Raw genomic sequence first — 112767 nt, forward strand, 5'->3', positions numbered from 1 at the left:
CCGGGCTGTCCTTCGACCCGGCCACGCGCGCCGGCCTGCTCGACGGCCGCGAGCTGCTGGTCCTGGCCAGCCGCGGCGGCGGTTACGGCGAGGGCACCCCCCGCGCCGGCTGGGACCACGCCACGGCCTGGCTGCCCCACGCCCTCACGATGACCGGCCTCGAACCGCGCTTCATCGCGGCCGAGCTGACCCTCGCCGAGTCCAACCCGGAAATGGCCGACCTGCGTGGCCTCGCCGCCGAGAGCCTCGCCGCCGCCGAGCGCGAGATCGACGCACTTTGGGTTCCGGCCAACGCCTGACCCCACGTCGGCGCAGTCAGGGGCATCGCGGCCCGGGGAGGTGCCGCGGTGCCCTGGCGGCTCCACAGTGGACGGATCGGGCCGCCGCATCCACTGCCAGTGGATGCCACGCCGCCGCGTCCGGGCCTCGTACACTGGGTAACCGGAGTCGGGTCCGTTCAGGCGGTGAGGTGGTTGTGGCCGAAGAGGGAAAACCGTTGCGGGCGGATGCGCGGCTCAACCAAGACCGGTTGCTCGAGGCGGCCGCGAGGGCGTTCGCGAAGGAGGGGGTCGGCGCGTCGCTGAAGGCGGTGGCCAAGGATGCGGGAGTGGGGATCGGCACGTTGTACCGGCGATTCCCGACTCGGGAGACGCTGGTCGAGGCCACCTACCGCAACGAGGTCGCGCGGCTCTGCGACTCCGTCCCGGACCTGCTGGAGACCACGAACCCCGCCGACGCCCTGCGGACCTGGATGGACCGCTTCGTCGCGTTCATGGCAGCGAAGCACGGGATGGCCGACACGCTCAAAGCCGTCCTGACCGCCGACGGGGAACTCCGCATGCGCACCCGCGACCTGCTCACCGACGCGCTCGAAACGCTCCTGTCCGCTGGCATCGCCAAAGGCGCCCTGCGCCGTGACGTCGACACGAACGACGTCCTCATGGGACTCGGCGGCGTCACCCTCATCGCCGGCGAGCCCGGTCAGGAGGCGTTGGCGGGCCGTCTGCTGAACCTGCTCGTCGACGGGCTGCGTTACCAGGCCTCGTGAGCGTCCGCCTGCAACCAGCCCTATCGCTGCTCGGCGATGTCGCTGTGCCGGATCCGGTAGACCTGCAGGCTGAGGTCGTAGTACTTGGTCGTCTCGCCGACCCACTCCATGCCCAGCCGCTTCGCCGTGGCGACCGCGCGGGTGTTGTTCGGCCGCGCGACCGCGAACAGCTCGTCGGTGTCCTGGGTGAACGCCCAGTCGATCAGCGCGCGCGACGCCTCCGTCGCGTAGCCCTGGCCCCAGGCGTCCGGGTGCAGCTGCCAGCTCAGCTCCAGGTCCTCGCGGAACGGCGGCAGCAGCCGGATCCCGAGCCCGCCGACCACGGCACCGTCCGACTTCCGCTCGACGGCCCACCGCCCCCGCGGCGGGATCATGTTCGGCTGCGCCTCGAGCCACGCCTGGAGCACCGAGCGCATCGCCGCGACGTCGGTGACCCGGTCCATCGCCGGCGTCAGCCAATGGGTGACCTGCGACGAGCCGTAAACCTGGTACGCGGCTTCGGCGTCTTCGGCCGACCAGTCACGGATCACGAGACGGTCGGTGGCCAAGGGCATTTCCATGCTTGAACGGTACGCCGGACCGGTACCCCAGCGGCAGGTGACGAGCGGCACCTTCGCCGCCCGGTGAACGGCAACCCAGCCAAGCCGGCCACCACCGGGTGCAGCCGTTCTCGAAGTAGCCTGTGTGCGTGGAGATCTGGGTCAACCCGCGTTGTTCGAAGTGCCGCTCCGCCGTCTCGCTGCTCGACGAGGCCGGCGTCGGGTACACCGTGCGCCGTTACCTCGACGAGCCGCCGACGCCCGCCGAACTCGACGCCGTCCTGCAGCGCCTCGGCCTGGACCCGTGGGACATCACCCGCACCGGAGAGAAGGTGGCGGCCGAGCTGGGCCTGAAGTCGTGGCCCCGGACTCCGGACGCGCGGACCCGCTGGATCGACGCCCTCGCCGCCGATCCCGTCCTGATCCAGCGCCCGATCATCACCGCCGACGACGGCACCACCCTCGTTGCGCGCGATGAGGAAACGGTCCGCTCGCTGCTGCCTTGAGACGCTGCCCTACTCGTTCCTCCTCTGGTTACCAGCCGGCCCGCAGCGCGTGAGCCGGTGCCGGAAATGAGTGGACAGCGGCGAGGGGAGCCGGTGTGATCGGGAGGCGTTCGAGGTGGGGGAGGCTGAGTGTCCACTGGGGACATGTCGTCCGACGAGGTGATCATCACCGTGGCGGTGGTGCGGCGGCTCGTGGGCCGGCAGTTCCCGGAGTGGGCCGGGCTGCCGGTGGTGCCGGTGCCCTCGCCCGGGGTGGACAACGCCACGTGCCGGCTCGGCGAAACGATGTCGGTGCGGCTGCCGCGGTTCTCGCGGTGGGAGGGGCAGGTGACGCGGGAGCAGTGTTGGCTGCCACGCCTCGCGCCGCAGCTGCCGTTGCCCGTCCCGGTTCCGCTCGCGGTGGGCGCGCCGACGGCCGAGTACCCGTTCCCGTGGTCGGTCTACCGTTGGCTCGACGGCGAACGGGCCGACCCGGAGCGGCTCACGGACCTTCGGCAAACGGCTCTCGATCTGGCCGAGTTCTTCCTTGCACTGCAAGGGATCGACGCGACCGACGGGCCGCCGCCGGAGTGGAGCAACGGCTTCCGCGGCGTCCCGATGGGGGATCCGCGCGACTCGGCGGTGGTGGAGTCGCGGGTGCGCACCTGGATCGCCGCGCTCGTCGGGCGCATCAACATTGACGCGGTGACGGAGGTATTCGAGACGGCGCTGGCGGCACCCGCGTGGGACCGTCCACCGGTCTGGGTGCACGGCGACCCGGCGCCAGGCAATCTCTTGTCCCGCAACGGTCGTTTGTCGGCGGTGATCGACTTCGGCACCCTCGCCGTGGGCGACCCGGCCTGCGATCTCATCGTCGCCTGGGCCCTCTTGGACGACGACGCCCGCGGGGTCCTCCGCGAAGCCCTCGCGATCGACGACGCCACCTGGGCACGCGGCCGGGCCTGGGGCCTGACCGCGGTGCTGCCGGACCCGTCCCGCCCAGCCACCGACGGCGAGGCCGACCGTTTCGACGCCCTTGTCGCCGACCTCCCGCTTTGACGCGCCGAACTGATTCGCCGACCTCCGGCTTTGACGCGCCGAACTGGTGCGCGGCGGTCAGAAGCCCGGCAGCTGGCGCTTCAGCCGGTCGAGCCAGCGGCCGACGGTTTCGTCGTACCGGCCCGGGTCGTTGAGCGGCGCGGCCGTTGCGACGGCGGTCTGCACGTGCTCCCGGACGGTGCCTGCCCACTCCGGGAGCGCCCACACTGTTTGGAAGTAGTTGTCGCGCATCTGGACAGCTGCTACCTCTTGGTAGCCGGCGGTGGCCTCGGCGACGTTCAGGCCGTAGCTGGACGAGCCCGGCGTGGGGCTGCTCGCGGTCAGCACGATGACCGTCGGGCGGGCGTGGAGGACGACCTGCGTCGGGTCTGCGCCCCTGGAGATCTGGGGGTCGTTGAGGCCGATGAAGTCGGTGGAGTGCCAGCCGCTGTAGTACGGCATGGCGCCGGCGTCGCTGACGGCGAGCGTGCGGGCCTGCTCCGGTACCTCTGCCGTCGCGAGGCCCTTGCCGATCGCGACGTGTGCGCGTTGCAGGTCCGGGCCGTAGTTCGCGATTGTTCCCAGGTCCGGCGCGGTGGCGCCGAGGACGGCCGACCAGACGACCGCGACCAGCCCGGTCAGCGTCGTCACCCAGCGGCCGCCGAGCGTGGCGGCGGCCAGGCCCGCGCCAAGGCACAGCACCGGCACAGCGTGGTCGGCGAACCGGTCGAGGTAGTCCATCGACGGGCCGGAGACGGCATACGTCACGTAGGTCAGCAGCACCGTGACGACCAGCAGAGACCCGATCCGCCGCGTCGCCCGGCGGATCACGAGCGAGAGGGTGAGCAGCAGGAGAGGGAGCAGCAGCCAGGTGGTGTGTTCTGTCCACATGCGACCGGAGGTCAGGTTGCCGAACTTGACGTAGAAGGTGTTCGGCAGCAGCTGGCCGTAGTACTTCCAGCGCCACACGAAGTAGCCGCCGCCGACCAGGGCCGCCCCCGCCGTCCAGCTCCAGGCCGCACGGCTGCGCCGTTCCCGCCAGAGCCAGACCGCGACCGTCGGCAGGGCCGCGAGCACGCCTTCGGGCCGGAGCATGCCGAGCACCAGGAGCAGGACGGGAGGCTCGTAAGCGCGCACCCGTTCACCGTCGAGCACTCGCAGGCCGAGCAGCACGATTCGCAGGAGCACGGCGGCGAATGCGGCCGTCTCCAGTCCGCTGGTGATGTGGAAGTACGTCGGCAGGAACACCACGTACGCGCCGCCGGCCACGAGCATGCCGCCGATGCCGCCGCGCCGGTGGCCCGTGCCGGCCAGCATCAGGAGGGTGAGCAGACCGAACACCAGCGACGTGAGCTTCATGAACAGCGGCAGCGCGACCCCCAGCCACGCGCCGAGGCCGGCCCACACCACCCAGCCGAAGTCGGTGAAGCCCTCCACCCGCGGTCCGGTCACGTTCCAGACCGGCCCGTGCCCGGCAGCGAGGTTCGCGGCATATCGGAAGCTGATGAAAGCGTCGTCGATCGTGAAGAACCAGGCGGCCCACACGCCGGCGAGGAACACTGCGAGCAGCACGACGCCGATGACAACGGCAGGCGCGCGGCGTCGTGGCCGGGTCACCGGGCTGTCCTCTTGAACGGTCTCCGCATTGGTGACGGTCATGCACGTTCCCCTGCTCCAGCTGCGGTCCCCGACCGGTCGGCAAGACTTTAGCCGTCGGGTCGCGACGGGCCTTGGCCGACCGGCGCCGGGGCCTGCGGGCAGGGGCTCGACGCCGGCGGTGCCGCTGGTGCACGGGGCGTTCGCGCAGATCCGACTGAACCGGGTCATCGAGTGGCGGGTTTCCAGTGGTCGCCGAAGCGGAGAACGATCCGCAGGGCAAGCACTTTCCCGATCGGCCCGGTGGTCCGGCTGGGCGCTGGTGACCGCCTGACCGGCGCCGGGACGGTGAGATGCGATCCGCTATAACCGCAGGTAGATTCGCGGTCGTGACCTTGACGGAGTCAGCTCATGCGTGAGGACGAGGTCCGCGCGCAGCTCACCACGCCGCTGGCCGCGCCGGCGTTTCCGCGGGGGCCGTACCGGTTCACCGACCGGGAGTACCTGAACATCACTTACCGGACGGATCCGGACGCGTTGCGGGCGCTGGTGCCCGAGCCGCTGCGGGTCGTCGAGCCGTTGGTGCGGTTCGAGGTGATGCGGATGCCGGATGTGACCGGGCTGGGGGACTACACCGAGTCCGGGCAGGTCGCGATGGTCAGTTACGACGGGGAGCCCGGCGAGTTCACCCTCGGCATGTACGTGGACAGCCTGCCCGCCATCGCGAGCGGGCGCGAGGTGGCCGCGTACCCGAAGAAGCTCGGGGCGCCGAAGCTCTTTGTCGACTCCGACACGCTCGTGGGGACGCTCGACTACGGCTCCATCCGCGTCGCGCTCGCCACCATGGGCTACAAACACCGCAAGCTGGACGAAGACGTGGCCCGCCAGGAGCTGACGGCGCCGACGTACATGCTCAAGATCGTGCCCGGCTACGACGGGAAACCGCGGATCTGCGAGCTGGCGCGCAGCCAGATCAGCGACCTCACGGTCAAGGGCGCCTGGACCGGCCCCGCCCGGCTGCACCTGGTCGCGCACGCCCTCGCGCCGCTGGCCGACCTGCCGGTGCTGGAGGTCGTCTCCGCGAGCCACCTGCTCACCGACCTGACACTGGGCCGTGCGGCCGCGGTGCACGACTACCTCGCCTGAGGAGCAACCACATGAAGGCCACCATCGTCGGAGCCGGGGTCATCGGCGTCTCGTGGGCCGGGCTGATGCTCTCTCGCGGGCTCGAGGTGACGGTCAGCGATCCGGCGCCGGACATCGAGGCTCAGGTGCGCGCGGGCCTCGCCGAGCTGGTCCCGGCGCTGCGTGAGCTGGGCCTGCCTGCCGACGGCATCGAGGCGCGGCTGAGCTTCGAGGCCGACCTCGCCACCGCCGTCACGGGCGCCGACGTCGTGCAGGAGAACGGGCCCGAGCGGCTCGACCTCAAGCACAAGATCTGGTCGACGATCGAGGCTGCCGCACCGGCTCACGCGCTGTTGCTGACCTCGACCTCGGGCATCCCCGCCACCGAGATCGCCACGGCGCTCCAGCGGCCGGAGCGGCTGATCGTCGGGCACCCCTTCAACCCGCCGCACCTGATCCCGCTGGTCGAGGTGGTGCCGGGGGAGCGCACGTCGGCGGAGACCGTCGAACGGGCCGTCGAGTTCTACCGGAGCCTGGGCAAGAAGCCGATCGTGCTGTCCAAAGAGGTGCCGGGTTTCGTCGCGAACCGGCTGCAGGCCGCTATCTTCCGCGAGTGCGTGCACCTGGTCGCCGACGGGGTGGTGACCGAGCAGCAGCTGGACGACGTCGTCACGTCCTCGCTCGGCCAGCGCTGGGCGGTGAGCGGGCCGTTCCTGAGCTTCCACCTCGGCGGCGGCGCGGGCGGGCTGCCGCACTTCCTCGAGCACCTCGGGCCCGGCCTGCGCAAACGCTGGGGCCAGCTGGGCACCCCGGACCTCGACGAGCCCACCGTCGCGCTGCTGAGCGAGCAGGCGGCCGGGTTCGGCGGGACGGTCGACGAGCTGGCGAAAGCCCGTGACACCGCGCAGATCGCCGTGATGAAGGCGCTGGGCACCACCCCCGGACAGGAGTCCTGATGTCGGTCACCGAAAAGATCGAGGCCGCGCTGGCGAACCCGATCCGCTCCGAGGCCGAGGACCAGTTCGACATCCACGGCGCGCTCGGGGAGGTGCTCGCGGCCGCTGGGATGTCCGAAAAGGACAGTGGTGGGAAGGTGGAGTTCGTCGGTGCCGACCCGGTGGTGCCGAGCGCGGTACGGCTCGGTGCGGCGCCCGCGATCGGGCTCGTCGCGAAGTCGGTCGCGCTGGCCGCGCTGTGGCGCCACCGCGGCGGCCCCGGTCAGGACATCAGCATGGACCTGCGCCAGGCCCCGCACCGGCTGTGCCCGTTCTACGACAAGAAATGGGAGCTGCTGAACGGCCTGCCGCCGACCAACACCGGCGACCCGGGCAGCCCGCTTTCGCTCAGCTTCTACCGCGCCGGCGACGGCCGCTGGGTGATGCCGCTCAACATCTACCCGAAGCTGAAGTCCAAGACCCTCAAGCTGTTGCGCACGTACGACGACAGCACGGCCATCGCGAACGCCGTCGCCCGCTGGAGCGCCGCCGAGCTGGAAGAGGCGGGCTCGGACGCGGGCCTGGTGATGCCGATGGTCCGCAGCACCGAGGAGTTCCTGGCCACCCGGCAGTACCGGGACGTGCTCGCCGACCTGCCGTTGATCGAGATCGAGAAGATCGGCGACTCGGCCCCCGAGCCGCTGCCCGAGGGCGCGAAACAGCCGCTCGACGGCATCCGCGCGCTCGGCATGGGCCACGTGATCGCGGGCGCGGGCATCGGCCGCGCGCTGGCGCAGCACGGGGCCGACGCGCTGAACCTGTGGCGCCCCACCGAGTGGGAGAACGACGTGGTCTACCTGACCGCGAACGTCGGCGTCCGGTCGTCCACTGTGGACTTCGCGCGGGATCCCGCGGCCATGGCGCGGGTGCACGAGCTGCTGCGCGGCGCCGACGTCTTCTACGCCAACCGCCGCCCCGGGCTGGTGTCCGGGCTCGGGCTCTCGGCCGAGCGCGCCGCGGAGATCCGGCCGGGCATCATCCACACCACCGTCTCGCTGCACGGCGAGCGCGGGCCGTGGGCCGGCCGCGTCGGCTTCGACCAGACCGCCGGCTGCGTCACCGGCATGATGACCCTCGAGGGCACACCGGACCAGCCGAAGCTGCCGCACATCACCGTGGTCAACGACTATCTGGTGCCCTGGCTCGCCACCACCGGCATCTGCGCCGCGCTGATGCGCCGCGCCACCGAGGGCGGCAGCTACCGCGTGCACATCTCGCTGACGCGCATCGCGCTGTGGATCATCAGCCTCGGCGTGTTCGACAAGAACTACGCGCACGCGATCGCGGGCACCGGCGAGCAGCACGCCTACCTCGACCCGGAGACGTTCACCGCCGAGACGCCGCTGGGGCACTACCAGGGCGTCACCGACCAGGTCCGGATGTCGGAGACACCGGGCGAGTTCTCGACGATCTTGGTGCCCCGCGGTTCGGGTCGCGCCGAGTGGCTACCACGTTAGGGTCATGATCATGAGCGAGATCCCCGAAGTCGTCTCCCGTTTGCGTGCTTCGTTCCAGACCGGGCGGACCAAGCCGCTGGAGTGGCGCAAGGCGCAGCTGACCGCGTTGAAGGCCATGCTCCTGGAGCAGGCGGACGATTTCCTCGCCGCCCTGCACGCCGACCTCGGGAAAAACGCGGCCGAGGCCCGCAGCGCGGAGATCACGTTCGTGGCCAACGAGGTCGACCACACGCTGGAGCACCTCGACGCGTGGGTCGCGCCGGAGGCCGCGCCGCTGCCGGAGCGGCTGCTGCCCGGGCGCGGCACGGTCGTGCGCGAGCCGCTGGGGGTCGCGCTGATCATCGGGCCGTGGAACTACCCGCTGCACCTCGTGCTCGCGCCGCTGGTCGGCGTGCTGGCCGCGGGCAACGCGGCGGTGGTGAAGCCCAGTGAGCTCTCGCCGACGGTGTCCGCCGCGATCGCCCGGCACGTGCCGGCGTACCTCGACCCCGAGGGCGTCGCCGTGGTCGAGGGCGCGATCCCGGAGACCACCGAGCTGCTGGAGCAGCACTTCGACCACATCTTCTACACCGGCAACGGCGCCGTCGGCCGGATCGTGATGACCGCCGCGGCCAAGCACCTCACGCCGGTGGCGCTGGAGCTGGGCGGCAAGAGCCCGGTGATCGTCGACACCGACGTCGACCTGCGGCAGGCCGCCGAGCGGATCGTCTACGGCAAGTTCATGAACGCGGGCCAGACCTGCGTGGCGCCGGACTACGTGCTCGCGATCGGCGACACCGCGGAGAAGCTGGAGCCGCTGCTGGCCGACGTGCTGCGCGCCAAATTCGGCGACGACCCGGCCGCCAGCCCCGACTACGGGCGGATCGTGAACACCCGCCACTTCGACCGGCTGTCGAAACTGCTCGGCAGCGGCCGCGTGGTCACCGGCGGCCAGACCGACCGGGACAGCAAGTTCATCGCGCCGACCGTGCTCGCCGACGTCGCCCCGGACTCGCCGGTGATGGGCGAGGAGATCTTCGGGCCGATCCTGCCCGTGCTCACGGTGGCGTCGCTGGACGAAGCGATCACCTTCATCACCGGGCGGGACAAGCCGCTGGCGCTGTACGCGTTCGTCGGCGCGCCGGAGACGAAACAGCGCATCCTCGACGAAACCTCCTCGGGCGCCGTGGGATTCGGCCTGCCGGTGGCGCATCTCACCGCCTCCGACCTGCCGTTCGGCGGGGTCGGGGAAAGCGGAATGGGGCGCTACCACGGGAAATACTCCATCGACACGTTCAGCAACCTCAAGGCCGTGCTGGACAAGCCGCTGGGGTAGCGAGATCCCCGTGCGGAAGCCCTGGGGGCGGCTAGGCTCTCCGGTCATGAGCCACCCAGGGGGTCCGCCGGGACAGCAGCCGTGGCCGGGAGCGCAGGTACCGCCGCAGCCCGGGCAACCGCAGCAGTGGCCGCAGCAACAGCCTGCGCCACAACAACCTGCGCCACCGCAGCAATCCGGGCCGCCGCAGCAACCTGCGCCGCCGCAGCAAGCTGGGCCGCCACAACAACCTGGGCAGCCGTGGCCTGGGCAACCGCAGCCTGGACAGCAGTGGGCGCAGCCGGGAAACCCGTATCCGCAACAACAGTGGGCCCCGCAACAGCAGCCGCAGGGGGCCTGGAATCAGGGGTATCCGCAGCGACCCGGACCGCTGACGGTGGTGGGGCTCGGCGTGATCCCGGCCGGGCTCGGGATCGTGCTGGAGCTGGTGGCGTTGTTCGCTGTGCCGTGGGTGACGTTCACCTCCGGCGCGGTGTCGGTCTCGTTCACCTTCCTGGATCTGCTGAAGCAGTCGGATCAGGTGAAGTTCTCGTCCGACCTGGCCACCTCGTACGTGCAGTGGTTCGGTTTCCTCCTCACCGCGCTGACGATGGCGGCCGTGCTGCCGTGGACGCTCGGCGCGCTGCGCACCAAGCGTTCGGCGTTCCTGCTCAGCAGCATCCGGCGCAAGGAGCTGACGCACACCAACTTCTGGTGGTACCGCACGGTTTTCGCGGGCCGGGCGACGTTGATGCTCCTGCTGCACGCCGGCGGGGTCGTGTTGATCTTCGCGCGGAACTTCTCGCTGCTGGGACTGGGGCCGTATCTGCTGGTCGGCGGCGCGCTCCTGGTAGTTGTGGGCGCCGCGATCGGCCCGCGCAAGGGAACCGAGATGCCCCGCTGAGCGCACAGCCAGAGGACAGCCGGACTTCAGGCCCGGCGAAGTACGCGGAGCCGTTCGGCTCCCGGCACCGACTGTTGGCCTCCTGGGGCCTGGACCGTCCGGCCGGGGCCCGGCACCGTGGGAACCAGTCACAGAACCAGGTCCGCCCGAACCGTCAGGAGGCAGAAGTTGGCCAGCCCATACGACCCGCCCACCGGCGCGCTGCGAGGGTTCTGCAGCTGCGTGGAGTACGGGGGCGAGCGCCGCACCCCGCACGTGTTCGGACTGGCCGGCTGCCGCAACGAGCTGGCCGCGGAGGCCGAGATCGCCGAGACCGATGACTTCCTGCCCACCGGCTACGCGCCGGGCGCCTTCGCCGGGCGGGACTGACCGGGAATCAGACCTGCCAGCCGTGTTCAAGCAGGTCGAAGGCGGCTTCGACGGCCGCGCGCGAGTCGGCGCGGTTGTGGGTGAGCGCGGTGGACTCCAGGGCGAAGTGGGCGAGCGCGGCGGCCGAGAGGTCGTCCGCCGGCAGCCCGGCGTCCTCCGCGATCGCTTGCGCCACCGCGGTTTCGTGCCGCATCCACATCCGGTGTGAGTAGTCGCGCAGGGCGGGCGTCTCGGCGATGAGCCGGCGGAACGCCGTGAAACCCGGATTGTCCGACGTCTTGAAGTACGAGTTCAGCACGTGCTCACGCAGCGCCGCGAGCACGCTCTGGCCCTTCGGCCGATCCCGCACCACCGCGACCAGCATCGCCTCGTGTTCGGCTTCCTCGTCGAAGACCAGCGCTTCCTTGCCGGGAAAGTGCTTGAAGACGGTGGTGGTGGACACGTCGGCGGCCTCGGCCACGTCCTTGATGCTGACCTGGTCGTAGCCGTGCTGCAGGAACAGCGCCAGCGCCGCGTCGGCCAGGGATTGCCGGGTCGCGGCCTTCTTCCGTTCTCGCCGGCCGAGGGGTTGCGTCGTCTCACTCACCGGCCCAGCGTACCTCTTCGGTTGTCGGACTAGCAAAGTTCACTGACTACACTTTGGTTCCGTGGCCGTCAGGATGCGGAGTCGAAGAACAGCGCCACGGTCAGCGCGCCCGGATCCACCACGCCGCGGGCGTTTTCCCCGACGTAGCTGGCCCGGCCGCGCTTCGCCAGCAGGCTTTCGGTCGACGCGGCGCCGGCGTGGGCCGCGGACGCCGCCGAGCGCACGGCGTCGGCCAGCGGTTCGTCCCGCCCGGCGGCCGCGGTGAGGGCCTCGGCGGCCGGGACCATGGCGTCGACCATCGTCTTGTGGCCGACCTCCGCCTTGCCGAGGCGCTGGACCACGGCCACACCGCCGGCGGCCGCCTCGGCCAGTGCCGCCGTGGTCAGCTCCGGCGAGCGCGAGAACTCGCGGAACCACATGCCGAACAGGGGGCCGCTGGTGCCGCCGGTGTTCAGGAATCCGTCGGAGACGGCGGTGAACACGGCGTCCGGCGCGTCGGAGGCGACGCCGGCCAGATTGGCTTCCACGCGGCGCAGGGCCGAGCGCAGGTTCGTGCCGTAGTCGCCGTCGCCGGCGCGGCGGTCCAGCTCGGTCAGCTCACCGGCCTGGTCGACGACGGTCTTGATGAACCGCTCGACCCAGCCGCGGGCGTTAATGGTGTCCATGGCGTTTCTCCTCACCACGTCAGGGCCGGGGTGCGGACGGGGGCGTCCCACAGCTCCAGCAGTTCGGCGTCGGCGCGCAGCAGGGTGATCGAGCAGCCGCGCATGTCGAGCGCGGTCACGTACGAGCCGACCAGCGACCGCGCCACCTCGATGCCGAGGCCGGACAGATGGGCGCGCAAGTCTTGGTACGCGGCGGAAAGCTCCAGCCCGTGGGTGGCGCCGAGGCCGTTGACGATGGCGATCACCTGCTCACCGGACGTGAGCCCGAGCGCCGTGACGATCGGGTCGGCCAGGTCCGCGACCAGCTTGCGCACCGGCGCGAACGGGCGGCGCTCGATGCCGTGCTCGCCGTGGATGCCGACGCCGAACTCGATCTCGTCGTCGGCCAGCTCGAACGACGGCCGCGACTCGCCGGGGTGCGTGCACGAGGAGAGGGCGAGCGCCAGCGTCCGGGCAGACGCGGTGACGCGCTCGGCCAGCGCCGCCAGCTCGTCCAGCGAGGCGCCGCGCTCGGCCGCCGCGCCGCAGATCTTCTCGACGGCGACGACCGCGGCCGTCCCGCGACGGCCGGGGCCCTCGGTGCTTTCGGTGGCCAGATCGTCGTCCACCAGCACGGTGCGGACCTCAACGCCGTCCTCGGCCGCCAGCTCCGCGGCGATGGTGAAGTTCAGGACGTCGCCGGTGTAGTTCTTGATGATCAGCAACACCCCGCGCCCGTGGTCGGCGGCCACGACGGCGGCGCGAACCTGGAACGCGGTCGGGCTCGCGAACACCGCGCCGGGCACGGCGGCGTCGAGCATGCCTGGGCCGACGAAGCCGGTGTGCAGGGGTTCGTGGCCGGAGCCGCCGCCGGAGACCAGCGCGACCTTCGGCCAGGCGGCCTCCGCGCGGACCACGTACGCCGGGTCCGGGTGACAGCGGACGAGGTCCGGGTGCGCCTGCTCCAGGCCGCGCAACGCCTCGGCCACCAGGTCGTCGGGATCGTTCACCAGCTGTCGCACGGCCATTGTGCTCACCCCAAAGCTTCGTCATCGTCGACTTTGATTCGACATTGTCGAATATTCGACGAACCATACGAGCCCGGCCCGCTGTTGTAAAGTGCTCCGCGTCCCCGCAGAAGAGGTGCCGCGATGATCCAGGCCGTCGACCGGGCCGTTCGTGTCCTCGGGGTCCTGCAGGGGGCGCGCAGCGTGCCGCTGTCCGACATCGCCGCGCGGCTCGGGTTGGCACCGTCCACAGTGCACGGGATCGTCAAAACGTTGCAGGCCAACGGAATGGTCGTGCAGGAGGCGGGGTCCACGCGGTACCGGCTGGGCCCGGTGGTGCTGCGGCTCGGCAACGCCTACCTGGGCAGCCTGGAGCTGCGCTCGCGCGCGTTCGCCTGGTCCGCGGAGCTGGCCAAGCGCACGGGTTACGCGGTGCGCGCCGGCGTCCCGCTGCCCGGCGAGGTGATGATCGTGCACCACGAGCCGCGCCCGGACGGGTCACGGCAGATGTCGGAGGTCGGCCTGGTCGTGCCCGCGCACGCGACGGCGCTCGGTAAGGCCGTGCTCGCCTTCACGCCCGGCGCCGACCCGGGTGAGCTGCGCAGCATGACCGGCGAAACGGTGACCGACCTGGCCGTGCTGCGGGCCGAACTCGACGACGTCCGGCGCGAGGCCGTCGCCGTGGAGCAGGAGGAGGCCGTGCTGGGGGAGTGCGGCCTGGCGTCGCCGGTGTTCGACGCCGCCGACGCCGTCGCGGGCGCGATCGGCGTGGTGGTCCCCCTCGCGGACTGGCCGGTGGCCGGCGCCGTGCGGGTGGCCGTCGCGGAGACGGCCCGGACGATCTCGCGTGAGCTGGGTGCCTCGCGCTGGCCCGGGCCGTCCGCCTAGAGCGTGTCTGCTAATTGCGGGCGCGGTGGTGGATGAGCGTGCATGCGAGCAGGAGGCCGCCGAGGTAGGTGGTGGCGTACTTGTCGTAGCGGGTAGCGATAGCGCGCCACTGTTTGAGTCGGCCGAAGCCGCGTTCGACGGTGTTGCGGTCCTTGTAGGTCTCGGCGTCGAACGCGGGTGGTCGTCCACCGGCTGATCCCTTGGCCTTGCGGCGTTTCTCCTGGTCGGTTCGCTCCGGGATCGTGTGGGCGATCTTCTTTGCCCGCAGGTAAGTGCGGGTGCTGGGATGGGAGTACGCCTTGTCCGCCAGCAACCGGAACGCCTCGGTGTCACCTCGCCGATGCGCCGCCAGCAGCGGCTTGAGATACGGGTTGTCACCGGCCTGGCCGGGCGAGAGCAATACCGTCAACGGACAGCAGAACCGGTCGGTCAGTGCGTGAATCTTGGTGCTCATCCCACCGCGGGAACGGCCCAGCGCGTGGTCGGCTGGTTCGCGGGCCAGATTCGTGTCATTCGATCGAGCCCCCTGCGTGGGCATCGTGCAGCGCGCCAGCCGAATGCTGATGCGCACGAGCGATGGTGGAATCGATCGACAGCAGATTGCGTAACTGTTCATCACGCTCGGGAGCAGCCGCCCGCACCGCGGCGAACATCCGCACATACGTTCCATCGTCAGACCAGCGGCGATGCCGCTCCCAGACCGACTGCCACGCCCCGAAATGATCGGGGACGTCCCGCCACGGAGATCCCGTGCGATAGCGCCAGACGATCCCTTCCAGCGTCAACCGATGGTCATTCCACGGGCGTCCCTGATGCCCGCCCGCCGGCAACACCGGCGCGATCAACGCCCACAACCCGTCAGAAATCTCGTCCGCGCGCAACACCTACAGAGCATCCCGCACCAACCTACCGATCTTTAGCAGACACGCTCTAGCCGCAGGTCTGGTTCTTCGCCGGGTCGTGGTCGTAGCGCAGGGAGGTCCGGCCGACGGCGTGCACCAGGTTGTCCCAGAACCGCTCGAAGGTCAGCGGGGCCCGGACGGAGTCGAGCATCTCCCGGTTGTGCGGGCAGGCCAGCGTGCGCCGGATGTCGTCCAGCCGGACGGCGGTGAAGTCGCCCCGGGCGGCGAGCTCGGCCGTGGTGCCGCGGCCGCCGTCGGCGAGGTCCCAGTCGATGCCCGCGTACTTGTTGTGGCCGGTCCGGCGGTCGGGGTACGGCGTGGTGTGCGCGGCGATCGGGTTCGACAGCCCGATCGGGTCGTGCACCCAGACGTCCAGCGGCAGCAGCAGGCCGGGGCCGCCGATGTTGAAGAACGTGACGGTGTCGTGGCCCGAGGTGGTCGGGTAGGCGTGCCACTGGCCCTGCGGTGTCTGGACCAGGACCACCGGCTCGGGCTCGTGGTCGAGCAGGGTGCGGAGCGGGGTCGCGATCGCGGTGAACTCGTCGAAGTCCTCGGCCAGGATCGGGTGCGTGTGGTGGCTGTCGGCGACGTAGTTGGCGCGCTCGTCGGCGATCCCGCGCGCCTCGTCGATCGGGTGCGGCAGGCTTGTGTACGGCGTGCGCAGCCAGCCGACGGCCACCAGCGCCCACGCGCCCAGCGCGATCGCCGGGACCACCGTCAGCCGGGTCAGGCGGATCGCCATCACGGGCAGCAGCAGGCAGAACAGCGCGGGCAGCAGCATCCGCGCGTGCATGAAGTCACCGCCGACGCGGATCACGTACAGCGCCAGCCCGAGCGCGGCGAGCACCGGCACGGCCACCACGACCGCGATCTCGCGGTTCACGCGCTTGCCCCACAGCAGCGCCACGGCGATCAGCGCGCACAGCACCACCGGAACCCAGAGCCAATACGGGCCCACGAAGTCGGCGAGGTAGCCGAACCCCTTGTGCCACAAGGCGTTCGAGGCTTCCTTGACGAGCGCGGTGTTCGGCGTCAGCAGGCCGTAGTAGCCCATGCGGAACACCTGGTACGCGGCGGGCAGCGCGGCCGCGGCGACGATCCACAGCAGCCCCGCGCGCCAGCCGCGCCACGCGAGCACCAGCAGTCCCACCCCGGCGACGGCGCTGAACAGCGCCAGGTCCGGCCGTACGAGGTAGCCGAGGCCGATCACCACGGCCGTCAGCCACACGCGCCCGGCGCTCTGGTGCCGCGCGCGGCGGACCAGCAGCCACCAGGTGCCGCCCAGCCACAGCGTGATCAGGCCGGTCTCGAGCCCGGACGTCGCGAAGTCCCGGAACGGCGGCAGCGTCACCACGACCAGCGCCCCCAGCGGCACCACGAACACCGAGCGGGTGGCCCCGGCGAGCCGGCGCGCGCCGTCGAGCGCGAGCAGCAGCCCGCCGACGGAGCAGACGAGGCCGGTCACCACGGCCAGCCACTCCAGCCGCAGCCCGGGGATCCAGGCGAACGCCAGCAGCAGGAACGTCCACAGGGTGCTGGTGTTGGACTCGACGCGCTCGCCCGCGTTGAACACCGGCCCGTTGCCGGCCAGGATCTGGCGGACGGTCCGCAGCACGATCATGCCGTCGTCGCTCATCCACCGGCGGTTCCACGCCAGCACCGCGAAGCCGGCGACGGTCAGGCCGAGCACCGCCCAGTTCCAGGCCCGCGCCCGCGTCCACCCCGGTTGCGGCCGGTCCGCGTCGGGTCTCGCGGGCAGCGTCTCACTCGCCACGGTGCTCATCGGATCTCCTCGCCGGCCAGGTCAGGCTGCCACATCATGCGGCCTGCGACCGCTGCGCGATCGTACCGGCGCGTGGTTGGAGCTGTGTCGAGCGGCTGGTGGTGGGCGTGCGGGGGTGGTTGCCGGGTTCGGCCGGCGGACTACGGTCTTCTGGAGTTCAGCCTCTTCGGAGGATCATGTGGGATCATTGCCATTCAGGTTCACAGGCTCTCGGGTGGAGTTCGCGATCTGATGCCGGGTCCTTTGTCGGGGTTGGTCGATCATGATCTCTGGGGATGGATGAAAAAGGTGTTCCGCCGGTGCCTTGAAGGCGCGTTCCTGAATGGAAGGAACTTTCGTTGGTGTTCCGTTGCACTTTGGAGAGGCCGTCTTCGTCGCTGGCCCTTGGGTCGCTGATCGGCCCGAAGGTTGAGGACGACTTTGACAGCATGGTCGCGGCGGCCTGCGGCTTGCTTGCGGAAACTGACTGCCGATTTCACATCGAGGGGTTTGGCGCTCTCGAATGGCCCGTGGATGTTGCCTACGACCTGTCGGCCTTCGTGGAGCAGTTGCCGGATCTCATCGCGCGGATCAGGTCGAGAAGCCGTGCGGAGCTGGCTATGGATTTCGCGATCTCCCTCGCGGAAATCGGCTCTCCGATCGCGCAGGTCCATCCATTCTCCGATTGGGTGTCAGGTAACGCTTAGTGCTTGACGCAATCGGGAGCGTCAGCGGCCCGCGCCAGGCCTGCACCGGGGGCCTCGCGACCACTGACAAATGTCACGGCCGACCCATGCGCAGCCTCACTACACCGCGCCACCCCCACCGACCAGCATGAAGAGGTGACAAAGAACCTTCGAAGTCCGGAAAGGACAGTCATGACCACGATCTCCGCCCAGGACCTGCAGCATCCGCGCAGCCGGTCGGCCTTTCGCCTCGTGCGGGGGCTGGTCAGTGGGTACCTGGGGCTCAGCGTGCTCACGCTTGTGGCGATCTTCCTGTGGCGGGACAACAAGACAATGGTGACCGACTCCGTCTGGGTGCGGGCGACCATCGTGGTGGCCAGCGCGCTGCTGACGCTCTCGCTCACCGTCCGTGCGTCACGCGGGTCGCCGGGGGCGTTTCGGCGGTTGCGGATCGTTTCGGGGGTGATGCTGGTGGCGATTGTGGTGATCGTGGCGTTGCCGGGGGCGTTTCCGGTGTGGCTGCGGATCGAGCAGGGCGTCTGCGGGCTCGCGCTGCTGGGGGTCGTCCTGATCATCAACGGCAGGCACCTGCGGTCCCTGTTCGCCGGGGCCGGGCGGGCGTGAGGCGGTAGCGTGCGGGAGATGGACCAGAACAGCGAGGCCGCGGATCGGTGGCTGCTGGGCTGGCGGCGGTTCCTCCTGGACGCCGGACTGCTCGTGTACCCCCTGGTGGCCGGCGTCGGGATGGCGCAGTACACCAGCGGCGCGGGCCTGTTCGCCGGCTGGGTGATCGTGCTGGCGTTCTGCGCCGTCTACGCGCTGTCCGCCTGGCTGGCGGCGCGGTCGCGGTCACGCTGGTTCTGGGCGCTGGTCGGGGTCCTCACCTTGCTGTTCCTGGCCGCTCTGCCGTTCGCGCGCGCCAACGCGTTCTTCATGGCGACGGTCGTCGTCTCGCTCACCGCGCCGCGGCTGCCCCGCCTCGCCTTTCCGCTCGTGGCCGGGGCGGCGCTCGCCGCGCTGCTGGTGCCGTGGGCGGTGCGGCCGTGGCAGAGCGGGCCGGGCTGGACGCAGACCGTCGCGCTGGTGTTCACCGTGCTGATGGTTTACGCGTTCGCCGAGGCGATCCGCGCCAACCACGCGCTGGTGGAGGCGCGCGCCGAGGTCGTGCGGCTCGCGTCCGAGGCCGAGCGGGCGCGGATCGCGCGGGACCTGCACGACCTGCTCGGCCACTCGCTCACCGCCATCACGGTCAAGAGCAACCTCGCCCGGCGGCTCGCGGCCAACGGGGTCGAGCGGTCGGTGGACGAGATCACCGAGGTCGAAACGCTCTCCCGGCAGGCACTCGCCGACGTGCGCGCCGCCGTTTCGGGGTATCGCGACGTCACGCTCGCGGGCGAACTGGCGCGCGGCCGGGAGCTGCTGCGCGCGTCCGGGGTCATCGCCGACCTGCCCACGGCCGCGGACGTCGTCGACGGCGCGCACCAGGAGCTGTTCGGCTGGGTGGTGCGGGAGGGGCTCACCAACGTCGCCCGGCACGCCCGCGCGACCCGGTGCACGGTCGTCCTTTCCGCTTCGGCGCTGGAAGTTCTCGACGACGGCGTGGGTGCGGGGGCATCCGCGGGCAGTGGCCTGACCGGGCTGCGCGAGCGCGTCGCCGAGGCCGGCGGGCGCATGGAGGCCGGGCCGCTGGAGCCGAAAGGCTGGCGGCTGGCCGTGTCGATGGGAGCGCCCGCATGACGATCCGACTGCTGCTCGCGGACGATCAGGAGCTGGTCCGCCAGGCCCTGTGCGCGTTGCTGGAGCTGGAGGACGACTTCGAGGTCGTCGGCTCCGTCGGCCGCGGCGACCTGGTGGCCGACGCCGCGCTCGCGGGCCGCCCCGACGTCGCCCTGCTGGACATCGAGATGCCCGGCCTCGACGGGCTCGCGGCCGCCGCCGTGCTCGCCGCGCAGGTGCCGGACTGCCGCGTGGTCATGCTCACCACGTTCGGCCGCGCGGGCTACCTGCGCCGCGCGATGGACGCGGGCGCCGTGGGCTTCGTGGTGAAGGACGCGCCGGCCGAGGTGCTCGCCGACGCCATCCGCCGGGTGATGAAGGGCGAGCGCGTGGTCGACCCGGCCCTGGCCGTCGCCACCCTGGCCGCCGGGGAATCCCCGCTGACCGCCCGTGAACGCGACGTGCTCATCGCCGCCCGGTCCGGTGTTTCGGTCGCCGAGATCGCGGCCAACCTCTACCTGTCGGAGGGCACGGTCCGGAACTACCTGTCGGCGGCGATCGCGAAAACGGGGACCCGCAACCGGATGGAAGCCCTGCGGAAGGCCGACGAGCGCGGCTGGCTGTAGGGCTCACCGAGAGCGCCAAATCCGGGTGTTGACCCTGACACCGTGTCAGGCCGTAGACCGGAGTCATGACCGAGCCAGTTTTCCAGTCCGCCACCGAAATCGCGGCGCGGCTGCGCGCGGGCCGGCTGTCCGCACGTGAGCTGGCCGAGCTGGTGCTCGACCGCGTCGATGCGATCAACCCGGCCGTGAACGCGGTGGTGGAGGTCCACCGCGAAGCCGCCCTGCAAGCCGCTGACGACGCCGACGTAGCGCTGGCCCGCGGCGAGCGAGTGGAGCTGCTGCACGGGGTGCCGATGACCATCAAGGAGAGCTTCCAGGTGTCCGGGATGCGCTCCACCTGGGGTAATCCCGACTTCGCCGGGTTTGTCGCCGACCGGGACGCGGTGGTCGTGTCGCGGCTGCGCTCGGCGGGGGCGGTGCTGTTCGGCACGACCAATGTCGCCGAGATGCTCGCCGACGTCGTGGCGTGCGCCAACCCGGTGTACGGCCGGACCGTCAATCCGTGGGACCACACGCGTTCGCCTGGTGGCTCGACCGGGGGCGGCGCGGCTGCTGTGGCTGCGGGGTTGACGTTTCTGGAGTACGGCTCCGACCTGGCGGGCTCGATCCGGATCCCGGCCGCCTTCTGCGGGGTGTACGGGCTCAAACCCACCGCCGGAACGGTCCCGCTGGGCGGGTTCCAGCCGCCGGGCCCGCGCAGCGACCCCAGTGACTTGGCTTATCTGTCCGCAGTGGGGCCGATGGCTCGCTCGGCCGCCGACCTGCGCCTGGCGCTGCGCGTCACCGCCGGCCCCGATGGCCCGGACGCCAAGGCGTACGCCTGGCACCTGGCCCCGCCTCGGCGGACCCGGCTGGCGGACTTCCGGGTCAGGGTGGTGCTCGACCACCCGGCCGCCGCCGTCACCGCCGAGGTCGGCGCAGCGTTGTCGGACGCGGTGGACGCTTTGGCGGCGGCGGGCGCGAAGATCGTGCCGGGTTGGCCGGAGGGCGTCGATCCGGTCCGGCAAGCCGAGTCGTTCGGCTTCCAGGTACGGCAGTTCTTCGCCTTCCACGGCGGTGACCCGGACTTCGCCCCCGTGACGGCGGTGGTCGAGCAGCATCGGCAGCGGATGGCGGCCCGCGCGGCCTGGGACCGGTACTTCTCGGAGGTCGACGTACTGCTCTGCCCCGCCACCCGCACCGTGGCTCCCCCTCTCGAGGGGCCGTCCCCGGAGCTGGGGTTCTGGATCTCGCACGCTTCGCTGGCCGGTCTGCCGGCGCTCACCGCCCCGGTCGGCCGCACCGGGCTGCCGGTCGGCGCGCAGATCGTCGGCCCCCGGCACGAGGACGACACCGCGATCACCTTCGCCGAGCTGGCCGCCGACGTGATCGGCGGGTTCACGCCGCCGGCCGTGTCAGGATGAGCCGTGTTCGCCATCGGGGAGTTCGCCTGGCACGGCCGGGTGTCAGTACGCATGCTGCGGCACTACGACGCCATCGGGCTGCTGACGCCCGCCCACGTCGACCCGGCCACCGGCTACCGCTCCTACCAGGCCGCGCAGCTGACCGAGCTCAACCGGATCGTCGCGCTCAAGGATCTCGGCTTCACCCTTGAACAGGTCCGGGCCATGCTGGCGGAGCAGGTCGGCGTCGAGCAGGTGCGGGACATGCTCGCCCTGCGCCGCGCCGACCTCGAAGCCGCCGTCGCCGCGAGCACGCAGCGGCTGGCCCAGGTCGAGGCCAGACTGCAGGCGATCGAACTCGACGGCCGGCTGCCTGCCCACGAAGTGGTGGTCAAGCACCTGCCCGCGGTCCGGATGGCCGAGCTGTCGACGAGCGCGGGCAGCTTCCACCCGGACGACATCGGCCCGGTGGTGCAGCCACTCTGCGCCGAGCTCGGCCGCCGGCTGGCCACCGCCGAGGTCACCCCGGTCGGCCGACTGACCTGCTACTACATCAAAGTCGAAGCCCCCGGCGGTGACGCGGCGGTGGCCGTCCACGCCGCGGTCCCCATCGCCACCGGACACGGCACCGTGCGCAACGGCCTGTCGATCGTCGACCTGCCCGCGGGCGACCACGCCACGCTCGTCCACCGTGGCCCGATCCAGGCCGTGCTGCCCGCCTGGCAAGCGCTTGCGCGCTGGATCGACACCCACGGCCGCCACTCCGGCGGCCCGGCCCGTGAGCTGTACCTGGACTGCCCGGCGGACCCCGCCCTCTGGGTCACCGAACTGCAAGAACCCGTCACGGCCGGCTGACCGGCTCGGTGGTTTACAGATAGCTTGCACTTGTACATCACACTGTACGTCAGCTACCGTTCTGTAAATCCAGCCAACGGAGGAGGGATCTGATGAGCGAAACGATCGGGACCGTGCCGGCCGGCTCGACCGAGCAGTGGCGCGATCGCAAGCGGTACCTGTGGCTGATCGGGCTTGTCGTGCCCTCGCTGGCGTTCCTCGCGATCGGGCTGCACGCGGCGACCGGGTGGGGCGTGTGGTTCTGGATCGGGCCGATCGTGATCCTGGTGGTCGTGCCGCTGATCGACCTGCTCGCCGGGCTGGACCGCAGCAACCCGCCGGACGACGTGATCGAGCGGCTGGAGAACGACCGCTACTACCGGTGGATCACCTTCGCCTTCCTGCCTGTCCAGTATCTCGGCTTCGTGGCGGCGTTCTGGCTGATCGCCCGCGGCGACCTGTCGATTGTGGACAAGATCGGGCTGGCCGTCTCGATCGGCTGCATCGGCGGGATCGGCATCAACACCGCGCACGAGCTGGGGCACAAGAAGGAGAGCCACGAGCGCTGGCTGTCGAAGATCGCGCTGGCGCAGAGTTTTTACGGGCACTTCTACATCGAGCACAACCGCGGCCACCACGTGCGCGTGGCGACGCCGGAGGACCCGGCGAGCAGCCGCGTCGGCGAGAGCTTCTACCGGTTCTGGCCGCGGACGGTGTTCGGCTCGCTGAAGTCCGCGTGGCGGCTGGAGCGCAAGCGTTACGCGCGGCGCGAGCGGCACCCGTACCGCATCGGCAACGACGTGCTCAACGCCTGGCTGATGTCGGCGGTGCTGTGGGCGGCGATGATCGTCTGGCTGGGCGTCGGCGTGCTGCCGTACCTGGTGATCCAGGCCGTGATCGGCTTCTCGCTGCTGGAGGTCGTCAACTACATGGAGCACTACGGCATGCTGCGGCAGCGGGTGGGGCGCCGATACGAGCGCGTGGATCCCAGTCACAGCTGGAATTCCAACAACATCGCCACCAACGTCCTGCTGTACCACCTGCAGCGGCACAGCGACCACCACGCCAACCCGACCCGCCGCTACCAGACGTTGCGTGATTTCTCCGAGTCGCCGGTGTTGCCGACCGGGTACGCCGGGATGATCGTGCTCGCGCTGCTGCCGCCGGTGTGGCGCCGGGTGATGGACCCGCGGGTGCTCGCGCACTTCGACGGCGACCTCAGCCGGGCCAACCTCCAGCCGCGTAAGCGGGCCAAAACCCTTGCGCGGTACGGAATTTCCGGTGCGGCCGCGCCCGTGGCCCGTTCCGACACGCGCGGCGACGCGTCCGAAGGCGGGATGTGCCCGGGCTGCGGTTACGTGTACGACGAGAAGCTCGGCGATCCGCGTGAGGGCTTCCCGGCGGGCACGCCGTGGTCGGCGATTCCGGACGCCTGGTGCTGCCCGGACTGCGGCGTCCGCGAGAAGGTCGACTTCGTCGCGCCGGGACGGGTGGGCGCGTGATGCGGATCGAAGCGGACCGTGACAAGTGCGCGGGGCTGGGCATGTGCGAGGCCATGGCGCCGGACTTCTTCGAGGTGGACGAGGAGGGCACCGTGCTGGTGCTCGTCGAACAGCCTGGTGAGGAGCATCGGCAGGATCTGGAGGCGGCCGTCGTCTCCTGCCCGGTGCTGGCGCTGAAGCTGCGGGACTGACGGGGCGCCTAGAATGACGATCATGAGCGGGGCACCTCCGGCCGCACCGCCCGGGGGCGGCCAGCATCGGCAGCCGATCGTCGTGGCGGCGATCGAGCTGACCGCGCGGTCCGGCTGGTCGGCGGTCACGATGGTCCGGCTGGCGGAGATCGTGGGCGTCAGCAGGCAGACTGTCTACAACGAGATCGGCTCCAAGCCGGCGCTGGCCGAGGCCATGGTCGCGCACGAGCTGGACCGTTTCCTGTCCGTCGTCCGCGCCGCTTTCGACCGCCGTCCGGACGACCTCGTCGAGGCGGTTTACGAGGCGGTCCGCGCCGTCCTCGAACTGGCCGACGACAACACCCTGCTCCGCGCGATCGCCTCAGCCACCCACGGCGCCGACACCGAGCTGCTGCCGCTGCTGACCACCCAGGCGGGATCTTTGCTCACTGAGGCCAGGACGGTGCTCGTCCAGCGCGTGGAGTCCTACCGTCCGCCGTTGAACTCCGACCAGCTCACCGCGGTGATCGACCTGATCGTCCGCACGGTGCTGAGCCACGTCATGCAGCCTTCCGACACCCCGGCGCGGACGGCGGACAGCCTGGCTTGGATCGTGGGGCGGGTGCTCGGGGTGCCGGCGGGGGGATCGTTGCGGCATCGGGTTTGAAGTCAGTGGTGTCGGAGGTTGTCGAGGACGAAGTCGGCGGTTTTGAGTACGCCGCCGCAGCGGTCTTTGGCCCAATAGCGTGAGGGTGAGCCGGTGGCTCCGAAGCTGAAGTGCAGCATCTGGGTGTCACTGACTCCGATCGCGACGTCGCACCAGTCGGGGCCTTCCATCGAGTGGTAGATGACGCCGGGGTAGCCCTGGAGGGAGATTTCGGTCCAGGGCTCGAGGTGCGTTGGGTCAGTGGATCGCGATGCGGCTAGTTCGGTCAGGTTTGCTGGTTTTGTGAGCGGTTTCGAGATGGAGACAAGGGGTCCCCGTCCCGAACTCCAGCTACAGCCCATTGCCCACTGCGCGGCACCTGGTGAGGGCGTGACGTCGCTAGGCGGGTCGGCTACCACAGCGGCGACCTGGTCCTTGGTGAGAATCTCGCAGGGAGCCTTTTCGAACGGCGTGAGATCCAGTGGCTGCTGTACGGGGGTGAACGGGATTGCGGCGCCGGGTTGTACCGGCGTGGGTGGTTGGGCCAACGTCGGTGTGGGCTGTTTCGGGTCGCATGCGGTGAGCGCTGCCGTGGCGATGATCGCCGCGCAGAGGACTGCTATGGACTTCAGCGATGCCATCGGGTTCACGCCGGGAAGGCTGTCGGGTTGACGCGCCACTGCTTTTCGTTGCCCATACCGGAGTTTCCCGGCATCTCCGGAATTTCCGGGAAGTCGGTGTCAGTCTGCCTCAGAGCGGTCGAACTTCCTTTGTAGTCGCCCAGTGTCTTGACCGTTTCGGCGAATAGTGTGACGGCGCTGCTGATCAGCGTGCCGAATGCGTCGATCACTGTGTCGAGCACGTCTTTGGTTGTGAAGAAGTCCACGATGGGGACTTCCGCGGTGCCGATGGCAACAAGCAGCTTAGTGCCGAGTTTAGCCAGTTCGGCCGCGCAGGTGCCGACAAAATCGATGGCCTGGCTATAAGTGCTGATCACATGTTGGGAGATCTCGACGAGGGTCTTGGACATGGTCGCCACGGCACCCTGCTGGTCGTGAAGGGCGTTGCCGACGCGGGTGGCATAGGTGTTGAACTGGTCGGCCGCACGGCCCGCCCAGGTGCCGCTCACCATCTGTCCTGCTCCGCCGATGTCGGTCACGCCCGCCTCGCCCAGAGTGTTGTTTTTGGCGAATTCGAAGGCCATCGACTGTACTGCGAGGGAATTGCCCAGCAGCTTGTTCCGGATGTTGTCGAGCAGACGGATGACGTCGTCACGGCCGAAGATGTTCGCGACTTGGCGAATCTTCGCGTCGGCTTCGTTCGGATAGGGGCCCGGTGTCATCGGGTCCGGCGGACGGGTTGCTTCACCATCCATGCTCAGTTCATCCCCTCTTCCTTGTCCCGCAGACGTTTGAAGTCTTCTTCGTCCTGGGTTTCGTAGTAGTCCGCCGCCTTGTCGAGCGCGGCGGCGAGCATGTCCAGCTGTCCGGCGCCGCGACCGCTCTTGTCCTGCAGACTGGCGATCACCTTGTTGAAGACGCCGACGACTCCTGACTGGCTGCCAAGCAGGCCGACGTCGTCCTCGTGGAGCACCATCGATGACAGGTCGTCGTTGGCGAACTTCATCACCTTGTCGCGTGCGGCGAAGATGTGTTCGGTCGCCTGTCGCAGCGCCTGTGGGTAGACCTCGAAGCCGGCGCCGGAGGAGTCGTTGGTCATGGGGTCGAGGCCGCTCATCGGGGTCCTGTCTCTCGGGCGGCTTCGTCGACCATCATGGTGCGACGGGTCGAGGCCGCGGATTCCGCGTTGTTCACCGCGCGCAGGACGTGGCCGGCCAGGCTGGCGCCCGTTTGGACGGCGACGGCTTCCTGGTCCAGCTCGACCGAGATCAAGGCACCTGAGCCGTCCACGATGACCTGGCCGAGGTTGGCGCCGATGTCCAGGACCAGCGGCAGGGCTTCCCCGTCGGCCGCGGCCTGTTCCACCGCGGCGACCCGGGCGTCGATCTCCTTGGCCAGGTTGTACAGCTCTTCCTCGGTGTTCACCAGTGCCCCCTGCCGGTCTCCGGCTCGTCGTCGGTGAGGAAGTCGATCTCCTCGAAGTTCTCCTCGAAGTCCGGCCGGCGCGGCGCCCGCGCGGGCGGAGGCGGAGGCGAAGACGGCTCGGGGCGTTCTTCTTCGGCGTACGGCACCCACTCCGGCTGAGGCTCCGGCGGCTTTGGCGGCTCTTTGCCGAACAGCGCGTTCAACTCCGGCAGCGACGAGGCTCGTGCGGTATCGCGCGCGTTTTTGATCGTCTGGACGATCACGAGCCCCAGCTTCTGCCCCGCCGGACCGTGCAGTGCCCGATCCTCGATCCGCAGGTCCACGAGCTTTCCCTGGCCGGTCACCACGGCGGTGACCAGGCCGTCGGCCGTACGCGCGGTGTGCCGGGCGGCCGCGAGCCGGGCGTCCAGCTCGCCGGCCTGCTGTTGCAGCTGCCCGAGATCACCGATCGGTCGGCGCGGTGCGGTCATGACCGCATCACGGCGTCCACCATTCTCTCTCCCCCTACTCCAAGTTCCGCCGACATCACGGAACGTGCCCGACTCGTACAATACTGTCACGCCTCCGTGACGCAAAGACCCCCGGTTTCCGGGGACCGGTCCCGGCGGGTGTGGCTATCTTGCCGATCATGAAACGGACCCAGCGGATCCTCCTCGCGGCGGCGGTGGCCGGCGCGTTCGTGCCCGGCTTGTCCACGGCGGCGCAGGCGGCACCGGCTTGCAGTCATCCGGCGGACGTGCTGGACCTGGCGAACTGGAAGGAAACCCTGCCCACCGGGTCGGCGGGCAAACCCACCGAGGTCAGCCAGCCCAAGCTGAAGACCTTCAGCGCCGATCCGTGGTTCACCACTGCCGCAGGGTGCACCGGGGTGCAGTTCCGGGCGGCGGTGAACGGGGTGACCACCAGCGGCAGCGGCTACCCGCGCTCGGAGCTGCGCGAGATGGACGGCGGCGACGCGGCGAGCTGGTCCACCACCCAGGGCACCAGCACGCTGACCGTCGACACCTCCGTCACGCACCTGCCCGCGGACAAGCCCCAGGTCGTCGTCGCGCAGATTCACGACAGTGAGGACGACGTGACCGTCTTCCGGCTCGAGGGCAGCAAGCTCTACGTCACCAAGGGCAACGACACGCACTACCAGCTCGCCGAGAGCAACTACCGGCTCGGCACCCGGTTCACCGTGCGGTTCGTGGCCGGGGGCGGCCGGATTTCGGCTTTCTACAACGGGACCAAGGTCGCCGACTTCGCCGAGGAGTCCTCGGGCGACTACTTCAAGACGGGGGTCTACACCCAGGCCAACTGCGACAAATCTTCGCCGTGCAGCACGGAGAACTACGGCGAGACGGTGGTCTACGGGTTGACCGTCGCCCACCAGGACCAGTGACGAAAACCGGAGGGTGAAAACGTTGTCCACTATGAGAATCGTTGCGACCTGCGCCGCGCTGATGCTGCCGTTCGCGGGGACGGCCGCGGCCGCTCCCGCGACCAGTGCGGCGGGGGCCCATGCAGGTGGGCCGGCCTGCACGCGGCATCTCGCCGACACCGGGGCGGCCGACGCCGTGCGGCCCGGTGACGTCGTCTGCTTCGACAGCACGGCCAAAGCCAACCGGCTGAAGATCACCAAGGGCGGCACGGCCCAGGCGCCCGTCACGTATTCCGGTGCGGGCCAGCAGGTCGGCGGGATCGACGTCGACGCGAACTACGTCATCGTCGACGGGTACACAATGGACCAGCCCGAGGCGCCCGGCATCGAGGTCCACGGAAACGGCGTGACGATCCAGAACAACACCGTCACCGCGCCGAAGGGCGGCGACGGGGACGGGCTGCGCTTCTTCGGCGACAACATCGCCATCCGGCACAACACCATCAGCAAAACCGACAACAGCACCGGCGCCCACGCCGACTGCATGCAGACCTTCGCCACCGACGAGGACGACGTGGCCAGCAGCCACCTGGTCATCGACAGCAACCGCTGCGAGCAGGTCGACAACATGTGCCTGATGGCCGAAGGCCCGAACTCCGAGGCCGGCGACGGCAGCGGCCAGGGCGTTTCGGAAGACTGGACGTTCAGCAACAACTACTGCCAGACGCGCGAGGCCTCCCAGACGCTGATGGTCGACGACGTCCAGCACCTCACCGTCACCGGCAACACCTGGGCGGCGGGCCCGGATCACGCGATCGGCCTGCAGAACAAGTCGACCGACGCGCACGTGAAGGACAACAAGCTCGACCCGTCCATCAAGTGCGAGGTCGGCATCGACGACTCCTCCAAGCAGGGTTACCAGGGTCCCACGCCCCGCTGCGACCCGTGAGGTCCGCCGGTCGCGGTCCGCCAGCCAGCGGGCCGCGACCGGTGAGGTTTTACGGCAGTTCGTCGCCCGGAGTCACGTCGATGACGGACTGGTAGACCATCGGGCGGGCCTTGGCGTCGAGCTCGGGATCGTTGATCAGGCGCTGGATCGAGGCCAGCCACTCCGGATTGCGCCGGGCCTGGTCGAGGGCGGCGCCGGATTCCCATTCGGCGACGTTGATGAAGGTCAGCTCCGCCTGGTCGCTCACCGCGCGGAGCATGCGCGCGCCGACGAAGCCGGGGGCGGACGCCATCAGCCGGGCGTTGTCCTTCCACCGGCTCAGGAACCGGTCCTGCTGGGTCATCGGCACCGAGAAGGCGTTGATCAGCGTGACCGGCGTGCGCACGCCGGCGGCGGTGTGTCCGGGAGCGGTCATCCCCCGACCATAAACGCCCCGCCAGGGATTGTCACTAGTGATGACAATCCCTGGCGGTTGCTAAGCTGGCGTGGTGCAGCTTGATGAACGCGGCGTGTTCCTGTTGTCGCAGCTCGGCCACCACGTCGCGGAGCGGATGGCGACGAGCCTCATGCCACTGGGGCTCCAGCCGGCGCATTTCGGGATCCTGTCCCATTTGCAGGCCGACGACGGGCTCACCCAGCAGCGCCTGGCGGACAACCTCGGCATCCACCGCAACTCGATGGTCGGCCTGGTCGACGACCTCGAAGCGCACGAGCTGGTCCGCCGCACCCGTCATCCGGACGACCGCCGCGCGTACGCCGTGCGGCTGACCGACCGGGCCCGCGCCGTCCTGCGCGAGGCCGAAGCCTCCGCGGACAACTTGGAGGACACCGTCCTGGCACCGCTGAGCGAGCCGGAACGACGGCGGCTCATCGCGATGCTGCATCGGGTCGCCGCGCACGCCGAACTGCTGCCGGGTGTCCATCCCGGGCTCCAGCGACGAGCGCCGCGCTGAGCGATTTGTCCTCAGTGGACAGACGCGGCCTCGGCCAGTCGGGCGAGCTGGCTGGTGGTGGTCCCCCAGCCGTCGGCGAAGCCCAGGTCGGCGTGGTGCTGCCGGGCGCCGGGGTCGCCGTGGCGGACGGTGACGCGGTAGTCGGTGCCGTCCGGGTGATCGAGCAGGACGATCTCGGCGGTCATCGAGATCGGGGCCGGGCTCGCGGGGCGCCAGGCGCTGGTGATCGCGTTGGTGAACACGATCCGCTCGTATTCCTCCACCACCAGGAAACAAGCGTCCAGGTGCGGGACGAACGCGTCGCCGTCGTCGCTCATCAGGGTGACGAACGCGCCGCCGGAGCGGGCTTCGAGGCGCTCGACGCGGCACCGCATCGGCGCCGGGATCCACCACTGCGCCAGGTTGGCCGGGTCGGTCCAGGCCTGCCAGACCTGCTTGCGGGGCGCGCGGATGACCCGGTCGAGGCCGAGATCGAGGTCGGGGTTCACTGCTTCTCCTCAGGGTTGCCGGTGACGAACCGCTCCAGGCGGTCGGTGCGGTCGTGCCAAATGCTTCGCTGTTCCGCGAGCCAGTCTTCGACCAAGGCGAACCGCTCGCGATTCAGCTCGCAGGTGCGCACGCGGCCGGATTTCGCCGTGCGGATCAGGCCGTTCGACTCGAGTACCCGGACGTGCTTCATGAACGACGGCAACGTCATCGGTGCCTCGCCGGCCAGATCGCCGACACTCGCCGGACCGTGGCCGAGCCGCCGGAGGACCGCGCGCCTGGTCGGGTCGGCGAGCGCGACGAAGACGCCGTCGAGGACCGCTGAATACTGAGCCATGAGGCTAAGTATTAACGCGCGGCGACACTTAGCGCAAGGGCTAAGTGTTGCGCATTGACCCGCCGCCACCGGGAACGTAAATTTCTTTCACATGTTGCGCCGGACGCTCATCCTCGCCCTGACCTCCGTGCTCCTGCTGATCTCCCCACTGCCCGCGAACGCCGCCACCGGCTGGTCGCGCCCGTTCTACTGGGGCGTGGCCACCGCCGGCTTCCAGTCGGAGGGCAGCGCGCCCGACAGCAACTGGTCGCGGTACGTCGCGGCGTCGGGCGGCGTTGACCCGTACGGCAACGCCGACGACTTCCGCCACCGCTATCCCGAGGACATCCGGCTCGCCGCCGGGCTCGGGGTGAACACGTTCCGGTTCAGCGTCGAGTGGGCGCGCGTCGAACCGCGGCCGGGGGAGTGGGACGCGCAGGAACTGGCCTACTACGACGACGTCGTCCGGCTCGTGCGGGCCGCGGGCATGACGCCGATGATCACGCTCAGCCATTGGGTGTACCCGGGCTGGGTCGCCGACCGCGGCGGGTTCGCCGATTCCCGCGTGATCGACGACTTCACCGATTTCGTGGGCAAGATCGTGCCGCGCTACCGCGACTTCGGCGTGCTGTGGGTGACCTTCAACGAGCCGGTCACCTTCCTCAGCCAGGAGATCAAGATCGGCGCGCTCAACCCGCTGCTGGCGCCGGCCTGGATCGGCGACGTCGTGCAGGCGCACCGCCGCGCGTACGACCTCATCCACCGGCTCGACCCGACCGCGAAGGTCACCAGCAACCAGGCGTTCTACACCGGCTTCAACGCGTTGACCGATCTCGTTGTCATGGACCAGATCCGGGACAAGGTCGACTTCGTCGGCTTCGACTACTACTACGGCGCCAGCCTGGACAACCTGACCGCGGGCAACGCCGCGTCCGGGGACGTCTGGCAGGTCAAGATGCAGCCCGAGGGCATCTACGACGCGCTGCGCTACTACGCCGGCCGGTACCCGAACCTGCCGCTGTACGTGGTGGAAAACGGGATGCCGACCGACGACGGCAAGCCGCGCGCGGACGGCTACACCCGCGAAGCCGCGTTGCAGGACTCGGTTTTCTGGCTCCAGCGCGCCAAAGCCGACGGGATGGACGTGATCGGCTACAACTACTGGAGCATCACCGACAACTACGAGTGGGGCAGCTACCGGCCGCGCTTCGGTCTGTACACAGTGGACGTCCGGACCGATCCCTCGCTCACCCGCCGGCCGACCGCCGCCGTCCCGGTGTACCGACGGACCATCGCGGACGGCGGCGTGCCGGCGGGCTACCGGCTCGTGCAAGGGCCGGGCTTCTGCTCCCTCGTCGACCCGCTGACCAGCTGCCTCGCCCCGGCGAACCCGGACGGGCCGCTCGCCCGGCTCGGGAGCTGATCAGACGCCGGCGCGCACGGACAGTGACCGAAGTCAGCGTCCATAAAGGACAGTGAGGGTCCTCGGTGACGCCATCCGCCGGTGAGACGGTGGTTGTGCGGCCGGCCCGGCGTCGGCGAGACTGGGCCGGTGGTAGACGTCATGAGCACGCAGCCGTCGTGGGTCCCGTCCGACACCGAGGTCGAGCAGGCCCGGATCACCGATTTCGCGCGGTACGCCTCGGCGCGCACCGGTCACGACCTGACGGGCGGGTACCAGCAGCTGTGGGACTGGTCGGTGCGGGACCTCGACGGCTTCTGGTCGGCGGTCTGGGACTACTTCGGCTTACCGGCCCGCCCGCAGGGCCAGCCCGCGCTGGCGCGCGAAGAGATGCCGGGCAGCGTCTGGTTTCCGGGCAGCACGCTGAACTACACGGCCGAGGTGTTCCGCGGCCGGGACGACGCCGGGATCGCGGCGATCGGGGTGGCCGAAACCGGCGCTCCGGTCGAGGTGAGCTGGGGTGAGCTGCGTCGTCAGGTCGGTTCGGTGGCCGCGGCGTTGAGCGGGCTGGGCGTGCGGCCGGGCGACCGGGTGGTCGGCTATCTGCCGAACTCGATCGAGGCGATGGTGGCGTTCCTGGCCACCGCGAGCCTCGGCGCGATCTGGGCGGTCTGCGGTCTGGACTACGTCGGATCGGCCGCCGAAGCGCGGTTCGCGCAGCTGGAGCCGACCGTACTGTTCACCGCCACCCGGTCCCAGCACGGCGGCCGGCTCATCGACCGTTCCGAAGACGTCGCGGGCTTGCGCGCTGCGCTGCCGACCTTGGCCGCCACCATTGTCATCGACGACGCGGATTCGGTGCCCGGCGCGGTTTCCTGGTCGTCGGCCGCCGGTGGTGACGCAGGAATGGACCCCGTGCCGGTCCCGTTCGACCACCCGCTCTGGGTCTTGTTCTCCTCCGGGACCACCGGGCGTCCCAAAGGGATGGTGCACGGGCACGGCGGGGTGGTGGTCGAGCAGCTGAAGCAGTTCGCCTTCCACCACAACCTCGGGCCGTCCGACCGCATCCTCTGGTACACCACGCCGAGCTGGATGATGTGGAACTCGCTGGTCGGCTCGCTGCTGGTCGGGTCGACGGTGGTGTGTTACGACGGCAGCCCCGCGTTCGGCCGCCCGGACGCGTTGTGGGAGCTGGCCGCGCGCCTGCGGGTCACCGTGCTCGGCACCAGCCCGGGTTACCTGGCCTCCTGCCGTAAGGCCGGCGTCCGGTTCCGCGAGCTGGAAGCGTTGCTGCGCCTGGGTGTCACCGGGTCACCGCTGCCGGCCGACCTGTACGACTGGGTCGCCGGTGAGGTCGGGCCGCGGGTGCAGGTGGTCTCCAGCAGCGGCGGGACCGACGTGGTGACGGCCTTCGTCAGCGCCTCGCCGACCACGCCGGTGTGGGCGGGCGAGCTGTCGGCCGCGTGCCTCGGCGTGGCGCTCGAATCGTGGGGGCCGGACGGAAAACCCGTGCGGGACGCGGTCGGCGAGCTGGTCGTGCGCCGCCCGATGCCGTCCATGCCGGTGCGGTTCTGGAACGACCCGGACGGCAGCCGTTACCGCGACGCGTACTTCGGCACCTTCCCCGGCGTCTGGCGCCACGGCGACTGGACCACCATCACCGGCCGCGGCTCGGTGATCATCCACGGCCGCTCGGACGCGACCTTGAACCGCCACGGCGTCCGCATGGGCAGCAGCGACATCTACGGCCCGGTCGAGGAACTGGACGAGGTCAAGGAGGCGCTGGTCATCGGCGTCGAACTGGCCGGCGGCGAGTACTGGATGCCGTTGTTCGTGACGACGGCCGACGGCGTGGTCCTCGACGAAGCGCTCCGTGAGCGGATCCGCGAGGCGATCCGTCACGGTGCTTCGCCGAGGCACGTGCCCGACGAGATCGTTGCGGCGCCGGGCATCCCGCACACCCGGACCGGCAAGAAGCTGGAAGTCCCGGTCAAACGCCTGCTGCGCGGGGACGACCCGGCCACGGTGGCCGACCCCGGCAGCATCGACCAGCCGGGCCTGCTCGGCTGGTACCACGAATTCGGCGTGGCCCATCGGGACTACTGAGCCGTTTCCGTCCAGGTGACCGGCAGCTCGTGGACCCCGTAGATGTTCATGTCGGTCTTGAGCCGCACCTCGCCGGCGGGCACGGCGAGCGCGAGGGTCGGGAAGCGGCGCAGCAGGCCCTCGAAACCGGCGCGCATCTCGATGCGGGCCAGCTGCTGGCCGAGGCACTGGTGGACGCCGTGGCCGAAAGCCAGGTGGCCGCGGGCCTTGCGGTGGATGTCGAGGGTGTCGGCGTCCTCGAACCGCCCGGAGTCGTGGTCGGCGGCCAGCATCGAGACGACCACAGTGGAGCCCTTGGGGATGGTTTCGCCGCCGAGCTCCAGGTCTTCGGTGGCGTAGCGGTAGTTGACGTCCACAACGGACAGATAACGCATCAGCTCCTCGACGGCGTCCGGGAACAGCTCCCGGTCGGCCCGCAGCTCGGCCAGCTGATCGGGGTGCTCCAGCAGCGCGAAAGTGCCCAGCGACAGCATGTTCGCGGTGGTTTCGTGGCCCGCGAGCAGGAGCAGGAAGGCCATGCCGACCAGCTCCTCGATGCTCAGGTCCTCATCACGGGCCAGATCGGACAGCAGGTCCTCACCCGGCTCGGCGCGCTTGCCCATGACCAGTTCGGCCAGGTATGTCGTCATCGCGCCGTACGCGGCCATCTTTTCCTCGAGCTTCACATCCTTCTCCAGGAACTTGGTGGAGTTGGCCTGGAAGTTCTCGCGGTCGGCGTACGGCACGCCGAGCAGCGCGCAGATCACCAGCGAGGGCACCGGCAGCGCGAACTCCTTGACCAGGTCGACCGGCGGGGCCAGCTCGGTCATCGCCGCCAGCTGCCCCTCCACGATCTCGATGATCTGCTCTTCGAGCTGCTTCATCCGCTTGACCGTGAACGCGCCGGTGAGCTTGCGCCGCAGCCGGGTGTGGTCCGGCGGGTCCATGCTGATGAACAGGCCCGGCGTCTGCGGGGACGGCTCGGTCTGCACGGGCATGCCGGGGGTTTCGAAGGGCACGTGGATGATGCCGAGGTCCTGGCGGGAGCTGAACCGGGTGTCGGCCAGCAGCGTCCGGACCGCGTCGTAGCCGGTGACGAGCCAGCCTTGGTGACCGTCGGGGAAAGCCATCGGGGAGACCGGCCGGGCCGCGCGCAGCCCGGTGATCTCGCGGGGAGGGTCGAACGGGCCCGCGTTGCGCTCCATCGGGAGGCCCTGCGGGATGCCAACCGGCTGACTCATGGGGTGTTCCTCTCGTGGTGGTGTGTTGGAAGCACCATCGCGGAGAGGCCTGACATCCGGCTGATACGGCTCTGACGCCGCTGTCGGCCGGGTTGCGGCGCTTCGGGCCGGCCCGGCGGGTCAGGCCGGCCGGCGGAGGCCGTCGAGCATGGTCTGGAAGATCGGCTCGAGGTAGTCGGGATCGCCGTGGATCTTGGCGATGGCGGCGATCAGGTCGAAGAGCTGCTCGAGGGTCAGGTCGTCGCGGACCTCGCGGGCGTCCTGCGCCGCGGTCAGCAGCGGACGGCCGGCGGCGAGCGCGCGGTCGCGGTTGCCGTGGATGGCCGGGCTGCCGGGGCCGGTGTGCTCCAGCAGCTCCGAGACGATCAGGCGTTTGCCGGGCACAAAGGCGAAGAGCCGGCGCAGCCAGTTGACGAGGGCCGCGCTCGGGCTCGGCGCGTCCTCGCCCGCCGCCTCGCAGAGCGCGTCGACCTCGTCGGCGTACAGGGCTTCGAGGAGTTCCTGACGTCCGGGGAAGTTGCGGTAGAGGGTGGCCATGCCGACGTCGGCGCGCCGGGCGATCTCGGCCATCGAGATCTCCGCAGCGGGGTCGGCGAACGCTTCCCGGGCGGCGTCGAGGATCTTGTCGCGGTTGCGCGCGGCCGCCGCGCGCCGGGTGGGGAACGACGTGCTGCCCGACGCCATCGCGGTTCTCCTTCCGCCGGTACTGGGGGTCTCACCTGCGGGAACCGACCTTACCGGGTAATCGCCGGGTGGCCCGGCCACTCCCCGCCCGGACCTCGCGCTTCCTGAAGGGCCCCAACACTCGCCAAGGCTGCTCCCCGGGGAACGCCGTAGGCTCGGCTGAATGAGCACGGCATCCACCACGGAGCATCCGATGGTCGAAACCCGGCACCAGACCCAGCTGCTCACCCTGCTGCGCGACGAGGGGCCGATGTCCCGCGTGGAGCTGGGGGAGCGGCTGGAGCTGCCGCGGGCGCGGGTGGGGGCCGAGGTGACGCGGCTCGGTGAGGTCGGGCTGGTCGAGACGGCCGGGCCGTCGGCGAGCCGGGGCGGGCGCCGCTCGACGCTGGTGCGGCTGGCCGGGGATCTGCGGGTGCTCGCGGTGGACGTCGGCGCGACGTCGGTCGGGGTGGCGATGACCGACGCGTCCTGTGAGGTGCTGGCGCACACCATCGAGGATTGTGATGTCCGGCAGGGGCCGCACGTGGTGCTGCAGCGCGTCGGCGAGCTGGCGGCGAAGATCCGCGAGGACACGCCGGGCAAGCTGATCGCCGCGGGGATCGGGCTGCCCGGGCCGGTGAGCTTCGCCGAGGGCATGGCTGTCGCCCCGCCGATAATGCCGGGCTGGGACCGGTTTTCCGTGCGGGATCACCTCGGCGGCCTGCTGGGCTGCCCGGTCGCGGTGGACAACGACGTCAACTCGATGGCGCTCGGGGAGCGGCACGCCGGGGTCGCGCGGTCGATCGACGATCTGGTGTTCGTCAAGATCGGCACCGGGATCGGCTGCGGGATCGTGCTGGAGGGCAAGGTGTACCGCGGCGTCGCGGGCACCGCCGGGGACATCGGGCACATCCGGCTCGACGACTACGGGCCGACCTGCGCGTGCGGCGAGGTCGGCTGCCTCGAAGCGTTTTTCGGCGGGGCCGCGCTGGCCCGCGACGGGCTGACGCTCGCGCGCAGCGGCCGTTCGGCCTACCTCGCCGACGTGGTCGCGGACCGTGGTGTGGTGACCGCGCGGGACGTCGGGCTCGCGGCCGCCGCGGGCGACTTCGGCGCGGTCAACCTGATCCGTGACGGGGGACGCCGGCTGGGCCAGGTGGTGGCGTCGCTGGTGAGCTTCGTGAACCCGGGCATGGTCGTGATCGGCGGCGGCGTGGCCCAGCTCGGGCACCAGTTGCTGGCCGAGATCCGCAGCTCGGTCTACCGGCGCTCACTGCCGCTGGCGACCGGCAACCTCCCGATCGTGCTGTCCGAGCTCGGCGACACCGCCGGGGTCATCGGAGCGGCCTGGTCGGCCACTGATCGGGCCTTCACACTCAGTAGCTGAAGGCCCTTCGTGACACCCTGAGCAGCGATCTGAATCCTGTCAGTAACGTCAACTTCGTACACACTTTTGCACTCTCTAACCGAAAGTTCGCCACAAATCGGACGGCTATTCGGGTGAATGGGGAGGTTTCTGTCCTGTTGTCACCTTGACGGGTGACTGGGCTCACCCTACTTTCGCTTGCTAAGTAACAAAGTTTGTTACGGCTGAGTCGTAAGTGGGGGCAGTGTGGCCGCGACCGATCCCGGGCAGCAGGACGCGCCGGTGAGCCCTCGCACGGCGAACCTCGCAGCGCTGCAGCGGGACGCGCCGAGCCCACGCACGGCGAACCTCGCGGCGCTGCTGCGGGCGCTGCGCGGCGGCCCGCTGTCCCGCACGCAGCTCGCCGCCCGGTGTGGGATCACCAAGGCCGCGGTCTCGGGGCTGGTCACCGAGCTGTCCGGCCGCGGGCTGGTCCGCGCGGCGGGGCTGCTCGCCGGGGGCAACGGCCGGCCGAGCCAGCTGGTCGAGCTGAACGCAGAAAGCGCGTACGGGCTCGCACTGAGCGTTGAGGCCGACCGGTTCTCCGCCGTGGTCACGAATCTCGAAGGCCGCGTGATCGCCGAGCGCACCGAGACCGCCGACGTCGCCGCGCTCGGCCTCCACCGCAGCATGGACGAGCTCGCCTTCCTAGCCGGGCAGGTGCTGGCCGGCGAGCAGCCGGTCGGGGTCACCGTCTCGGTGCCCGGGCTGGTCGACTCGGCCGCGGCCGTGCTGCGGTTCGCGCCCACTTTGCGGTGGCGGGACGCGGAGATCGCCGACCTGATGGCCGCGCGGCTGGGCCTGACCGCCGACGCCGTCGTGGTGGACAACGAAGCGAACCTCGGCGCGGTCGGCGAAGCGGTCGCGGGCGTCGGCGCGGGCGTGGCCGAGCTTTTTTACCTCAGCGGCGGGATGGGCGTCGGCGGCGGGCTCGTCTCCGGCGGCTCGATCCTGCGCGGGGCCCGAGGATTTGCCGGCGAGGTCGGGCACATCACCGTCGACCCGTCCGGGGAGCAGTGCCCGTGTGGCCGTGTCGGCTGCCTCGAGACCAAGGCCGGGCTGAACGCCGTGCTGCGGGCCGCGGCCGCGCCCGGGGATCCGTTGCACGATCCCGCTTTGGGCGTGGACGGCCGGGTCGGACTGCTCAAGCACCGGGTGCAGCGCGGGGACCAGCGCGCGGTCGCCGCGGTGTCGGAACTCGGTGTGGCGCTTGGGGTTGCCGTCGTCACCGTGGTCGACGTGCTCGACCCCGACGTGGTGGTGCTCGGCGGCTACTTCGCCGCGCTGGGCCGCTGGCTGGTCGAGCCGGTGCGCCGCGAGCTGTCCGCCCGCCCGCTCGGCCACGAGCCCTCCTGCCGGATCGAACCGTCGCCGCTCGGCACCACCGCCGCGCTGCGTGGCGCCGCGCACCTGGCCACGGAACGGCTGTTCGCCGACCCGACGCTGGCCGGCTTCGCCCCGAGTTCTTCGCCCACCAGCAGCACCGAGGAGGCGCCGGCATGACGTTGCTGTCCGTTCGGGGAATCGTGAAGACCTTCCCGGGGGTGCGCGCGCTCGACGGGGTCGACTTCGACGTCGAGCCCGGCGAAGTGCATTGCCTGCTGGGCCAGAACGGCGCGGGCAAGTCGACGCTGATCAAGGTGCTGGCCGGGGCGCACACCCCGGACGAGGGCGAGATCACCTGGCGCGGCGAGCCCGTGACGCTGGCCTCGCCGGTCGCCGCGCTGAAGATCGGCATCGCCACGATGTACCAGGAACTCGACCTGGTGCCCGGGCTTTCCGTCGCCGACAACATCTTCCTCGGCCGCGAGCGCGCCAGCTTCGGCTTCACGAAGATCGGCGAATCCCGTGGCCTGGCCGCGAAACTGCTCGCCCGGCTCGGGCATCCCGAGATCACCCCGTCGACCGAGGTGGGCACGCTGTCCGCCGCCGGCCAGCAGCTGGTGTCGATGGCCCGGGCGCTGGCCTACGACGCCAAGCTGCTGGTGATGGACGAGCCGACCGCGGCGCTGGCGGGCGAAGAGGTCGACAACCTGTTCCGCATCGTCGGGGAGCTGACCGCGGAAGGCGTCGCGATCGTCTACATCTCGCACCGGCTCGAGGAGCTGCGGCGGATCGGGCACCGGGTCACCGTGCTCAAGGACGGCAAGACCGTGGCCACCGACCTCGACGCGCAGCAGACGCCGACGTCCGAACTCGTCCGGCTGATGGCGGGGCACAAGGTCGAGACCGTGTTCGGCCTGCGGCACGAAGCCCACATCGACCGCGACACCGAAGTCCTGAAAGTCGAGCACCTGACGATCAGGGGCGAGTTCGAGGACATCGGCCTCACCGTCCACGCGGGTGAGGTGGTCGGCATCGCCGGACTGGTCGGCTCCGGCCGCAGCGAGCTGCTCGAGACGATCTTCGGCGCGCGCAAGCCGGACTCGGGATCCGTGACCGTGGACGGGAAAACGGTCCGGCCGGGCAGTGTCTCCGCCGCCGTCAAGGCCGGGATCGGCCTGGCCCCGGAGGAACGCAAGAGCCAGGGCCTGCTGCTGGACCTGCCCGTCGTCTACAACGTCACTCTGGCCAGCCTCAGCCGGTACGCGAAGCTCGGGTTCACCGACCGGTCGCGGGAACTCGACGACGCCGGGGAAAGCCTGCGGCGCCTGGACCTGCGGCCCGCCGACCCGAAGCGGATCATCCGCACGCTCTCGGGCGGCAACCAGCAGAAGGCGGTGCTCGCGCGCTGGCTGGTCCGCGGCTGCCGGGTGCTGCTGCTGGACGAGCCGACCCGCGGGGTCGACGTCGGCGCGCGCGCCGAGCTGTACCGGCTGATCAGCGAGCTGGCCGCGACGGGCGTGGCGATCGTGCTGGTCTCCAGCGAGATCCCCGAGGTACTCGGACTGTCCGACCGGGTGCTGGTGCTGCGTGAAGGACGTGTCCTGGCGACGAGGCCGTCCGCGGAGTTGACCGAGGCGGACGTGCTCGACGTGATTCTCGAGGGGAGTGCGGCATGACGGATCAAGCCGAGTCGGTCCGGGTCACCGACCCGGGGAAGCCCTTGTCCCCCCAGCGGAAACGGTTCGCCTGGCGAGCCGATCCCCGGCTGCTCGGGCTGACCGGGGTGCTGGTGGTGCTGTGCCTGGTCGGCCAGCTGACCCGGCCGGACCAGTTCTTCACCGACGGCAACATCTCGACGATCCTGCGCCTGGCCGCGGCGATCGGCGTGGTCAGCGTCGGCATGACGTTCGTGATCATCAGCGGCGGGATCGACCTGTCCGTCGGGTCCATCGTCGCGCTCTCCAGCGTCTGGCTGACCACCTTGGCCACCCAGTCCTACGGGCCGGGCGTGATGGTCCTCTGCGGGGTGCTGGTCGGGCTCGGCTGCGGGCTGGTCAACGGGATTCTGGTGTCCTACGGGAAGATCGTGCCGTTCATCGCGACGCTGGCGATGTACGTGGCGGCCCGCGGGCTCGCCGAGCGCATCAGCGGACGCCGGACGCAGGTGGTCGCGGACGCCGGCTTCCTCGACTTCTTCCGCGGCAGCCTGCTCGGCATCCCGGTGCTGATCTGGATGTTCGCGCTGGTGTTCGCCGTCGGCTGGGTGGTGCTGAACCGCACCACCTTCGGCCGCCGCACGTACGCGGTCGGCGGCAACGCGGAGGCCTCGCGGCTGGCCGGCATCAACGTCAAACGGCACACCGCGCTCGTGTATGGCGTCGCCGGGCTGTGCTGCGGAATTGCCGCGCTGATGGTCGTCGCGCGCACCACCGCGGGCGCCTCCACCAACGGCATGCTCTACGAACTCGACGCCATCGCCGCGGTGGTCATCGGCGGCACGCTGCTGACCGGCGGCCGCGGCTCGCTCATCGGCACCCTGATCGGCGTGCTGATCTTCACCGTGCTGTCGAACATCTTCACCCTCAACAACCTGGACACCGACATCCAGAACATCGCCAAGGGCGTGATCATCGTCCTGGCCGCGCTGCTGCAGTTCCGTTCTCGTAAGACACCGCACCCGTAAACACCGACGAGCCCGTAGTCACCGTGGATGGAGAGCCGTCATGACCGAACAATCCTTGCACCGCCGCAGATTCCTGCTCGGTGGTGCGGCCGTCGGGGCCGGTGCGCTGCTCACCGCCTGCACCTCGAACCAGGCCCCGGCGCAGGAGAACGCGGGCGCCAACGTCGCGAACGCCGGTGACAACAGCAAGCCGGGCACCCCGGTCACCATCGGGTTCTCGGCGCCTGCCGCCGACCACGGCTGGATGGCGGCGATGACCAAGAACGCCCGCGCGCAGGCCGGGAAGTTCAGCGAGGTCACGCTCAACGCGACCGAGGGCACCAACGACGTCAACCAGCAGATCTCCCAGGTGGAGACGCTGATCAACGCCAAGGTGAACGTGCTGGTGATCCTGCCGTTCGACGGCAAGGCACTCACCGCCGCCGGGCAGCAGGCGATGGACGCCGGCATCCCGGTGATCAACCTGGACCGCGTGTTCGACACCCCGCTGGCGTACCGCACCTGGATCGGCGGCGACAACTACCGGATGGGCGTCAACGCCGGGAGTTACGTCGCGCAGCAGATGAAGGCGAAGAACCTCACGAACCCGATCATCGGCGAGGTCGCGGGCATCGACTCGCTGCCGCTGACCCAGGACCGCAGCCGCGGCTTCCGGGATGCCTTGGCCCGTCAGGGTTTCAAGGTCGGCCCGCGGGTCTCCGCGCAGTTCACGCCGGAGTCCGGCGAGCAGCAGACCTCGAACCTGCTGCAGTCGGCGCCCAAGCTGGACGCGCTGTGGAACCACGACGACGACCAAGGTGTCGGCGTGGTCGCGGCGCTCAGCAACGCCAACCGCAGCGAGTTCGTGATGGTCGGCGGCGCCGGCTCGAAAAACGCGATGAACCTGATCAAGGCCGACTCCGGGCCGCTGAAGGCGACGGTGCTCTACAGCCCGTCGATGGCCTCGTCGGCGATCGTGCTGGCGCGGCTGCTCGGCCAGAACAAGGGCGTGGGCGACTTCGCCGAGCACGAGATCCCGTCCGAGATCACCACGTACTCCGCGGTGGTCACCAAGGAGAACGTCGACCAGTACCTGGACGTCGGCTTCGACTCCTGACGCGGTTACCCGGCAAACGCCAGCGGATTCGAGGAGGGGCATGAGCACGGCCAGGGAAACGATCGGGATCGGCATGGTGGGCCACGCGTTCATGGGTGCGGTGCATTCGCACGCCTGGCGCAACGTCCACCGGTTCTTCGAGACGCCGCTGATCCCGAGACTCGCCGTGCTCGGCGGTCGCGACGAAGGCCGGGCGAAGGCCGCCGCGGAGCGGTTCGGCTGGGCGGACGTCGAGACGGACTGGCGGGCGCTGATCACCCGCGACGACGTCGACCTGGTCGACATCTGCACCCCGGGCGACAGCCACGCCGAGATCGCGATCGCCGCGCTCGAAGCGGGAAAACACGTGCTCTGCGAAAAGCCGTTGGCCAACACCCTGGCCGAGGCCGAGGCGATGGCCGCGGCGGCGGCGAAGGCCAGCGAACACGGCGTCCGCTCGATGGTCGCCTTCAACTACCGCCGGGTGCCTGCGCTCGCGCACGCCCGTCACCTGGTCGAGAGCGGGGCGCTCGGCGAGATCCGGCACGTGCGGTCGGTGTACCTGCAGGACTGGCTGTCCGACCCACAGTCGCCGATGACTTGGCGGCTGCGCAAGGAAAAGGCCGGTTCGGGGGCGCTGGGCGACCTCGGCGCGCACATCGTCGACGCCGCCCAGTTCGTCACCGGCGAGCGGATCACCGGGGTTTCCGCGCTGACGAACACTTTTGTGCCGGAGCGGCCGGACGGCGACGGCGGCCGGGGGCAGGTCACGGTCGACGACACCGCGCTGTTCCTCGGCCGGCTTTCCGGCGGGGCGGTGGCGAACTTCGAGGTGACCCGGTACGCGCTGGGCCGCAAGAACGCGATGCGGCTGGAAGTCAACGGGTCGAAGGCGAGCCTCGCGTTCGACTTCGAATCGATGAACGAGCTGTCCTGGTACGACGGCACCGGGCGTTCGACCGAGGCCGGGTTCCGCCGGATCCTGGTCACCGAGCCGGAGCACCCGTACGTCGGGGTGTGGTGGCCGCCGGGGCACCTGCTCGGGTACGAGCACACGTTCACCAACGAGGTCGCCGACCTGCTCACCGCGATCGGCGAAGGCACCGACCCGGCGCCGTCGTTCGAGGACGGGCTGGGGGTCCAGCGGGTGCTCGACGCGGTCGAGCGGAGCGCGGCCGAAGAGGCGCGCTGGACCGCCGTTAACAGCTCGTGAGTGTTTATGACGGTTAGAACCGTCATAAACACTCACGAGACCGACGTGGCGCAGGGAAAGGTGGAGGTTATGCCTGCTCAGGAGCGCACCGGCCTTTGGCTGGTAGGAGCGAGGGGCTCGGTCGCCACGACCGCGACGGCCGGGCTGCTGGCCCTGCGCGCGGGAGTGGCCGGGCCGACCGGCTGTGTCACCGAGCTGCCCGCGTTCGCCGGTGTGCCGTTGCCCGGCTGGGACGACCTGGTCCTCGGCGGTCACGACATCGTCGCCACCCCGCTGGAGAAGCGTGCCGAGCAGCTGGCCGGCGCCGGGGTGCTCGGCCACGCGGTGTTCGCGGCGGTCCGGGCCGGGCTGGCCGAGGTGGACGCCGAGATCCGCGACGGTTATCACCCGGCGACGCACACGGGCGCGCAGGCCGACGCGGCGGAACGGCTTTCCGCGGACATCCGGGACTTCGCCGTCCGGCACGACCTCGCCCGGGTCGTGGTGATCGACATTTCCTCCACCGAGGCCCCGTGCCCCCACCTGCCCGAGCACGACGACCTCGACGCGCTTGAGCAGGCACTGGCGGACCCGGCTCGCGCCGTCCTTCCGCCCAGCTCACTTTCGGCGTACGCGGCGCTGAAAGCGGGCAGCCCGTACGTCGGGTTCACGCCGTCCGCCGGGATCACCCTGCCTGCGTTGCAACAACTCGCCGAGCGAGAGGGACTTCCGTACGCGGGTTGTGACGGCAAGACCGGCGAAACCTTGCTCCGCACCGTGCTCGCGCCGATGTTCTCGGCCCGGGCGCTGAAGGTCCGCTCGTGGTCGGGCACCAACCTGCTGGGCGGCGGCGACGGCGAGACGCTGGCCGACCCGGTGACCGTCGGCAGCAAGCTCGAATCCAAGGCCCGCGGGCTGGCGGCGCTGCTCGGCGACGAGGTCACCGCGCCGCTGCACATCGACAACGTGCCCGACCTCGGCGAGGTCAAAACGGCTTGGGACCACGTGTCCTTCGAGGGTTTCCTCGGCGCGCGGATGAGCCTGCAGTTCACCTGGACCGGTTACGACTCGGCCCTCGCGGCCCCGTTGATCCTCGACCTCGCCCGGCTGGTGGGCGCGGCGCACGCGGCCGGACAGACCGGGGTGCTGACCGAACTCGGGTTCTTCTTCAAGGACCCGCTGGGCAGCGACGAGCACCGGTTCGCCGAGCAGACCCGTCGGCTGACGGACTGGGCGGCGACCCTGTGAAGATTCTTGAGGTCCCCGCGCCGGTCGCAGCGGTGAAAAGCCCTGCGCTCAAGGATTACGTGCAGCTGGTCCGCGCGCCGGCCGCGCTGACCGTGCTCGGTGACACCGTCGCCGGCTCCGCTGCCGCCGGATTACGCCTGAGTGGACGGCGGTTGCTGCTGCCGTTTTCGTCGGTCGCCTTCTACTGGGCCGGGATGGCGCTCAACGACTGGGCGGACCGGAAACTCGACGCCGTGGAACGGCCCGAGCGGCCGATCCCGTCCGGCCGGGTGAGCGCCGGCGCGGCCCTCGGCACCGGGGCCGCGCTGACCGCGGCCGGGCTGGGGCTGGCCGCGCTCGGCGGTGGGCGGATGGCCGTGGCGGTCCCGCTCGCGGCGTCGGTGTGGGCGTACGACACCGTGTTCAAGCCGACCCCGGCCGGCCCGCTCGCGATGGCGGTCTGCCGCACGCTCGACGTTCTGCTCGGCGCGGGCGGGGAAACCCGGCGGGCGGTGACGGCCGCGGCGGCGGTCGGCGTGCACACGCTCGGCGTCACCGCGTTGTCCACCGGCGAGGTGCACGGCGCGAACCCGAACACCGCCCGTGCCGCGCTCGCCACCACCGGTGTGGCGACAACGTTGGCAGTCTCGGGCCCGGCGTGCACCCGGTGGAACCGGCTGCTGTCGGTGGCCGCGGGCTCGGGTTACGCGGGCTTCGTCGGCCGGGCGCAGGCGGACGCCATCCGCGACCCCTCGGCCAAGATGGTCCGCCACGCCACCAAAACCGGCATCCACGGCATGGTCCCGTTGCAGGCCTCGCTCGCGGCCAAGCGGTCGGTGTTCGGCGCGGCGCTGGTCGCGGCCGCGCTGCCGATCGCGCGCCGGCTGTCGCGGAAGGTGAGCCCGACATGACCTTCCACCTTGGTTACGGCACCAACGGGTTTTCGAACCACCGGCTCGACGACGCGCTCGCGGTGATCGCCGACCTCGGTTACACCGGCGTGGCGCTGACCCTGGACCACGATCACCTCGACCCGTTCGCCGACGATCTGGCCCAGCGCGTCGACCACGTCGCCGCCCGGCTTTCCGCGCTCGGCCTGAACCGCGTGGTGATCGAAACCGGCGCGCGCTACCTGCTCGACCCGTGGCACAAGCACTCGCCGACGCTGCTTTCGCACGAGCCCGAGCCGCGGATCGACTTCCTGGCCCGTGCCCTGCGGATCGCGGCGGACCTCGGCGCGGACTGCGTCTCGTTCTGGTCCGGGGTGTCCACAGTGGACGTCGATGTGGCCTGGGTGCGGCTGCGGGCCGGGCTGGCCGCGGTGCTGGAACACGCGGAACGGCTGAACGTCCGGCTGGCCATGGAGCCCGAGCCCGGGCACCTGGTGCAGCACCTGAGCCAGGTGCTGGACCTGCGCCAGGAACTCGGCGAGCCGGAGCTGTTCGGCGTCACGCTCGACGTCGGGCATTGCGTTGCCGTGGAACCTGCTGACGCGGCCGAGTGCATCCGCCTCGCCGGGCCGTTGCTGTGGAACGTGCAGCTCGACGACATGGTCCCGAACGTCCACGAGCACCTGGAGTTCGGCGAGGGACAGCTGGACCTGCCCGCGACGCTCGCCGCACTGGACGAGATCGGCTACACCGGGCTGGCCGCGGTCGAGCTGCCCCGCCACAGCCATGCCGCGCCGGACGTCGCGCGGCGGGCGATCGAGGCGCTGCGGGCGGCGCGGCCGGAGGAAACCCCGCCGGACACGTGGCTGGGCCGGGCCGAACGCCGGATCCGGGAGGAGCCGTCGGTGATCGGCTCGCTGTTCCCGGCCGTCGGCCGCGAGGTCGGCCGCGCGCCGCTGGAGCCTGATACCGATCCGCAGGGGCTGGTCGGCGGCACCGTCGACGATCAGGCCCGGGCCCGGCTGATCACCGTGCTCGCGCGGCAGCTTTCGGCCGACGAACTGGCGGCTGAGCTGGGGGAGCTGTACCGGTACGGCGACGACGCCGAGCGGCGTGGCGTCCTGCGCGGGCTGAACCAGCTCGTCGAGGACGGGGTGATCGAGGGCAAGATCAGCGCGGCCGGAGCCCGGATCGTCGCGGAAGCCCTGCGCGCCAACGACACCCGGCTGGTCGCCGCCGCCATGGGCGCCTTCGCGGCGCGTCACCTGGAGCCGCACGCGTGGCGGCACGGGGTGCTGAAGTGCGTCTTCGTGGGCGTCCCGCTCGCCGCCGTCGCGAGTCTCGAAGCCCGCGCGGACGACGAGCTGCGAAGGATGCTCGCCGACTTCGCCGACGAACGCCAGGCGGCCGGCCGTGACGTGCCCGCCGACGCCGTGAAGCTGCTTGAGGAAGGTCGTTAGCCGTGCGCATCTTCGATCCCCACATCCACATGACCTCCCGGACCACCAACGACTACGAGGCGATGTACGCGGCCGGCGTCCGGGCGCTCGTCGAACCGGCGTTCTGGCTCGGCCAGCCGCGCACCAGCGTCGGCTCCTTCACCGACTACTTCGACGCGCTGATCGGCTGGGAGCGGTTCCGCGCCGCCCAGTTCGGCATCCGGCACCACTGCACGATCGCGCTGAACCCCAAGGAGGCCAACGATCCCCGCTGCGTCGAGGTGCTCGACGTGCTGCCGCGCTACCTGGCCAAGGACGGGGTGGTCGCGGTCGGCGAGGTCGGCTACGACTCGATGACCAAGGAAGAGGACGAAGTCTTCGCGCGGCAGCTGGGGCTCGCCGTCGAGCACGAACTCCCGGTCCTGGTGCACACCCCGCACCGCGACAAGCTGGAAGGGACCAAGCGCACGCTCGACGTGGTCGCCGAATCCGGGCTCGCGCCGGAGCGGGTGGTGGTCGATCACCTCAACGAGGTCACGGTCGAGCTGGTCAAGGACTCCGGCGCCTGGATGGGGTTCTCCATCTACCCTGACACCAAAATGGACGAGCACCGGATGGTCGAGATCCTGCGCCGGTACGGGCTGGAGAAGATGATCGTCAACTCGGCCGCCGACTGGGGCCGTTCGGATCCGCTGAAGACCGCGAAAACCGGGCAGGCCATGCTGCTGGCCGGTTTCACCGAGGCGCAGGTGGACCAGGTGCTGTGGGAGAACCCGGTCGCCTTCTACGGCCAAAGCGGGCGGCTCACACTGGACCCGCTGCCCGGGTTCACCGGCGAGGCGAGCGAGTTCGCGGGCAACTCGGTGCTGCGAGGTGCGCGCAAATGATCTCCTACTGCACCAACGTGCACCCCGCCGAGGACGTTGACGGCATCGTCGCGCAACTGGAGCGGTACGCGCTGCCGGTCCGTGAACGGCTGGGCGCCGACCGGCTCGGCGTCGGGCTCTGGCTGTCCGCTCCGGTCGCGCGTGGGCTCGCCGACGATGCCGCCGCGCGTAAGCGCTTCCGCGCCGAGCTGGACGCCCGCGGGCTGGCCGTGTACACGCTCAATGCCTTCCCGTACGGCGGTTTCCACGACGAGGTGGTCAAGCAGGCCGTCTACCGTCCATCGTGGACCAGCAAGGACCGGGCGGCTTACACGATCGATTGCGTGACCGTGCTCGCGGACCTGCTCGCCCCCGACGCCTCGTACGGCAGCATCTCCACGCTCCCGCTCGCCTGGCGTGAGCCCTGGACCGAGCACGATGATCACCGGGCGGCCGAGGCGTTCGAGCAGGTCGTGCAGGCGATCCGGGTCACCGGCGACCGGCCGATCCGGCTGGCCGTCGAGCCCGAGCCGGGCTGTGTGCTGGACACGGTGGCCGACGCGCTGGGCTGGCTTTCGGGCCGCGCCGACCCGGAGTACGTCGGGCTGTGCCTGGACACCTGCCACCTCGCGGTGTCGTTCGCCGACCCGGCGGAAACCCTGGCGGCGATCGCGAAATCCGGGCTGGACGTCGTCAAGGTGCAGGCCTCCGCGGCCCTGCACGTGGAGAGGCCCGCCGAGGCACGCGAGGCGCTGGCCGCGTTCGCCGAACCCCGGTATCTGCACCAGGTCCGGGAACTCGGCGCCGACGGGGCGGTGCACAAGGCCGACGACCTGCCCGAGGCGTTGACCGAACTGCCGGGCGAGGGGCCGTGGCGGGTGCACTTCCACATGCCGTTGCACCAGGAACCGGCGGCGCCACTCGGCACGACGACGGACGTCTTGCGCGCGGTGGCCGCTGGTCTGCCCGGGGAGCCGCACGTCGAGGTGGAGACCTACACCTGGAGCGTGCTGCCGGACGCCGGGGACCTGGTCGGCGGGATCGCCGCCGAACTCGAATGGGCCGGACGGAACCTGGTCGGGGAAGGGGTTTCCGCATGAAGCCGCTGGTCGTGATCGACGTCGTCGGGCTGACCCCGAAGGCGCTGCGGGACATGCCGAAGCTGTCCGCGGTGGCAAGCGAGGGCTGGCAGGCGGAGCTGGGCACGGTGCTGCCGGCGGTCACCTGCAGCGCGCAGTCGACGTTCCTCACCGGGCTGATGCCGGCCCGGCACGGGATCGTCGGCAACGGCTGGTACTTCCGCGAGCTGGGGGAGATCTTCCTGTGGCGCCAGCACAACCGGCTCGTCGGCGGCGAGAAGCTCTGGGAGACCGCGCGGGCGGCGCACCCCGGGTACAGTTCGGCGAACGTCTGCTGGTGGTATGCGATGGGCATGTCCACCGACATCACGGTGACCCCGCGGCCGATCTACCACGCCGACGGCCGCAAGTCGCCGGACGCGTACGTGCGCCCGCCCGAGCTGCACGATCAGCTGACCGGCGCGTTGGGGGAGTTCCCGCTGTTCCAGTACTGGGGACCGACGGCGTCGCTCAAGTCGAGCCGGTGGGTGATCGGCGCGACGCGGCAGATCCTGCGCGAGCGCCGTCCGGATCTGCTGCTGGCGTACGTTCCGCACCTGGACTACGACCTTCAGCGTTTCGGTCCCGACGGACCTGAAGCGGCGAAGGCCGCGCGGGAACTGGACAACGCCCTCGCCCCGCTGCTCGACGACGCGCGCAACGCCGGGGCGACCGTGGTCGCCTTGAGCGAGTACGGGATCACCAACGTGCACCGGCCGGTCGACATCAACCGCGCGCTGCGCCGGGAGGGTCTGCTGGAGGTCTACACCCAGGCGGGCATGGAATACCTCGACCCGTGGGCCTCGCGGGCGTTCGCCGTCGCCGATCACCAGGTCGCGCACGTGTACGTCCGCGATGAGTCCGATGTGGACCGAGTGCGGTCGATCGTCGGCGAGCTGGCCGGGGTCGACGAAGTCCTCGACCGCGAGGCGCAGGCGAAGTACGGGATCGACCACGAACGCGCGGGCGAGCTGGTCGCGGTGGCCGAGCCGGACTCGTGGTTCACCTACTACTACTGGCTCGACGACGCCCGTAAACCCGATTTCGCCCGCGGCGTCGAGATCCACCGCAAGCCCGGGTACGACCCGGCCGAGCTGTTCTTCGACCCTGAAGACAAGTTCGCGAAGGCCCGGGCCGGGCTGAACCTGGCGAAGAAGTTCGCCGGGCTGCGGTACACGATGGACGTCGTCCCGACCGATCCGCGCTGGGTGCGCGGCTCGCACGGGCGGCTGCCGGATTCCGCCGAAGACGGTCCACTGCTGCTGTGTTCGGATCCCGCTTTCGAACCATCCGGCCGCATTGGTGCGACCGGCGTGCAGCCATTGTTGTTATCCCTACAAGGTCTCACTGTGCCAGCTGTTTACTGATCCGACTGCATTCACCGTGGAAAGGGGGTCCGTATTGTGGAGCGAATGCCACATTTGCTGCGCTCAGTGCGCCGAATGTGGCATTGGGTGCAGGCCTCCTTGCCACTGTGACCCCGGGATTCTCGGGAGTCACACCCACCACAGGCCTCTGGCCCACAAGAAGCATCAACCCGCCCACGGCCCCAGCCGGCCGGCGGCGGACCGTATCCGCCTGCTTTCCATCTGATTGGCAAAGGGAGAAGAAGCTCCACCGCAATCCGGTTCATTGATCGCTGCCGCTCATTGGAAGGATCGCTACAGCCATGTCTCTGAAACGACGACTCGGCGTGCTCGTCGCGTCCATGATCACGGCCCTGACCGGCATCGCGATGCCGGTGGAGGCCGAGCCGGACCACGAAGAAGCGACGGTGCTCGTCTTCTCCAAGACCGCCGGTTTCCGCCACGATTCGATTCCGGACGGCATCAAGGCGATCCAGGAACTCGGCGCGCAGAACCATTTCGGCGTGGAGGCCACCGAGGACGCGGCGGCGTTCACCGACGCGAATCTCAAGCGGTTCAGCGCGGTCGTCTGGCTTTCCACCACCGGTGACGTGCTGGACGCGGACCAGCAGGCCGCGTTCGAGCGGTACGTGAAGGCCGGCGGCGGGTACGTCGGTGTGCACGCCGCCTCCGACACCGAATACGACTGGCCCTGGTACGGCGAGCTGGTCGGGGCGTACTTCAAGTCCCACCCGAACATCCAGCAGGCGGACGTCAAGGTCGAGGACCGCGACCACGTGTCCACAAAGGATCTTCCGGAGACCTGGCCGCGCACCGACGAGTGGTACAACTACCGCGACAACCCGCGCAGCAGCGTCCACGTGCTGGCCAGCCTGGACGAGAAGAGCTACCAGCCCGGCGCGGACGCGATGGGCGATCACCCGATCGCCTGGTGCCACGAGAACTCCGGCGGCCGGTCCTGGTACACCGGCGGCGGCCACACCAAGGAGTCCTACGCCGACCCGGCGTTCCGCGCCCACCTCGCGGGCGGCATCCTCTACGCCACCAAGCTGAGCGCGGCCGGCTGCGGCAAGCCGACCGAAGCGGACCCGGTGGACGCGGACTTCGACCAGATCACCCTGGCCAAGGGTGAGGAGAACCTCGGCGAGCCGATCGCGCTCTCGGTGCTGCCCAACCGCGACGTGCTGCACACCTCGCGCGACGGCCGCGTCTGGTACACCAGCGCGAGCGCGACCACCAAGCTGGCCGCGCAGATCCCCGTTTACAACCACGACGAAGACGGGCTCCAGGGCGTCGCGATCGACCCGGACTTCGCGAACAACCGCTGGGTCTACCTCTACTACGCGCCCAAGCTGAACACCCCGGCCGGTGACGCGCCGGAGACCGGCACCCCGGCCGACTTCGAGCCGTTCAAGGGCTACAACCAGCTCTCCCGGTTCAAGCTGGCCGAGGACAACACCCTGGACCTGGCCAGCGAGCAGAAGGTCCTGCAGGTGAACACCGAGCGCGGCATCTGCTGCCACGCCGGCGGCGAGATCGACTTCGACGCGCAGGGTTATCTCTATCTGTCCACAGGGGACGACTCCAACCCGTTCGCCTCCGACGGCTTCACCCCGATCGACGAGCGGGCCGGCCGCAACCCGGTGTTCGACGCGCAGCGCAGCGCGGGCAACACCAACGACCTGCGCGGCAAGGTGCTGCGGATCAAGGTCGGCGAGGACGGCGCGTACACCGTGCCGTCGGGCAACCTCTTCCCGGAGGGCACCGACAAGACCCGGCCCGAGATCTACGCCATGGGCTTCCGCAACCCGTTCCGGTTCGCGGTCGACCGCAAGACCGGCTGGCTGCACCTCGGCGACTACGGCCCCGACGCCGGCGCGGCCAACCCGGCGCGCGGCCCGGGCGGCACCGTCGAATTCAACCTGGTCAAGAAGCCGGGCAACTACGGCTGGCCGTACTGCATCGGCGACAACCAGCCGTTTGCCGACTACGACTTCGCCACCGGCCAGTCCGGCGCGGCCTTCGACTGCGCCGCGCCGAAGAACACCAGCCCGCACAACACCGGGCTGACCGATCTGCCGCCGGTGGAGAAGGCCTGGATCCCGTACGACGGCGGCTCGGTGCCGGAGTTCGGCACCGGCTCGGAATCGCCGATGGGCGGCCCGGTCTACCACTACGACGCGGCGAACCCGTCCACCACGAAGTTCCCCGAGTACTTCGACGCCAAGACCTTCGCCTACGAGTGGGAACGCGGCTGGATCAAGGAGATCACTGTCGGCGCCAATGGTGAACGCGGTGCCATCAAGCCGTTCTTCGACTCGATGACGCTGACCCGCCCGATGAACATCGAGTTCGGCCCGGACGGCGCGCTCTACGTCCTGGACTACGGCACCGGTTACTTCGGCGGCTCCGCGGAGTCCGCGGTCTACCGCATCGACTACACCAAGGGCCGGCGCACGCCGGAGGTCAAGGTGGCCGCGGACCACACGTCCGGCCAGGCGCCGCTGACCGTCCAGTTCGACCCTGCCGGCACCCAGGACCCCGACCAGGACGCGCTCACCTACGCCTGGGACTTCGACGGTGACGGGACCACCGACTCCACCGAGCCGAACCCGGTTTCCCATACCTACACCGCAAACGGCCAGTACACGGCGAAGCTCTCGGTCACCGACGCCACCGGGCTGACCGGCGCGGCGAGCGTGGTGGTCACCGTCGGCAACACCGCGCCGGTGGTCACGCTCAAGACCCCGGTCAACGGGAGCGTGTTCAGCTTCGGCGACACGGTGCCGTTCAAGGTCGAAGTCACCGACGCGGAGGACAACCCGATCGACTGCGCCAAGGTGACGGTGGAGTACATCCTCGGGCACGAGGGCCACGGCCATCCGCTGAGCCGGGCCACCGGCTGCGAGGGCACCATCGCCACGCCAGCCGACGAGGGCCACGGCCTCGACGCCAACGTGTTCGGCGTGATCAACGCGACCTACACCGACGAGGGCGCCAACGGCGTTCCGGCGCTGTCTGGCGAGTCGGAATCCGTGTTGCAGCCCAAGCTGAAGCAGGCGGAGTTCTACAACCGGTCCAGCGGGATCGAGGTCGTCGCGCACGAGGCCGCGAGCGGTGGCAAGCGGGTCGGCCACATCGAGAACGGCGACTGGATCGAGTTCGACCCGGTGAACCTGGCCGGCGTCAGCGGCATCGGCTACCGGGTCTCGTCCGGCGGCGCCGGCGGCACGATTGAGGTCCGCTCCGGCGCGGTCGACGGCCCGCTGGTGCAGACCGTCACCGTCGCGAACACCGGCGGCTGGGACACCTACGCCGACCTCCCGCCCGCGGCGATCACCGACCCCGGTGGCACCGGCCCGCTGTTCCTCGTGTTCCGCGGCACCGGTTCCGGCGGACTGTACGACCTGGATGCGATCACTTTCGAGGAGACCTCATGAGCCGTCCGATCACCCTGTTCACCGGCCAGTGGGCGGACCTGCCGTTCACCGAGGTGTGCAAACTCGCCGGCGAATGGGGCTATGACGGCCTCGAGATCGCCTGCTCCGGCGACCACTTCGAGGTCGATCGCGCACTGTCCGAAGAGGACTATGTGCCGGGGCGGCTGCGGCTGCTGGCCGAGCACGGCCTCAAGGTGTGGGCCATCTCCAATCACCTGGTCGGGCAAGCGATCTGCGACGATCCGATCGACGAGCGCCACCAGGCCATCATCCCGTCGAGGGTGTGGGGCGACGGTGAGCCTGAAGGCGTCCGTCAGCGGGCGGCGAAGGAGATGGCCGACACCGCCCGCGCGGCCGCGAAACTCGGCGTGGACACGGTGATCGGCTTCACCGGCTCGAAGACCTGGAAGTACGTCGCGATGTTCCCGCCGGTCTCCCAGGCCGTGATCGACGAGGGCTACCAGGACTTCGCGGACCGGTGGAACCCGATCCTCGACGTCTTCGACGAGGTCGGCGTCCGGTTCGCGCACGAGGTGCACCCGTCGGAGATCGCCTACGACTACTGGACCACCAAGCGCGCGCTCGAAGCCGTCGGCAACCGGCCGGCGTTCGGGCTCAACTGGGATCCCTCGCACTTCATCTGGCAGGACCTCGACCCGGTCGGCTTCATCCTCGACTTCGCCGACCGGATCTACCACGTGGACTGCAAGGACACCCGCAAGCGGTTCGACGGCCGCAACGGCCGGCTCGGCTCGCACCTGCCGTGGGGCGATCCCCGGCGCGGCTGGGACTTCGTCTCGACCGGCCACGGCGACGTGCCGTGGGAGGACTGCTTCCGCGCGCTGAACTCGATCGGCTACGCCGGTCCGATCTCGGTGGAGTGGGAAGACGCCGGCATGGACCGGCTGCGGGGCGCGGCGGAAGCCGTGACCTATCTGCGGAATCTCCTGTTCGACAAGCCGTCGGCGGCCTTCGACGCGGCTTTCAGCAACCAGAAGTGAGGGCGGTCCCCATGTGCGGTGAAGAAGCCGAAAAGTTCCACTCCCGGCGCTCGGTCCTGCGGGGCGCGGCCACGGCGGCGGTCGCGGTCGGTGCCGCGGTCGCGTTGCCGGGTGTCGCGGCCGCGGCCGGTGCCCAGCACGTCCCGGAATCCGAAAGCTCCGGCCACGGCCGGAACCGCGTCCCGGTCGACAAGATCAGCATCCAGCTCTACTCCCTGCGTACGGCGCTGGAGGCCGATCTCCCCGGCACGCTGTCCGCGCTGGCGGACATCGGCTACCGGAAGGTCGAGCTGGCCGGGACCTACGGCCGCACGGCCAAGGAGTTCCGCGGCCTGCTGGACCAGAACCACATCCGGGCCTCGTCCACCCACGTCGGCATCGACGGCGACCTCGACCAGACCATCGCGGACGCCAGGGTGCTCGGGAACACCCGGGCCAACGTCCCGTTCGCGGCCTTCGACACGATTCAGGGCTGGAAGGACTTCGGCGGGCGGATGGACGCGGCCGCGCGCGCGTTCCTCAAGGCGGGGATCCCGCTCGGCTATCACAACCACGCCCACGAGTTCGCCCCGATCGACGGCGTGCTGCCGTACGACGTGCTGCGGGCGAACACCAGCAAGCGCCTGGTGCACCTGGAGATCGACCTGTTCTGGGCGGTGGACGGCGGGGCTGACCCGATCGAGGTGTACCGCAAGAACTTCCCGCGGACCACGCAGTACCACGTGAAGGACCGGACCGCGGACGGCCAGATGGTCGACCCGGGCCAGGGTGCCATCGACTTCCCGCGCATCTTCCGGGCCACCCGGCCGAACCTGGCCGAGTACATCGTCGAGCACGACCAGCCGGCCGACCCGCTGAAGACCGCGCAGAACGGCTTCGAGTACCTCCGCCACGTCCGCTTCTGACCGGAGAATCCACAATGGACAAGAAAGCCAAGGGCGGGCTGTCCCGCAGAGCGGTGCTGGCGGGGGCCGCGGCCGGCGTGGTGGCGCCGGTCGCCGTCGCCAGCGCCGCCGGGTCCTCGCTGGCCGCCGCGGCCGGGCTGACCCGCCAGCTCACGCTGTACGCCGACTACCTGCCCGGCACCACCCGGGTCGGCTACGGGCTCGAGCCCGGCAAGCCGACGATTCCCGGGCCGCTGCTGGAAATGTACGAGGGCGACACCTTCGAGATCGAGCTGGTGAACAACACCGACCAGCGGCTGTCGATCCACCCGCACGGCGTGCTCTACGACACGAAGTCCGACGGCTCGCCGTTCAACGACTCCTTCAACAACCCGGGGGAGACCAAGACCTACACCTGGAAGACCCGCGCCGCGTACCAGGCGGCGAACGGGCTGTGGATGCCCGGCAGCGCGGGCTACTGGCACTACCACGACCACGCGTTCGGCGGCGACCACGGCACGGTCGGGCTGATGAAGGGCCTCTACGGCGGCCTGATCGTGCGCAAGCGCGGGGACCTGCTGCCGAGCAAGACGTTCACCGTGGTGTTCACCGAGATGTGGATCAACCACCAGACCGCCCCGGACACCCCGGTCTTCGAGGCGAACCTGGGCCAGCGCGTGGAGTTCCTCTGCATCGGGCACGGCAACCTGATGCACACCTTCCACCTGCACGCGCACCGCTGGGCCGACACGCGCACCGGCATGCTCACCAGCGCCACCGACAACGCGCCGGTGATCGACAACAAGACCCTGGACCCGGGCAATTCGTTCGGCTTCCAGGTGATCGCGGGCGACGTCGTCGGCCCGGGCGCGTGGATGTACCACTGCCACGTCCAGCAGCATTCGGACGACGGCATGTCCGGCGTGTTCCTGGTGCGCAACGCCGACGGGGGTATGCCCGCCGGCGCACAGGACGCGATCGACCGGTTCAAGGGGCACCACCACGGGACCGCGGCGGCCGAACCGCCGACCGGTCCGCCGCCCACTGTGGCCACCGACGCGTCGGCCAAGACTTCGATGCCGGGCATGGCCGACATGCCGGGCATGGACATGTCCGGCATGGACATGACCGGGCACCAGCACTAGTTCCCCGACCATCACGAAAGGAGCGAGAGAATGAGACGAAACGTCTCGCAACGCTGGTTCCGCAGACGGCCGTTGGCCGTTTTGGCGGTCGGGGCAGTCGTCGCGGCGGGGCTGCCGTTGACGATCACGCCCGTGGCCCAGGCCGCGACGAACGTCCCGATCGACGTACTGGTCTTCCACGGCGCCGCCGCGGACCAGAAGGACCCGGTGCTGCGCGCCACGGACGCGATCACCAGTCTCGGCCAGGCGAACGGGATCACCGTGTCGTCCACTTCGGACCCGGCGGTGTTCAGCCCGGCGGGCCTGGCGAAGTACCGCGGCGTGGTTTTCCTGTCCGCGCAAGGGGTCACGCTCAACCACGACCAGGAAACGTCGCTGCAGGACTACATGAAGGCCGGCGGCGGGTTCCTCGGCCTGTCCGACGCGGCCCGCGCGCAGGACGGCTCGCAGTGGTTCTCCGGGCTGATCGGCGCGCGCCCGGCCGGTTCGCGGCCCACGGTGACGGTCACCGCGAGCGGGGAGAACCCGCCGGGCGAGGGCAAGGAGAACCTGACCGACAGCAACCCCGACACCAAGTGGCTGGCGTTCACCCCGACCGGCTGGGTCGCCTACCAGCTCACCGCCCCGGCCGCGGTGAGCAGCTACGACCTGGTGTCGGCCAACGACTACGCGGGCCGCGACCCGAAGAACTGGACCTTGCAGGGCTCCAATGACGGGAAGACCTGGACCGATCTGGACACCCGGACGAACGAGACGTTCGCCGAGCGGCTCCAGAGCCGCACGTTCACCTTCACCAACACCACGGCGTACTCGAACTACCGGCTGAACATCACCGCGAACGGCGGCGAGCCGCTCGTCCAGCTGGCCGACTTCAAGCTGGCCACCGACCCGTCGACCCCGCCGCCCCCGGACCCCGCTCCGGCGAAGGCGACCGTCGACGTGCTCGACAAGCTGAACCCGGCGACCGCTGACCTGCCGCAGAAGTGGGAGCGCACCGACCGGTGGCCCAACTGGGAGGTCAACCCGGTGGGCACCGTGCACACGGTGGCGCAGGTCGAGGAGGCCGGCTACACCCCGGGCGCGGGCGCGAACGGCCCGTTCCACCCGATCTCCTGGTGCCGTGACTACGACGGCGGCCGCTCCTTCTACACCGGCATGGGCCGGACCGAGGCCAGTTACGGCGAGGCCGAGTTCCGGGCTCACCTGCTCGGCGCGCTGAAGTGGACCACGGGCATGGTCCGCGGCGACTGCAAGGCCGGCATCGCGGCGAACTACAAGGTCGAGCGCCTGACCGCGAAGAACCAGCCCGGCCAGCTCGACCAGATCGGCGAGCCGCACGGGCTCACCATCGCGCCCGACGGCAAGGTCTTCTACATCGGCCGCGCCGCCTGCCCGACCGGCCCGGTGGTCAGCTGGGACGACCCGAACGTCGGCCTCGGCTGCGGCACGATCCACCAGTGGGACCCGGTCACCAAGAAGCCGAAGCTGCTCACCACGCTGGCGGTGATGGGCAACCGCGGCGGTGGCGACGAGCTGGTCAAGAACGAGGAAGGCCTGCTCGGCCTCAGCCTGGACCCGAAGTTCAGCGAGAACGGCTGGATGTACGCGTACTGGATGCCGCACGACTCGATCGACCGGGTCAAGCAGGTCGGCAAGCGCACCGTCTCGCGGTTCACGTACGACCTGAAGAACCAGACACTGGACCAGGCCACCCGCAAGGACCTGCTGTCGTGGGAGGTCCAGATCCACAGCTGCTGCCACGCCGGCGGCGGCATGGACTTCGACAAGGACGGCAACCTGTACATCGGCTCCGGCGACAACAACTCGTCGCAGGGCTCCAACGGCTACTCGGGCAACAACTGGACCCAGGAGTACCAGGGCCTGTCGTTCCAGGACGCGCGCCGCACCGCGGGCAACACCAACAACCTGGGCGGCAAGATCCTGCGGATCCACCCGGAGGCCGACGGCACGTACACGATCCCGGCGGGCAACCTGTTCCCGGTGGGCCAGTACCCGGCCGACAAGACGCGCCCGGAGATCTACGTGATGGGCGTGCGCAACATTTCCCGGCTGCACATCGACAAGAAGACGAACCAGCTGTACGCGGCGTGGGTCGGCCCGGACGCGTCGTCCCCGAGCCCGGAGCTCGGCCCGGCCAAGTACGAGACCGCCACGATCATCACCGAGGCGGGCAACCAGGGCTGGCCGTACTGCATGGGCAACAAGCAGCCCTACCGCGACCGCAGCAGCACCAACGCCGCGGAGCTGACCGGCTGGTACGACTGCGACAACCCGGTCAACACCTCGCCGCGCAACACCGGGCTGGTGAACCTGCCGCCGGTGAAGAAGAACATGATCTGGTACTCGCCGGACGGCGGCGGGCCGGTGTTCCCCAACCGGCCGAACAGCGCCATCCCGACGTACAACGCGGCGGACGCGACCTACACCCAGCCGTACCTCAAGGGCGGCGGCCAGGCCGTGATGGACGGGCCGACGTATCACCGCGACCTGGTCAACACCACCAGCGGCTCGGCGTGGCCGGCGTACTGGAACGACAAGTGGTTCATCGGCGACGAGAGCAACGGGGCGAACCGGATCGCGGTCACCGTCGACCCGAACGGGATCCCCAAGCAGGATCCGCCGCTGTTCGCCGAGACGCTGCGGCAGATCCTCCCGTCCGGTGGCGGCGACCAGAAGCTGCAGAGCTGGATGGACGCCAAGTTCGGCCCGGACGGCGCGCTGTACATGCTGGACTACGGCAGCGGCTTCTTCACCCTGGACAACAACCAGAAGCTGCTGAAGATCAGCTACATCGGCGGTGACGCCACGCCAGCCGTGGCCGCCTCGTCGACGATGGTGCAGAACAAACCGCTCACCACCGCGTTCACCGGCTCGAAGTCCGGCGGCGTCTCGTACAAGTGGGAGTTCGGCGACGGCGCGGTGTCCACTCAGGCCAACCCGCGGCACACCTATCCGGCCACCGGCCTGTTCACCGCCAAGCTGACCACGACGTACGCCAACGGTGAAACGGCGACCACGAAAACCCCGGTGAACGTCGGCTGTTTCATCGCTGATCCGAGCCCGACGGTGACGATCGGCGACACGGACACGGCGGTCCCCAACCGCAACGCGGGCGGTGGCTGCACGGCCGACGACCTGATCGACGACGAAAGCACGTGGACCAGTCACGCCGGATTCGTGAACCACGTGCAGCAGGCCGTCGACGCGCTGGCGGACCGGGGGGTGGTGAACGATGCCGAGGCGGACAAGCTGAAGGCGGTGGCCGCCGCCTCGCCGATCGGCAACAAGGGCGTCACCGGGTACGACGCGATTTACGACGGCACGGCCGAATCGTTCCGGAACTGGTCACAGGCCCCTTCGGGTGAGTTCACTATTCAGCCGGACGGCTCGCTCAAGCCCTCCGGCGGGCTGGGCATGCTGTGGTACTCGGCCAAGCAGTACGGGAACTTCTCGGTGAAGCTCCAGTTCAAGGACGTCGCGCCCACGGGCAGCGCGAACAGCGGCGTCTTCGTCCGGTTCCCGGATCCGCGGACGCCACTGGAGCAACGCCCGCCCGGCAGCTGCGGCACGGTCGGCTCGGCCCGGACCTCGCAGGCCTGGGTGGCGATCTACTGTGGACACGAGATCCAGATCTACGACGGGGCCACCGGCGAGCCGCAGAAGACCGGGTCGGTGTACAACTTCGACCCGCAGACGCTCGACCACGCCGGCGTGACCCCGAAGGGCACCTGGAGCGAGTACGAGGTCAAGGTGGTCGGGCAGCACTACACGATCATCCGCAACGGCGCGGTGATCAACGAGTTCGACAACACCCCCGGCCAGGTCTCCTCCCGGCAGGGCGATCCGCCGACGGACCTTCGCCAGTTCGTCAACGGGTTCATCGGCCTGCAGAACCACAGTGACAACGACCTGATGGAGTTCCGCAACATCCGGGTACGGCAGCTGTAAACGCTCGTGAGTGTTGCGGACGGTTAGAACCGTCCGCAACACTCACGAGCCCTGACCTTCGCCGAGAGGCGGTAAGGAAGGTTCTCCCGCGATGTCCCCAAGAAAACTCGTGGTGACCGTGCTGGTCGCGGCGCTCGCCCTGCTCGGGCTGGCCTGGCCGTCCTCGGCGGTGCCCGTGCGCGCCGCCCCGGTCCAGACCCTGACCTGGACGGCGGGCAACAGCACCGACCACTACCTCAGCGCGCCGGCCACCGCCGTGGCCGGGGAGACGCTGGTCCTGTTCAAGAACACCGAAGCCCTCGGCTCGACGATGACGCACACCCTGACGTTCGACACCACGACCCCGGGCTACAACCACGACGTCGACCTGAACATCACCGCCAACCCGTACGACGACCAGAACGGCGAGCACCAGGCGACCATCACGCTCACGCCCGGCAAGTACCGGTTCCACTGTGTGGTGCAGGGCCACGAGAAGATGGTCGGCGAGCTGGTCGTCACCGGTGAGCCGCCGGTCGACACCACGCCGCCGACGGTGGTCGCGAACGTCACCGGGAACAAGGACACGGCGGGCAACTACGTCGGCTCCGCCACGGTGAACCTGACCGCGACGGACACCCAGTCCGAAGTGGACAAGATCGAGTACCAGCTGGACGGCGGCGCGTGGACGACGTACACCGCGCCCGTGGTGGTCAATGCGGTCGGCCCGCACATGGTCCACTACAAGGCGACGGACACGGCCGGGAACGCGTCGGCGGAAGCGATGGCGTCGTTCGCCGTCGTCGAGCCCAAACCGGGTGACACCACGCCGCCGACGGTGACGGCTTCGGTCGCAGGCACCAAGGACACGGCCGGCAATTACCTCGACACCGCCACGGTGACGCTGACCGCGGCCGACAACGACGGCGGTTCCGGCATCGACAAGGTCGAGTACAAACTCGACGAAGGCGCCTGGACTGCTTACGCGGCACCGGTTCCGGTGACCGCGCCGGGCATGCACATGTTCCACTTCCGCGCTTCGGACAAGGCAGGAAATTCCTCGACGGAGGGCATGGAGCACTTCACGGTGGTCAGCAGTGACACCACTGCGCCAACGGTGACCGCGTCTGTCGCGGGCACCAAGGACCCGGACGGCAACTACGTCGGCAAGGCGACCGTGACCCTGGCGGCCACCGACGCCGGGTCCGGGGTGGCCAAGGTCGAGTACAAACTGGACGGTGGGGATTGGCTGGCGTACACCGAACCCGTCGCGATCACCGCGGTCGGCGCGCACACCGTGGCCTACCGGGCGACGGACAAGGCGGGCAACGTCTCGGCCGACGGCACCTCGGCGTTCACGATCGTCGCGGGCGGCGACACCGTTTCGCCGGCAACGTCCATTGTGGTCAGCGGCAATCTTGACGCCGACTGGCGGTACATCGAAAACGCGACCGTGACGTTGACCGCGGAGGACAACGCCGGCGGGTCCGGTGTGGACAAGATCGAGTACAAACTCGACGACGGCGTCTGGACGACCTACACCGAGCCGGTGAAGGTGACCGGAATCGGCTCGCATTCGGTGTGGTACCGGGCATCCGACAAGGCGGGCAACGTCTCGGCGGAGAAGGGCGGGGCGTTCCTCATCGCCGCCGCCCCGCCGGGCCCGGACCTGTGCCCGAACTCGGACGTCCGCGACACCGTGATCCTCGGCGCGGCCGACAGCCAGGTCGAAAACCGTGACGTCGGCACCGGCTGCACGATCAACGACACCATCGACGACGAGTCGGAATACGCGTCGAACAGCCAGTTCGTCGCTTATGTCCGGGCCGTGGCCCAGGAACTGGTCGACAACGGCGTGCTCTCGCCCCAGGAGCGGGACGCGATCATCACCGCCGCGTTCGACTCCGGAATCGGCGGGGCCGCGGAGTTCGTCAAGCCACAGCCGAAGAACCCGGGTCTGACGAAGCTGGAGAAGAACTCGGCCCGTTACCTCTGAGCTTGTCCCTGAAGACCGAGCCCCGTCGGTGGATTCGCGTCCACCGGCGGGGCTTCGTCGTTCGTCAAGCCTGCTGTTTCATCGGGATTTCATGGGCCTGAAGTAGAAAGCAGCCGAGAACAGGAGGCCGACAAGATGGCGCTGACCCCGGAGCGGGCCGAATTGCGGCACCGGCTGTCCGAGCTGGAAACCGGACTGGGCACCGCCCGGTTCACCGAGCGGCCGGCCGACAGCGGTGTGTCCGCCGTGGTGGACGGCAAAGGCCGGCTGATCGAGGTGCGCATCGAGGACGCGGCGCTGCGCGGGGCGCACCCCGAGCGGATCGGGCCGGGCATCGTCACGGCGCTGGCCGCCGCTCGTGCCAAGGCGAGCACCGAAGCAGCGGCGCGGATGGCCGAGCTGACCGAGACCGCGGGAGGCGAGCGGTGAAGGCCAATGACCAGCTGTACGCCTATGTCCAGGAGATCGAGGCGGACCTGCGCCGCACGAAGGCCACGGTCAGGGAAGCGATCCAGGCGCGGCTGACGGTGCCGATCGGCGGCGCGCTCGGCACCGTGACGGTGACCGGGGCCGGGGCGCTCGTGTCGGTGGACCTGAGCCCGAAGGCCCCGTGGATGGTCGGCGCCGGAAAGCTGGCCGCCGAGGTCACCCGGGCGATCCAGGAAGCCGAACAGCGAGCCAGAGCGAGCCGGCTGGCCGCGGCCGCCGGACACGGGAGTACTCGATGACCAGCGGATTTTCGGTCGATGTGCAGGCGCTGGGGAAGGTCGCGAAGGCCTACCAGGACACCTCGGACCAGTGGGGCCGGCTGCTCAAGGACCTGGAGGGCTGGAAGCTCGGCGACGGCGACCTGGGCGTCATCGGCAGGCAGGCCAACGTGATCAGCGACTACAACACCGCGGTGCAGACCATCATCGACAAGGTGCGGACCAGCGTGACGAATCTGGCCGCGGCCAGCAAGGGACTGGATGCCGCGGCCGAGCATTACCAGAGCATCGAAGACGCCTCGACCGACGGCCTGAACAAGATGGCCCATTGAACGCCCTGACCCGCCCCCCGTTCGACTGCGAGGAAATTCTCCGATGACATCTCCTGTCGGTGCACCGCCGGGCAAACCGGCTTATCCGGAGGACAACGACAAGACGATCCGCGACTGGGCCGGCCTGCCGCTGATCGGTGATCAGAATGCGATCGACACGCTGAACCTGATCAAGAACCAGTTGTTCGGCGACGCCGACAAGGTGTGGGCACTGGGAAAGACCTGGTCGGCCTACACGACGCTGGGCAGCGAGATCTACACCATCCAGGAGGCCACGAACAATCTGGCCAGTGACTGGACCGGAGACGCGAAGACCCAGTTCGACACGTTCAACGGCAATGTGCTGACCGTGCTGGGAAAAGACCAGGGCGTGATGACCCAGATGGGAGTCGCGCTCGCGACGTGCGCCGGGCAGGTCTACACGACCTACGCGAACGCGATCAACGACATGAAGGACTGCGCGAACGCATTGGTGAAGGCCGCCGCCGGAGCAGGTCTCAGCTGGATTCCCGTCGTGGGTGAAGTGCTGGACGTCGCGGTGGTCGACGAGCTGTGGAACGCGCTCAACAGCTTCGTCACCGGGGTCGAGACGCTGATCAGCCAATCGATCGCCCAGTACGGGCAGTACAAGCAGAGCGCCATGAGCTTCATCGGCCAGGCCGATCTGTTCTCGGCCATCGCCGCGCCCGGTTCGAAGATGGGCTCCTCGGAGTTCTGGACTCCGACGAGCCCGATACCCGGCAAGGGCTGACGGGAGGACGTGGGATGACCGCCGCGGAAACGGCCTCGAACGGTGCGGCCGGGGGACTGCTCGCCGAGCTGACGTCGGTCGGCACCGCGGCGCGGGGCCAAACCTGGGCGATGGGCGATCTCGGGGCCTGGAGCGGTGATTCGCGCGGGCTCGACGCCGCGGACAGCCCGCTGTCCGCGCTCTCCGACGCAGGCTTCGGCGCCGTCCGGCCGCTGGTGTCGTTCCTCGAGGATCCGTTGAAGCAGCTGGCCGGCGACTCGGGTTCGGTGTCCTCGGCGGCGCAGGCCGCAAGCGGCACCGGGGACGAGCTGGCGACGCTGGCCGGGACGTACCGGACGGCCGTCGGCGGAGAGACCCGCGACTGGTCCGGTGACGCCGCCGAGGCGTACCGGACGGCCGGCACGAACCATGCGGACGCGATCGCCGCGATCGGCCAGGCAGCCGCCGCGGTGGGCAGCGCGATCTCCGGTGCGGGCGGAGCGGTGGCGCGAACGGCCCGCGGGGTCCGCCAGGACATCACCGACGCGGTCGCGGAGATGCTGCCGATCCTGACCACGGCCCGCGCACAGGTCGGAGCGACCCACGGGGCCAGCATGGCGGAGGCGATCCCGCAGTGCGTGCGGATCGCCGAGTCGTACGCGCAGCGGATCCTCGCGCGGATGCGGGCGCTGCTGGCCAGCGGGCAGAACCTCAAGGGGCTCATCGACAAGGTGGTGTCGGCGATCGAGGCAATCGAGCAGGCACTGCGCTCCCGGGCTGATGGGCCTACCCCGAACGGGAAGCAGCAGAGTTCCGGCCAGGACACCGGTGGGTCTTCCGGAACTGGCTCGGCCAACACCACAGCGAGCACCTCGGCCGACACCACAGCGAGCACCTCGGTCAATCCGACCTCGGCTGACCAGACCCCCGCTGACCAAACCTCGGCGGGTCAGGCAACACCGAGCAAGTCCGCCGGTTCGACCAACGGACTGGCGGCCCGGACGTCGTCGGGGACCGGGCTGGGCAGTGGCACGTCCAGTTCCCCGGCCAGTTTCCCGGTGACGGACAGTCCGGCCGGCACTTTCGTCTCCTCGGCGCCGGTGGCCGTCCCGAAGCCGAGCGGGATGGTGCCGGCGGTGGCCGCCGACCATCTGACTTCCGGCAGCAGCACGGCCCGTGGTGGCCCGGTCGTCGGCCTGCCCGGAATCACCGGCAACGGCGGCCGTTCGGCGGGCGGCACCAGCGCGGCCAAGACGTCCGCGAGTGGTGCGTCCGGCGGCGGGATGATGGGCGGCCAGATGGCCGGCGGCGGGAAGCGCGCGGAGGACAAGGACCACACGACCCCGGCCTGGCTCCGCGGGGAAGGCGGCCTGTTCGATCCCGACGAACCGGTTGTGCCCGCGGTGATCGACGCGTCGCCGGACTCCGAGGACGAAGTGGACGAGGTCGTGCCGCCTCGTCGCCCGGCACCGGTCGAACCGCGTCCGGTGGTCCTCCCGCCGCGCGTGGAGGCCCTGCCACAGCAGGAAAAAAGGCAGCAGGGAGAAGAAAAGAAGGCAGAGCCGGTCAAGATGACTTGGCAGATGTCCGCAGACGGTGAACTCGAACTGGTGCCGAGTCCGGCCCCGTAACCCGGCCTCGTTTTTCTGGCAGACTCGGGGATATGACGACGCCAGCCGTGACGCTCCCGTCCTACGATCTGTTCAGCCCGGAGGCGCAGCGTGATCCGATGCCGCTGCTGCACCGGGTCCGCGCGGAGAGCCCGGTCTGCTGGGTGCCGGAACTCGGCGCGTACCTGGTCACCCGGCACGCGGACGTCGTGGCGGCGCTGCGGGATCAGCGGCTCATCTCCGGCAACCTGACGCAGGGCCTCGACCAGCTGAGCGCGGCCGAGCAGGCCGAGCTGATGCCGATGCGCAAGTCGGTCGAGCTGTGGATGGGGCACACCAACGAGGAGGACCACGTCCGGTTTCAGCACCTGCTGAAGCGGTACTTCACCCCGGCGATGGTGAACGGCCTGCGCCCGCGCGTGCGCGAGTTCACCAACGAGCTGCTCGACGCCGCGGCGGACGCCGGGAAGATGGACGTGGTCGAGGACCTGGCCTATCCGTTGCCCGCCAACATCATCGCCGAAATGCTCGGCATGCCCATCTCCGATCGTGAACGGCTTCAGGCGTGGTCGCGGGACATCCTGTCGATCTTCCTGATCGCGGACGTCGACAAGCTCCGGGTGAGCCAGCGCAGTGTGCTGGAGATGCAGGACTACCTGCGGGTTCTGGTGGCCGACCGGCGGAAGGACCCCCGCGACGACCTGCTGACGATGTTCGTCGAGGCCGAGCGGGACGGCAAGGTGAACGAGGACGAGATCGTCGCGAACTGCCTCCTGCTGTTGTTCGCCGGGCACGAGACCACGGCGAACCTGATCGCCAACGGCCTGGTGCTGCTGTTCGAGAACCCGGATCAGCTGGCGCTGCTGAAATCCCGCCCCGAGCTGATGCCCTCGGCCGTCGAGGAGATGATGCGCTGCGACGGACCGGCCGGCATGATCTCCCGCGTCAGCGGCGAGCCGGTGGAGATCGCCGGGCATGCCTTCCCGGCCGGCGAGCGCTTCTACCTCGGGCTGAACGCGAGCAACCGCGACCCCGAGGTGTTCGCCGACCCGGACCGGTTCGACATCACCCGCAAACCCAATCACCACATGGGTTTCAGCATGGGCGCCACGTACTGCCTCGGCGCGGCGCTGGCCCGCGTGGAGACCGGCGAATGCCTTCTCACGGTGCTGGAGCGCTACCCCGACATCCGGGCCGACTACGAGACCCCGGACTGGAGCCCGGTCATGCCGCTGGGGCATCACCTGGACAGTTTGGCCGTGCGGTTCTGAAAAAGCTCGTGAGTGTTCATGACGGTTAGAACCGTCATGAACACTCACGAGCCCTTGCTCAGACCGTGGTGACGACGAGGTCCTGCTCCAGCCGCGGCCCGCGCGGGAACCAGGCGTCCTCCCCGGGCTTGCCGATGTTGACCACGACCAGCGTCTTGTACCCACTGTCGGCAAAGAACTCCTGGTCGATCCCTTCGGCGTGCAGTCCGGTCATCGGCCCGGCGGCCAGGCCCACGGCGCGCACGCCGAGGATGAAGTAACCGATCTGCAGGCTGGCGCTGATGGTCGCTTCGACGAGGCGGCTTTCCTTGCCCTTGAACAGATCCTGCGCGCCGGGGAAGTGCGGCAGCTGGGCCGGCAGGTGCTCGTGGAACTCGGGGTCGTAGGCCAGCACCGCGACCAGCGGCGCGTTGGTGGTCTTCTCCCTGTTGCCGTCCCACAGGTGCGCGACCAGGCGCTCGCGGGCCTCGGGGGAGCGCACCAGCAGGATGCGCAACGGCTGGGAGTTGAACGCGGTCGGGGCGTACTTGATCAGGTCGTAGATCGCGGCGACCTGCTCGTCGCTCACCGGCTCGTCGGTGAAGGCGTTCGCGGTGCGGGCGTCGCGGAACAAGAGGTCTTGCGCGGTTTTGTCGAGCTGTTCGGTCATGACTGGAGTTCCTGTTCTCGGTCAGGCGGTGGTCAGGGGAGCCTCGGCGGCGAGGCCGACGAGCGACTGGTAGGCGGCCTCGCTGAAGAGGCTCGCGTCGTAGATGGCCGAAAGGCGGCTGATCTTGCCGTTTTGGTCGAGTTCGATGCAGGTGTGGCCGCGGCGCAACGGAGCGGCGACGGAGCCCGCCGACCACTCGTAACCGCCGCCCTGGCCGCCGCCGGCGACGTGGACGACCGCGGCGCCCGGGCCGTACGGCAGCTTGCCGAGCGCCCGCGCGTAGTAGCGCTGTGCCTGGGGCTTGCCGCGGAGACGGGTGTGCGTGGCCATGTCCTCGTGCACGACGTCGTCGGACATCAGCGAGACGGCCGCGGCGGCGTTGCCCGCGGCGAACGCGGCCTGGAGCGCTTGAGCGGCCTTGACGACGGCGGGGCTCACGTTCTGCTTGGCGTCGCCGAAATCGCTGGGATAGGTGCTGCCGATGGTGTTCGGCTTGAGGGAGCTGCGGCCGTCCCAGAAGTCGACCCAGCGGACGATCTTGCGGTTCCGGTCGAAGGTGACGGTGGACAGCGCGCGGATCTCCTGCTGGAAGAACTCGGGCGTGTCCATGAACTCGATCGCGGCGCTGCACGTGTCGCCGACGATGCGCAGCGGGTACGAGAGCGCGGCCGCGGGCAGGGTCGCGAAGAACGGCGTGAAGAAGGTGCTCAGGTCCTGCCAGCTGGTCATGGCGACGCCCAGGCTGGCGTCGATGTAGACGGTGTTCGTCGTGGAGAAGTGCGAAAGGAACCCGGCGGCGTCGTGCCGGCTCTTGGCGCTGAAGACGTCACGGAAGATCGCGGCGACCTCGGGCGTGCAGTGCGAGGTGTCCGTGACGCCGGCCGGGTACGGGAGCGTCCCGCCGGTGGTGGTGGCCGCGCGCGCGGTGCCGGCCGTGAACAGCCCGGTGGCACTGAACGCGGCCGCTGCGGCCGCCCCGGCCACGGCGCTGTTGCGGAGCATCGTCCGCCTGGTCAAACCCTGCTGGTTCATGGTCGTCTCCCCTTCGTGGTGAGTTCTGAATGGACGGTGGTGGCCCGGCCGGTCATTCCGCGGGCCGGGACGCGATCAGGTCGAACTCGTTGCCCTCGGGGTCGGCGAAGGTGGTCCAGCGGACGGTCGGCTTCACGTTGTCGCTGACGGCCTTGGCGCCGAGGCCGGTCAGCCGCTTGCTTTCGGCCTCGAACTCGTCGGTCCACAGGTCGAGGTGCAGCCGGTTCTTGGCCGACTTCGGCTCCGGGACCTGCCAGAAGGCGAGCTTCGGGCCTTCGGCCGGGTCGGCGGCGTCGATCGCGGCGCTCTCGGCGGTCGCGCCCGGGTTGAGCGGGCGGTGCAGGACCGCGGACCAGAAGGTCGCGAGGGCGGCGGCGTCGGCGGCGTCGATGCTGAGGCCGATGACAGACGTAGGCATGCTTGTTTCCTTTTGCAGAGCGGTGATGTCGAAGCCCGGCAGGAACGTGCCGAGGGACTGGTTTGATTAACGCTTGAACTGACCGTAGCTCAGAATCACTTCAAGGTGCAAGTAACTTGGCTCGCTGATTTGGTTCAGCTCTTAAGCTATCGTGGACCCATGGACGCCCCACCGGAGCCGCGCTGGCTCGACGCCGAGGAAGAGCAGTCTTGGATCGCCCTGGCCAGCACGCTGATCAGGCTGCCGGCGGCGCTCGACGCGCAGCTGCGCCGCGACGCCGGGATCAGCCACTTCGAGTACCAGGCGCTGGCCATGCTGTCCCAGGCTCCGGACGGCACCCTGCGGATGCGCGTGCTGGCAGCGCAGACCGAGGGCTCGCTGCCGCGGCTGTCGCAGGTGGTCGCCCGGCTCGAGCAGCGCGGCTGGGTGCACCGCACGCCCGATCCGGACGACGGCCGCGCCACGCTGGCGACCCTCACCGACGAGGGCCGGGCCAAGGTGGCCGAGGCGGCGCCCGGTCATGTCGAGGAGGTCCGCCGCCTGGTCTTCGACCCGCTGACCAGGACCCAGTCCCGGCAGCTGCGGGAGATCGGCGGGCGCATCATGCGCGCGATCGACCCGGACACCCTCGATTGACTCGTGAGTGTTGATGACGGTTCTAACCGTCATCAACACTCACGAGCCGGTGGAGGAGGTCAGGAGAGCGAAAAGTCGTCCGCGTAAACGGTTCCCTGCGCGTACCAGCCGTGCACCGACACGCTCACCGTGCCCGAAGCCCCGGTCGTGAACGGCAGTGACAGCTGCGTCCATCCGCTCGAAGACGTCCACGTGGTCGCACTGGCGCCACCGCTGACGCCGAGGTACGCGAAGTTGCCCTGCACCCACGCTTTGAGGGTGTAGGCGTGGTTCGGCGAAAGCGTCACGGTCTGCGAGGCCTGGCCGGTCTGGCTGCTCGTCGCGTTCACCTTGAGCGCGTGTGAGCCGCCGTGCGCCGGGCTCGACACCACCGCATCACCGGAATCGCCGGTCCACGGGGTGAGTGCGCCCGTTTCGAAGTCGCCGTTGGTGATGCCGGTGGAAGGCGCCGTGCCGTTCACGGTCACCGTGTACGTCGTGCTGTGGCTGCCCGAAGCGCCGGTGCCCGTGACGGTCAGCGGGTAGCTGCCGGAGACCGCGGACGCGGCGGCCGAAACGGTGAGCGTCGCGTTGCTGCCCGCGGTCACGGAGGCCGGGCTCACCGACGCGGTCACGCCGGCCGGAGCGCCGGAGACCGACAGGTTCACGCTCTGCGCGGAGCCGGCCGTGACGGCCGTGTGCACGCTGGAGGTGAGCGAGGCGCCGGCGTTGACCGTGCCCGAGGCCGGGCTCAACGAGACCGAGAAGTCGTTGGCCGGCGTGCTTCCGCCGCTGGTGAACGGCGCGAAGGTGTGGCTGAACTGCCAGGTGCTCTGCGAAATCCCCGAGCAGTTGTCGGCCGCGGCGCCGCCCGGGCAGCTGCCGTTGTCGCGTTGCAGCGCCCAGAACGAAAGGGTGTTGATGCCCTTCGAAACCGCCCAGTTGTAGACGGTGGTGGCGTCCGCGGTGGTGAAGGTCTCCCCGGGGCCGTAGTCGTCGACGCCGACCATCTCGGTGATGCCGACCATCGCCCACAGCTGGGCCTGGGTCTTGCCCGGGTAGAGCCCGGCCAGCTCGCTGATCAGGCCGTTCGCCGAGGACTCGGTGTCGTTGGCCATCTCGTGGTTCGCGCCGTCGTAGTAGTCGAAGGTCATCATGTTGACGACGTCGACCCGGGCGCCGTTGCTGACCGCGTTGCGCAGCACGGCCATGCCGTTGTCGGCGAGCCCGCTCGTGGTGGTCGGCAGGGTGTAGGAGAACTGGACGCTCCGGCCGTTGGCCGCGGCCCAGTCCTCGACCTGCTTCATGGCCTTGTTGCGGCGGTCGATTCCGGCCGAGTTGGTGAGCGAGTTGTCCTCGATGTCGAAGTCGAGCCGGCTGACGTCGTAGGTGGTGATCATGTGCTCGTAGGCGGCCGCGATCTGGTTGACGTCCGTGCAGCTGTCGGCGATCTCGGTGCCGCCGTTGTCCGCGGCGTACCCGCCGAAGGACGGGATGACGTCGCCGCCGTTGGCCCGGATCGTCGCGAACGAGCTGCCGTAGGTGGACTGGGCGATCGGGGTGCTCGTGTCGCCGTCCCAGTAGACGGTGCAGGAGCCCTTCGTGGCGGCCTGGACAAACGCCATGGTCAGGTACTTCGCGCCCGACTGCTGCGCGAGCGCGGCGGGGTCATCGCCGTTGTAGGCCTCGAAATACGGTGCGAAGACGTGCGCGGGAAGCGCGGTCGCGGCCTGCGCGGTACCGGCACCGAGCCCGGCGGTCGCGACGGCCATCGCGGTGAGGGTGAGGAAGGTCAGGGCGGGTCTTAGACGCATGATCGCTCCAGCGGCAACGGTGGGGATCGGTCGGATGCACTCACAATTGGACTGGACCACCCGCTTGTCAAGGCGGTGACGCCGGTTGGTCTAAACCACTGCGGGCATTCGCGGCGGTCCGGCTTCTTCCCGTATGGTGCGGCTGAAGGGGGATGTGTGCTCACAAATCGGACATTCGTTGACCTGTCCCGCGATGCACGGCTTGCGGCTCACGGTGCCGTCTCCATGGCGTTGGCACGGTGCAGCGATCTCGAGCTGCGCGACCTCGTGGAGGCGGCCGAGCCGGTGGGGTCTGGGATCGGCGGGACAACGGCGCTGCTGGACGTCGGCGGGACCCCGGTCTTCGTCAAGCGGGTGCCGCTGACCGACCTGGAACGGCAGCCGGAGAACGTCCGGTCCACGGCGAACCTCTTCGGGCTGCCGGACTTCTGCCATTTCGGGGTCGGCGTCATCGGGGGCGCGGGCTTCGGCGCCTGGCGCGAGCTGGCCGTGCACACCATGACGACGAACTGGGTGCTGGCAGGGGACTACGAGGGCTTCCCGCTGACGTACCACTGGCGGGTCCTGCCTCACCCCGGGCAGTCGCTTCCCGAGGAGTTGGCCGACGCGGAGAAGGCCGTCGCCTACTGGGGCGGCGGATCGGCGGTGCGCGGGCGGATCGAGGCGGTGCGGGATGCCTCGGCGAGCATCGCGTTGTTCCTGGAGTACATCCCGCAGAACCTGCACGACTGGCTGGACGTCCAGGTCAACGCCGGCGACGAGGCGGCCGAGCGGGCCTGCGCGATGGTCGTGGAGCAGCTGCGGGCCGGGACCTCGTTCATGAACGCCCGCGGCCTCCTGCACCTCGACGTCCACTTCCAGAACCTCCTGACCGACGGCGAACGCCTGTTCTTCGCGGACTACGGCCTCGCGGTCTCGTCGGAGTTCGACCTGTCCGAGGAAGAAGCCGCCTTCTTCGCCGGGCACCAGAGCTATGACCGTTGCTACTCCGTCACGCATCTGGTGATCTGGCTGGTCACCGCCCTGTACGGGTACCGGGGCGAGGAGCGCAGCGCGTTCCTGCGCGCCTGCGCCCAGGGCGAGCGTCCGAAGGGGATCCCGCCGCGGATCGCGGCGATCCTCACCGAGCACGCGCCGCTCGCGGTGGTGATGACGGACTTCTACCGCAAGTTCCAGCTGGAAAGCAGGCAGATCCCGTATCCGGCGGCGGAGCTCAGCCGGATCGGCGCCTAGCCGACCGCGGCAGGAAACGACCGTCAGCCCAGCGTCGCGCTTGCGGCCCGCAGCTCGTCCAGAGCGGCCAGGATGTGCCCGGCCAGTTGGTCCTCTGCGTCACGCTCGCCTTCGGACCAATCGGCGTACCCGCGTTTGAACGCGAGCACGCCCAGTTCGCTCGCGAGGGCCGCGGTCGGGTCGGGTACGGCGCGGGCGACCAGGGCGGCGGTCATGGCGGCGGCGAGGCTGACGGACTTGAGGGCGTCACGCTCCTGGAGCTCGGCGCTGGCCGCGACGGCCGCCTTCAGGCGCGGGGCGATCTCGCGGCTCATCGGGCCCATCGCGGTCGAGGCGCGTTCGAGGCCGGCGGCGACCATCGCCAGCGGGCTGGCGTCCGCGGGCGCCTCGGCGATGCCCTCGCTCAGCAGCTGGCTCAACGTCTCCTGCCCGGCCACCAGCAGCTCACGCTTGTCGGGGAAGTGCCGGAAGAAGGTGCTTTTGGTGACGCCGGCGCGCTCGGCGATCTGCGCGACCGTCGTGGCGTCGTAGCCCTGCTCGGTGAACAGGTCGACGGCCGCGACGACAAGGCGTTCGCGCGCCCCTGGTTCCCACCGGCTCATGAAGTCCACTCTACGTGACGGGACTCTTGTCCCATAACTCTGGTAGCGTGTGACGGGACAAGAGTCCCATCACCTCACGGGAGAGTTTCCATGCGTGTTTTCGTCACTGGTGGCACCGGTCTGGTCGGGTCTCCCGTCGTCGCCGAGCTGCTCGCCAACGGCCACACGGTTGTCGCCCTCGCTCGTTCCGACGCCTCGGCGCAGGCCGTCGAGGCGGCCGGCGCGGAGTCGCTTCGGGGTGCGCTCGGCGATCTGGACGTCCTTCGCACCGGCGCGGCCGAGGCCGACGGCGTGATCCATCTGGCCTTCGGCAACGACTTCAGCAGCCCCGAGGCCGTGGCCGAGATGGTCGCCGAGGAGACCGCCGCCATCACGACCCTCGGCGAAGAACTCGTCGGCAGCGACCGTCCCTTTGTCGTCGTCTCGGGCACGCCCTGGGTAGCGGGCCGCGTTGCCACCGAGGCCGACCCGGCTTCGACCGACGGGCCGGTCGGCGGACGCGGCCGCACGGTCACGGCGGCGCTCGGCCTGGCCTCGCGCGGGGTCCGGGCCTCGGCCGTCCGCCTGCCGCGCACGGTGCACAACGAGGGCTCGGGCGGATTCGCCGGAATGCTCACCAACATCGCCCGCCAGAGCGGGGTTTCCGGCTACCCGGGAGACGGCGCCCAGCGCTGGCCGGCCGTCCACGCGCGTGACGCGGCCGTCCTCTTCCGGCTGGCCTTGGAAAAGGCGGAGGCCGGCACCGCCTGGCACGCGGTGGCCGAGGAGGGCGTCCCGGTGCTGGACGTCGCGGAGGTCATCGGCCGGCGCCTGGACCTGCCGGTCAAGCCGGTGCCGGCGGAGACCTACGGCCCGCTCGGCCCGATCTTCTCGGCCGACCAGCCCGCGTCCAGCGCCCACACCCGGCAGGCGCTCGGCTGGGCGCCCAAGCACCCCGACCTGCTGGAGGACCTGGAAAACATCCAGCCCTGACGCGGGGAACCCCGCCGGATCAAGCAGAATCGGGCCCATGACCGAACTGCGGATCGGAGTCGTCGGCGTGGGGCAGCGCGCGGGCGTGGCGACGTTGGCGAACCGGCCGGGAACGGCCAGAGTGGTGTCGTGCGCGGACCCGGATCCACGGGGCCGCGCCGAGGCCAGGGACCGCTTCGGCGAGCACGTCGCGATTCATGACCGGCACGAGGCGATGCTCGAGGACCGGCTCGACGCGGTGTTCGTGCTGACGCCCGACTACGTGCACACCGAGCCCGTGCTGACGTTCCTGGAAGCCGGCGTCGCGGTGTTCGTGGAGAAGCCGCTCGCGATCCGGATCGAGGACTGCGACGCGATACTGGCGGCCGCGGCGAAAACCGGCACACGGCTTTTCGTCGGCCACAACCTGCGGCATCTGCCGGTGCTGCGCCGGATGCGCGCGCTGATCGACGAGGGCGTGATCGGCGCGGTCACATCGGTGTGGTGCCGGCATTTCGTCGGGCACGGCGGCGACTACTACTTCAAGGACTGGCACGCGGAACGGGCCAACACCACCGGCCTGCTGCTGCAGAAGGGCGCGCACGACCTCGACGTGATGCATTGGCTGGCCGGCGGTTTCTCCCGCCGGGTCACGGCGCTGGGCGGGCTCACCGTCTACGGCTCGAACCCGCATCGGACTGGCGGCACGGCCGGGTTGCGGATGAAGGACTGGTTCGACACGAGCGTCTGGCCGCCGTCGGAGCTGCGGGACCTCAATCCGGTGATCGACGTGGAAGACCTCAGCCTGATGCTGTCCGAAATGGACAACGGGGTGCTCGCCAGCTACCAGCAGTGCCACTACACGCCCGATTATTGGCGCAACTACACCGTGATCGGCGACGAGGGGCGGATGGAGAACTTCGGCGACGGCATCTCCGGCGACGACGCGGTGATCCGGGTGTGGAACCGCGCGAGATCGGGCTACCGCGCCGAAGGCGACCTGAACATCGCGGTCCCACCCAAACCCGGCGGCCTCCACGGCGGCGCGGACGCGGCGCTGGTCACGGAATTCCTGCGGTTCGTCGCCGAGGGCGGGTCGATCGAGACGTCACCGGTTGCCGCCCGGGAAGCGGTCGCCGCGGGCGTCGCCGCGACCACGTCACTGCGCTCGGGCGGCGGCGCGGTCGAGGTGCCGCCACCGGACCCGGCGCTGGTCCGGTACTTCGAGCTCTGACTACCTGACTCTCCCGCTACCTGGCTCTCCCCGCCCTCCTTGCTGCTGCCCCGGGCCGCGGTCGGGCGCAGCGGATGACGCTTTCCCCGCGCTGAGCGAGGCGGAAGCGTCATCCGCTGCATCGATCAGCGGGGGAGCGGGGGCGGGGGAGCGGGGGCGGGGGAGCGCGACGCGGCGGGGGAGGGGGGGGAGCGCTAGGCGGCGGGGGAGGGGAGCGCTACCGGACCGGACGCAGCACGTAGTCGCAGGTCAGGGTGCGGAGTTCACCGTCCTGTTCAAGCTGGTGCACCGAATCCGCCGGGACCGAGCCCTCGGTGACACGGGTGATCCGCGGGTCTCCCGCGAAGTGGACCTGGTGGGTGAGGGTGTGGAAGCCGTCGCCGCTGACGATCGCGTGGATGTGCAACGGGCGCTCGTCGGCTCGGTCGAGGGTGGCCAGCAGGTCGGAGAGCCGGCTGCCGGGCGCGGCCACCCGTTCCAGGCCGGGCACGATCGTGCGGTACTCGTACCGGCCCTGCTCGTCGGTGCGGATCTTGCCGCGGAGCAGGTGCTCGGGCAGGTCCCAGTCGGGAAGTTCCAGCGGGGCCACCATTTCCGGCGTCAGATCGGAGTAACTGCCCTCGGCGGTGGCCTGCCAGACGTCCAGCAGCGCCCCCGCCACGGGCTCGCCGTAGGTCGACCGGACGGTGCCCGAGACGACCAGCGGCTCACCGGGCTCGTCGGCGCGCATCGGCAGGACGGCGGGATTGGGCAGCAGCGGCGCGCCGGGGGCGTAGGCCGGGCCGGGCATGATCCAAGCCGTGGCGCCGTCCTTCTCGGGGTTCGCGTACGCCTGCCCGAAGGCGGCGGTCTGCACCGGGAAGCCGAACAGCAGCAGGGCCGCGAGCGAGAACTCCTTGGCCTGCACGGATTCCTCGATCCAGCCGACGGCCGCGTCGAACTCGGCGGGGGTCACCGCGTGTTTGGTGACCACGTCGGCGACGGCTTGCTGCAGATCGTTGAAGACCACGGTCAGACGGTCGTTGTGCATGAAGGATTCCTTTTCCCGGGCAGCGGACGACTTAACTATTTAACTCAACCTACTCCGAGATGACTTAATGGTGCAAGTCATCGGTTAATCGCTGAAGTCAATCGTGGTACTGTCCGGTGATGACGAGCACCGAGGAGCCGCAGTGGCTCACCGCCGAGGAACAGGGCGCCTGGCTGGCGCTGAGCAGCCTGGTGATGAAGCTGGACGTGGCCCTCGACACCCAGCTGCGACGCGACGCCGGCCTCGGCCACTTCGAGTACACCGTGCTCGCGTCCCTGTCGGAGGCGCCCGGGCGGACGCTGCGGATGAGTGAGCTGGCGATGCTCGCCCACGGCTCCCTCCCGCGCCTTTCGCAGGCCGTCGCCCGGTTGGAGAAACGGAATTGGGTACGGCGCGCGCCCGACCCCGCCGACGGCCGCTACACCCTCGCGACCCTCACCGAAGAAGGCCTCGACAAGGTCGTGGCCACGGCGCCGGGCCACGTCCGGGAGGTGCGGCGGCTGATCTTCGACCCGCTCGGCAAGACCCAGGTGCAGCAGCTCGCGACCATCGGGCACCGGGTGATCCGCGCGATCGACGCCGCGGACTGAACGGCCCGACGACAGTTGTCGCCCCGCCGCGATCGCGCAGTCGGCAATCGTCGGCTGCGCCGGGCCGTTCCACCGAGCGAGAATTCCGGTGTCCCCAGGCGAAACCGGAGGTTACGGTGGAGTTCATGTCGCAGGAGCACGTCGGCGCGATGAACGAGTTGCTGGCTGCTTCCGAAGAGGTGGCCGCCGCGGCGAAGGAGCTGTCGCGCGAGTACGTGCTCGCGTACGAGCTGACCGACGGCCCAGTGGACGGCGCGACCGTGTACTGGCAGCTGCGGCTCAGCCCCGAAGGCACGGCGTTCACGCTCACCCCCGCTCCGCAAGCGGATCTTTGGCTCCGCGGTGACTGGCGCAGTGCGTTGACGTCCATGGCCAACAGCCGTAACGGCGACAGCGAGAGCGACAACAGCCTGACTCCCGAGGGCGACTTCGAATCCTTCATGGCGGCGGTGGGCGAACAGTTCGCCGTCGCCCGGAAGGTGGCCACCATCCCGGCCACCTTCCCCGTCTGAGCGGCCCCGGCAGAAAGAGGACATCGTGGAAGACCTGGAAACCACGGCGGCGTACCGGAAAGTCACGGCCCACCTGCGCGCGTGGCACGAGCCGGCGTTCGGCCGGCCGCACGCCTTGCGGGAGCCGCACGTGACCCGTGACGGCGAGCGCGTGGTGGTGACCGGCGCGGTGCTCGACGACCTGACCGGACTGCCCAGAACGGCCGTGTACACCGCGGTGAACGGTGAACTCCGCGCGGTGTCCGCCGGGCGCGGGTCGGCGCGAGGGGCCCGGTTTTCCCCGGACGGCAGCCGGCTCGCGTTCCTCGCCGACCGCCGCGAGCCCGGCGTTTCCCAGCTGCACCTGCTCCCGGACGGCGGGCTCGGCGAGGCGCGGCCCGCACCCGAGGTGCCCGGCACCGTCGAGTACGCGCACTGGTCCCCGGACGGCACCGCGATCCTGCTCGGCGTTGCCGGGCTCGGCGCGGAGCTGTCCGGCGGCCAGGGCTCGGGCACGAACAGCAAGCGGAAGACGGAGAAGCCGTCGTGGTTCCCGGTGGTCGAAGACGGGACCGACGCCGGGGCCTGGCGCAGCCTCTGGGTTTACACACCGGCCACCGACACGCTGAAGCGCCTTTCGCCGGAGGGCTTGAACTGCTGGGAAGCCGGCTGGTGCGGGCCGGACCAGGTCGTCGTGATCTCGTCCGAGGAGCCGGGGGAGGACGCCTGGTACACCGCGCGCCTGCGGCTGATCCGCGCCGACGGCGGGGTGCGTGAGCTGCTGAGCAGCACGGTCCAGCTCGGCCTGCCGGCGGGCTCGCCGGACGGCGCCCAGGTGGCGGTGGTCGAAGCCGTGTGCAGCGACCGCTGGCTGGTGGCCGGCGACCTGCTGCTGATCGACCCGGCCACCGGCGAGGTGCAGCGAATCGACACCGGCGGCACCGACGTCACCCAGGTCGAATGGCTGGACGCGGATCGGCTCGGCTACCTCGGGCAGCGGCGGCTCGACTCGGTCGCCGGGATCGTCGCGGACGGCAAGGCGCGCGAGGTGTTCACCACCGAATTGTCTTGCAGCGGCGGCAGTTTCTACGCCCACGGCGCGTTCACTTCGGACGGCCGGGTGCTGACCGTGCAGGATTCCTACGAGCTGCCGCCGCAGCTGGTGCTCGAGGGCGAGAGCGGTCGCGAGGTGCTCGCGTCGGTGGCGCATCCGGGCACCGGTTACCTGAACTCGGTCGGTGGCCGGGCCGAGACGGTCACCTGGACCGCGCCGGACGGGCTGGAGATCGACGGGATCCTGTGCCGCCCGACCGGCGACGGGCCGTTCCCGCTGGTGGTCAACATCCACGGCGGGCCGATCTGGTCGTTCCAGAACTCCTGGTCGATGCGCTACCCCTGGGTGCCGCTGCTGGTCGTGCAGGGCTACGCGGTGCTGAGCCCCAATCCCCGCGGCAGCAGCGGCCGGGGCCAGGAGTTCGCCGGCCACGTCGTCGGCGACATGGGCGGCGCCGACACCCACGACTACCTGTCCGGCATCGACGCGCTGGTCGAGCGCGGCGTGGTGGACGGCGCGCGGGTCGGGCTGATCGGCGGCAGTTACGGCGGGTTCATGTCGTCCTGGCTGGTCACCCAGGACTCCCGGTTCGCCGCCGCGGTGCCGATGTCGCCGGTCACCGACTGGTACAGCCAGGGCTTCACCAGCAACATTTCGGCCTGGGGCAACCGTTTCCTCGACGCCGACCCGGAAACCGCAGGCAGCCGGGCGCACACGCGCAGCCCGGTGCTCCACGCGAGCAAGGTCCGCACCCCTTGCCTGAACGTGGCCGGCGCGCTCGACCGCTGCACGCCGCCGGGCCAGGCCCGGGAGTTCCACCAGGCCCTGCTCGCCCACGGCGTGTGCCCTCGGTGCTGGTGATCTACCCGGAGGAAGGCCACGGCGTGCGCGCGTATCCCGCGCAGATCGACTTCCTCACGCGGGTCCTCCAATGGTTCGACCGGTATCTGCTGGCCGGCTGAAGCCCGGCCGGCCGCGACAGTCCCCCGCGACCGGCCGTCCGGTTCGGTTCAGAACCCGTCGGCGACACCCTCCCGGCGTGGCCCGGTGCAGGTGCTCAGGCTGCCGTCCTTGGCGCGCCAGGCCATTTGGTAGGTGCCCATGTGGTAGTCGTACTCGGGCAGCGGGTTGGTGAGCACGCCCAGCTTGGCCAGCCCGGCGGGCACCCCGGCGGCGACCCGGGATTCGACGGAGATCGTGTGGTCGTCCTCGTACGGCAGGCAGCGCGGGGCGTCGTCGGCGGCGTACGGGTCCATGCCGAAGTCGAGGATGTTCGACAGCACCTGCGGCACGGTGCAGTGCACATTGCCCGGTGAGCCCAGCGAAAGCCACGGTTTGCCGTCTCGCAGGACCATCGTGTTGGACAGGATGGAGCGCATCCGCCCGCCGCCGGTTACCCAGCCCTCGATCGGCGAGGCGAGGCTGTTCATCCAGTGGCTGCCGACCATCGGCACGCCGCCGACGACCTCGCCGGGGATGCCGCCGCTCTGCAGGGTGTTCATCATCTGCACCCAGTTGCCCTGCTCGTCGACGATTGCCAATTCGCAGCTGCCGGCCGGCTGCTTCGACGCTCCCGTCGCGGCCATCGCGGGGACGCCGCGGGTCAGCTTGACGTGCTCGGTGAGGTCGACGCGGGCCTTGGCGTTGCGCAGGATGTCCGCGAAGCCCTTGATCAACGCGGGCGAGGTGAGCGGGCCGGTGGTGTCGCCGAAGAGGTCGGGATCGTTGAGCAGCCCGGTTTCGTGCGCCGCGCGGCGCAGGGCGTGCGCGAGGTAGTACAGCGCCTCGGCGTTCTCCGACCAGTGGCCGATCGAGGTGATGCCGAGTTCGTCGAGGATGCCCAGCACGATCTGGCAGTAGATGCCCTGGCGTTCCGGCGCGGACTGCTGCACGATCGTCGTGCCCTTGTGCTCCCAGCGGTGCCCGGCGGTCCACCGCGGCGGAATCGCGGTGAGGTGCTCCAGCTTCACCGGCCAGCCGAGTTCGTTGCCGCGCGTGACGAAGTCCTGCGCCCACTTGCCGGTGAGGAAATAGTCAGGGCCGTCCGCGGCGAGGTTCCGCAGGGTTTCGGCCAGTTCCGGCTGCGCCCAGCGGTCGCCGGCCTGCGGCAGGTGCCCGCCCGGGGTGAAGTGCTTGCGCCCGGATTCGGTGTAGAGGAAGAAGTCCACGGTCTGCGCCAGCACCAGGTGCTCGAACGAGGTGACCTCGTGCCCTTCCTCGGCCCAGTGGACCGCGGGTTCGCACAGCCGCTCCCACGGCAGCGTGGCGTACCGCTCGTAGAGGGCCTTCATCCCGGGCATGAACCCGGGTGTGACTGCGCGCGGGCTGCCGGGCACGGCCGCGTACAGCCCCTTCCCGGCTGGGACCGGCGCGAACGGCGCGAGCCCGGGCACGATCCGGCCCATGCTGTTCAGCTCGGTCACTTCGCCGGTTTTCGCGTCGTGCACCAGCGCGGTGACGGTGCCGGTGTGGTTGGTCATGTCCTGCTGGACGACCGCCTGCACCAGCGAGCCGGCGATGGCCGCGTCGACCGCGTTCCCACCCGCGCGCATCGTGTCCAGCATGGTCTCGGTGACGATCCGGTGCTGGCTGGACGCCACGGCCCGCTTGCCGGTCACGGTTTCCTTCGGCCCGACCCGGCCCGGCCGGGCTGCAATGGTGCCGGTCATGTTCCTCCTCGGTACGACGAATGACGGACGGTCTCCAGCATTCGCCTGGCCATGGTCGCGGTCTGTGGCCGAGTGTCGCGAATTGGCTGTGGCCGCAGCGACGATCGTCAAGACTGAGGCTCCCGACGAGAGGAGTGACCGTGGTGGACGACGCCCCGGAGGGGGAGCGTTATCCGGTGCCGGACGGGCAGCTGCTGCTGCACCGCGCCGGCACGGGCGGCCCGGCGGTGGTGTTCCTGGCCGGCGGCGGGATGTACGGCCTGCACTACTGGAACCTGCACCAGCAGGTCGCCGAGTTCACCACGAGCGTGGTGTACGACCGCCTCGGCACCGGCTGGAGCGACCCGGTGCCGCTCCCGCGCACCGGCACCCAGGTCACCGATGACCTGCGGGAACTGCTGCGCGCCGCCGACGTGCCCGGCCCTGTGGTCATGGTCGGGCATTCGCTGGGCGGGCTGTACGCGCGCCACTACGCCAAGCGGTTTCCCGGCGCGGTGGCCGGGTTGGTGCTGCTCGACCCCACGCACGAGAACCTGCCCGCCTACCTGCCCGAGGAAGAGGCCCGGCGGCTCGAGGAGCTGAACCCCGCCGACCTGTTCCCGGCGGACCGGATCGACGCGACGCGGGAGCTGTACCGGAAGGTCTTCGGGCGCGCGTTCGCCGATTGGCCGGCTTGGCTCCGCGACGCGCTGCTGGACCGGAACCTGAGCCCGGGCGGCTTCCGCCGCGGGCTGCTGGAAGCGTCGAACCTCTGGGCCCTGTTCACCGAAGTCCGCGACGCCGGGCCGGATCCCGACGTGCCGACGATCATCCTGACCGCGATGGGCGCCGACGCGTTTGCCGAGGAGCTGACGCCGCCGGGGATGGCCGAGCGGAACGAGCGCAAGAACCGGATGTACGAAGACGTCGTCACCGCGTTGGCACAGGGCGAAAACCGCCGGATCGAGGACGCCGGGCACTCCGGTCTCGCCTGGGTCCGGCCGGACGCCGTCCTGCAGGCGATCCACGACGTCCTCGGGCGCTGACCCGGCTACAGATGTCGCGTCACGCCGATCGCGGACTTGACGGTTGCAGGCTGTTCCCGCGGCCCCGGCGAACGACACTGGGGTCGTCCGTGAGTGCACGGGGATCGCAGGGAGGACGGTGGCCATGAGCGCGGATGCCGTGGTGGTGGGCGCGGGGGTGATCGGCTCGTCGATCGCGCTGGAGCTGGCCCGGGCCGGGCGCCGGGTGGTGGTGCTGGACCGCGCGGGCGGGGCCGGGCTGGGCTCGACGAGCGCGTCGAGTGCCGTGGTGCGGTACAACTTCTCCACCCTCGCCGGGGTGACGGCCGCGTGGGAGGCACACTTCTGCTGGTCGGCCTGGCGCGAGCACCTCGGCCACGACGTCGGCGACCTGGCGCGGTTCGAACGCAGCGGCCTGGTCATGCTCGACGTGGACGCGGCCCCGCGCACCGGCTGGCTGCCGCTGTTCGAGCAGGTCGGCGTGCCGTACGAGGAATGGGACAGCGCGACGCTCGCCGAGCGGGTGCCGGGCCTGGACCCGGGCCGGTACTGGCCGCCCCGCCGGATCGACGACGACCGGTTCTGGGCCGACGCGCCCGGCACACTCGGCGGGGTCTACACCCCCGATGCCGGTTACGTCACCGATCCGCAGCTGGCGGCGCAGAACCTGGCCGCCGCCGCGGCCGCGGAAGGCGCCGAATTCCGGTTCCGCAGCACGGTGACGGCGATCGAATCCACCGGTGGCCGGGTCAGCACCGTCGTGCTCGCCGACGGTTCGAGGATCTCCGCGCCGGTGGTGGTCAACGCCGCGGGCCCGTGGTCCGGCAAGCTGAACGCGCTGGCCGGGGTCGGCGCCGACTTCACCGTCGGGGTGCGGCCGCTGCGGCAGGAGGTCGCGCACGTCCTCGCGCCGGAGGGCTATCACCCGGCCGGCGGCGTCGGGCCCTCGGTCGCCGACGTCGACCTGGGCACGTACTTCCGCGGCGAGGTCGGCGGCGGGCTGCTGATCGGCGGCACCGAGCCGGAATGCGACCCGCTCCAGTGGCTCGACGACCCCGACGACGCGAACCCCAACCCGACCATGGCGGTGTTCGAAGCGCAGGTGACGCGGGCGGCGCGGCGGCTGCCCGGGCTGCGCGTGCCGAACCGGGCCCGGGGCGTGGTGGGGGTCTACGACGTCGCCGACGACTGGACCCCGATCTACGACCGCACCGGGCTGCCCGGGTTCTACGTCGCGATCGGCACCAGCGGCAACCAGTTCAAGAACGCCCCCGTGGTCGGGCGGCTGATGACGGCCCTGATCGACCAGGTCGAGGCCGGAGCCGACCACGACGCGGAACCCGTGCAGTACAAGGGGGTCCACACCGGCCTGGCCGTCGACCTCGGTGCCTTCTCCCGCAAGCGCGACCGCAACAGCGGCAGCTCCGGCACGGTGATGGGCTGAAATCCTCTACTGTGGACCGCAGGCAGCAGCCGAGCGGAAAGGGATGCCATGGCCGAGGGCGATCTCCAGTCCATTGTGGATGAGCTCGCGGAGCGCCTGCGCCGTTCGGTGGCGATCGACGACCCGTCGATCCGGCTGCTCGCGGCCAGCCGGCACTTCGGCGACGAGGACGCGCTGCGGGTGAGCTCGGTGATCAACCGGGCGGTCGAGTCCGCGGTCACCGACCGGATCTTCGCGCTGGGCATCGCCCGCTGGACCGCGCCGGGCGTGGTCGACGTCGAGGGGGCGCGGCCGCGGCTGTGCGCGCCGATCCGCTGCAACGGCATGCTGCTGGGCTACCTGTGGCTGATCGACAAGGACGGCACCTTCACCGAGGCCGAGCTGACCGCCGCGGCGGAAGCGGCGGCCACGGCGGGCACCATGCTGTACCGCCGGCTGTTGCTCCACGAACGCTCGAAGGCCCGGCAGGAAGGCATCCTGCGCGAGCTGGTCTCACCCGACACCGCCGTGCGCACGCAGGCGATCGAGGATCTGCGGGCCGAGCAGCTCTTCGGCGACGATTTCACGCAGTTCACCGTGCTCGCCGCGCACTGCCGGATCACCCACACGACGTCGGCGCCGCAGCAGGTCGCCTTCGAGGCCGCGATCGAGGACGGGGTGGGCGCCGTCGCCGACGACGTCGCGCTGATGGTGGCGAACCGCTCGCGCGCCTGGCTCCTGCTGGTCCAGCACCAGCCGCCGTCGAGGGCGCTGGTCGAGAGCGTGGCCGAGCGGATCACCGCCCGGTTCCGCGGCCTCACCGACGACAGCGCGCGGCTCGTGTTCGGCCTCGGCGGCACCGTCACCAGGCTGGACGCCGTCGTCACCTCCTACCAGCAGGCCGGGCTGGCCGCCCACGCCGCGCTGCTGCTGCCCAGCATCGGCGAGCTCGCCCGCTGGGGTGAGCTGGGCCCGTACGAACTGCTGCTGAAACTCCCGCTGGACGACCTGCTCGACACCTCCCCGGTGCCCGCGCTGGTGGCGCTGGAGCAGGAGGACAACCACCACGTCCTGCTCGACACCCTGACCGAGTTCTTCGACCACGGCGGCAACATCCAGCGCACCGCGGACTCCCTGCGCATCCACCGCGCCACGCTGTACCAGCGGCTCAAGCGCGTCGAGCAGATCACCGGCTGCAGCTTCGACAACGGCGACGACCGGCTGATGCTGCACCTGGGCCTCAAACTCCGCACCATCACCACCGCGTACCGCGACCACTTCGGCGGCTGAATCCCGGAGTGACACATGTCGCGGCCGTGGCCGCGTCAGCGCGACATCTACCAGTGGATCCCCGCGGGCCGGATGCCCAGAATCGAACGATCCACGATGTCGCGGAGGTGTCATGAACCAGTCCGCACCACCACCGACGGCCACTGTCGCGGCTAGCACGTCACGACGGACCGTGCTGCTCGCTTCTTCGGTCGGGAACTTCGTCGAATGGTTCGACTTCACCCTGTACGGCTACACCGCCGCCGCGATCGCCGCGGCGTTTTTCCCTGCCGGCAACAAGATCAGCGGATTGATCGGCGCGTTCGCGGTGTACGGCGTCGCGTTTGTCGCCCGGCCGCTGGGTGCTTTGGTGTTCGGCCGGATCGGGGACCGGCGGGGCCGCCGCACCTCGCTGGGCGTCTCGATCGTGCTGATGGGGGCGGCCACCGCCGCGATCGGGCTGCTGCCCGGCTGGTCCCAGATCGGCGTGGCCGCGCCGGTCCTGCTGCTGCTTTGCCGTCTGCTGCAAGGGTTTTCTGCCGGCGGCGAGTACACCGGCGCGATGGCGTTCAGCATCGAGCACGCGCCGGACGACCGGCGGGCCTGGTACCTGGCGCTGGTCGGCTCGTCGACCTGGCTGGGCGCCATCGGCGCGACCGGCGTGGTGCTGCTCTTCCAATCGATCACCGGCGACGGTTTCGCGAACGGCGGCTGGCGCGGACCGTTCCTGATCGGCGGCGTGATCGCGTTGACCGGCCTGGTGTTGCGGCTGCGGGTGGACGAAACCCCGGTGTTCAAGGCCATGCAGGCACACCAGGCGGACGGTCCGCCGGCCCGCCCGTTCCGCGAACTACTGCGCGGGCACTGGCGGAAGCTGCTGATCCTGTTCGCCTACTTCGCCGTGCTCGGCCTGTTCACCCACAGCTTCCTCGGCTACATGCCGACCTACCTCGCCGAAGCGGGCGGCTTCTCCGCGTCCACGGTGCTGTGGCTGGTGACGGCGGCGAACATCCTGACCATCCCGGCCGGCCTGGTGCTGGCGGTGCTGGCCGACCGGCACGGGCGCCGGATCCAGCTGCGCCTCGGCGCGATCGCGGCCATCGTGCTGGTGGTCCCGGCCTACCTGCTGATCGGCACCGGGAACCTCGTCGCGGTGGTGCTGGCCCTGCTGGTGCTCCTGCTCGCGGTGAGCCTGCTGAGCGCGGGCGCGATCTCGGTGCTGGAGCTGTATCCGACCAACGTCCGGTTCAGCGGAATGGCCCTGCCGTACAACTTCGCGTACGCGATCTTCGGCGGCACGGCCCCGCTGATCAGCCAGGTGCTGGTCGACGGGACCGGCAGCCTGCTCGCCCCGGCGGTCTACGCCGCTGTGGTGGCCGTGCTCGCCTTGCCGCTGCTGCTGCGGATTCCCGAGACGAACGGCGCGAACCTGCTCCGCTGACCCTGTGTCCACCCCTTCAGGAGGAAAATCGATGACTGCGTTGACGCATGCCGCGGACGAGGCCTGGGCCCATGTGGTGGCGACCCAGCCGTACTACACGCTTCGCAGCGACCTTCCGGTCGAACGGCTGCCGCACGGGTCGCTCGAGGAGGCACAACGGGAGGCGGCCGTGGGCCGGTCGATCCGGGCGCGGCTGGACGCAGTCGACCCGGCCGGGCTGACTGCGGACGACCGGAACACCTTCGCGCTGCTGGAACATCTGAGCGCGGACTGGAGCGCGGCCGAGGACAGCTGGTGGTGGCGGTTCCCGGTGGCGCCCTACCAGGCGTATGAGCTGGCGCGGCACGGAAATCAGGTGCTGCGGGCCTCCGCCCCGGCCGACGTCGACCGTTATCTCTCGCTGGCGTCCGATGTCGGCGCATGGGCCCGTGTTGCGCGGGAAAAGCTGGCCGCCCAAGGCAAACGCGGCTGGGGTGTGCCGAGCGCGGCGCTCGACGGGTTCATCGCCACGGCGCGCGGGCATCGCGACAGCGCCGCGTCCTGGCTCCAGCCGGAGGATCTGCACCGGCTGGGCGTGGCCGATCGGGGGCGGCTGGCCGACGGCGTCGAAAAGATCCTCGCCGACGAGATCCTGCCCGCGTTCGACGCGCTGCTCGAATACCTGAGCGGACCGTTGGAGACGACCGACCGGGTGGGCCTGGCCCAGTATCCCGGCGGGGAGGCGGCGTACCGGCAGCTGGTCGCCAGTTATGCGACGTTCGCCATCACCCCCGAGGAGGTGCACCAGCTCGGGCTCGAACAGGTGGCGCACCTGGGCGAGCAGATGGCGCAGGTGCGCGTGGAAGCGGGATTCGACGGCGGCGAGCCCGAATACCGGCGGGTCCTCGAAGTGGACCCGCGCTTCCACGCCTCGGCACCCGGTGACGTCGAAGCTGTCTACCGACGGCATCTGCGGGCCGTGGAACCGGTTGTCGACCGGTGGTTCCGGGTGCTGCCGCGGGCGCCGTACGAGGTCGAACGGCTCGATCCGGCCCTCGAAGCCGGGATGTCGTTCGGGTATTACGAGCCGCCGTCCCGGCAGAGCCCGAGCGGCCGGTACCGGTACAACGGGTCCGGTTTGGACACTCGTTCGCAGATCAACGCCGCGGCCCTGATCATGCACGAACTCGTGCCGGGGCACCATTTCCACCTCGCCCGCCAGTCCGAGGACACCAGCCTGCACCCGCTCCGCGGCCAGTTCGCGCCGATGGCCCTCGGGGCTTACACCGAGGGCTGGGGCGAATACGCGGCGTCGCTCGGGTTCGAGATGGGGGTGTACGCGGACGCGTGGGATCGGTATGGGGCGTATCAGCATCAGCGGATGGTCGCCCAGCGGCTGGTGGTGGACACCGGGCTGAACCTGTACGGCTGGTCGGTGGAGCGGGCCGCCGAGTACATGGCCGGCATGACCATGGAGTCGCCGCGGCAGATCCGCACCGAGATCCTGCGGTACGCGACCGACCTGCCCGGCCAGGCCCTGGGCTACCGGCTCGGCTGGGGCAAGCTGTGGCAGCTGCGCTCGCGGGCCGAGGCCGCGCTGGGCGCCGCCTTCGACGTCCGCGACTTCCACGAACTCGTGCTCGGCGCCGGCGCGCTGCCGTTGACCGCGGTCGAGGCCAACGTGGAGCGCTGGATCACATCGTACGACTTACATAAACTATGAAAGTCATATAACATCGACCCGTGTGAGGCCGCCCGGCTTCGACGACGGGAGAAAGATCGTGGACGAGAACACCTACCGGAACCGGACGAACACCATCAACAAGGTGGTGGTCGGGCTGCAGCGCGTCGGCATCGCGTTCGGCCCGATGCAGCTGCTGACCGTGAAGGGCCGCCGCAGCGGCCGGATGCTCACCTTCCCCATCGCGGTGAACAAACTGCGCGGCGGCCGGTACATCTTCCAGGCGTTCCCGAAGGCCTCTTGGGTGGCCAACGCCCGCGCGGCGGACACCGTCACGCTGACCCGCGGCCGCAAGGCCTCGACGGCCCGCCTGACCGAGGTCCCGGTCGCCGAGCGCGGCCCGTTGCTGCGCGAGCTGGTGGCTGGAAGCCCGTCCAGCGTCGGCAACCGCTTCGTGACGACGGGCCTGGCCGAGGCTCCGACGCCGGACGGTGTCGCCGCTGCGGCTCAGCGGATCGCGGTGTTCCGCGTTGATCCCGCATGACCGCCGTGCGCACGGCGGCGGCGGTTCGGGTGCCTCGCTCTCGGCGTGCTCACCCCCGCCATTCGCCGATGCCCTGCCAGAACAGGGGGATGACGGCCTCGATCAACTGGAACTCGCTCACCCGTTCCGCCTGCGCGATCGTCTCCGTCATCAGCCGGACGCCGCCCTCGCGATTGAGCTGGTGGCCGATCTTGCGGATTTCGAGGACGCGTGCGAGCCAGTCCGGCGGGGACTCCCAGCCGGTCACCGCGCCGGCGATGATCGCGTCGAGCTGACGCCAGTCCGACGCCAGCGCCTTCTGCTCGTCGGGGAGGCTGCCGAAGTGCCGCTGGTTGGCGTCCATCAGCGAAGCGAGGCGGGCCGAGACCTGCGCTCGCCGCTCTTCGTCCGCCGAATGGTCCGGCGCCGCGCTGCCGCTGGTGGACAGCGGGCTGGTGGGCTGTGGTGAATCGTCGATCAAGTACATGGTGATATTCGAAGAATCGACCAGATTCCTCGCCCGGCAGTTCGGGCAGCGGGTCAGGGTCTTGTCCTGGTAGCGGACCCCGTCGATCCACCGGTGCTCGCAGCGCCCGCAGCCCACCCAGACCAGGAAGTTGTTGTGCTTGCCCCGCATGGTCGACTGGACCGCGCTCGACGGGCCGGCGATCGAGCCCGCGGGCACCCGGCAGTCCGCGGAATCGGCCTCCAGCTGCCAGGGTCGCAGGTTCTCCAGGTAAAGCCCCTCGATGTCGACGCCCCACACCCCGTCCGGGGTTTCCACCACGACGTAGTACAGCTCGCGGTCGACGAATTCGCCCGCCAGGAATTCCTTCGCCCGTTCCTCATCCGGCCCGCGCAACGTCAGGTAGCTGGCTTGCCCGTTGAATTCCACGCCCGCCACGGTCAGGCCGAACTCGGCGACTTTCCGTTTCCAGGCCGCCATCGCCGCGTCGCTGGAGAAGGTGACCGAGCGTCCGTCAGGGCTCGGCCTCGGCGTGGAAGGAGTTGCCGGGTCAGGCGGTTTCACCGGTGCTGCGGGTGGTTTGGCTGCTGGTGTATTCCGCGCGGACCGCTTGAAAAACCCCATCGCCGGAGGGTACCGCCCGTGTCCGTGACCACGCCACCGAATGATCCCGGCAAGCACAACCCGGAAGGCGGTACCGCTCAGGCGCCCGAGTGCAGGTAAGCCGCCCAACGGCTGGGGAGCGCGGGTTTCCCGGCGCGCATCGTGCGCACCGCGTGGTGCAACGCCGGCGCCGCGGCGTCCGGATCGGGTGGCTTGGTGCCGCCGGAGGTCAGCGCTTCGTAAAACGCCCGGGCGGCCTTCAGTGCGGCCTGGTCGTTGATGGGCCAGAGCGTGCCGACGACGTTGCGATAGCCGGCCAGCTGAAAGGCCGCGGTCAGGTGAGTGGCTTCGTCCGCTTGTTCCTGATTCGTCTCGGTGGTGCTGCAGGCGGACAGATACGCCAACTGGGCGCCATTCAGCTTCAGCCGGGTGATGGCGTGCAGCGTCAACGGGTCGGTGGTGTGGTCGGGCAGCAGCAACCGGCTGGCGGACGGGTTGTTCAGGTCGGCGTAACCGTGGCAAGCGAAATGGACGATTCCGTGCTCGCGCAACAACTCGACCACGTTTTCACGGCGCACGGGAGCGTCGGCCGCCGGACGGATCGTCGCCGTGGGAATGAATTCGCGGAAGAGGTCAGCTTCTTCGGCCGCCCCGGTGAGCGGCGGGCTTTCCGGCGCCTCCGGCACGCTGACGACCAGTGCGGACGTCGTTTCCGGGCCGGGACGGCGGGCGTACGCCAGCGCGCGAATGCTGGGCGTGTAGGAACTCACGACCCGATCGAGCAGCGAATCGGTGCCCTCCGCCGAACCGTGGCGCCCCGCGGCGTGGAGGGGCAGCATGGTGACCACGCCGACTGGGCACCACCAAACTCGGGGCCAGGGCTTGTCGGGCGCCGGCGGTTCGGTGTACTCGAGCCGCCGCAGCACGGGCTCGGTGATGTTTTCCCAGATCCAAGCCAGGATCTCGAGCATCCGCGGCTGAGCCTCGCGCCGTGCGCGCGAAGGCTGGTTCAGGTCGAGCGCAACACTGCGTGCCTGGCGGAAAACCTCCGCCTTGTCGAGGACGGAATCCCTCGTGACCGCCGGGGGAAGCTCCTCGACGTGCACCGGGTCGGCGGGATCGTTCCGGACGATCAGGGCATACGCGCGCGATTCGTCGGCCACCACCGAGACGATCGGGCCTTTGTTTGCGTGCCGGCAAAGCTCGGTGATCGGCGTCGGCCGTTGGAAGCCGGTCAGATCGGGATGCTGCCGAATCCGTTCGAGCAGGTCATCCCACTGCCGGCTGAGGGCCTCGCGGCGCGCGGCGAGTTCGCGTGAAGGCGGTTCGCCGAACGAAGCCGCCGCGATCTCGTGATCGGCGTCGTTGATCCGGTCGCGCAGCTCCTCGAACTCCGGCAGGAGGCCGGGTGCGGCCCGCCTCAGCTCGGCGGCGTCCTCGCGCGTGTCCAGGGTTCCGGAGAACACGATCCCGCGCGTCTGCTCCAGCAGTTCGACCGCGTATCCGGGCCGGCCGGCGGCGATGGCGGCCGCGGCGGCGGTCGCGGGCAGCCGGTGCGCGGCACTGACCCGGTGCTCCCGATCGGCGCGGTCCACATCCCGGAAACCCAGCTGTGGCAGCAATTCCGTGGCGAGCCCGACCAGCTCCACCGCGTGCCGGACGCGGCCGAGCCGAAGATCCGCGCTCGCGGCTCGCTGGGCCGCGGCGATGCGCCGGCCCGCCGACGTGCCGGTCATTTTCGCGAGCGCGGAATTGACCCGGGTGTATTCGCGCAGCGCGGAACTGTCCCGGGTCCGGGCGTAAAACAGGCTGAGCACGTCGCCGAGGCCGAACAGGATGGCGGCGCGATCGGGGTGGTTCGGCGCGGTGCTCTTCACGGCCTGTCTCGCGAACTCGACCGAGTCCCGCAGGTCTTCGACCCTGTTCTCGCGCCGGCTCAGGAAAACCTCGCGCAGGGCGCCGCTGAGATACGCCAGGTACCGCCCTCGGTCTGGGTGGTCCGCGGGCGCGGTGCCGGCCAGATCACGGGCCACCGCCACGATCCGGTCCAGCAGCGGGGGATCCGCCGACTTCGCGTACTGCACGGTCAACGCGCGGTGGAGCACGTTCACCCGCGCCAGGTAATCCGGATGGAACGGCGAGGTCGCGTTCGCCGCCTTCCCCGCCTCCCGGACGGCCTCGTCCAGCGTCAGGCCGTTACCGGTCCGCGCGGCCAGATTCGTCAACGAGGCGGCCAGGATGGACTGGATCTCCGCCCAGTCCGGCTCGGTTTCCCGAACCTCTTCCGCCGCAGCGCGTGCGAGGCCCACCGCTTCGCGCGCCATCGCCAGGTCGCTTGTTCTTTCCGACAGCATCCGCAGCTCGTCGGCCAGGTTTGCCTTGGCCCGCGCGCTGTCCTCGCGGACGGCGGAACGAGCGACGTCGACCGCCTCCCGCAGCGCCTGGACATCCCCGGTCAGCTCGTACTTCCGTTTCAGGACAAGGGACAGCAGCTGTGGCCGAGCGTCGCGCGGGTTCGCCGGCTCCCGCAGGATGCGCACGGCTTCGTCCAGCGCCGCCGGCTCACCCTCGCGTCCGGCCAGCAGCCACAACAGCGACGCGAGATCGGCCCGGTACGAGTCGCGGAGTGGATCGTCCGGCCGGACCGCCGCGACGGCTGAACGAGCGGTGGCGACCGCGTCGCGCAACGTCGGCAGGTCGTCGGTTTGGTCGAATTCCCTTCGGAAGGCGGCGGCCAGCTCGGCCAATCCGGCGGCAGCATCACTGTCGGGGGCCGGTTCGCCCGGCAACGGACGCGACCACCGCACCGCCTGCTCGAGCCTTCGCGGGTCGAGATCGGTGGTGTTCTCGAACAGCAGCAGCAAGAGCTGACGGAGTTCCCCCACGTAACGGCTGTACTCGGGACGGTCCGCGGCGGTGAGTGCGACCGCGGTCCGGCCGGTCGTGACGGCTTCGCGCAGCGCCTGGATTTCCCCTGTCCGAGTGAAGAACCGCAGCAATGCCCCGGTCAGCTCGGCCAGCCGCGCCGCCCGTTCCGGATGGGCCTGGGACGTCCCCTCGAGCTGCCACCGGAGGTACATGACCCGCGTGCGCAGCTTCTCTTCGGTTGCGTCCATCAGTCCCAGAATCGTGCGAGGATCACGGCATGCCGGATCTTACGCCCCAGCTGCGCCGCGTCGGCGTGCTTTGCGCAGGCCTCGAGTCGGATCCCGGTCTGAGAGCCGAGATCGAAAGCGGGGGATTCCCCGGCCGCGGCTGGGCGGAATTGGCCGACGCGATCCGCGCCGGCGCACCTCGAGAGCTGGCGGCGCTGCTCGACGCGATCGACGAGGCCGCGGGAGAAACGGGTCTGGACGGGGTCACGGACCCGACCCGCGAATTCCGGCCGCTGCCGGACGGCGGGCCGGGAGTCCGGACCGTCACCGGCTGGCGCTGCCCGCAGCCCCACCGCTGCGGCCGCGTCGAGCTGGAGGGCTCGCCGCAGTGCGCGGTCACCGGCGACGCGCTGGCCTGGATTTCGGTGGACAGCCGGTGACCGGCTTCCTCGAGCAGCTCAGCGTCAAGATCGTCGACCGGTGGCTGGCGAGCCTGCTGGTCCCCGGGCTGCTTTGGCTGTGCTGCGCGGTGCTGGCCGTACGGCTGGGCTGGGCGCACGCGGTCGACCTGGGCGCGGTGGAGTCCCTGGTACGGGAGCTGGCCGGCGCGCGTTCGGCCGGGCAGGCCCTGCTGCTGGTGGCGGGCGCGCTCTTCGGCAGCGCGGTCGCGGGGCTGACGGCCATCGGCCTGGCCACCGCGTTGCGGCGCGCCTGGTCGTGGCCGGGCCAGCGGGTTCCGGTCAAATGGCTCCGGCAGTTGCGCGCCCGCAGGTGGAACGCGGCTCAGGGCGTCGCCACGCAGCGCCGGATCGACGTGCTGAAGTCGGTCGACGAGTCGGCCACCACGGCCGGGCCGGAGTACCGCGACGCGATGGCCCGGCGGGACGCGATCAGCCTCGAGCCGCCGGAGCGGCCGACCTGGATCGGTGATCGCTGGTCCGCCGCCGGGCTCCGGATCCACCGGGCGTACGGCCTGGACCTGACCGCAGTTTGGCCGAGGCTGTGGCTGGTGGCGCCGGAGTCGGCGAGAAACGATCTCGCCGTCGCGCAGACCGCTTACCAGAAATCGAGTGTCACGGTCGCCTGGGCGATTCTCTACGGTCTGGCTGGGCTTTTCTGGGGCCCGGCGCTGCTCATCGCGTTCTGCCTCGCGGTGATCGGCGTCCTGCGGGCCCGGCAGGCGACCGGGAACCTGTGCGAACTCGTGGAATCGGCCTGCGACCTGTACGGCCCGGCGCTGGCCGAGCAGCTGAAAGTGTCGTGCCCGGACCAGCTGACTCCGACGATCGGTGGCGAGATCTCCGCTCTGCTGCGGAAAAAGGACTTCCCCGGCTGAGGCGGCTCAGCTCAGCCAGTCGCCGATGCCGCCCCAGTACTGTTCGACCGTCCGGGCCGCGACCCGGTGGCCCACGCCCAGTTCCATGATCCGCTGATGCGTTTCCTGCAGTGCGCGCATGCCGCCCGCGCGATAGCGCTCGTGGCCGATCGCCCGCATTTCGACGGCGTCCCGCACCCAGTCCGCCAGCGGGCTGGGCGAGGAGATCAGGGAGTCCAGGAAACCCTTGTCGTGGAGGAGGTTCTTCTGCTCCTGGGTGAGGTACGAATAGCGCCGGTCCAGTGATTCCGCCGCGTTGGCCAGCCGGCGGGCGAGCCGGACGTCCTCGCTCTCGCGCGAATCGACCGAATCGGGCAGCTGCGGTTCGTTCGCCGCCAGCGTGAGTTTCCGGACCACCTCCGGTGAGCGCAGGGTCTGCCCGCATTCCCGGCACCAGATGGTCGCCGGCAGGGTGATGAACTGGCCGCAGGCGGAGTCGGGGCACATCGTGGTGATCGTGCCGCCGGGTGTGGCGTTGTCCAGGGTCAGGAAGACATTGGTCCCGCAGCGCGGGCAATCGAGCGAGAACGCCCGGTCGGCGCCGGGCATCTGCTGGCTGCAGCCGGCGCAGGCGCCGGGGGAGGGCGCGAAGACCCCGCCGTTGGCGGAGAACCGGTCTTCCAGCTCCTCGTTGACCTCCGGCACCAGCCACTGACAGGTTTCGCACACCAGACCGGCGTCGAACGCGAAGGAAAGCGCTTCGCACGAGGAGCACCGCACGAGCAGTTCCCCGCTGCGACGGATCTCCTGGACGAGACCGGGAATCGCCGTCGAACGTACTTCCTGGAAACAAGCCGGGCAGGTCGGGCGCACGGCCTGGCAGTCAGCGCCGCTGTGCACCGCCTGACAGGTTCCGGCGTGCCCACACGCGGCGTCGTGCGGGGCGTGCGGGCAATCCGTCCGGACGCGGGGTTTCGCTTTTTCCTCGTTCTGTACCTGCTGCTGGATCTCCTCCGCGGTCACAACGGCGCCGTCGCCGTGCACCATGCAGCAGATTTCGTTGCTGTAGAGGCGTTCGTTGATCCGGCTGCCTTTCCAGAACGCGATCCTGAGCTTGAGGCCCATCCTCCGGAAACTCTCCATCGCGGACATCGCCGCGTCGGTCAAGCCTTCCTCGGTCGCCTCCAGTACCCCAAAAGTGCCGCTCAACGGCGCGCCGGTGCGGGGTTCCCGCAGCGTGGCCCAGTTGCCGCCGCCTTGAGGGAGCACCTGAATCAGGTAGGTGTACGCAGGCATGCGGGCAGGGTACCGATCGGGAGCCCGTCACCGGGGCGGTTTCGGTCAGCCGGACGTCGAGCGCAGTACCGCGCCCAGCCGTTGTGCTAGTTCGCGAGCCTGCGGCTGGGTCAGTTTCGCCGCGGTGATGCGGATTCCCGGTGACGCCGTGCTCGCCGGGGTCAGGAACGGGCCGCCGTCCCGGACCGACCAGCCGGCCTCGCGCAAAGCGGCCACCGGTGCGGCCGAACCATGTGGCGTCGGGACCCAGACGTTGAAACCGTCGGTCGGAAACGGCGTTTCCACGCCCTCCGCCGCCAGCTCGGCGCGAAGTGTGTCCACCCGTTCGGCATAAGCAAGGCGGGCCCGCGCGAACTGCCCGGCCGCCGCGTCCGATTCGAGCAGCTCGACAACAAGCTGTTGCAGCAGCCGGCTCACCCAGGTCGCGCCGGGGCGCAGCCGGGTGCCGAGCCGTTCGCTGGTGTCCGGATCGGACGCCACCACCGCGACGCGCAGGTCCGGGCCGAGGAACTTCGCCACCGACCGCACCAGCGCCCACCGCCGCGCCGTGTCCGGCGTCGCCCGGTGGTAGGGGTGACGGGAGATCGCGGAGAAGTGGTCGTCCTCGATCACCAGCACGTGCGGGTAGTGCGCCAGCACCGAGCGGATCTCCCGCGCGCGCTCGGCGGTCAGGCTGACGCCGGTGGGGCTGTGCACGCGGGGGGTGATGACCACGGCGCGGACCCCGGCGTCCAATGTGGACTTCAGGGCGCGCGGGTCCAGGCCCTCGGCGTCCACCGGCACGGGCGCGGCGCGGAAACCGTTGAGCCGCACGGTGCCCGAGCTGGCGTAGAAACACGGGTCTTCCAGCGCGACGAGGTCGCCCCGGGTCAGGTGCGCGACCAGCAGCCGCTCGACGGCGTCCACCGCGCCGTGCGTCACGGACACCTCGAACGGCGCGTCGACCTCCGGCGTGAACGTCGTGCGCGCCCACGCGGCCAGGCGCGGCTCGACGGCGAGGCTCCCGTACATCTGCGGGTGGTAGTCGAGTTTGGCCAGCGCCGCCGCGATGTCCGGCAGCAGCGACGGATCGGGGTTGCCGCTGGAGAGGTCGACCAGCTCGGTGTTCGCGGCCGCCTCCCCGTCCAGCCGGGGGAGCGAGGCGACGACCGTGCCGCGCCGGCCCCGCGTTTCGGCCACGCCGGCGGCGACGAGCATGCGGTAGGCCGCGGCCACGGTGTTGCGGTGCACCCCGAGTTCCGTGGCCAGCTCGCGGATCGGCGGGACCGCGTCACCCGGCCGCAGCCGGCCGGTGCCGACCAGGTTCCGCACGCTCTCGGAGATCTCCCCCGCCGTGGTCCCGCTGATCGGCGCGCGCTCCGCGGCCTGGTCCGTCACCGGCCCAGTATGGCACGTGACAGAACCGGCTCCGCCGCGTACGGTGATTGTCACGTGACAAACTACGAGGGAGACGCGATGCACCTGCCCAAGCAGTTCGAGGTGTCCGCGGAGGACACCGCGGCCCTGCTGAGCAAGGGCGGATTCGGCCACCTGGTCACCCCCGCCCCGGACGGCTCGCTGGAGGTGACCTCGATGCCGCTCCTCTACGACGCGGAGAGCCACTCGCTCGTCGGCCACCTGGCGCGGCCGAACCCGCAGTGGCGCTACGCCGGTGAGGCCGAGTCGGTGGCGATCATCCCGGGCGTGGACGCGTACGTGACGCCGTCGTACTACCCGAGCAAGCAGGAGACCCAGAAGGCGGTGCCGACCTGGAACTACGAGGCCCTGTACGTCCACGGCCGGCCGCACGCGCACGACGACCGCGACTGGCTGCGCGAGCACGTCACCCGGCTGACCGACAACCACGAGAGCGGCCGCCCGGCGCCGTGGCAGGTTTCCGACGCGCCGGACCGGTTCATCGCTTCGCAGCTCAAGGGAATCGTCGGGATCCAGCTGGTGATCACCCGCGTGGTGGCGAAGGCGAAGCTGAACCAGAACCGCAGCGCCGCCGACCGCAGCGGCGTCATCCGCGGGCTGGCGCAGGGCACCCCGCCGGAGCAGGAGACCGCGGCCCAGATGGTCGCCCTCGGACTGGACAACGGATGAGCAATCTGTTCACCGGGCTCAGCGCTTTCCCGTTGACGCCGATGACCGAGGAGCGGATCGACGAGACCGCGTTCACCGGCCTTGTCTCGCGCCTGCATCAGGCCACGGTGGATTCAACGACGGTGGACTCAGTCGGCGCATTGGGCTCGACCGGCAGCTACGCGTATCTCACCACCGCCGAACGTCGTCGGGTCACGGAGCTGGCGGTCCAGGCCGCCGACGGGACCCCGGTGATCATCGGTATCGGAGCGTTGCGCACCGCGGAAGTGCTGCGCCACGCGGAGAACGCCCAGAACGCCGGCGCGAGCGCGGTGCTGCTCCCGCCGATGTCGTACCAACCGCTCACCGACGACGAGGTGTACCAGCTCTACGCCGACGTGACCGCGGAGCTTTCGGTACCGCTCTGCGTCTACGACAACCCCGGCACTACGCACTTCTCGTTCAGCGACGAGCTGCACAGCCGCATCGCCGCGCTGCCGAACGTGGCCTCGATCAAGATCCCGCCGACTCCTGAGGACCCGGCTGCGGCGCGCGAGCGTATCGACCGTCTGCGCCGCGTCATCCCGGAAACGGTCACGATCGGGGTCAGCGGGGACGCCTCCGCCGCCGGCGGCCTGCTCGCCGGCGCCGACCTCTGGTACAGCGTGCTCGGCGGAGTATGGCCCGAACCATGCCTCGCCCTCGCGCGCGCCGCGAAACGGGGCGACGCCGACGAAACCCGCCGCCTTTCCGATCAGCTGGCCGCGGTCTGGGCGTTGTTCGCTCGCTACGGGAGTTTGCGTGTGGTGGCCGCGATTGCGGAGCGCGAAGGGCTGGTGCCTTCGCCGAACCTGCCACGGCCGTTGCTCGGTCTCACCGGCGCCGATCTTGCCCGGGTGAACGAGGCGCTGCGGTAGCGCCGTCGGCGGAAACGCCGAGCCCGGGCAGCGGATGACGCTTCCGCTGCGCTGGGTGCGGTGAAAGCGTCATCCGCTACACCGAGCCGGGCCGCTACCCGCACGGCTCAGCCCCGGCCCGGGTCGCTCGGGTGCGGCGTGAACGGCGTGATCGTGACGGCCATCCACTTGTGCAGCGGCATCGAGGCGAGCACCTGCTGCAACTCGTCCTCGTCGGCGGCGTCGTACAGGCCGAGCGTGCGCCATTCGCCAGGCGCCTCCGGTGGTTTCCACAGCCGCAGCAGACGGCCCTGCGCGGCGAGTTCCGCGGCTCGTTCGGCCTCGCGTCGTTTGGTGTCCGCGACGGTTTCCGCGGTGATGCCTTCGGGGACGGTGGTCACCATGTCGACCAGGAATTCCATGACGTTCGCTCCTTCAGCTGTGGTCGGGGAGTCGCGAGACCTGGTAGTGGCTGATGAGCCAGGTTTCGCCGGTGCGGCGCAGGATGACGCTGAGATACACGGTCAGCGTGGGCCGGTCGGTGAAGCCGAAGTCGACGCTGAGGTAGCCGAGGACCAGGTCGTCGGCGAGGCGCCGGGTTTGAAGGACGGAATAGTCCGCGGTCAGGCCGAGGGGCTGGCTGTCGTAGTACTCAGCCACGCTGTCCGGGCCGACGCTGTACGGGTGCAGGCCCTGGAAAATCGCGTCTTCGGTGAAGCCGGTCGCGACGCGTTTCGGGTCGTGCGCGTCGACCGCGGACTTCCACTGGTCGAGCGCGGTGGTGAGGATGTCGTTCTCGGTCATGCCGGTCTCCTTGGTTCGCGAGTGGCCCGGACCCGGCTGGGCAGTGGGCCGAAATCGTGGGGGAAGCGCAGCCGCAGCGCGCCGGCCGCGATCGCCGCCAGGGCGACCACGCCGGCGCCGACCAGCAGCGCCGTCTGATAGCCGTTGTGCAGCAACGGGGTCACGGCCAGCGGGCCCAGGATCTGCCCGGCGCTGTAACCGGAGGTGAGGATCGCGACCGCCCGCGCCACCCGCAGGTGCGCGCCGACGGCCAGCGTGAGCGTGCTGATGCCGAGGAACGTCGCGCCGAACAGGATCGCCGCCGGCAGCGCCGCCGGGGCGCCCCCGCCGAGCACCGGCAGCGCGATCCCGACCGCCTGGACGGCCAGCGCCACCACCAGCAGGGACGGCCGCGACCAGGTCCGGCTCAGCCACGCCCACAGCGCCGGGGACGCCGTGGCGGCGAGGCCGACCAGCACCCACGCGCCGGTGCCGAGCCAGCCGGAGGAGGTCTGGTCGATCGCCGCGACCAGGAAGGTCCCGGCGATGATGTAACCGATGCCCTCCAACGTGTAACTGGTCAGCAGTGCGGCGAACCAGGGCGTCCCGCCCCGTGGCTCACCCGGTGCCGCGGCCGGCTCGTCCCGGTGGGCCGGGATGGGCAGCCGCCACGCGAGAATCGTGCACACCAGGGTCAATCCGGCCGCGCTCCACCATGCCTGCTGCCAGGTGCCGGTCGCACGCAGGACGAGGACCAGGCCGCCGGAGACCGCGATCCCCGCTCCGACGCCGCCGAAGCCCCAGCCGACGAGATGGTGCGCGTGGGCCCGCAGCCCCGTCAGCAATGCGCTCACGGCGATAACGAAGATCAGCGCGCTCGCTACGCCGGCGACGAACCGCAGGCCCAGCCAGATTTCCTCCGCGCGGGTCGCCGGCATCAGCGCCAGCGACGCGGCCAGCAGGACCAGCGATCCGCGTAAGACCACGCGTGATCGCGCCAGGGCCGGCACGGCGATCGCGACCAGCGCGCCGACGAGGTAACCAGCGTAGTTCGAGGTCGCCAGCGCGGCTCCGGATTGGGGTGACAGCCCGGCTTGCGCCTGCATCAGCGGCAGGATCGGCGTGTAGACAAACCGTCCGACGCCCATTCCCGCTGCCAGCGCGGCGGCGGCCTGCCCGACGAGCCACCAGGGCCGCGTCCTCGTGTCCGGTCCGATGTGGACGCTCAATGCCCGGCGCTCTGTCCGCCGTCGACGTGCAGGATCTCGCCGGTGACAAACGGGGCGCTCTCCAGGTAGACGATCGCCTCGACGATGTCGCCGGTCTCGCCCATCCGGCCGAGCGGGTGCATTTCCGCGAGCGCGCCGTGGGTTTCGGCCGGGTGCATCGGGGTGCGGATGATGCCGGGGGCCACGGCGTTGACCCGGATGCCGCGGCCGGCGTACTCGATCGCCAGCGATTTCGTGACCGCGTTCAGGCCGCCCTTGGTCAAGGACGCCAGTGCGGACGGCACGGCGGAGTTGGCGTGATCGACCAGGCTCGTCGTGATGTTGACGATGTGCCCGCCGTCGCCGTCAAGCATCGCGGTGATAGCGCGTTTCGAGATCTCGAAGAACCCGCGCAGGTTCACGCCGGTCACCAGGTCGTAGTCGGCGCCGGTGTAGCCGGTGAACGGCTTGGCCAGGAAGACGCCCGCGTTGTTGACCAGCGTGTCGACGCGGCCGAAGGCGGCCAGCGCCTGCTCGATCACGCGGGCGCCGACGACCGGATCGGCGATGTCGCCCGCGACGGTCAGGATCCCAGCGTCCTCGGACGAGGTGATGGTGCGGGAGTTCGCGACCACGGCGTAACCGAGCTTGCGATAGGCGACGACCAGGGCCTCGCCGATGCCTTGCGAAGCGCCGGTGATGACGGCGACCTTCTGGGTGTTCATGAATCTCCTTGTCCTGCAGAGGGTTTCGCGAATCAGGTGAGGATGACGGTGGGCGAGCCCAGGATCGCGGCGGCTTGGTCACCGGTGAGGGCGCCGTCCGCGGGCAGCACGGCGATGTCGATCTGCGGACAGCGTTGCGCCACCGCTTCGGCGACGTCAGGGGAGACGGTGCCGCCGCTGAGGTAGATGGCCGGAGTGTCCACACCGGACAGCACGAAGCCGGTGACCTCGCCGGGCCCGGGCTGCGCCGGGACGCCGGTGATCCGCAGCTCGCCGCCGTCGGGGCGGGGCAGGCTGAGGTGGTACCACGGCGGCAGCGCCCGGGCGGACCGGCCGAGCCGCTCGGTGCAGACCGAGGTGGTCAGCACGAGCGGCACCTGCGCCAGCAGCTCGTGGCCGTCCTGTGTGTCGCGGGACAGGAGCACCACGTCGATCGGGCCGGCGCCGATCGGGCCGGGTCGGCCGTCGGCCGGGTCGGTCAGCAGCCGCAGGCCGCCGACCCCGATCACCAGGGTGGGGCCGCCGATCAGCCGTACCGTTGTTGTGCTCCGCATGGCTCGATCGTGGGCCGGGCCGGGGGTCGTCCGCCACGACCGGCTGGCTCTCTGGTGATAGGCCCAGCCTCCTACCGCGCTAAGCTGCGGGCATGGAGCTGCGTCAGCTTCGCTACTTCGTGGCCGTCGCCGAGGAGCTGAACTTCGGCCGGGCGGCCAGCCGGCTGCTGATCGCCGGGCCCTCCCTGTCCCAGCAGATCAAGGCGCTGGAACGGGATCTCGGCGTGCGCCTGTTCGACCGCGACCGCCGCTCGGTCACCCTCACCGAATACGGCGCGGCGCTGCTGCCGAAGACCCGGGCGCTGCTGGCGCAGGCGGACGAGCTGGCCCGGTCCGCGTCGGGCATGGCCGCGAGCGAGCCGGTGCGGCTCGGTTACGTCAACTGGCGGCCCGCGGACCTGCTCGCGCGGGTGTCCGGGGTGGCGCAGGTGCACGTGGACACTTGGGTCCTGCCGTCGCACGCGCAGGCGAGGCGGGTCGCCGAGCACACCATCGACCTGGCGATCTGCTGGGTGCGGACGGGCGACCTGGCGGAGTACGACCTGCGAGCGCGGCTGATCGGCGCGGACCGCCTCTACGCGATCGGCGCCGGCACCGCCGAGGTCCGCGCCAAGGACACCGTTGTGCTCGTCGACGCCGACACGGTCAGCTGGGAATCGTGGAACGTGTACGCCGAGGAGTTCGCCCGCGACACCGGCGCGCGCGTCGTCCGCATCGACGACGGCGGCATCACCGGCCCGGCGTTTTTCGACCACGTGCGCCGGCTGGGCCGCCCGGTGGTCAACTCGCCGAAGGGTCAGACCACGCCGCTGCCCCCGGACCTGTCGCAGCGCCCGATCGTCGCCCCGTCGCCGTTCTGGACCTGGTCCCTGGTCTCACGCCGAGCCGAGGCCCGCCCCGCCGTCCAAGCCACCGTCGACGCCCTGACCCGCGGCGTCGGCTCCCTCGGCCTGGACGCCCCCACCGCCTGGCTTCCGGCCGAGGATCCGCACCGGCCGGCGGAGGTGTCCTGATTGGACAGTGTTGGAGCTCTGCGTCACCCAAGGCACCTGATCGGGCGTGTGGGATGAAATGGATCGAAGATCCGCTCAAGAAGCGGATCCACTGGGCGTCGGTCGTACTGCCGTAGCCGGATTCATCGCGTGGGGCCTGATCGCCGGCGACTTTCGCTGGGCGTGGGTATCCTTCGCGGTCTTCTACTTCATCCGGATCGAGTCCTTTGTGTATCTGAACAGGCGCGAAAAGAAGCGCCGAGCACCCGGCGACAATCTGTGATCACGAGTTGATGGTCGGGCGGATGATGTCGTTGTTCTCGTTGACAACCAGGGCCGCCTGGCGGCTGAGTCCAGCCCGTTTGAGAAGCTGGTCTCGTGGTTGCTGCGGGCAGCGGATGACGCTTCCGCTGCGCTGAGTGCAGCGGAAGCGTCATCCGCCACACCGAGCCGGCCTGCATCGCTGCACCCGGGTGACCGAGGTCGAAGCCGGCGCCGCTCGCTGGACCACTTTCCGTGATCCCGAGGGCAACGAGTTCGACTTGGTCGCCGGGTGAAACCCAGGCCGCTCAGCGCTTGTCCGCGGCGTCGGCGGTGAAGATGCCGGTCTCCAGGAAGACCCGCCACTCGGCGGGGGACGCACTCTGCCTGGCGCGATAGGCGGCGGCCCGGACGTGCGTGCCGGCCGTCGCCTTGGTCCAGATTTCGCGGACCGGCGGGCCCTCCGGTCCTCCCCGGACCACGACGATCGAGGCCTGGCCGAGTCCCTCAACCACTGGTTGGGCCAGCCGCGGTGACCGGTCAGCCCTTGCGCATGCGCAGGATCAACGCGACCGCGTCCTCCGAATGGACGCCGGGAGTCAGGACTTCCTGGAGGAGCAGCCCACGAATCGCGGCGACGGCGACAGTGGCCATCGTCAGCGCTTCCTTGGCGCCGAACCCTTCGCGTTCCGCGAGCGAGGCCAGCATCTTCGTCAGGTCGTCGAGCGAGTCGATGAACTCGCGAAAGTCCTCCGGGCGGTACGCGGCCAGCCCGACGACGTGGAAGAAGCCACGGATCCGCGAGAGCTGTTCGGGACGGGTGTAGGCCCGCCAGATCGCCCTGACGAGGTCGTCGAAGGTGCCCTGTTCGGCGGTCTTGAAAAGCGCCTTGTTGTCACGGGATCGCTGGGCTTCGAGCATGGCGGCCAAGACCCCCGAGAGCGACCCGAAGTGGTACCGCAGCAGGGCGTGGCTGGTCTCGGCCCGGGCGGCGATCTCGCGGAGCGACACCTCCGGCGAGGGAAGGGCCTCGTCGAAGGCGTCGAGGAGCCGGGCCAGCAGGCGCTCGCGGGCGTCGCCCTTGCGTTCCGAGCTTGACAGGATCACTCCCACAGTTTATCCATTGGAAAAGAATAGTTGACGGCAGCGGTGGAGGGAACGGCTCGTGGGATGGTTTCAGGTGGTCGGCGCGTCGGTCGCCGACGGGTCGGGTCGCGATCCCGTCGACCTCGACGTCACGGTCGAAGACGGGCGGATCGCCCGGCTCGGCGCCTCCGATGCGCCCGGTGAGCGCCTGAACGCCGGGGGACTGACGATGACGCCCGGCCTGATCGACGCCCACGTCCACCTCGGGTTGTCGAGCCCGATCCAGCCGCAGTTCTCGTTCCAGCTCAGCGCCGCCGAGATCGCGGCGGACATCTTCGCCACGGCCGGCTCGGCGCTGGATGCCGGCTTCACGACCGTCCGCGACACCGGCGGGATCGACGGCGGCGTGGTCACCACGATCGCCAAGGGCAAGGTTCGGGGACCGCGGGTGCTGTCGTGCGGGCCGGTGCAATGCCAGACCGGCGGGCACGGCTACTACGGGGCCGACTGGGAACCGACCGAGCTGTGGAGCAGCCACCACATTCCGGGCCTGTGCGCGCTGTCGATGATGGCGGGCAACGCGGACGAGCTGCGGGGCAACGTGCGCGAGGCGTTTCGCCGCGGGGCTTCCTTCCTGAAGCTCTGCGTGACCGGCGGGGTGGTCGGCGCGCACGACCGGCTGAGCGACACCCAGTTCACTGTGGACGAGATCGCCGTCGCGGTCCAAGAAGCCGCGGCGCGGGGCACCTACGTCACCGTGCACGCCCACAACAACGAAGGCATCCGGAACGCGGTCGAGGCCGGGGTGCGCTGCGTCGAGCACGGCAGTGACCTCGACGAGTCCACGGCCGCCCTGATGGCCGCTCGCGACGTCGCCCTGGTGCCCACGTTCGCGGTCGTCGAGCAGCTGCTGCACGACACCGCCGGAGCCGGCCTCGGCGAGTCGACGCGCGATCGGGTGCTGGGCGTTCGTGAGCGGATGGTCTCGGCGCTCCATGCTGCCAAGGAAGCCGGGGTGCGGATCGGGCTGGGCTCCGATCTCATCGGCCCGGCGCAGGCCCGTCGAGGCGAGGAACTCAAGTTGCGCGCGGAGCTCGAGACGCCGATGGACGCGCTCGTGGCGGCCACGAAGACCAACGCCGAGATCCTCGGTCTGTCCGGCCAGGTGGGGGTCATCGCGCCCGGACTGCAGGCAGATTTTGTGCTCTGGAAGGGAAATCCGCTGGAGAATCCGAAGCTTTTCGCCGACCCCGCGAACGCCGCCGTCGTCGTCCAGGCCGGACGCATTGTGAAGGACCTGCGATGAGCGCCATGTGGCACGGCTGCCTTGCCGACACCGACTACTTCGAGATCCGCTCCGGCGCCGGGCGCGACTACGGCGTCTGGGTCACCACGCCACCGGGCTACGACCCCGCCACGACGCCGGCGCCCGCCGTGTATGTGCTCGACGGCAACTGGGCCGTCGGCCAGACGGCTCCGCTCATCGTCACCCAGCTGGACCCGATGCAGAAGATCCAGCCCTACCTCCAAGTCAGCGTCGGCTATGCGGGCGAGGAAGCGCAGCACTGGGCGCGGCTGCGCAACCGGGACCTCGTGCCACCCGGCGAGCCCATCGCCCCCGAGTTCGTCGACGCCGTGGAGATGGGCCTCGAAGCGGGCACGATGACCCGCGAAGCAGCCGACGCCTACCTCGCCGAACTACGCGAAACCCACGCCGACGCATTCCTGGACTTCCTCACCACCGACCTGCACCCGCGAATCGAACGCGACTACGGCACTGCCGCGAGCGGCCACGGCCTGTTCGGCTACTCCTACGGCGGGCTCTTCAGCCTCTACACCTGGCTCACCGGCAACCCGCTCTTCGAGACCATCGGCGCGGGCAGCCCCGGCGTCGCCAGCCCGGACAGCCAGGTTTTCGCCCAGCTCGAAGCGATGGGGGAGGACCAGTACGCCGCCAAACTCCACGTGACGGTCAACGAGCAAGAGCTGCTCGGAGACCTGGCCATCTACCAAAACCTCGCGAAGAACACGGCGAATCTCCTGCACCGCCTCACTTCACGCGACGTCACCAGTGCGGTCCTGCGCGAAACCCACGTGACCGGCTTGCAGGCCTCGTTCCTCAGCTACCTCCGGACCTGCCGTGCCCGCTGACCGTGAGCGCCGGCCGAGGCGCGTGCCACGGCCCCGGCCGACGCATCACTGAAGGAGCCGCGCCTGCCGGCGTTTGGCCAGCAATCCGCAGGCTGCGCCCAGCAGCACGGCAGTCCCGGCCGGGACCGGCATCGCGTTGCCCGCCTGCAGGTCGGCGAGGTCGAGGCCGCTGCCGGTGGCGCGCCGCCCCCGGCCGCCAAGCCCCAGCCCCATCACCACCATCGAGGGCAGAGCTGGAAGCCGATGGCCGATCGGGACTTTCCCTTGCCACGATTGAGGAAACCGGCCTGATTCAGGCGGGCGTCAGAAGCGTCGTGCCGAGGGCGGTGAGGGTGTGGCGGACAGCGGTGCCGCAGCGCCGGGTCTCGACCAGGCCCGCCTGCCGGAGGATCGAAGCGTGGTAGCTCGCCGAGGCCACGGAGATGCCCGCGTGGTTGCCGAGTTCCGTGGTGGTGCTGCCGTGCACCGCGGCGGCCAGGACCTGGGCGCGGGTCGGCCCGAGCAGGGCCCGGAGCGAGGCGTGGACGCCGGGTGCGCCGGACCGCGGGCGGGCGGCCCATTTCTCGCCCGGAGCGATCGGGTAGAGCAGCACGAGCCGCTCGTCGGCGTCTGTGCTCAGCTGCGGGCCGTCCTGGCAGAAGAACGAGGGGGCCAGCCGGAGCCCGCGGCCGGCCGAGCGGACGTCGCGGTCGCCGGGCAGCTCCAGCACCGGGCGCCGCCACCGCACGTCCGGGTGCAGTCCGGACAGCAGCGCGCCCAGGCCGCCGGTCAGCAGGGTGGCCGACCGGACGGTCCGGTCCTCCTTGGCCCGCCGCTCGATCTCCGGCCAGTACGGCGAGATCGCCTCGTCGAAGTAGGCCTTCAACTCGCCGGACCACCCGGGTGCCGAGTGCGTCCGGGCGGCCAGTTCTCGCACCGCCGGCTCGGGGATCCTCAGCTGCCGGCGCCAGCCCTCGAACGCGGCCGGCACCTCGCCCCGGGCGAGCATCCGCAGGCTCATCGCCGCTTCGCACCGCGGAGCGAGGCCGTCGGCGAGAGTGACGTTCTCCAGATCGGTGGCGGACAGGTGGACGCGCATGGCTCGTTCACTCCTCGTACGGTGATCCCGGTCCTGGGGGTTGATGCCGGGCCGGCGCGGGCGGCGGCCGCAGTACCCTGATCCCGGCTCGGCTTCGATCATGACCGGCACTCGGCGGGATGGGGTCGAATCAGCCGTCGCCTGTTCTCAGCCGAAGCCGGGAAACACCCGCTGACCAGGAGAGACCTCATGGCCGAGTCTTCGGCGTTCGGGGCGGAGCTGCGTCGCATCCGCGCGGAGCGAGGGATCTCGCTCACCGGGCTCGCGAGCCTGACGTTCTACAGCAAGGGCTATCTGAGCAAGATCGAGACCGGCGCCAAGCCCGCGCTGCCCGACCTGGCGGCCCGGCTCGACGAAGCACTCGGCGCCCGCGGCCTGCTGATCGAACTGGCCGCCGCCGAGCAACGGCCGGTGTGCCCGTACCTCGGCCTCACCACCTTCAGCTCGGGCGACGCGGACTGGTTCTTCGGCCGCGAAGAGGCGACCGGTGACGTCCTGGCCCGGGTCGCCGACGCGCTCGGCAACCGGCGGCCGGTGGTCGTGGTCGGCCCGTCCGGGGTCGGCAAGTCCTCGCTCGTACGGGCGGGGCTGCTTCCCGCGCTCGCCCGCGACCACCTGCCCGGGTCGGCGGCCTGGCCGGTCGTGGTGCTGACGCCGACCGAGTCCCCCGTCGCCGAGCTGCGACGGCACGAAGCCGGGCTGGACGGCGAGGCCGAGCGCGTCGTGATCTTCGTCGACCAGTTCGAAGAACTGTTCACCCTGTGCGAGAGCGAGCCGGAGCGGCGCGAGTTCATCGGCCTGCTCACCCGGAAGGCCGCCGAGGAGGGCGCGCTGGTGGTGCTGACCCTGCGCGCCGACTTCTACGGCCAGTGCCTCGCCCATCCCGAGCTGCTCGAGGCCCTGGAGCTGAACCAGGTCACGGTGGGGCCGATGTCCGAGCCGCAGCTGCGGTCGGCGATCGAGAAGCCGGCCGAAGCCGCCGGGCTGACCCTGGAGCCCGGACTGATCGAGCTGCTGCTCGCCGACGTCGGGTCCAGCACGGCGGGCGCGCTTCCCCTGCTGTCCCACGCCCTGCGGGCGACCTGGGAAGAGCTCGAAGGCACCGTCCTGACCGTGGCCGGCTACCGGCGCACGGGCCGGATCGAGCACGCCGTCGCCTCCACCGCCGAGAAGGCGTACGGCGTGCTGGAACCCGGCGAGCGCGACGCCGCCCACGCCCTGCTCCTGCGCCTGGTGAACGTCGGCGATCACGAGCAGGACACCCGCCGTCCGGCCCAGCGCCAGTCCCTGCTGCACCTGCGGCCCGCCGAAACCGGGGCGGCGCTGGAAGAGCTGGCTTCCGAACGGCTGCTGACCGTCGACGCCGACACCGTGACCATCACCCACGACGCGCTGCTGCACGCCTGGCCCCGCCTGCGCGGCTGGATCGACGCCGACCGCGCCGGGCTGCGCGTGCACCAGCAGCTCGCCGAGGCGACCGAGGCCTGGGCGGCCGAAGAGCGCGATCCCAGCCTGCTCTACCGGGGCCCGCGCCTGGCGTTCGCCTCGGATTGGGCGCGCCGGCACGAAAACCGGCTCAACACGGTGGAACGCGCCTTCCTCGAGGCGAGCGAGGCACTGCAGGAAACGGTGACGCGCAAGGAAAGGCGGCACACCCGCCGGCTTCGGCTGCTGGTGGCGGGCCTGGCGGTGCTGATGGTGCTCGCCGCGGTGGCCACCACCATCGCGGTGTACCAGGGCAACGCCGCGAATCACCAGCGCGACATCGCCGTCTCCCGGCAGCTGGCCACCGAGGCGAACCAGCTGCGGCAGAACGATCCTTCGCTGGCCACCCAGCTCAGCCTCGCCGCGTACCGCGTCGCCGACACCGCGGAGGCGCGAGGCAGCCTGCTCAGCGCGTCCGGCACGACCTACGTGACGCGGTTCAAACCGCACCCGGGCACGATCACCGGACTGGCCTTCGACGACGCCGGCCGCACGATGATCACGACCGGGCTCGACGGCACCACCCGCTTCTTCGACGTCTCCGGACCGGGCACCCCGGTCGCGCACGCGGTGGTCCGGGCCGGGACCGAAACGGTCACCTCGCTGGCGTTCGCCGCAGGCCCCGGGCTGCTGGCCACCGCCGACGAGCCCGACGCGACCCGGCTCTGGTCGACGCGGTCGATCGACCACCCCGCGCTGCTCGCGAGCCTGCCGGGCGCCGGGCAGCCCACTGCGCTGGCACTCGACCCGGCCGGGGCGCGATTGGCCGTCGGCCACGACGACGGCGGGATCGACCTGTGGAACGTGGCCGATCCCGCGCGGCCAGTGCGCCTCGCCACGCTCGTGACCGCGGGCAAGACCATCCGGAGCCTGGCGTTCGCCCCGAAAGCTCCGCTCCTGGCGAGCGGGGGCGACGACCTGACGGGCCGGCTCTGGGATCTGTCGGGGCCGGCCCCGCGCCCCGAATCGCTGTCCGTCCGCACCGCGCCGATCCGCGCCGCCGCGTTCAGCCCGGACGGCACGACGCTCGGGTTCGGCAGCGACGACCGCACCGTCGACCTGTGGACGGTCACCGATCCGGGCCACCCGGTCGCCAAGGCGACGCTGACCGGGCACGCGAACGCGATCGAGGGACTGGCGTTCAGCCCGGACGGGCGGACGGTCGCCACCGCGAGCGACGACCAGACGGTGCGGTTGTGGAACTCCGCGGACGGGACGCCCCTGACCACGCTGTCGGAGCCCGCGCCCGCGCGCATGGCCGCGTTCTCCCCGGACGGCCGGTCGCTGGCGACCGGCGACGACCTCGGTGGCCTGTGGCTCTGGCACCTGCCGCCGCCCGTGCTGGTCGAACCGGACGGCGCCACGACCGTGGCCTACGACCCGCACCGGCCGCAGTTCGCCGTCGGTTCGGAGGACGGCCGGGTGCACCTGTGGTCGAGCACGGACCTGCACACCGTCGGTGTGCTCGCCGCCGGGGACAGCCAGATCAACGCGCTCGCCTACGATCCGCGCGGCCGGGTGCTGGCCGCCGGCGCGGACGACGGGACGATCCGGCTCTGGGACGTCTCGGACCCGGCCGCGCCCCGCGTGACGGCCACGACGAGCGGCTCGCCGAAGGTGTACACGCTGGCCTACCGGGGTGACGGACGGGTGCTCGCCGCGACCGGATCGGACTCCGTCGTGCGGCTGTGGGACACCACCGACCCGGCGCGGATCGTCCCCCTTCCCTCGCTGACCGGGCACACCAACGCGATCAACGGCCTCGCGTTCAGCCCGGACGGCCGGCTGCTCGTGACCGGCAGCGACGACTACAGCAGCCGGGTCTGGGACGTCTCGGATCTGCGCGCTCCCCGGCCCCTGGCCCAGCTCGGCGACCACAGCAACGCCGTCACCAGCGTGGCGTTCAGCCCGGACGGCCGGACGCTGGCCACGGCGTCGGAGGACCACACCGTGCACCTGATGGACCTCGCGGATCCGGCGCGGCCGAGCCAGCTCTCGAGCCTGACCGCCTCCTCGGTGCCCATCACGATGGCCTTCAGCCCGGACGGGCGGCTGGTCGCCACCGCCGACGAGGACGGCACCGCCCAGGTCTGGGACGTGACCGACCGCGGGAAGCCGCTGGCCCTGGCCGTGCTGCCCGGCCATGTCAAACAGGTGACCGGAGTGGCCTTCAGTCCGGACGGCGCGCAGATCGCGACCGCCGGCGAGGACCACACCACGCGCCTGTGGACGGTGGACGCGGCGGAGGTCGCCGACCGGATCTGCGCGCTGGCCAGCCCGCCGCTGTCGGCGGACCAGTGGGCCCAGTACGTCACCGACCTGCCGTATCGCCGGCTCTGCCCCTGAGGCGGCCGGAAGCTTTCAAAGCGGGCTCGAACAGCTTGGCGCGCAACGGAAGCGGTTGCGAAGATGACGGCATGAAACGCCGCCTCGCGCTGGGCCTGGCCCTGGCCGCACTGAGCAGTGCCTGCCCCGGTCCCGCGGCCGCGGGCACGCCGGTGACCACCGGGCGCGGCGGCTCGGACTACGCCTTCTACCAGGTCGACCACGACGCTCCGGGCGTCTGCGACCGGGAGCCCTACGGGGTGGTGAACAGCTACGACAAGGCGCCCGACGTGATCAAGGCCCAGCTGGAGCAGCTGTACGCGGCGGGCCAGCGGCGGCTGCGGATCCCGGTGTTCTACCAGCACAGCCCGGACTCCGGCACGGTGATGGACTCGACCGGCGGGACGCTTTCGGCGAAGAACCGCAAGAACCTCGCGGACCTGCTCGCCGCGGTGAAGGCCGCCGGCTTCCAGGAGATCGAGGTCGCCTTCTTCCCGCTCGGCGTGGCCAACCCGGGGGACTGGACCAGCTGGAACGAGGCGCAGTACCAGGAGGACCGGTCGGTGATCGAGACCGTCCGCCCGATCGTGCGGGCCTCGGGGGTGCCGTACCTGCTGGACCTGCTCAACGAGGGCATGCCGATGACCGGGCAGACCATGCCGATCCAGTACACCCACCGCCTCTGGGCCGACTACACCGCCGCCCACGGCAAGGCCGACACCGTCGGCTTCTCGATGACCGTGTGGATCGCCGACCGCGCCCGCCAGATCCCGGCCGTCTACGGCGGGAACGTGCCCAACGTCTTCGACATCCACCTCTACGGCGACGTCGCCGGGGGCAACGGGGACGAGTACAGCCAGTTCGTCGACGCCCACAACCAGCTGGCGGGCGACGGCTACGACCAGGGCTGGATCATCGGCGAGGGCTACTACAACGACAGCGAGGCCGCCGACGGGATCGCCCGCGCGATCCACGACACCGGCCAGGTCGTGTTCTACCTGACCCAGTGGCCGCTGACCCGCCAGCGCACCTGCAGCGACGTCGACGTCGCGCCTCCGGTGGACTTCGGCAACTACCTCGCCAAGGGCTTCTGAGCCCGCCGCGTTTTTCAGCACTTCCGGGTGGGCCACCCGGAACTCAAGGGGGTGTCGCCCGGGCCTGGGCGGACGTGATGTCCGTCCGGGCCCGGGCGTCCAGTACACCCGGTCGCATTTCACTTGTGCGGAAGCATTGTCCACTGTGCCCACTGGGGAATTGTCCACTGGGGAAACAGTCAGGCCGGGTGCGACTCTCGTGTCGCACCCGGCCCGGTTCACTGCCGTTAGT

General features: G+C 70.2%; 109 protein-coding genes and 1 pseudogene (2 of these 110 cut by a window edge). 72 read left to right on the forward strand and 38 right to left on the reverse strand.

The features are described 5' to 3' along the window. Both OG371_RS22605 and OG371_RS22610 read left to right on the forward strand, forming a co-directional pair. On the forward strand, positions 1-299 hold the end of the coding sequence (locus OG371_RS22605) for an FMN-dependent NADH-azoreductase (RefSeq protein ID WP_329073249.1). Its footprint begins 343 nt before the window's first position; only the last 299 of its 642 coding nucleotides appear in the window; its start codon lies beyond the left edge, outside the window; it ends in the stop codon at positions 297-299. Between the two features lie 176 nt (positions 300-475). Further along, on the forward strand, positions 476-1048 hold the full coding sequence (locus tag OG371_RS22610; RefSeq protein ID WP_329072294.1) for a TetR/AcrR family transcriptional regulator: 573 nt from the start codon (positions 476-478) through the stop codon (positions 1046-1048). 20 nt (positions 1049-1068) lie between these two features. Here OG371_RS22610 and OG371_RS22615 read toward each other — a convergent pair whose 3' ends face one another. Continuing rightward, entirely contained in the window at positions 1069-1608 is a 540-nt protein-coding gene (locus OG371_RS22615) for a GNAT family N-acetyltransferase (protein ID WP_329072296.1), read from the reverse strand. A 128-nt stretch (positions 1609-1736) separates the two neighbouring features. Here OG371_RS22615 and OG371_RS22620 point away from each other — a divergent pair, with 128 nt between their 5' ends. Then, entirely contained in the window at positions 1737-2093 is a 357-nt protein-coding gene (locus OG371_RS22620; protein WP_329072298.1) for an arsenate reductase family protein, read from the forward strand. A 129-nt stretch (positions 2094-2222) separates the two neighbouring features. Next, positions 2223-3131, forward strand: coding sequence for an aminoglycoside phosphotransferase family protein (locus OG371_RS22625; protein ID WP_329072300.1), 909 nt, complete (start codon positions 2223-2225; stop codon positions 3129-3131). Positions 3132-3188: 57 nt separating this feature from the next. On the opposite strand, the gene OG371_RS22630 is transcribed toward OG371_RS22625, so the two are convergent. Continuing rightward, the gene (locus OG371_RS22630; protein ID WP_329072302.1) at positions 3189-4769 is read right to left on the reverse strand and encodes a hypothetical protein; all 1581 of its coding nucleotides are present in this window, start codon (positions 4767-4769) and stop codon (positions 3189-3191) included. A gap of 348 nt (positions 4770-5117) precedes the next feature. Here OG371_RS22630 and OG371_RS22635 point away from each other — a divergent pair, with 348 nt between their 5' ends. The 6 genes from OG371_RS22635 to OG371_RS22660 all read left to right on the forward strand — a co-directional run bounded on the left by OG371_RS22635 (position 5118) and on the right by OG371_RS22660 (position 10850). After that, positions 5118-5852 carry an acetoacetate decarboxylase gene (locus tag OG371_RS22635; protein WP_329072304.1) on the forward strand — a complete coding sequence of 245 codons (735 nt, stop codon included), beginning with the start codon at positions 5118-5120 and terminating at the stop codon, positions 5850-5852. A gap of 11 nt (positions 5853-5863) precedes the next feature. Then, positions 5864-6787, forward strand: a complete 924-nt coding sequence (locus tag OG371_RS22640) for a 3-hydroxyacyl-CoA dehydrogenase NAD-binding domain-containing protein (RefSeq protein WP_329072306.1) — start codon at positions 5864-5866, stop codon at positions 6785-6787. Next, on the forward strand, positions 6787-8283 hold the full coding sequence (locus OG371_RS22645) for a CoA transferase (protein WP_329072307.1): 1497 nt from the start codon (positions 6787-6789) through the stop codon (positions 8281-8283). The genes OG371_RS22640 and OG371_RS22645 overlap by 1 nt, the downstream gene beginning before the upstream one ends. A 10-nt stretch (positions 8284-8293) precedes the next feature. Further along, the gene (locus OG371_RS22650) at positions 8294-9598 is read left to right on the forward strand and encodes an aldehyde dehydrogenase family protein (RefSeq protein WP_329072309.1); all 1305 of its coding nucleotides are present in this window, start codon (positions 8294-8296) and stop codon (positions 9596-9598) included. Between the two features lie 379 nt (positions 9599-9977). Further along, positions 9978-10481: a hypothetical protein gene (locus tag OG371_RS22655; protein ID WP_329072311.1), complete on the forward strand. Its 504-nt coding sequence runs from the start codon at positions 9978-9980 to the stop codon at positions 10479-10481. 168 nt (positions 10482-10649) lie between these two features. Further along, entirely contained in the window at positions 10650-10850 is a 201-nt protein-coding gene (locus tag OG371_RS22660; protein WP_329072313.1) for a hypothetical protein, read from the forward strand. A 7-nt stretch (positions 10851-10857) separates the two neighbouring features. Here the strand turns inward: OG371_RS22660 and OG371_RS22665 are convergent, their stop codons facing one another. The 3 genes from OG371_RS22665 to dhaK form a co-directional block, all read right to left on the reverse strand. Then, positions 10858-11436 (reverse strand): TetR/AcrR family transcriptional regulator, encoded by a 579-nt coding sequence (locus tag OG371_RS22665; protein ID WP_329072315.1) that lies wholly within the window; start codon positions 11434-11436, stop codon positions 10858-10860. A 68-nt stretch (positions 11437-11504) separates the two neighbouring features. Then, positions 11505-12101, reverse strand: a complete 597-nt coding sequence (gene dhaL / locus OG371_RS22670; RefSeq protein ID WP_329072317.1) for a dihydroxyacetone kinase subunit DhaL — start codon at positions 12099-12101, stop codon at positions 11505-11507. Between the two features lie 11 nt (positions 12102-12112). Continuing rightward, on the reverse strand, positions 12113-13108 hold the full coding sequence (dhaK, locus tag OG371_RS22675) for a dihydroxyacetone kinase subunit DhaK (protein ID WP_329072319.1): 996 nt from the start codon (positions 13106-13108) through the stop codon (positions 12113-12115). A gap of 123 nt (positions 13109-13231) precedes the next feature. Between dhaK and OG371_RS22680 the strand changes: the two genes are divergently transcribed. Further along, positions 13232-13975 carry an IclR family transcriptional regulator gene (locus OG371_RS22680; protein WP_329072320.1) on the forward strand — a complete coding sequence of 248 codons (744 nt, stop codon included), beginning with the start codon at positions 13232-13234 and terminating at the stop codon, positions 13973-13975. A gap of 10 nt (positions 13976-13985) precedes the next feature. Here the strand turns inward: OG371_RS22680 and OG371_RS22685 are convergent. Then, a pseudogene (locus OG371_RS22685) lies at positions 13986-14859 on the reverse strand (IS5 family transposase). 46 nt (positions 14860-14905) lie between these two features. After that, positions 14906-16660: an arabinofuranosyltransferase gene (locus OG371_RS22690; RefSeq protein ID WP_329072322.1), complete on the reverse strand. Its 1755-nt coding sequence runs from the start codon at positions 16658-16660 to the stop codon at positions 14906-14908. 338 nt (positions 16661-16998) lie between these two features. Here OG371_RS22690 and OG371_RS22695 point away from each other — a divergent pair, with 338 nt between their 5' ends. The 9 genes from OG371_RS22695 (at position 16999) to OG371_RS22735 (ending at position 24222) form a co-directional block, all read left to right on the forward strand. Beyond that, positions 16999-17346, forward strand: a complete 348-nt coding sequence (locus OG371_RS22695; protein WP_329072324.1) for a hypothetical protein — start codon at positions 16999-17001, stop codon at positions 17344-17346. Positions 17347-17517: 171 nt separating this feature from the next. Then, positions 17518-17949, forward strand: coding sequence for a hypothetical protein (locus tag OG371_RS22700; protein ID WP_329072326.1), 432 nt, complete (start codon positions 17518-17520; stop codon positions 17947-17949). An 18-nt stretch (positions 17950-17967) separates the two neighbouring features. After that, the gene (locus OG371_RS22705; protein WP_329072328.1) at positions 17968-19062 is read left to right on the forward strand and encodes a sensor histidine kinase; all 1095 of its coding nucleotides are present in this window, start codon (positions 17968-17970) and stop codon (positions 19060-19062) included. Next, a complete protein-coding gene (locus tag OG371_RS22710) occupies positions 19059-19667 on the forward strand; it encodes a response regulator transcription factor (protein ID WP_329072330.1) in 609 nt (202 codons plus the stop codon). The genes OG371_RS22705 and OG371_RS22710 overlap by 4 nt, the downstream gene beginning before the upstream one ends. A gap of 65 nt (positions 19668-19732) precedes the next feature. Continuing rightward, positions 19733-21070 (forward strand): amidase family protein, encoded by a 1338-nt coding sequence (locus tag OG371_RS22715; protein WP_329072332.1) that lies wholly within the window; start codon positions 19733-19735, stop codon positions 21068-21070. 3 nt (positions 21071-21073) lie between these two features. Then, entirely contained in the window at positions 21074-21904 is an 831-nt protein-coding gene (locus OG371_RS22720; RefSeq protein ID WP_329072334.1) for a MerR family transcriptional regulator, read from the forward strand. Between the two features lie 92 nt (positions 21905-21996). Continuing rightward, positions 21997-23385: a fatty acid desaturase gene (locus tag OG371_RS22725; RefSeq protein ID WP_329072336.1), complete on the forward strand. Its 1389-nt coding sequence runs from the start codon at positions 21997-21999 to the stop codon at positions 23383-23385. Then, a complete protein-coding gene (locus OG371_RS22730) occupies positions 23385-23576 on the forward strand; it encodes a ferredoxin (RefSeq protein ID WP_329072337.1) in 192 nt (63 codons plus the stop codon). Before OG371_RS22725 ends, OG371_RS22730 begins: the two co-directional genes overlap by 1 nt. A 13-nt stretch (positions 23577-23589) precedes the next feature. Further along, on the forward strand, positions 23590-24222 hold the full coding sequence (locus OG371_RS22735; protein ID WP_329072339.1) for a TetR family transcriptional regulator: 633 nt from the start codon (positions 23590-23592) through the stop codon (positions 24220-24222). 2 nt (positions 24223-24224) lie between these two features. Here the strand turns inward: OG371_RS22735 and OG371_RS22740 are convergent, their stop codons facing one another. Genes OG371_RS22740 through OG371_RS22760 form a run of 5 tightly spaced genes read right to left on the reverse strand, consistent with a single transcriptional unit; the run spans position 24225 to position 26716 of the window. After that, positions 24225-24842: a DUF3558 domain-containing protein gene (locus OG371_RS22740; RefSeq protein ID WP_329073250.1), complete on the reverse strand. Its 618-nt coding sequence runs from the start codon at positions 24840-24842 to the stop codon at positions 24225-24227. A gap of 5 nt (positions 24843-24847) precedes the next feature. Beyond that, positions 24848-25576 carry a WXG100 family type VII secretion target gene (locus tag OG371_RS22745; RefSeq protein ID WP_329072341.1) on the reverse strand — a complete coding sequence of 243 codons (729 nt, stop codon included), beginning with the start codon at positions 25574-25576 and terminating at the stop codon, positions 24848-24850. 2 nt (positions 25577-25578) lie between these two features. After that, positions 25579-25938, reverse strand: coding sequence for a hypothetical protein (locus tag OG371_RS22750; protein ID WP_329072343.1), 360 nt, complete (start codon positions 25936-25938; stop codon positions 25579-25581). Continuing rightward, positions 25935-26246 (reverse strand): hypothetical protein, encoded by a 312-nt coding sequence (locus OG371_RS22755; protein WP_329072345.1) that lies wholly within the window; start codon positions 26244-26246, stop codon positions 25935-25937. The genes OG371_RS22750 and OG371_RS22755 overlap by 4 nt, the downstream gene beginning before the upstream one ends. Beyond that, positions 26243-26716, reverse strand: a complete 474-nt coding sequence (locus tag OG371_RS22760; RefSeq protein WP_329072347.1) for a YbaB/EbfC family nucleoid-associated protein — start codon at positions 26714-26716, stop codon at positions 26243-26245. The genes OG371_RS22755 and OG371_RS22760 overlap by 4 nt, the downstream gene beginning before the upstream one ends. A gap of 158 nt (positions 26717-26874) precedes the next feature. On the opposite strand from OG371_RS22760, the gene OG371_RS22765 reads away from it, so the two are divergent. Both OG371_RS22765 and OG371_RS22770 read left to right on the forward strand, forming a co-directional pair. Next, entirely contained in the window at positions 26875-27630 is a 756-nt protein-coding gene (locus OG371_RS22765; RefSeq protein WP_329072349.1) for a polysaccharide lyase family 7 protein, read from the forward strand. A gap of 31 nt (positions 27631-27661) precedes the next feature. Continuing rightward, entirely contained in the window at positions 27662-28558 is an 897-nt protein-coding gene (locus OG371_RS22770; RefSeq protein ID WP_329072351.1) for a right-handed parallel beta-helix repeat-containing protein, read from the forward strand. A gap of 49 nt (positions 28559-28607) precedes the next feature. Here the strand turns inward: OG371_RS22770 and OG371_RS22775 are convergent, their stop codons facing one another. Beyond that, positions 28608-28973 carry an antibiotic biosynthesis monooxygenase family protein gene (locus OG371_RS22775; protein WP_329072352.1) on the reverse strand — a complete coding sequence of 122 codons (366 nt, stop codon included), beginning with the start codon at positions 28971-28973 and terminating at the stop codon, positions 28608-28610. 73 nt (positions 28974-29046) lie between these two features. Here OG371_RS22775 and OG371_RS22780 point away from each other — a divergent pair, with 73 nt between their 5' ends. After that, positions 29047-29511, forward strand: coding sequence for a MarR family winged helix-turn-helix transcriptional regulator (locus OG371_RS22780; protein ID WP_329072354.1), 465 nt, complete (start codon positions 29047-29049; stop codon positions 29509-29511). Positions 29512-29522: 11 nt separating this feature from the next. Here the strand turns inward: OG371_RS22780 and OG371_RS22785 are convergent, their stop codons facing one another. Both OG371_RS22785 and OG371_RS22790 read right to left on the reverse strand, forming a co-directional pair. Then, on the reverse strand, positions 29523-29999 hold the full coding sequence (locus OG371_RS22785; RefSeq protein WP_329072356.1) for an SRPBCC domain-containing protein: 477 nt from the start codon (positions 29997-29999) through the stop codon (positions 29523-29525). Continuing rightward, a complete protein-coding gene (locus OG371_RS22790) occupies positions 29996-30334 on the reverse strand; it encodes an ArsR/SmtB family transcription factor (protein WP_329072358.1) in 339 nt (112 codons plus the stop codon). The genes OG371_RS22785 and OG371_RS22790 overlap by 4 nt, the downstream gene beginning before the upstream one ends. 91 nt (positions 30335-30425) lie before the next feature. Between OG371_RS22790 and OG371_RS22795 the strand changes: the two genes are divergently transcribed. Further along, on the forward strand, positions 30426-31736 hold the full coding sequence (locus tag OG371_RS22795) for a glycoside hydrolase family 1 protein (RefSeq protein ID WP_329072360.1): 1311 nt from the start codon (positions 30426-30428) through the stop codon (positions 31734-31736). A 141-nt stretch (positions 31737-31877) separates the two neighbouring features. Beyond that, the gene (locus OG371_RS22800) at positions 31878-33821 is read left to right on the forward strand and encodes an acetoacetate--CoA ligase (protein ID WP_329072362.1); all 1944 of its coding nucleotides are present in this window, start codon (positions 31878-31880) and stop codon (positions 33819-33821) included. Here OG371_RS22800 and OG371_RS22805 read toward each other — a convergent pair. After that, positions 33815-35041 carry a cytochrome P450 gene (locus OG371_RS22805; RefSeq protein WP_329072364.1) on the reverse strand — a complete coding sequence of 409 codons (1227 nt, stop codon included), beginning with the start codon at positions 35039-35041 and terminating at the stop codon, positions 33815-33817. The genes OG371_RS22800 and OG371_RS22805 overlap by 7 nt on opposite strands. A 120-nt stretch (positions 35042-35161) precedes the next feature. Continuing rightward, positions 35162-35725 carry a TetR/AcrR family transcriptional regulator gene (locus OG371_RS22810; RefSeq protein ID WP_329072365.1) on the reverse strand — a complete coding sequence of 188 codons (564 nt, stop codon included), beginning with the start codon at positions 35723-35725 and terminating at the stop codon, positions 35162-35164. Between the two features lie 163 nt (positions 35726-35888). On the opposite strand from OG371_RS22810, the gene OG371_RS22815 reads away from it, so the two are divergent. The 24 genes from OG371_RS22815 to OG371_RS22930 all read left to right on the forward strand — a co-directional run bounded on the left by OG371_RS22815 (position 35889) and on the right by OG371_RS22930 (position 67356). Beyond that, positions 35889-37091 (forward strand): ROK family transcriptional regulator, encoded by a 1203-nt coding sequence (locus tag OG371_RS22815; protein WP_329072366.1) that lies wholly within the window; start codon positions 35889-35891, stop codon positions 37089-37091. A 225-nt stretch (positions 37092-37316) separates the two neighbouring features. Then, positions 37317-38612: an ROK family transcriptional regulator gene (locus tag OG371_RS22820; protein WP_329072369.1), complete on the forward strand. Its 1296-nt coding sequence runs from the start codon at positions 37317-37319 to the stop codon at positions 38610-38612. Beyond that, a complete protein-coding gene (locus OG371_RS22825; RefSeq protein ID WP_329072370.1) occupies positions 38609-40111 on the forward strand; it encodes a sugar ABC transporter ATP-binding protein in 1503 nt (500 codons plus the stop codon). The genes OG371_RS22820 and OG371_RS22825 overlap by 4 nt, the downstream gene beginning before the upstream one ends. Beyond that, positions 40108-41118 carry an ABC transporter permease gene (locus OG371_RS22830; protein ID WP_329072372.1) on the forward strand — a complete coding sequence of 337 codons (1011 nt, stop codon included), beginning with the start codon at positions 40108-40110 and terminating at the stop codon, positions 41116-41118. Before OG371_RS22825 ends, OG371_RS22830 begins: the two co-directional genes overlap by 4 nt. Before the next feature lie 40 nt (positions 41119-41158). Beyond that, on the forward strand, positions 41159-42214 hold the full coding sequence (locus tag OG371_RS22835; RefSeq protein ID WP_329072374.1) for a substrate-binding domain-containing protein: 1056 nt from the start codon (positions 41159-41161) through the stop codon (positions 42212-42214). A 40-nt stretch (positions 42215-42254) separates the two neighbouring features. Continuing rightward, positions 42255-43406: a Gfo/Idh/MocA family protein gene (locus tag OG371_RS22840; protein WP_329072376.1), complete on the forward strand. Its 1152-nt coding sequence runs from the start codon at positions 42255-42257 to the stop codon at positions 43404-43406. Positions 43407-43475: 69 nt separating this feature from the next. Then, a complete protein-coding gene (locus OG371_RS22845) occupies positions 43476-44633 on the forward strand; it encodes an inositol-3-phosphate synthase (RefSeq protein WP_329072378.1) in 1158 nt (385 codons plus the stop codon). Between the two features lie 32 nt (positions 44634-44665). Beyond that, a complete protein-coding gene (locus OG371_RS22850; RefSeq protein ID WP_329072380.1) occupies positions 44666-45523 on the forward strand; it encodes an SCO3242 family prenyltransferase in 858 nt (285 codons plus the stop codon). Beyond that, positions 45520-46962 carry an EboA domain-containing protein gene (locus OG371_RS22855; protein ID WP_329072382.1) on the forward strand — a complete coding sequence of 481 codons (1443 nt, stop codon included), beginning with the start codon at positions 45520-45522 and terminating at the stop codon, positions 46960-46962. The genes OG371_RS22850 and OG371_RS22855 overlap by 4 nt, the downstream gene beginning before the upstream one ends. 2 nt (positions 46963-46964) lie before the next feature. Then, complete coding sequence (locus OG371_RS22860; protein ID WP_329072384.1) at positions 46965-47828, forward strand: TatD family hydrolase; 864 nt, start codon at positions 46965-46967, stop codon at positions 47826-47828. Further along, a complete protein-coding gene (eboE, locus tag OG371_RS22865) occupies positions 47825-48907 on the forward strand; it encodes a metabolite traffic protein EboE (protein ID WP_329072386.1) in 1083 nt (360 codons plus the stop codon). Before OG371_RS22860 ends, eboE begins: the two co-directional genes overlap by 4 nt. Then, a complete protein-coding gene (locus OG371_RS22870; RefSeq protein WP_329072388.1) occupies positions 48904-50292 on the forward strand; it encodes an alkaline phosphatase family protein in 1389 nt (462 codons plus the stop codon). The genes eboE and OG371_RS22870 overlap by 4 nt, the downstream gene beginning before the upstream one ends. 341 nt (positions 50293-50633) lie before the next feature. Further along, a complete protein-coding gene (locus tag OG371_RS22875; protein ID WP_329073251.1) occupies positions 50634-53732 on the forward strand; it encodes a ThuA domain-containing protein in 3099 nt (1032 codons plus the stop codon). Beyond that, complete coding sequence (locus tag OG371_RS22880) at positions 53729-54733, forward strand: sugar phosphate isomerase/epimerase family protein (RefSeq protein ID WP_329072390.1); 1005 nt, start codon at positions 53729-53731, stop codon at positions 54731-54733. The genes OG371_RS22875 and OG371_RS22880 overlap by 4 nt, the downstream gene beginning before the upstream one ends. 11 nt (positions 54734-54744) lie before the next feature. Continuing rightward, the gene (locus tag OG371_RS22885; RefSeq protein WP_329072392.1) at positions 54745-55638 is read left to right on the forward strand and encodes a sugar phosphate isomerase/epimerase family protein; all 894 of its coding nucleotides are present in this window, start codon (positions 54745-54747) and stop codon (positions 55636-55638) included. Between the two features lie 14 nt (positions 55639-55652). After that, positions 55653-56762 carry a multicopper oxidase domain-containing protein gene (locus OG371_RS22890; protein ID WP_329072394.1) on the forward strand — a complete coding sequence of 370 codons (1110 nt, stop codon included), beginning with the start codon at positions 55653-55655 and terminating at the stop codon, positions 56760-56762. Between the two features lie 30 nt (positions 56763-56792). After that, positions 56793-60731, forward strand: a complete 3939-nt coding sequence (locus tag OG371_RS22895) for a ThuA domain-containing protein (protein WP_329072395.1) — start codon at positions 56793-56795, stop codon at positions 60729-60731. Positions 60732-60822: 91 nt separating this feature from the next. Next, complete coding sequence (locus OG371_RS22900; protein ID WP_329072397.1) at positions 60823-62706, forward strand: OmpL47-type beta-barrel domain-containing protein; 1884 nt, start codon at positions 60823-60825, stop codon at positions 62704-62706. Between the two features lie 135 nt (positions 62707-62841). Further along, positions 62842-63135: a YbaB/EbfC family nucleoid-associated protein gene (locus OG371_RS22905; protein ID WP_329072399.1), complete on the forward strand. Its 294-nt coding sequence runs from the start codon at positions 62842-62844 to the stop codon at positions 63133-63135. Beyond that, complete coding sequence (locus tag OG371_RS22910) at positions 63132-63434, forward strand: hypothetical protein (protein WP_329072401.1); 303 nt, start codon at positions 63132-63134, stop codon at positions 63432-63434. The genes OG371_RS22905 and OG371_RS22910 overlap by 4 nt, the downstream gene beginning before the upstream one ends. Next, positions 63431-63745 (forward strand): hypothetical protein, encoded by a 315-nt coding sequence (locus tag OG371_RS22915; protein WP_329072402.1) that lies wholly within the window; start codon positions 63431-63433, stop codon positions 63743-63745. Before OG371_RS22910 ends, OG371_RS22915 begins: the two co-directional genes overlap by 4 nt. A 43-nt stretch (positions 63746-63788) precedes the next feature. Beyond that, positions 63789-64496 (forward strand): hypothetical protein, encoded by a 708-nt coding sequence (locus tag OG371_RS22920; protein ID WP_329072404.1) that lies wholly within the window; start codon positions 63789-63791, stop codon positions 64494-64496. A gap of 14 nt (positions 64497-64510) precedes the next feature. Continuing rightward, entirely contained in the window at positions 64511-66106 is a 1596-nt protein-coding gene (locus OG371_RS22925) for a hypothetical protein (RefSeq protein ID WP_329072406.1), read from the forward strand. Positions 66107-66138: 32 nt separating this feature from the next. Then, the gene (locus OG371_RS22930; RefSeq protein WP_329072407.1) at positions 66139-67356 is read left to right on the forward strand and encodes a cytochrome P450; all 1218 of its coding nucleotides are present in this window, start codon (positions 66139-66141) and stop codon (positions 67354-67356) included. A gap of 58 nt (positions 67357-67414) precedes the next feature. On the opposite strand, the gene OG371_RS22935 is transcribed toward OG371_RS22930, so the two are convergent. The 3 genes from OG371_RS22935 to OG371_RS22945 are packed head-to-tail and all read right to left on the reverse strand — an operon-like array spanning position 67415 to position 69455. Then, on the reverse strand, positions 67415-68005 hold the full coding sequence (locus OG371_RS22935; protein ID WP_329072408.1) for a malonic semialdehyde reductase: 591 nt from the start codon (positions 68003-68005) through the stop codon (positions 67415-67417). Between the two features lie 21 nt (positions 68006-68026). Then, positions 68027-69037: a nuclear transport factor 2 family protein gene (locus tag OG371_RS22940; protein ID WP_329072409.1), complete on the reverse strand. Its 1011-nt coding sequence runs from the start codon at positions 69035-69037 to the stop codon at positions 68027-68029. Between the two features lie 52 nt (positions 69038-69089). After that, positions 69090-69455: a VOC family protein gene (locus OG371_RS22945; RefSeq protein ID WP_329072410.1), complete on the reverse strand. Its 366-nt coding sequence runs from the start codon at positions 69453-69455 to the stop codon at positions 69090-69092. 159 nt (positions 69456-69614) lie between these two features. Here OG371_RS22945 and OG371_RS22950 point away from each other — a divergent pair, with 159 nt between their 5' ends. After that, a complete protein-coding gene (locus OG371_RS22950) occupies positions 69615-70091 on the forward strand; it encodes a MarR family winged helix-turn-helix transcriptional regulator (RefSeq protein WP_329072412.1) in 477 nt (158 codons plus the stop codon). 59 nt (positions 70092-70150) lie between these two features. Here OG371_RS22950 and OG371_RS22955 read toward each other — a convergent pair whose 3' ends face one another. Continuing rightward, the gene (locus tag OG371_RS22955) at positions 70151-71884 is read right to left on the reverse strand and encodes a glycosyl hydrolase family 18 protein (RefSeq protein ID WP_329072413.1); all 1734 of its coding nucleotides are present in this window, start codon (positions 71882-71884) and stop codon (positions 70151-70153) included. Between the two features lie 225 nt (positions 71885-72109). Here OG371_RS22955 and OG371_RS22960 point away from each other — a divergent pair, with 225 nt between their 5' ends. After that, positions 72110-73117: a hypothetical protein gene (locus OG371_RS22960; RefSeq protein WP_329072415.1), complete on the forward strand. Its 1008-nt coding sequence runs from the start codon at positions 72110-72112 to the stop codon at positions 73115-73117. A gap of 23 nt (positions 73118-73140) precedes the next feature. On the opposite strand, the gene OG371_RS22965 is transcribed toward OG371_RS22960, so the two are convergent. Then, positions 73141-73719, reverse strand: coding sequence for a TetR/AcrR family transcriptional regulator (locus OG371_RS22965; protein ID WP_329072417.1), 579 nt, complete (start codon positions 73717-73719; stop codon positions 73141-73143). A gap of 90 nt (positions 73720-73809) precedes the next feature. Between OG371_RS22965 and OG371_RS22970 the strand changes: the two genes are divergently transcribed. Both OG371_RS22970 and OG371_RS22975 read left to right on the forward strand, forming a co-directional pair. Beyond that, positions 73810-74691: an SDR family oxidoreductase gene (locus tag OG371_RS22970; protein ID WP_329072418.1), complete on the forward strand. Its 882-nt coding sequence runs from the start codon at positions 73810-73812 to the stop codon at positions 74689-74691. Between the two features lie 37 nt (positions 74692-74728). Beyond that, positions 74729-75904, forward strand: coding sequence for a Gfo/Idh/MocA family protein (locus tag OG371_RS22975; RefSeq protein WP_329072420.1), 1176 nt, complete (start codon positions 74729-74731; stop codon positions 75902-75904). Between the two features lie 217 nt (positions 75905-76121). Here OG371_RS22975 and OG371_RS22980 read toward each other — a convergent pair whose 3' ends face one another. Next, complete coding sequence (locus OG371_RS22980) at positions 76122-76934, reverse strand: dioxygenase family protein (protein ID WP_329072422.1); 813 nt, start codon at positions 76932-76934, stop codon at positions 76122-76124. 119 nt (positions 76935-77053) lie between these two features. Between OG371_RS22980 and OG371_RS22985 the strand changes: the two genes are divergently transcribed. The 3 genes from OG371_RS22985 (at position 77054) to OG371_RS22995 (ending at position 79930) form a co-directional block, all read left to right on the forward strand. Beyond that, the gene (locus OG371_RS22985) at positions 77054-77524 is read left to right on the forward strand and encodes a MarR family winged helix-turn-helix transcriptional regulator (RefSeq protein ID WP_329072424.1); all 471 of its coding nucleotides are present in this window, start codon (positions 77054-77056) and stop codon (positions 77522-77524) included. Between the two features lie 125 nt (positions 77525-77649). After that, on the forward strand, positions 77650-78036 hold the full coding sequence (locus OG371_RS22990; protein ID WP_329072426.1) for a hypothetical protein: 387 nt from the start codon (positions 77650-77652) through the stop codon (positions 78034-78036). Between the two features lie 25 nt (positions 78037-78061). Further along, positions 78062-79930: a S9 family peptidase gene (locus OG371_RS22995; protein WP_329072428.1), complete on the forward strand. Its 1869-nt coding sequence runs from the start codon at positions 78062-78064 to the stop codon at positions 79928-79930. A 149-nt stretch (positions 79931-80079) separates the two neighbouring features. Here the strand turns inward: OG371_RS22995 and OG371_RS23000 are convergent, their stop codons facing one another. Next, positions 80080-81738: a gamma-glutamyltransferase gene (locus tag OG371_RS23000; protein WP_329072430.1), complete on the reverse strand. Its 1659-nt coding sequence runs from the start codon at positions 81736-81738 to the stop codon at positions 80080-80082. Positions 81739-81878: 140 nt separating this feature from the next. Between OG371_RS23000 and OG371_RS23005 the strand changes: the two genes are divergently transcribed. The 6 genes from OG371_RS23005 (at position 81879) to OG371_RS23030 (ending at position 89079) form a co-directional block, all read left to right on the forward strand. Then, positions 81879-82763 (forward strand): alpha/beta fold hydrolase, encoded by an 885-nt coding sequence (locus tag OG371_RS23005; protein WP_329072432.1) that lies wholly within the window; start codon positions 81879-81881, stop codon positions 82761-82763. A 124-nt stretch (positions 82764-82887) separates the two neighbouring features. Continuing rightward, the gene (locus tag OG371_RS23010) at positions 82888-84186 is read left to right on the forward strand and encodes an NAD(P)/FAD-dependent oxidoreductase (RefSeq protein WP_329072434.1); all 1299 of its coding nucleotides are present in this window, start codon (positions 82888-82890) and stop codon (positions 84184-84186) included. 48 nt (positions 84187-84234) lie between these two features. Continuing rightward, positions 84235-85455 (forward strand): PucR family transcriptional regulator, encoded by a 1221-nt coding sequence (locus OG371_RS23015; protein ID WP_329072436.1) that lies wholly within the window; start codon positions 84235-84237, stop codon positions 85453-85455. A 112-nt stretch (positions 85456-85567) separates the two neighbouring features. Then, positions 85568-86875, forward strand: coding sequence for an MFS transporter (locus tag OG371_RS23020; RefSeq protein ID WP_329072438.1), 1308 nt, complete (start codon positions 85568-85570; stop codon positions 86873-86875). Between the two features lie 31 nt (positions 86876-86906). Further along, positions 86907-88577: a DUF885 domain-containing protein gene (locus OG371_RS23025; protein ID WP_329072439.1), complete on the forward strand. Its 1671-nt coding sequence runs from the start codon at positions 86907-86909 to the stop codon at positions 88575-88577. 58 nt (positions 88578-88635) lie between these two features. After that, a complete protein-coding gene (locus tag OG371_RS23030; protein WP_329072441.1) occupies positions 88636-89079 on the forward strand; it encodes a nitroreductase family deazaflavin-dependent oxidoreductase in 444 nt (147 codons plus the stop codon). Positions 89080-89128: 49 nt separating this feature from the next. On the opposite strand, the gene OG371_RS23035 is transcribed toward OG371_RS23030, so the two are convergent. Together OG371_RS23035 and OG371_RS23040 are read right to left on the reverse strand one after the other, a co-directional pair. Continuing rightward, positions 89129-90004, reverse strand: coding sequence for a hypothetical protein (locus OG371_RS23035; RefSeq protein ID WP_329072443.1), 876 nt, complete (start codon positions 90002-90004; stop codon positions 89129-89131). Positions 90005-90225: 221 nt separating this feature from the next. After that, positions 90226-93243 carry a CHAT domain-containing protein gene (locus OG371_RS23040; RefSeq protein WP_329072445.1) on the reverse strand — a complete coding sequence of 1006 codons (3018 nt, stop codon included), beginning with the start codon at positions 93241-93243 and terminating at the stop codon, positions 90226-90228. A gap of 29 nt (positions 93244-93272) precedes the next feature. On the opposite strand from OG371_RS23040, the gene OG371_RS23045 reads away from it, so the two are divergent. Then, the gene (locus tag OG371_RS23045) at positions 93273-93662 is read left to right on the forward strand and encodes a hypothetical protein (RefSeq protein WP_329072447.1); all 390 of its coding nucleotides are present in this window, start codon (positions 93273-93275) and stop codon (positions 93660-93662) included. Further along, on the forward strand, positions 93659-94558 hold the full coding sequence (locus tag OG371_RS23050; RefSeq protein WP_329072448.1) for a hypothetical protein: 900 nt from the start codon (positions 93659-93661) through the stop codon (positions 94556-94558). Before OG371_RS23045 ends, OG371_RS23050 begins: the two co-directional genes overlap by 4 nt. Positions 94559-94564: 6 nt before the next feature. Here the strand turns inward: OG371_RS23050 and OG371_RS23055 are convergent, their stop codons facing one another. Then, entirely contained in the window at positions 94565-95833 is a 1269-nt protein-coding gene (locus OG371_RS23055) for a hypothetical protein (RefSeq protein ID WP_329072450.1), read from the reverse strand. A gap of 45 nt (positions 95834-95878) precedes the next feature. Further along, positions 95879-97210 (reverse strand): aminotransferase class I/II-fold pyridoxal phosphate-dependent enzyme, encoded by a 1332-nt coding sequence (locus OG371_RS23060; RefSeq protein ID WP_329072452.1) that lies wholly within the window; start codon positions 97208-97210, stop codon positions 95879-95881. A 54-nt stretch (positions 97211-97264) separates the two neighbouring features. Here OG371_RS23060 and OG371_RS23065 point away from each other — a divergent pair, with 54 nt between their 5' ends. Beyond that, entirely contained in the window at positions 97265-97918 is a 654-nt protein-coding gene (locus OG371_RS23065; protein ID WP_329072454.1) for an FMN-binding negative transcriptional regulator, read from the forward strand. Next, positions 97915-98814 carry a dihydrodipicolinate synthase family protein gene (locus OG371_RS23070; RefSeq protein WP_329072456.1) on the forward strand — a complete coding sequence of 300 codons (900 nt, stop codon included), beginning with the start codon at positions 97915-97917 and terminating at the stop codon, positions 98812-98814. Before OG371_RS23065 ends, OG371_RS23070 begins: the two co-directional genes overlap by 4 nt. Before the next feature lie 107 nt (positions 98815-98921). Here OG371_RS23070 and OG371_RS23075 read toward each other — a convergent pair whose 3' ends face one another. Genes OG371_RS23075 through OG371_RS23095 form a run of 5 tightly spaced genes read right to left on the reverse strand, consistent with a single transcriptional unit; the run spans position 98922 to position 102063 of the window. Further along, entirely contained in the window at positions 98922-99215 is a 294-nt protein-coding gene (locus tag OG371_RS23075; RefSeq protein ID WP_329072458.1) for a muconolactone Delta-isomerase family protein, read from the reverse strand. Positions 99216-99228: 13 nt separating this feature from the next. Then, positions 99229-99597, reverse strand: a complete 369-nt coding sequence (locus OG371_RS23080) for a YybH family protein (RefSeq protein WP_329072460.1) — start codon at positions 99595-99597, stop codon at positions 99229-99231. Then, positions 99594-100805: a YbfB/YjiJ family MFS transporter gene (locus OG371_RS23085; RefSeq protein WP_329072463.1), complete on the reverse strand. Its 1212-nt coding sequence runs from the start codon at positions 100803-100805 to the stop codon at positions 99594-99596. Before OG371_RS23085 ends, OG371_RS23080 begins: the two co-directional genes overlap by 4 nt. Continuing rightward, the gene (locus tag OG371_RS23090; RefSeq protein WP_329072465.1) at positions 100802-101509 is read right to left on the reverse strand and encodes an SDR family NAD(P)-dependent oxidoreductase; all 708 of its coding nucleotides are present in this window, start codon (positions 101507-101509) and stop codon (positions 100802-100804) included. The genes OG371_RS23085 and OG371_RS23090 overlap by 4 nt, the downstream gene beginning before the upstream one ends. Before the next feature lie 32 nt (positions 101510-101541). Continuing rightward, entirely contained in the window at positions 101542-102063 is a 522-nt protein-coding gene (locus tag OG371_RS23095; protein ID WP_329072466.1) for an MBL fold metallo-hydrolase, read from the reverse strand. Positions 102064-102155: 92 nt separating this feature from the next. Here OG371_RS23095 and OG371_RS23100 point away from each other — a divergent pair, with 92 nt between their 5' ends. Further along, positions 102156-103076, forward strand: coding sequence for a LysR family transcriptional regulator (locus OG371_RS23100; RefSeq protein WP_329072468.1), 921 nt, complete (start codon positions 102156-102158; stop codon positions 103074-103076). A gap of 46 nt (positions 103077-103122) precedes the next feature. Beyond that, on the forward strand, positions 103123-103338 hold the full coding sequence (locus OG371_RS23105; RefSeq protein WP_329072470.1) for a hypothetical protein: 216 nt from the start codon (positions 103123-103125) through the stop codon (positions 103336-103338). 286 nt (positions 103339-103624) lie between these two features. On the opposite strand, the gene OG371_RS23110 is transcribed toward OG371_RS23105, so the two are convergent. Next, positions 103625-103831 carry a hypothetical protein gene (locus tag OG371_RS23110; RefSeq protein WP_329072472.1) on the reverse strand — a complete coding sequence of 69 codons (207 nt, stop codon included), beginning with the start codon at positions 103829-103831 and terminating at the stop codon, positions 103625-103627. 25 nt (positions 103832-103856) lie between these two features. Continuing rightward, complete coding sequence (locus OG371_RS23115; protein WP_329072473.1) at positions 103857-104423, reverse strand: TetR/AcrR family transcriptional regulator; 567 nt, start codon at positions 104421-104423, stop codon at positions 103857-103859. A 58-nt stretch (positions 104424-104481) separates the two neighbouring features. Between OG371_RS23115 and OG371_RS23120 the strand changes: the two genes are divergently transcribed. Beyond that, positions 104482-105708, forward strand: a complete 1227-nt coding sequence (locus OG371_RS23120; RefSeq protein ID WP_329072475.1) for a metal-dependent hydrolase family protein — start codon at positions 104482-104484, stop codon at positions 105706-105708. Then, entirely contained in the window at positions 105705-106553 is an 849-nt protein-coding gene (locus OG371_RS23125) for an alpha/beta hydrolase (RefSeq protein WP_329072477.1), read from the forward strand. Before OG371_RS23120 ends, OG371_RS23125 begins: the two co-directional genes overlap by 4 nt. 45 nt (positions 106554-106598) lie before the next feature. Here the strand turns inward: OG371_RS23125 and OG371_RS23130 are convergent, their stop codons facing one another. Together OG371_RS23130 and OG371_RS23135 are read right to left on the reverse strand one after the other, a co-directional pair. Further along, complete coding sequence (locus tag OG371_RS23130) at positions 106599-106766, reverse strand: hypothetical protein (protein ID WP_329072479.1); 168 nt, start codon at positions 106764-106766, stop codon at positions 106599-106601. Between the two features lie 79 nt (positions 106767-106845). Next, positions 106846-107631 carry an ArsR/SmtB family transcription factor gene (locus OG371_RS23135; protein ID WP_329072481.1) on the reverse strand — a complete coding sequence of 262 codons (786 nt, stop codon included), beginning with the start codon at positions 107629-107631 and terminating at the stop codon, positions 106846-106848. Positions 107632-107820: 189 nt separating this feature from the next. Here OG371_RS23135 and OG371_RS23140 point away from each other — a divergent pair, with 189 nt between their 5' ends. Continuing rightward, positions 107821-111462 carry an nSTAND1 domain-containing NTPase gene (locus OG371_RS23140; protein WP_329072483.1) on the forward strand — a complete coding sequence of 1214 codons (3642 nt, stop codon included), beginning with the start codon at positions 107821-107823 and terminating at the stop codon, positions 111460-111462. Positions 111463-111533: 71 nt separating this feature from the next. Further along, a complete protein-coding gene (locus tag OG371_RS23145) occupies positions 111534-112535 on the forward strand; it encodes a hypothetical protein (RefSeq protein ID WP_329072485.1) in 1002 nt (333 codons plus the stop codon). Positions 112536-112766: 231 nt separating this feature from the next. Here OG371_RS23145 and OG371_RS23150 read toward each other — a convergent pair whose 3' ends face one another. Further along, position 112767 carries a 1-nt sliver of a hypothetical protein gene (locus tag OG371_RS23150; RefSeq protein WP_329072487.1) on the reverse strand. 446 nt of this gene lie beyond the right edge of the window, so just 1 of its 447 coding nucleotides falls inside the window; its start codon lies beyond the right edge, outside the window; only part of the stop codon is in view: it crosses the right edge, with 1 base visible at position 112767.

It is taken from the genome of Amycolatopsis sp. NBC_01480, assembly GCF_036227205.1.
In the GTDB taxonomy this organism is placed as follows: domain Bacteria; phylum Actinomycetota; class Actinomycetes; order Mycobacteriales; family Pseudonocardiaceae; genus Amycolatopsis.

Coding starts and splice junctions, on each gene's coding strand:
- OG371_RS22615 (WP_329072296.1), bottom strand. CDS start 1,608: ATGGAAATGCCCTTGGCCACCGACCGTCTCGTGATCCGTGACTGGTCG.
- OG371_RS22630 (WP_329072302.1), bottom strand. CDS start 4,769: ATGACCGTCACCAATGCGGAGACCGTTCAAGAGGACAGCCCGGTGACC.
- OG371_RS22635 (WP_329072304.1), top strand. CDS start 5,118: ATGCGTGAGGACGAGGTCCGCGCGCAGCTCACCACGCCGCTGGCCGCG.
- OG371_RS22640 (WP_329072306.1), top strand. CDS start 5,864: ATGAAGGCCACCATCGTCGGAGCCGGGGTCATCGGCGTCTCGTGGGCC.
- OG371_RS22645 (WP_329072307.1), top strand. CDS start 6,787: ATGTCGGTCACCGAAAAGATCGAGGCCGCGCTGGCGAACCCGATCCGC.
- OG371_RS22650 (WP_329072309.1), top strand. CDS start 8,294: ATGAGCGAGATCCCCGAAGTCGTCTCCCGTTTGCGTGCTTCGTTCCAG.
- dhaL (WP_329072317.1), bottom strand. CDS start 12,101: ATGGACACCATTAACGCCCGCGGCTGGGTCGAGCGGTTCATCAAGACC.
- dhaK (WP_329072319.1), bottom strand. CDS start 13,108: ATGGCCGTGCGACAGCTGGTGAACGATCCCGACGACCTGGTGGCCGAG.
- OG371_RS22680 (WP_329072320.1), top strand. CDS start 13,232: ATGATCCAGGCCGTCGACCGGGCCGTTCGTGTCCTCGGGGTCCTGCAG.
- OG371_RS22690 (WP_329072322.1), bottom strand. CDS start 16,660: ATGAGCACCGTGGCGAGTGAGACGCTGCCCGCGAGACCCGACGCGGAC.
- OG371_RS22700 (WP_329072326.1), top strand. CDS start 17,518: ATGACCACGATCTCCGCCCAGGACCTGCAGCATCCGCGCAGCCGGTCG.
- OG371_RS22705 (WP_329072328.1), top strand. CDS start 17,968: ATGGACCAGAACAGCGAGGCCGCGGATCGGTGGCTGCTGGGCTGGCGG.
- OG371_RS22710 (WP_329072330.1), top strand. CDS start 19,059: ATGACGATCCGACTGCTGCTCGCGGACGATCAGGAGCTGGTCCGCCAG.
- OG371_RS22715 (WP_329072332.1), top strand. CDS start 19,733: ATGACCGAGCCAGTTTTCCAGTCCGCCACCGAAATCGCGGCGCGGCTG.
- OG371_RS22725 (WP_329072336.1), top strand. CDS start 21,997: ATGAGCGAAACGATCGGGACCGTGCCGGCCGGCTCGACCGAGCAGTGG.
- OG371_RS22730 (WP_329072337.1), top strand. CDS start 23,385: ATGCGGATCGAAGCGGACCGTGACAAGTGCGCGGGGCTGGGCATGTGC.
- OG371_RS22735 (WP_329072339.1), top strand. CDS start 23,590: ATGACGATCATGAGCGGGGCACCTCCGGCCGCACCGCCCGGGGGCGGC.
- OG371_RS22740 (WP_329073250.1), bottom strand. CDS start 24,842: ATGGCATCGCTGAAGTCCATAGCAGTCCTCTGCGCGGCGATCATCGCC.
- OG371_RS22745 (WP_329072341.1), bottom strand. CDS start 25,576: ATGGATGGTGAAGCAACCCGTCCGCCGGACCCGATGACACCGGGCCCC.
- OG371_RS22750 (WP_329072343.1), bottom strand. CDS start 25,938: ATGAGCGGCCTCGACCCCATGACCAACGACTCCTCCGGCGCCGGCTTC.
- OG371_RS22760 (WP_329072347.1), bottom strand. CDS start 26,716: ATGACCGCACCGCGCCGACCGATCGGTGATCTCGGGCAGCTGCAACAG.
- OG371_RS22765 (WP_329072349.1), top strand. CDS start 26,875: ATGAAACGGACCCAGCGGATCCTCCTCGCGGCGGCGGTGGCCGGCGCG.
- OG371_RS22770 (WP_329072351.1), top strand. CDS start 27,662: ATGAGAATCGTTGCGACCTGCGCCGCGCTGATGCTGCCGTTCGCGGGG.
- OG371_RS22775 (WP_329072352.1), bottom strand. CDS start 28,973: ATGACCGCTCCCGGACACACCGCCGCCGGCGTGCGCACGCCGGTCACG.
- OG371_RS22790 (WP_329072358.1), bottom strand. CDS start 30,334: ATGGCTCAGTATTCAGCGGTCCTCGACGGCGTCTTCGTCGCGCTCGCC.
- OG371_RS22795 (WP_329072360.1), top strand. CDS start 30,426: ATGTTGCGCCGGACGCTCATCCTCGCCCTGACCTCCGTGCTCCTGCTG.
- OG371_RS22800 (WP_329072362.1), top strand. CDS start 31,878: ATGAGCACGCAGCCGTCGTGGGTCCCGTCCGACACCGAGGTCGAGCAG.
- OG371_RS22805 (WP_329072364.1), bottom strand. CDS start 35,041: ATGAGTCAGCCGGTTGGCATCCCGCAGGGCCTCCCGATGGAGCGCAAC.
- OG371_RS22810 (WP_329072365.1), bottom strand. CDS start 35,725: ATGGCGTCGGGCAGCACGTCGTTCCCCACCCGGCGCGCGGCGGCCGCG.
- OG371_RS22815 (WP_329072366.1), top strand. CDS start 35,889: ATGAGCACGGCATCCACCACGGAGCATCCGATGGTCGAAACCCGGCAC.
- OG371_RS22825 (WP_329072370.1), top strand. CDS start 38,609: ATGACGTTGCTGTCCGTTCGGGGAATCGTGAAGACCTTCCCGGGGGTG.
- OG371_RS22830 (WP_329072372.1), top strand. CDS start 40,108: ATGACGGATCAAGCCGAGTCGGTCCGGGTCACCGACCCGGGGAAGCCC.
- OG371_RS22835 (WP_329072374.1), top strand. CDS start 41,159: ATGACCGAACAATCCTTGCACCGCCGCAGATTCCTGCTCGGTGGTGCG.
- OG371_RS22840 (WP_329072376.1), top strand. CDS start 42,255: ATGAGCACGGCCAGGGAAACGATCGGGATCGGCATGGTGGGCCACGCG.
- OG371_RS22845 (WP_329072378.1), top strand. CDS start 43,476: ATGCCTGCTCAGGAGCGCACCGGCCTTTGGCTGGTAGGAGCGAGGGGC.
- OG371_RS22855 (WP_329072382.1), top strand. CDS start 45,520: ATGACCTTCCACCTTGGTTACGGCACCAACGGGTTTTCGAACCACCGG.
- eboE (WP_329072386.1), top strand. CDS start 47,825: ATGATCTCCTACTGCACCAACGTGCACCCCGCCGAGGACGTTGACGGC.
- OG371_RS22870 (WP_329072388.1), top strand. CDS start 48,904: ATGAAGCCGCTGGTCGTGATCGACGTCGTCGGGCTGACCCCGAAGGCG.
- OG371_RS22875 (WP_329073251.1), top strand. CDS start 50,634: ATGATCACGGCCCTGACCGGCATCGCGATGCCGGTGGAGGCCGAGCCG.
- OG371_RS22880 (WP_329072390.1), top strand. CDS start 53,729: ATGAGCCGTCCGATCACCCTGTTCACCGGCCAGTGGGCGGACCTGCCG.
- OG371_RS22885 (WP_329072392.1), top strand. CDS start 54,745: ATGTGCGGTGAAGAAGCCGAAAAGTTCCACTCCCGGCGCTCGGTCCTG.
- OG371_RS22890 (WP_329072394.1), top strand. CDS start 55,653: ATGGACAAGAAAGCCAAGGGCGGGCTGTCCCGCAGAGCGGTGCTGGCG.
- OG371_RS22895 (WP_329072395.1), top strand. CDS start 56,793: ATGAGACGAAACGTCTCGCAACGCTGGTTCCGCAGACGGCCGTTGGCC.
- OG371_RS22900 (WP_329072397.1), top strand. CDS start 60,823: ATGTCCCCAAGAAAACTCGTGGTGACCGTGCTGGTCGCGGCGCTCGCC.
- OG371_RS22905 (WP_329072399.1), top strand. CDS start 62,842: ATGGCGCTGACCCCGGAGCGGGCCGAATTGCGGCACCGGCTGTCCGAG.
- OG371_RS22915 (WP_329072402.1), top strand. CDS start 63,431: ATGACCAGCGGATTTTCGGTCGATGTGCAGGCGCTGGGGAAGGTCGCG.
- OG371_RS22920 (WP_329072404.1), top strand. CDS start 63,789: ATGACATCTCCTGTCGGTGCACCGCCGGGCAAACCGGCTTATCCGGAG.
- OG371_RS22925 (WP_329072406.1), top strand. CDS start 64,511: ATGACCGCCGCGGAAACGGCCTCGAACGGTGCGGCCGGGGGACTGCTC.
- OG371_RS22930 (WP_329072407.1), top strand. CDS start 66,139: ATGACGACGCCAGCCGTGACGCTCCCGTCCTACGATCTGTTCAGCCCG.
- OG371_RS22935 (WP_329072408.1), bottom strand. CDS start 68,005: ATGACCGAACAGCTCGACAAAACCGCGCAAGACCTCTTGTTCCGCGAC.
- OG371_RS22940 (WP_329072409.1), bottom strand. CDS start 69,037: ATGAACCAGCAGGGTTTGACCAGGCGGACGATGCTCCGCAACAGCGCC.
- OG371_RS22945 (WP_329072410.1), bottom strand. CDS start 69,455: ATGCCTACGTCTGTCATCGGCCTCAGCATCGACGCCGCCGACGCCGCC.
- OG371_RS22950 (WP_329072412.1), top strand. CDS start 69,615: ATGGACGCCCCACCGGAGCCGCGCTGGCTCGACGCCGAGGAAGAGCAG.
- OG371_RS22955 (WP_329072413.1), bottom strand. CDS start 71,884: ATGCGTCTAAGACCCGCCCTGACCTTCCTCACCCTCACCGCGATGGCC.
- OG371_RS22960 (WP_329072415.1), top strand. CDS start 72,110: ATGGCGTTGGCACGGTGCAGCGATCTCGAGCTGCGCGACCTCGTGGAG.
- OG371_RS22965 (WP_329072417.1), bottom strand. CDS start 73,719: ATGAGCCGGTGGGAACCAGGGGCGCGCGAACGCCTTGTCGTCGCGGCC.
- OG371_RS22970 (WP_329072418.1), top strand. CDS start 73,810: ATGCGTGTTTTCGTCACTGGTGGCACCGGTCTGGTCGGGTCTCCCGTC.
- OG371_RS22975 (WP_329072420.1), top strand. CDS start 74,729: ATGACCGAACTGCGGATCGGAGTCGTCGGCGTGGGGCAGCGCGCGGGC.
- OG371_RS22980 (WP_329072422.1), bottom strand. CDS start 76,934: ATGCACAACGACCGTCTGACCGTGGTCTTCAACGATCTGCAGCAAGCC.
- OG371_RS22985 (WP_329072424.1), top strand. CDS start 77,054: ATGACGAGCACCGAGGAGCCGCAGTGGCTCACCGCCGAGGAACAGGGC.
- OG371_RS22990 (WP_329072426.1), top strand. CDS start 77,650: ATGTCGCAGGAGCACGTCGGCGCGATGAACGAGTTGCTGGCTGCTTCC.
- OG371_RS23000 (WP_329072430.1), bottom strand. CDS start 81,738: ATGACCGGCACCATTGCAGCCCGGCCGGGCCGGGTCGGGCCGAAGGAA.
- OG371_RS23010 (WP_329072434.1), top strand. CDS start 82,888: ATGAGCGCGGATGCCGTGGTGGTGGGCGCGGGGGTGATCGGCTCGTCG.
- OG371_RS23015 (WP_329072436.1), top strand. CDS start 84,235: ATGGCCGAGGGCGATCTCCAGTCCATTGTGGATGAGCTCGCGGAGCGC.
- OG371_RS23020 (WP_329072438.1), top strand. CDS start 85,568: ATGAACCAGTCCGCACCACCACCGACGGCCACTGTCGCGGCTAGCACG.
- OG371_RS23025 (WP_329072439.1), top strand. CDS start 86,907: ATGACTGCGTTGACGCATGCCGCGGACGAGGCCTGGGCCCATGTGGTG.
- OG371_RS23035 (WP_329072443.1), bottom strand. CDS start 90,004: ATGGCGGCCTGGAAACGGAAAGTCGCCGAGTTCGGCCTGACCGTGGCG.
- OG371_RS23040 (WP_329072445.1), bottom strand. CDS start 93,243: ATGGACGCAACCGAAGAGAAGCTGCGCACGCGGGTCATGTACCTCCGG.
- OG371_RS23045 (WP_329072447.1), top strand. CDS start 93,273: ATGCCGGATCTTACGCCCCAGCTGCGCCGCGTCGGCGTGCTTTGCGCA.
- OG371_RS23055 (WP_329072450.1), bottom strand. CDS start 95,833: ATGCCTGCGTACACCTACCTGATTCAGGTGCTCCCTCAAGGCGGCGGC.
- OG371_RS23070 (WP_329072456.1), top strand. CDS start 97,915: ATGAGCAATCTGTTCACCGGGCTCAGCGCTTTCCCGTTGACGCCGATG.
- OG371_RS23075 (WP_329072458.1), bottom strand. CDS start 99,215: ATGGAATTCCTGGTCGACATGGTGACCACCGTCCCCGAAGGCATCACC.
- OG371_RS23080 (WP_329072460.1), bottom strand. CDS start 99,597: ATGACCGAGAACGACATCCTCACCACCGCGCTCGACCAGTGGAAGTCC.
- OG371_RS23090 (WP_329072465.1), bottom strand. CDS start 101,509: ATGAACACCCAGAAGGTCGCCGTCATCACCGGCGCTTCGCAAGGCATC.
- OG371_RS23095 (WP_329072466.1), bottom strand. CDS start 102,063: ATGCGGAGCACAACAACGGTACGGCTGATCGGCGGCCCCACCCTGGTG.
- OG371_RS23100 (WP_329072468.1), top strand. CDS start 102,156: ATGGAGCTGCGTCAGCTTCGCTACTTCGTGGCCGTCGCCGAGGAGCTG.
- OG371_RS23125 (WP_329072477.1), top strand. CDS start 105,705: ATGAGCGCCATGTGGCACGGCTGCCTTGCCGACACCGACTACTTCGAG.
- OG371_RS23130 (WP_329072479.1), bottom strand. CDS start 106,766: ATGGGGCTGGGGCTTGGCGGCCGGGGGCGGCGCGCCACCGGCAGCGGC.
- OG371_RS23135 (WP_329072481.1), bottom strand. CDS start 107,631: ATGCGCGTCCACCTGTCCGCCACCGATCTGGAGAACGTCACTCTCGCC.
- OG371_RS23140 (WP_329072483.1), top strand. CDS start 107,821: ATGGCCGAGTCTTCGGCGTTCGGGGCGGAGCTGCGTCGCATCCGCGCG.
- OG371_RS23145 (WP_329072485.1), top strand. CDS start 111,534: ATGAAACGCCGCCTCGCGCTGGGCCTGGCCCTGGCCGCACTGAGCAGT.